Source organism: Armatimonadota bacterium (assembly GCA_016869025.1).
Lineage (GTDB): Bacteria > Sysuimicrobiota > Sysuimicrobiia > Sysuimicrobiales > Humicultoraceae > VGFA01.
Genome location: VGFA01000002.1, coordinates 171,598 through 255,391 on the forward strand (window position 1 = coordinate 171,598; position 83,794 = coordinate 255,391).

Below are 83,794 nucleotides of genomic sequence, written 5' to 3' on the forward strand. Positions count from 1 at the left end.
TGTGTGATGCTAGGCCAGGGTCAAAGAGGTTCGGCCTTCGCGGACCAGAATGGCGTAGCCGGACGGTCACGGAAACACGAAAGCGGGGCCGGTCCTCCCTGCCTCGCCTCCGTGTTGATCACTTGCACAGGTTCGCGTGCCCACCACGCCCCGTCGTCGTGCCCAAGAGCCGTACACACAAAGATACCTCGCGGGCTCCGCGCCTGTCAAGAGCCCATGCGGTGCCGCCGGCGATCCGGCTACTTGATTGTGACTGTCGCGCCCTCGGCCTCGAGCTTGGTCTTTACGGCCTCGGCCTCCTGGCGACTGACCTTCTCCTTGACGGGCTTCGGCGCGCCGTCCACCAACTCCTTCGCTTCCTTGAGGCCCAGCCCGGTGAGCTCGCGCACGACCTTGATCACCTGGATCTTCTTCTCGCCCACCTTCTCCAAAACGGCGTCGAACTCGGTCTGCTCCTCGGCGGCCGAGGCAGCCGCCGACGCCCCCGTCGCCACGGCGACGGCAACCGGTGCTGCCGCGGAAACGCCGAACTTCTCCTCGAGCGCCTTGACCAGTTCGGCCAGCTCCAGCACTGTAAGACCGCTGATCGCCTCGATGATCTCTTCTTTGCCAAGCTTCGCTGCCACGGTCGTCCCTCCCGTCGGTTTCGTTCAGTATGAGCTTGTTCTCGCGACTATCTCTCGGCGCGCCGGCTAGGCGGCGCGCTGTTCTCGAATCTGGTCCAGGGCTCGGACGAGCTTGCGCGGGAGACCGGCCAGAACCCCGGCCAGGCCGCTCAGTGGAGCCGCGATCCCGCCCACGACCTGGGCAAGGAGCTCCGCTCGGCCGGGGAGATCGGCAAGGACCCTCGTCTGGGCGTCATCAATGACGGCGCCGGCCAGGATGCCCCCCTTGATTGTCAACTTGCGGGACTGTCGGCTGAACTCCTGGATCGCCTTGGCGACCGGCACTGGATCGCCTGATACAAAGGCGGCCGCGGTGGGCCCCTCCAGGTGTCGCTCCAGGCCCTCGATGCCCGCCGCGTCAGCGGCGATTCGGAGGAGGCGGTTCTTCACCACACGGTACTCCGCGCCGGCATCGCGCAGCCGGCCCCGCAGCACCGTGATCTCCCTGACGGTCAGCCCCCGGAAGTCCGTGAGAATCACGGCCGCGGACCTGTCCAGGCGAGCCCTAAGTCGTGTGACCTCTTCAAGCTTCTCGGGTCGAGCCATCGGGCCGCTAACCTCCCGCAACATAATGGACCCGCCGCAGGCAGACGGGTCCACACCCGATCCGCTCCTCGGCAGGCGACCTCTGTCCTTAGGCCCGCATCGCGGGCACCTGCTGTCTCTGGTGCGCGGCCACCCATGGGCGGCCCTGTATTCGTTTCCTGCTGCACTGGCACTCGCCCAGCCCAGCCGGCCTCAAAGCCCGCGCGATTGTAGCACGACCCCGGGCCACCGTCAAACCGGACCGGCCCCGGGCTTGGCCTCCCGCTACTGTGGGCGGGCGACTTCCATGGCCTTGGCTGGATCTATCCGGATCCCCGGTCCCATTGTGGGCGAGATCACCAGCGACCGGAGATACTGCCCCTTTGCCGCGGCCGGCCGAGCCCTGGACACGGCGTCCATCAGGGCCGACAGGTTTTCCAGGAGTTTCCCCTCAGAGAACCTTGCCTTGCCCAGCGGCACGTGAATGATGCCCGCCTTGTCGAGCCGGAACTCGATCTTGCCGGCCTTGATCTCGCGCACGGCGCGGGTCAGATCCATCGTCACGGTTCCCGCCTTGGGATTGGGCATCAGCCCCCGCGGGCCCAGCAGACGCCCCAGTCGGCTCACCAGGCTCATGACATCCGGGGTGGCCACGGCCACATCGAACTCCAGCCACCCGCCCTGGATCTTCTCGATCAGGTCCTCGGCGCCGACGACATCCGCGCCTGCGGCCTCGGCCTCCCGGGCCTTCTCTCCCTTGGCGAAGACCAGGACCCGCACCGACTTGCCCGTGCCGTGGGGCAGCACAACGGTGCCGCGCACCTGCTGGTCGGCCTGCTTGGGGTCCACGCCCAGCCGGATGTGGGCCTCGATCGTCTCTTCGAACTTCGCCGTGGAAGCCCCTTGCGCCAGTCGGATGGCCTCCTCGGGGCTATGAAGCCGCCGGGATTCCACCTGCTTTGCGGCCGTGAGGTATCGCTTGCCGTGACGTCCCATCGTGAAGCCTCCCTGCGGTGCGAACGGGGTGTTCCCCCTCCCGCGCGTGGTGCCTGCGCCTATCTGACGACCTCGATGCCCATGGACCGGGCGGTGCCCTCTATCATCCTCATCGCCGCCTCCACCGTGGCGGCGTTCAGGTCAGGCATCTTGCGCTCCGCGATCTCCCGCACCTGCTTGAGCGTCACCGAGCCCACCTTGGCCTTGTTGGGCTGCCCGGACCCCTTTTCCAGTCCCGCTGCCTGCCGCAGCAGCACGGACGCCGGAGGGGTCTTGGTGACGAACGAGAAGGTGCGGTCCGCGTAGACGGTGATCTCCACCGGCACAACCGTCCCCGTGAGCTTGGCGGTCCGCTCGTTGTAGGACTTGCAAAACTCCATGATGTTGACGCCGTGCTGCCCCAGCGCCGGGCCGACCGGCGGCGCCGGTGTGGCCTTACCGGCCTGGATCTGCAGCTTGACCATCGCCACGACTCTCTTGGCCATCTCTGCCTCCTACAGCCTCTCTACCTGGCCGAAGTCCAACTCGACCGGGGTCTCGCGGCCAAAGATCGATACGAGAACCCGAACCTTCTCTTTTTCCGGCATGAGATCGTCCACCAGGCCTGTGAAATCCATGAACGGCCCCGAGGTGATCCGGACCGGCGACCCCTTCTGGTAGGTTATGCGATACTTCGGGGTTTCGTCCTTCAACTGCCGCAGCAACGTCCGAACCTCGCGCTCGTCGAGCGGGATGGGCCGGTTGCCCGATCCGACGAAGCCGGTCACGCCGGGCGTGTTCCGGACTACGTACCAGGTGTCGTTCTCCAGCTCGCCCTTCTCATCCACGCGCACCTCGACCAGCACGTATCCAGGGAAGATCTTGCGATCGACCTCCCGGCGCTTACCCCCTTTGATCTCCTTCTCCTTCTCGGTCGGGATGAGCACCTGGAAGATCTTGTCCTTCATGTTCATCGAGGCGATGCGGCGCTCCAGGTTAGACTTCACCTTCGCCTCGTAACCGGAGTAGGTGTGGATAACGTACCACTTCAGACGCGGATCCCCCGCCACGGTCTCTTCAGGCTCGACGGTCTCCACGACCGGCTCGACCGGCTCATCTGCAAACAGGCCCTTCAGGGGGTCGCTGGAGTTAGACATTGGCGCTACCTTGGCGACGTGGGGAGCAGCACGCCCTTGACCAGGACCGTGTAGATGTAGTCGAAGGCACCCAGGTAGATCGCCATCACCGACAAGACCACAACGACCACGATGGTCATCCTCACGAGCTCCCGGCGGGTCGGCCAGTCCACGCGGTTCAGCTCCACCCACACTTCCCTAAGGTACGCGATGATGCGCTCGACGAACGCCGGCCACCGCCGCGCTGCCACGGCACGAACCTGTCTCTGGATTGGGCGTGATCCCGGCTTCGCCTCTGTCATGCGGGCCATCGCTGCTCTCCCTCGCGTTCGCCGACGCAAAAAAAAAGAACCTGCGGCCTGACAACTGCAACCCGAGTATACCACGGCGGCCGGACCTGTCAAATCCGCGCGCCCAGGCGGGATGCGATCATGCGCACGACGCAGTCCATCGCGGCCCTGGCAGGAGCCGCCTGCTCGCAGGCGACCTCCTCCTGCCAGAGGTTGAGCCGGGAGACGACCTCCAGGATCCGGACATCCACCACCACGCGGGAGTAGATCGTCGCCACGCGTGGGCCCGGGCGCTCCCTCTCGAACTCCTGGAGGACCTCGATGATGCGTCCCGTGAGCACCGCGTCGGCCCCGACCCTGGTGCCGAGCGTCGCGGTCCGCGCGGGGCTGATCAGGTCCGCCGGCGACCATCCGAGGAGCCGCATCTCCTGCAGGGTGCGCGACGCCGAGACGACCTGGAACGGACCGCGCCTGGCCAGGTCGCTCAGGTAGGCAGATGCCTGCTCGGCCAGGGCCCGCGAGAGCGGAGCCTCGTCAGCCAGCGGCGCGACCGCCAGAATCCTGACGCGCGCCAGATCCGGGGGGCCTGCGGCGGCAGAGACAGAGGCTGTGCCGAGCCCTGCCGCGACCAGAGCCAGGGCCCCGGCGGCGGCGGCAGCAGACGCTGCAAGGCGGCGGGTGACGGCGCGGGTCCGGTGCGCAAGCAGCCTGCCCGAGTTCATGACCACGAAGAGGGAAGCCACATTGTGCACCACCGCGGCGCCGATGGGAGAGAGGAAACCGCTGCCTGCCAGCACGATCCCTATGATGTTCACCGCCACGGCGAAGCCCCAGATGTTCTGGCGGATGACCTGGAGCGCCCGCCGGGAAAGGGCCAGCACCTCTGACAGCAACGTGAGGTCGTCACCCATCAGCGCGATGTCAGCAGACTCCAGGGCGACGTCCGTACCGGCGGCACCCATCGCGACGCCGACATCGGCCAGGACCAGCGCCGGGGCGTCGTTCACGCCGTCGCCGACCATGGCCACCACCTCGCCCGCCGCCTGCAGCCCCCGCACTACCTCGAGCTTCTGCTTCGGCAGAAGGCCTGCCCTCACCTCGCCTATGCCGGCCTGGCGGGCGATGGCCCCAGCGGTCACCTCGTTATCCCCGGTCAGCATGACTAGCCGGTGGATCCCCATCTCCCGCAGGCGCTCGAGCGCCAGTCGCACCTGCGGCCGGAGCGCGTCTGCCAGGGCCACCACGCCCCAGGGCATGCCGTCAACGCGCACGACAAGCGCCGTGCGGCCCTGCTGCTCGTGCGCGGCCAGGGCCGCGGATGCGGGATCATCAGGGGCCAGCAGCCGGTGGTTGCCCACCTCGATGCGTGACCCGTTCCACTGGGCCTCAACGCCCTGGCCAAAGGTCGTCGTGAATCGCTCGGGATCCGGCAGATCCAGCCCGGATGCGTGGGCGTGCGCGACCACGGCCCTGCCCAGGGGGTGTTCCGAGCGCAGCTCCGCCACCCCTGCCATCCGCAGGACCTCCGGAACGGTTCTGCCTCCCAGCGGATCAACCTCCACGACCGTGGGGTGCCCGGTGGTCAGCGTCCCGGTCTTGTCGAACGCCACGGTGGTGACACGGCCCGCCACCTCCAGCGCCACCCCGCCCTTTATCAGCACGCCGCGGCGGGCCGCGTTGCCAACGCTGGCCACCACCGCGGTGGGGGTGGCAAGGACCAGAGCGCAGGGACACGCGATGACGAAGACGGCCATCACCCTCATCAGGTCGTGCGTGAGCACCCAGACCAGCGCTCCGGTTGCCAGGATCGCGGGCGTGAAGTAGGTCGCGAAGCGGTCGGCGATCTTCTGGACCGCGCCCTTCTGCTCCTGCGCGGCACGCACGACCTGGATGATCCGGCCCAGCGTCGTCTCCTGGCCCACCCGGTCGGCCCGCACCACGACCGCGCCGCTCTGGCTGGTGGTGCCCGCAAACACGTGGTCGCCGGTGGTCTTGTCCACCGGCATGGCCTCGCCGGTGATCGTCGCTTCCGAAAGGGACGCCTCTCCCGAGACAACGGTGCCGTCCACGGGCACCCTGTCGCCGGGCCTCACGAGGACGCGGTCCCCGGGCGTCACCTCGCGGATCGGTACCTGCACCCAGGTGCCTCCTCGGTCGGCCCAGGCCACGTCCGGAGCCAGGCGCACGAGCTCTCGCACCGCGTTCCGCGTGCGCTGCAGCGTCACTTCCTCGAGGAACTCTCCGGCCAGCATCATGAACGAGACCACGGCCGCGGCCATGTATTCGCCCAGATACGCGGAGCCACCCACGGCTATGACCACCAGCGTGCCCGCGGTCACACGGCGGCGCTCGATCATCATGGAAAGCGTGGGGTACGCGATCGCCGCCCCACCCAGCAGCATCGGCAGGACGGCGAAATCGAAACCGATCGCCGCATCCAGGCCTGGGATCAGGGCAACAAGAATCAACGCCAGCAGCCCTGCCGGGAGCATGCCCCGGCGCCACGGCATGCCGCGCAGCGGCGAGGCAGGCGCCCTGAGGTCGGAGGAGATGGCCGCCGTCGAGAGCATTGATGGCACTACAGGAACCGCCAGACCAAGAAGAGCACTACCGAGGCGGCAACGACCGCGGCGGCGACGATGCGGCTGGCTCCTGCAGGCCGGCTCTTGGCGGTGCGTTGGTCGTGCTCGTGGTCGAGAATCCCGTGATCGCCCTCGTGCATCCGCGCACCTCCGGGTGGGAGTCCATATCCCCCCAGGGGGGATATAGTCCCATCGTATCCTGCACCGTTCACCGTGTCAAATCCCGCGGGCTTGCGACCGGGGAGCGTCAGCAGCCGCTGCTGCCGCGCATCCGAGGGTTGAGCCGCTCTTCGAGGGCGAAGCCCGTGAAGGCGAACCCCAATGTTGCGGCCGTGATCAGAAGCCCGGGCGGCAGGACCCACCAGATCCATGCGCCGCTGAGGAAGGCGTTGCGGACCTGCGCGTAGTAGAGCACCGTTCCCCAGCTCTTGGCTGTCGGATCCCCCAGGCCGAGGAACGCGAGTGAGGCTTCTATCAGGATCGCGTTGCTGGCAGCCAGTATGAACTGGGCCAGCGCGAGCGGCAGGACGGCCGGCAGCACGTGCCGCGCCATCACCCGCACCGGGCGGCAGCCGAGGGCCCGCGCGGCCTCCACGTAGTCCAGGGACTTCACCTGAAGCACCTGGGAGCGTATGACGCGCGCAGGCCGGGCCCACACCAGCACCCCGATGACTATGATGATGTTCCAGTAGCTGGGGCCCAGGTACGCGGCCAGGAGAATCATCAGCGGCAGGAACGGGATCACAAGCACTAGGTCCACGGTCCGCATCAGGACGGCGTCTGCCCAGCCGCCGAAGAAGCCGGCCACGATGCCGACGGTTGTGCCGATCCCGATGGCCAGCGCAGCCGCTATGAAACCGATGGTCAGAGAGATGCGCGCGCCGTAGATCAGTTCGCTGAGGATGTCCTGCCCGATGTCGTTCGTTCCGAGGAGGTGTGCCCTGGTCGGCGCCAGAAACGGGTCGGCCACGGTTTCCTCGGGGTTGTACGGGCTCACCAGCGGGGCCAGCACCGCGGCTGAGACGAGGAGACCCAACGTGAGTACCCCGACCCAGCCAGCCGCGCCAAACCTGAGACGGCGCGCGCCGGGTGGAACGGGCGCCGACTTCACGCCTCTCACCGCCGCCGCACGCGCGGGTCTATGAGCGGGTAGAGCAGGTCGGAGGCGATGTTCGCCACGATCACGCTCACCGTAATGATGAGGAAGGTGCTCTGCAGCACAGGGTAGTCACGGTTGAGCACCGCCTCGTAGAGGAGGCGGCCGACGCCCGGATATGAGAAGACGGTCTCCACCACGGTGGCGCCGCTGGCCACGAATCCCAGGTTTAGCATGAAGACCGTCGCCACAGGCAGGAGGGCGTTTCGCACCGCGTGCCGGCGCAGCACCGTCCGCTCGTGCACCCCTTTTGCCCGCGCCGTGGCAATGTACTGCTCTCCCAGAACCGAGAGCATCGAGTACCTGGTGATGAGCAGGGTGCCAGGGATGGTTATCAGGGTCAGGGTGGCGAGCGGCAGCACCAGGTGGCGCGCGCGGTCAACCAGCAGGGCCCACCCGGCGAGGGTCACGCCGGGCGTGGCGGCCCCGAAGATGGGAAGCCAGCCCAGCCCGGCCGCGAAGACCGCGATGAAGATCATCCCGAGCCAGAAGGACGGCACCGACTCGAAGAACATCGCCACGCCGAGAGTTCCGAGATCCAGCGCCGAGCCCCGGCGCCAGGCGGCCACTGCGCCCACCGCCGCGCCGACCAGGGTCGCGATCACGAGCGACAGCCCGACCAACAGCATGGTCCAGGGGAGGCGCTCGCCCACTATCTCTGCGATCGGGCGACCCCGCTGGAACGAGTACCCGAGCTCGCCCCGCGCCAGGTTGCCGACGTATGTGAGGAACTGCTTCCACTGCGGTTGGTCGAGGCCGTAGAGCGCGTAGAGCTGGGCGCGCTGGTCGGCGTCCAGGAACCCCACGTCCTCACCGGCAAGAAAGACCAGCGGGCTGCCGGGCATCATCCGCGGCAGGCCGAAGTTGAGCGCCACCGTCAGCGCCAGCACGAGCAGGTACTGGGCTCCCCGCCCGGCCAGAAAGCGCCACACGGCGGAGTCGTTCACGCCGTCACGCGAGATCCGCCCGGCTCAGCGCTTGGGCGGATCTATGAACGACAGCTTGTTCACGATCCCCTGCCCCTTCTGATAGACCCAGGCGCTGTGCTTGTCAGGCCGGTACGCGTAGATGCCGTCCAGGTAGAACAGCACGTGCACTGGCAGCTCCGCCGCGATTGCCTTCTGCATCTCAAACAGGGTCTGCTTCTGCTTGGCGGGCTCCACGGCCGCTGCCAGCTCTGTGCCCAGCCGATCTACCTCGGCGTTCTTGTACCCGCCGATGTTGAGAGTTCCGAACCGGCAGTCCGAGTGGAACAAGTCGCGCAAGCTGGTAGTCCGATTCATCACCGGTGCCGACCAGCCAAAGACCGCCATGTCGAAGCTACGCCCCTTGCAGACGTCGAAGTCGGGCCACACCTGCGCGATGATGCTCGCGTCCTCCTGCGCAATGACACGCGCGTCAATCCCGATGTCGCGGAGCCACGTGCGCATCAGGTCTGCCCCGCGCACGCGTATGGGGTTGCCCGCCAGGGTGAGCAGGTTGAACCGGAGCGGCCGCCCGTCTGGCGTGTCCCGGATGCCGTCGCGGTCGCGGTCAACGTATCCTGCCTCGTTGAGGATCTGCACCGCCCTCGACTTGCTCGCCGTGAAGGTCACGGCGGGGTTGTAGAACGGCGAGTCAGGGTGAATGTATCCCGGGCTCCCCACGACGCCGTAGCCGAGCAGCAGCAGCCGGACCATCAGGCGGGTGTTGATGGCGTTAGCGATCGCCTGGCGCAGCTTCAGGTCCTTGAGGATGGGGTGCTCCAGGTTGAACTGGAGGATGGTGCTGGCGTATCCTGCCCCGCGGACGACCTTCAGTCCCCCTGCCTTCTCGAACTCCGCGACCAGCTCGGGCGAGAGTGCCCTCGCCGTGGTGTCAATCTCGCCTGCCCGAAGCGCCGTGAATGTCACCGTGGCATCGCGGATGATGGGGAGCACGAGCTCGCGCACCTTCGGCCGCCCGCCGAAATAGGCGTCGTTGGCGACCAGGCGGTAGAACTGGCCGTCGCGCATCTCGGCCAGCCGGTACGGACCGCTGCCGGTCGAGTCGTTGAATCGCCTCGGTTCGGCAACGCCTTCCCAGATGTGCCGGGGTAGTATCGGCAGGTCGGCGAGGGGCTGCGTCAGGAATGCGCCGCTCTGAGCGGTCAGGCGGATGATCAGGGTCGTTGTGCCCGAGGCCTCGATGCTTTCGATCAGGCGTACCTGCGGGGTCCAGCGGGAGTGCGCATGCCGCCTCACGTACTCGTACGTGAACTTCACGTCGTCGGCCGTCAAGGGGCGCCCGTCGTGCCACTTGATGTTGGAGTGCAGCGTGAGCGTCCATGTCCTGCCGTCCGGGCTCACCGAATATCTACGCACGAGCCAGGGCTGCGGGATGTTGTCGGCGTCGAGCGTGAACAGGGGCTCGTAGATGAGCGTCATCAGGTTCCAGCCGGGATACCCGGTCTGATAGGTGTACGGGTTGAGCGAGCCCTCGTCCCGCCCGATCGCCATCCTCAGGACTCCCGATTGCCCGACGGACGGCACCGCGAGCGCCAACACAAGCGCGACTGCGACCAGGAACCGCATCATGCTGCTCATCGTATCACCTCCGGGTATTGTGCCTAGCGTACCAGGTAAGGGAGCGTAAACACACCCTCTCGCCGGAATGGCTCGGCCAGCACGGCCTGCGCCGTGTGACTCATCAACCCGTGATAGAGGTGCAGGGACCTGTCGGTCTGGCGGTGGATGGCAAGCCCCAGTTCCTGGTCGGACGCCCCGGCATCCGCGTCTGCGATGCGCGCGAGCACCTCGGGGGCCAGCCGTCGCCGCATCATCTGCGCGCTGAATGCATGCTGGCTGGCAAGTTCGGCCAGCGCCTGCTCCTTCACCGCTGCGACCTCGGTGATGTCCACGACGCAGTTGGGCCTATCAGGCATCATGTAGTAGATCGTGGGGATGGGGTGACGCGGCAGATCGGTGAGCTGCTCTGGGGCGAAATCCCTGCCCGCCAGGGCCATCGCCTCCAGGTAGAGGATCATGGCCTGTCGCCGGTCAGGGTCCAGGTCGTGGAACGAGTGCTCGGGATCCTGCGTGATGACCACGTCAGGCCGGACCTCACGGAGCACACGCACGAACCGCTTCTTGGATTCAACGTCCGGCGCCACGTGACCCAGCGTGAAGTCCAAGAACTCAACTGTTGCGCCAAGAATCGCGGCCGCCCTCTCGACCTGGGGCCGCGATTCCGGCCGGGAGAGGGTCACGGTGGCGTGGGCCCGGCCGCCGGCGCGGACGTGCCACACGATCGTGCCGCCTACCTCCACTATCTCGAGCCCGTATGTGGCCAGCACCAGCAGCGTGCCGGGTGTGGGGTACAGGTTCACGGCAAGACCTCCGGTCCGGATCGGATCAGCCCCTGGGGCGGGTGTTCGCCAGATCCCCCCCGGGGGGTCAGATTGGAGTCACGGTAGCACGGCGCTGGAAGGCCGTCAAGGAGCGGTGATATACTGCGCACGGCCGCCGACCGCGCGGCAGGAACGGGCCGGGGCCATGGGGGCGCAGCATGCCGCATACCAGGACCGTCAAGGTGACGAACCGGCTGGCGCGCATCGAGGGACACGTCCGCAGCATACGCACGATGGTAAGCGAGGGGCGTCCCTGTCCCGAGGTTCTCGTTCAGATAGCGGCGGCCCGGGCCGCACTGGACCAGGCCGCGCGCGTGCTGCTCGAAGACCACCTCGAGCACTGCATCGTGGAAGCGAATGACCGCGGCAACATCACCTCGGCGATAGGAGACCTGAAGGAAGCGTTGGACAGGTTTATCGGCTGACCTGCGTCTGCCTTATGAGGGCTTCCATCTCTTCCCGGGACTTGATCCCGCTTCCCCGGCGCTCGTAGCGCTCCCTGAGCGCCTCCGGCGACGGAATCGGAGGCGGCGGCGAAAACGTCAACAGGAAACTGGCGGTTCTGCTACCGGAGTTGCGGACGCCCAGCGAGACCCCCGGATCCACGTGTATGGCCTCACCCGGCGCCGCCACGAAGGTCTCGCCCTCCAGCGTGATCTCCAGCTCGCCTTCCAGCATGAAGAACGACAGTTCGTACGCGTCCTCCTCGTGGCCGTGCGGAGGCATGAACCCTCCGGGCGGTACATAGGCCACGTAGGTGAAAAGGCCCTTCCCAAAGACCAGCGGGCGGTACCAGTAGTCGTCCCGGGCATGTTGGAACCCGTCGAGTTCGCTGACGCGGACGCGACGATAGCGGTCGCTTCCCATGGATCCCTCCATCTCGCCTGTCTTCCCGGTTTCCCGTTCTCCCGGGATTCTATCACGACCGGGCAGGGATGCGCCGGCTGGCCTGAGCCCGCGCGCCTGGGCGGCCCGATTGGATATCCAAGAAACAGTCCAATTGGCACTTTACCCTGCCTAATACGCAAGATATGGTCTTATTGGATATATCCTCTAGGAGCATCGCCATGGCCATCACAGTTGACCGCGAGAATCCGATACCGGCCTACATCCAGATCCGGAACCAGCTCCGGGAGCAGATACTCAGAGGCGATCTTCCAGGGGGGACCCGGCTCCTGCCTGAGCGGAAGATGGCCGAGAAGCTGGGCGTGTCGAGGACCACGGTCGTCAGCGCCTATGACGATCTCGCCGCGGAAGGGCTAGTCGAGGCGCGCGTTGGACGCGGGACCCTTGTCGCCGCGCCGCCACCTGGACTCACCTACGGAGGCCCGGGCGTCAGGCCTCTGGCCTGGACGGCCCACACGACCAACCTGGCGAAGCGGTTGCAGGAGGAGAAACCCGCAGGGCTCAAGGCGCTTGCCGATCTGTGCAACAGGGCCGACCTGGCCCAACTCTGCAACGGCGTGCCCGACACCTCACTCCTGCCGCTGGATCGGATAAGGCAGGCCGGTGAGGCCGTCCTGCGCGAGTCGCCAGTCGCCGCGGTGAGTTTCGGTCCGAAACAGGGGGTACCTGCCCTGCGCGAGGCGATCGCCTCGAGATTGGCCAGGTCCGGGATCGAGGCGGACGCGGATCGGATCGCAGTGATCAACGGCGCACAGCAGGGGTTCGATCTGCTCGTTAGACTCCTGACAGAGCCCGGTGACACCGTGGTCGTCGAGTCGCCAACGTACCTGGGAGCGATTGACACCTTCCAGGCCGAGGGCCTGCGTGTTATCGGCATCCCGATGGATCGGGACGGGATGGATGTGGACCAGGCCGAGTTCATGGTCGCCCGATACCGGCCACGGTTCATCTACACCGTACCGACGTTCCAGAACCCTACCGGAATGACGATGAGTCTCGATCGGAGAGAAAAGCTCCTGGGACTCGCCCGGCGGTACCAGGTTCCGATCATCGAGGACGACCCTTTCAGCGATCTGTACTTCGATGAGCCGCCTCCGCCAAGGCTGAAGGCGCTTGACGGCAGCGGCCACGTGCTCTACCTGGGCACGGTATCCAAGGTTCTGGCTTCCGGGCTGCGGGTCGGCTGGCTGGTGGCACCACAGCCTGTGGCCGAGGCGGCCGCGCGGCTGAAGGCCCTGAGTGACTCTCAGCCCGCGTCGCTGAGCCAGCACCTCGTGCTCGAGCTCATGGCGCGCGGGTGGCTCGACGGGCACGTGGACACCGTGAGGGCCGTCTACGCGTCACGCTGCCGGGCCATGGACGCCGCTCTGCGGCGCCACCTCCCACGGCAAGCCAGGTGGACACCTCCGGGCGGGGGCATGTCCATGTGGCTCGAGCTGCCACAGCAGGTGGTGGCACAGGAGCTTCTGGATGCTGCCGCGCCGCGCGGTGTCGTCTTCCTGCCGGGCCACTACCTGTATCCAGGGGGTGGGCCTTCTAACACGTGCCGGCTCAACTTCAGCGTGCCGGACGAGCCCGAGATCCAGCGCGGGATCGAGGCGTTGGGGTCGGCCATGCGGCAGGTCATGCGCCGACGCACACAGGCGCCGGCCGAACGGGTGATACAGGGGCCAATCGCGTAGGCAATGGGGATCGCGCAAAAGGAGGAGGAAATGATACACTCACCGCTATTGCTTGAACTGCTCGCAAAGCAGTATGTCCAGGAGGCCCTGCGGGAGGCCGAGTCCCGCAGTATGGCGATCGGCGCGCTGAGGGCCGCGAAGTCAAACGAGAAGACCTGCGAGGACCGGGAGGAGGCAGGTGCCCGCGGTGTCCTGGGTCCGGCCCGCTGGGTCATCAGCCAGATGGGGCTCCTGATGGTCGAAGCAGGGAGCCGGCTGGAGAGGTTTGGCTCAACGTCGGAAGGGCTGCGGAAGCGACGCGACTGTTCCGCCTGAGTCAGTGCGGCAGAGCCCGCGTCCCAGATGGATCTGGTCTGGCAGGGGCGGAGGGATTCGAACCCCCAACACCCGGTTTTGGAGACCGGCGCTCTACCAATTGGAGCTACGCCCCTGCGCCGTCCTTCATTATAGGAAGATGCCGCTCCCACCGCAACCGCATCCGGCGTGCCTCGCCGGCGGCTAGCGCGTCTCGCGGTGGGTGGTATGCTTGCGACACCACCTGCAGTACTTCGACACCTCGATCCGGTCGGGATCGTTCTTCTTGTTCTTCGTGGTCGTGTAGTTACGCCGCTTGCACTCGGTGCAGGCGAGCGTGATGATGTCGCGCGGCATCGGCTACTCCTCCACCTTCACAACGACGCCGGCGCCGACCGTCCGTCCGCCTTCCCGGATCGCAAACCGCAGGCCCTCCTCCAGCGCCACCGGGGTGATCAGCTTCACCCCCATCGTGATGTTGTCGCCCGGCATCACCATCTCTACCCCTTCGGGCAGCACTATGTCCCCGGTCACGTCCGTCGTCCGAAAGTAGAACTGCGGCCGGTATCCCGTGAAGAACGGCGTGTGCCGTCCCCCCTCCTCCTTGGCCAGTACGTATACCTCCGCCTGAAAGTCCGTGTGCGGCTTGATTGACCCGGGCTTCGCCAGCACCATCCCGCGCTCTACCTCGTCCTTCTCTACCCCTCGCAGCAATACGCCCACGTTGTCCCCGGCCAGCGTCTCCTCCAGCGACTTCCGGAACATCTCCAACCCAGTCACCACCGTCCGCCGCGCCTCGGGCCGCAACCCTACTATCTCCACTTCCTCCCCTACGCTCAGCTTCCCACGCTCCACTCGCCCCGTCGCTACCGTCCCCCGCCCAGTGATCGTGAATATGTCCTCTACCGCCATCAGGAACGGCTTCTCTACCTCCCGCTGCGGCGTAGGAATGTACCGGTCCACCGCGTCCATCAACGCCCAGATCCCGTCTACCCACTCGTTCTCCCCACGCTGCGTCTTCGGGTTCATCTGCAGCGCCTCCAGCGCACGCAGCGCCGACCCCCGGATCACCGGCAGCTCCTCACCCGGAAACTGGTAGGCGCTCAGCAGTTCCCTCACCTCTACCTCCACCAGCTCCAGCAACTCAGGATCGTCTACCATGTCTACCTTGTTCAAGAACACCACCACGTACGGTACGTTCACCTGCCGCGCCAGCAAGATGTGCTCCCGCGTCTGCGGCATCGGCCCGTCCGCCGCCGATACCACCAGGATCGCTCCGTCCATCTGCGCTGCCCCAGTGATCATGTTCTTGATGTAGTCAGCGTGACCAGGACAGTCTACGTGCGCGTAGTGCCTCGCCCCTGTCTCGTACTCTACGTGGCTGATCGCTATCGTGATCCCACGCTCCTTCTCCTCCGGAGCGTTGTCAATCTCGTAAAACCCCATCGCCTTCGTCTTCCCCACCACCGCCAGCGCGTGCGTCACCGCCGCCGTCAGCGTAGTCTTCCCATGGTCTACGTGACCTATCGTCCCTATGTTTACGTGCGGCTTCGTCCGCTCAAACTTCTGCTTGGCCATCGTCGGTGACTCCTCTCAAAGGCCCGGCCGCCAGCCGTGCGACCGGTTGCTGATGGAGCCCACGACCGGATTCGAACCGGTGACCTTGTCCTTACCAAGGACACGCTCTGCCGCCTGAGCTACGTGGGCTCGTCCTCGCGTATTATAGCAGAGCGAAAATGACCGTCAACGCGCGCAGGACGCGCCGTTCGGACGTCGAATCTTCGTTTCGTCTTCGTCTCGGAGGTCTTCCGATGGATGCGATCTTCTGGCTGCTGACCGGCCTGATCCTCTACTTTCTGTTCTTTCGTCCCCCGGGATAGGGCCCGCCCGAGCACGAGGGAACACGCCGGCTGAATCCTGCCGCGTACGCAACTGGTGGGCGGGGAGGGAATCGAACCCCCATGGGCACTCAGCCCGGAGGAGTTTAAGTCCTCTGCGTCTACCGTTCCGCCACCCGCCCAACCTGAGAAGGCCCAACCCTGTTGCAGTGGATCCCGCGAGCGTCTTGAACGCGTGCGCCTAGGACGCGAGCGCCTTGAAGTGGAGGCGGCGGCCGGATTCGAACCGGCGTATGGGGGTTTTGCAGACCCCTGCCTTGCCTCTTGGCTACGCCGCCTCAGCAGGCAGATACGTAACGATCTCTCGTGGAGCGGGAGATGGGATTTGAACCCACGACCTTCTCCTTGGCAAGGAGACGCTCTACCCCTGAGCTACTCCCGCTCGCACTCAGACGCACCCCGATTATAGCCACGCCCGGCGGCTAAGTCCAGAACCGCCGGCGCTCGCGTAGCAGCACGAGCAGGAAGAACGGTGCGCCCAGCGCCGCGGTCAGGATGCCCACCGGCAACTCGGTTGCAGTCACCGCGGAGCGCGCGGCCACGTCCGCCAGGACGAGGAGCACGGCGCCTCCCAGGGCGGAGGCGGGCACAAGCCGCCGGTGGTCGGGGCCCACCATCAGGCGCATCAGGTGAGGCACGATCAGGCCTACAAATCCGATGAGCCCGGCAGCAGACACCGCGGCAGCGGCCATCATCGCTCCGGCGGCCACGAGCAGCCGTCGGGTTCTGGGCACGTCCACGCCCATGGCGCGGGCCGCCTCGTCGCCCAGCAGCAGGGAGTTGAGATCTCGCCCGTACAACCAGGCGATCCCAAGCCCCACTGCGACCAGGGGAGCCGCCATCGCCAGGTGCGGCCAGCCGCGGCCCGAGAACCCGCCCATCAGCCAGAAGATGACGCGCTGAAGGCTCTCGCCGCCGGCCAGTTGGAGCCACGAGATGACCGCGGCCAGGAACGCGCTCACCGCTATTCCCGCCAGCAGCAGGTCTTCTACCGGCGCGTCACCTCCGCGCCGCGCCAGCGAGTACACCAGCGTTGTCGCACCCACCGCGCCGGCGAACGCCAGCATGGGGGTGGCCGCGACGCCCAGGACGCTCCCGGCCAATCCTGTCGTCAGCGCCAGGGTGGCACCGAAGGCAGCCCCGGCGGAAACGCCTATGATGTAAGGATCGGCCAGCGGATTACGCAGGAGCCCCTGGAAAACCGCGCCGGCCCCTGCCAGCGCCGCGCCGACGGTCACCGCCAGCAGCGCGCGGGGAAGCCGCAGATCCAGCACAATGGAGGCGGTGGCATCGGTCCATGTGGCCGCGAGCGGCACGCCAAGGCGCTCGAGCAACACGGCCACGACGGTCCGAAGTGGGATGCGCGCCGGGCCGGTGGCAATCGCCAGGCATACAACCGTTGCGAGCATGAGGCCCAGGGCAGGCTCCAGGGCCGGACGCGTCCTCGGCAGGGATCTGGGAAGGCGCGGCCGTGCTGTCATTGCGGCCACGCGGGCTGGTCGGCGGCCGAAAGGGAGCGCCCAGTGAGCGCCATGAAGACCGCCTCGAGTGTCGGCGCGCCGCCGCCGGTCCGCTCGTCCGCCGGAAGACGGGCCTTGAGCGCGCCGGGTCGGTCGAGCGCAACCAGGCACCCCCGGTCCAGGATGGCAACGGTTCCGCAGAGGCGGTCGGCTTCGTCCAGGTTGTGGGTCGCGATCAGGACCGTGCGCCCGCCGTCGCGGGCCAGGGCTGCCAGAAGCGCGCGGACCTCCGCGGCCGCCTGCGGGTCCATGCCAGCGGTCGGCTCATCCAGAATCAGCAACGCGGGGTCGTGCACCAACGCCCGCGCGAGCGCTAGGCGCTGGCGCATGCCGCTGCTGTACCGCTCCACCAGGTCGTCCGCGCGCTCGGTCAAGGCCACCATGCGGAGCAGTTCGTCCGCGCGGCCTGCAGCGACACGGGGCGGCAGGTCGTGTAGCGCTCCTGCATAGAGCAGGTTCTCGCGCCCGCTAAGACGCCAGTAGACCGACCGCTCGCCTCCCAGAACCGCGCCGATCCTGCGGCGTACCTCCTCGGGGTAGCGCCTCGTATCGCGCCCCAATACCGCGATGCGGCCGCGGGAAGGCGACAGCAAGGTGCTCACCAGGCGCAGCAGCGTGGTCTTCCCTGCGCCGTTGGGGCCGAGCAAACCAAAGATGCCCCCGGCAGCCACCGTGAGGCTGACGCCGTCCAGCGCGACAATGTCACGCCCGGGCTCCCCGCGCCCAGAGGGGAAGCGGCGCGTCACCCGTTCCATCACCACCGCGGGCATCAAGGGCATTCCGAAATCCTCATCACCACCGCCGGCATAAAGGGCGCCCCGGAATCCTCACCGCGAGCGGCCGGCCGCTCGCGGAAGGGGCAACCTCGGGAGCGCGCCTTCGGATTCCAGCAGGCGCCGCTTCAGGCCCACGCCTCCTGTCAGCGAGTACCCTCCCAGGCCTCCGTCGCTGCGCACCACGCGATGGCACGGGATGAGCAGCGGCACCGGGTTGCGGGCACAGGCGGTGCCCACGGCCCGCGCGGCTCCGGGCTGCCCCACTGCGCGCGCGATCTCGCCGTAGGTCCGGACCTCTCCGGTAGGGATCCTGCGCAGAGCCGCCAGGACCTCCTGCTCGAACGGTCCGGCGCGGGTGAGATCCACCGGCCCGCCGAACGCCGTGCGGAGCCGCACCGCGCCCCTGACCGCATCCGCCAGCCATCGGGGCCGGGCAGCGCGGCGCACGGTCGTGCCGAGATAGCGGCCGGCATCGCGCTCGAACGCCTCGGACGAGGTAGCGATCCGGGCGAAGGCAGGCCCCAGTGATCCAAACGCCACGTAGAACGTGCCGAAGGGCAGCGCGAACGCGGCATAGGCGTATCCACCTGACGGCACGCGTGCACCGGTCGCCCGGGAAGCGATGCCCCCTGAGCCTGACAGCAGGCCCGACAGGTTGCCTCCGACCAGACCCGTCAGCGACGCCACGGGGCGGCCGTGGCGCGTGATGATCACCGGCTCCCCTGCCTGCACCGTGCGCAGCACTTCGTTCGTGCGGTTCTTCAGTTCGGCCGTGGACACGAGTCGCATTACCCACCTCCATATAGCACAAACTATGGCTATATGGTATCACCGGCCGCGGCGCTGTCAAGAGGCCGGGGCCCGCCGCCGGCCAAGTGGGCCTGCACGCGCGCGGCCAGCTTGGCACCCAGTACCTCGGCCAGCGCCTCCACCGGGGCGGCACGCACGCCGCGCACAGACCCGAACCGACGGATCAGGTCGCGCTTGCGGCGCTCGCCGATCCCCGGGATCTCATCCAGGACCGAGAACACGATCCGCCGCTCCCGTAGCCGACGGCCGGCCGCGTTCGCGAAACGGTGGGCCTCGTCGCGCAGGTGGCGGACCAGGTTCAGCGCCTGCGACTCCGCGGGGAGGCGCAGCGGCTCGGGCCTGCCCGTCAGGTACATCTCCTCCTGCTCCTTGGCCAGTCCCACAACCGGCACTGCCACGTTGTGATCAAAGAGCACCTCGAGCGCGGCGTTGAGCTGCCCCCGCCCTCCGTCCACCAGGATCAGGTCGGGTAGGACCGACCACCGGGGGCGCACCGGATCGCCGCGGTCGAGTTGCTCCTGCTCGGTCCGGGCCCGGACGAAGCGACGCCGGATCACCTCCTGCAGCATAGCGTAGTCATCCCCTGCGCCGGATGCGCGCATGCGGAACTGCCGGTAGTCAGCCTTGCGCGGCCTGCCCCCCTCGAACACCACGAGCGAGCCGATCGCTTCGCCACCCTGGAAGTGGCTGATGTCGTACCCCTCGATGCGGAACGGCATGGCTTCCAGCCCGAGCGCCTCCCCCAGCTCGGCCACGCCAACGCCGGACGGCCCCACCTCGCGGGCCCGTGCCTGCTGCAGGCAGAGCGCGGCGTTCTCGCGGGCCAGATCCACCAACCGGCGGCGATCGCCCCGCCTGGGCACCTCCACCTCCACGCGGCTGCCCCGCCGGGAACTGAGCCACGCCCCAAGCGCGGCGCTGCCTTCGGGCTCCACGTCCACGAGCAGTTCCCTGGGCAGCACCTGCAGGTCGCTGTAATGCCGCGCCAGGGCCTGTGCCAGGACCTCGCCGGGCTCCATGCCCCGCGTGCCTGAGAGCAGCATGTGTTCCTGGTCCTGGATCCGGCCTGCGCGGATCGTGATCACCTCAACGCAGGCCACATCCCCGGACTGGACCACGGCGGCGATGTCGCGGTCCTCCAGCCCCGCCGTGGTGACGCGCTGCTTCTCACCGATCGCCTCCATCGCCTGGATCTGGTCGCGCAGTTGGGCCGCCCTCTCGTACTCCATGGCCGCGGCCGCATCTGCCATCTGAGTGCGCAGATCTTCAAAGAGGTCCTCGCGGCGCCCCTCCATGAAGAGCGCGGCCTGCCGGACCTGCTCCTGGTATTCCTCGGGCGATGCGCCCCAGGCGACACAGGGCGCGCTGCACAGTTCCATGGCGTGGTCCAGGCACGGCCTGGGGAGGGCGCGGGTGATTTCGATCGGACAGGTCCGCAACCGGAAAAGCCGGCGGATCAAGCGGATCGTCCGGCCGATCAGTTTGGGCTCGTGGTAGGGATATGGCCCGAAGTACCGGCCGCGGTCGCGTGCAACCCTGCGTGTCATGACGATCCTGGGGTAGGGCTCCCCGGTCAACTTGATGTACGGATACGCCTTGTCGTCGGCCATGCGGATGTTGAACGGCGGCTGGTGCTGCTTGATGAGGTTGGTCTCGAGGATGAGGGCCTCGACCTCGTTCGCCGTGACGATCGTGTCCACGGCGGCGATCCTTGGAACCAGCATGCGGAGCCGGGGATTGGACTCCGCAGAGGGCGCCTGGAAGTACTGGCGGACACGAGCGCGCAGGGACGCGGCCTTGCCCACGTACAGCACGCGGCCTGCGGCGTCCTTGAACAGGTAGACACCGGGACGCCTGGGCAGGAGCCCCACCGTCGTGGGCAGTGTTCCAGAAGGCAGCAAGCCGGCGGGCGATGCGTTGTCGCGGGGAGCGCCGCCGGGCATGGGCTATCCTACCGCCCTGCGGCGGAGCGCACAGCCGCCCCGTTCCCGAGCACGCGTCGCATGAACCGGCCCGTGTGCGAAGGGGCCGCACGCGCGACCGCCTCGGGCGGTCCCTCTGCGACAACCTCGCCGCCGCCCTCGCCGCCCTCTGGGCCGAGGTCTATGATCCAGTCGGCGGTCTTGATGATGTCGAGGTTGTGCTCGATGACCACCACGGTGTTCCCGGCGTCCACCAGGCGGTGCAGCACGCCCAGCAGCCGTTCCACATCGGCGAAGTGTAGCCCAACGGTCGGCTCGTCCAGAATATAGAGGGTCTGTCCGGTATCGCGCCGGGATAACTCGGTGGCCAGCTTCACGCGCTGGGCCTCGCCTCCCGACAGCGTTGTCGCCGGCTGACCAAGCTTGATGTAGCCGAGGCCCACGTCCTCCAGGGTTTGCAGCTTGCGGCGAATGCGCGGGATCGCCTCGAAGAAGGCCAGGGCCTCGCTCACCGTGAGATCGAGCACGCCGCTGACCGTCCTGCCCCGGTAGGTGACCTCAAGGGTCTCTCGGTTGTAGCGCGACCCCTTGCAGACCTCGCACGGCACGTACACGTCGGGAAGGAAGTGCATCTCGATCCGGACGATCCCGTCACCCTCACACGCCTCGCACCTGCCGCCGCGCACGTTGAACGAGAACCGGCCCGGCCCGTAGCCGCGGACCCGGGCCTCGGTCGTCTGCGCGAATAGGTCGCGGATCAGGTCGAACGTCTTGGTGTAGGTTGCCGGGTTGCTGCGCGGCGTCCGTCCGATCGGTGACTGGTCTATCTCGATCACCTTGTCCACGTGCTCCAGCCCTTCGATGCGATCGTGCGCTCCGGGGCGGACGCGCGTGCCGTACAGGTGGCTGCTCAGCGCCCGGTACAGGATCTCGTCAATCAGCGTGGATTTCCCTGAACCCGAAACGCCGGTCACCGCCACGAACATCCCCAGGGGAATGCGGACGTCAACGCCCTTGAGGTTGTGCTGACGCGCCCCCCGGATCACCAGGGAGTGGCCGGCCCCGGCCCGCCGCCGCTTCGGGATTGCGATGCTCCGCCGGCCGGACAGGTACTGCCCTGTCACCGAGTCGGGGTGCTTGGCCACGACCTCCGGAGGACCGGTCACCACGACGTGTCCGCCCTGGGCGCCGGCGCCCGGGCCGATGTCCACGACCCAGTCGGCGGTGCGAATCGTTTCCTCGTCGTGCTCGACAACAAGGATAGTGTTCCCCAGATCGCGGAGACCCTGCAGGGTGTCCAGCAGCCGGCGGTTGTCGCGCTGGTGCAGTCCGACGCTGGGCTCATCCAGGACGTATAGCACCCCCATCAGGCCGCTGCCGATCTGCGTCGCCAGGCGGATGCGCTGGGCCTCGCCTCCGGAGAGGGTGTTGGCCGTGCGATCCAGCGTCAGGTAGCCGAGCCCCACGTTGACCAGGAAGCCGAGGCGGGATCGGATCTCCTTCAAGATCTGGTGGGCTATCAGACGCTCGCGCTCCGAGAGGGACAGCCCCGCGAAGAACTCCAACGCCGCGCGTACGTCGAGGGCCGTGACTTCGGCGATGGTGCGGCCACCCACGCGCACGCTCAATGACTCGGGCTTCAGTCGGGTCCCCCGGCATGCGGGACACGGCAGGCTGGTCATGTACCGCTCGATCTCCTCGCGCACGTACTCGGAGTCGGTTTCCTTATAGCGGCGCTCGAGTTGCCGGAGCACGCCCTCGAACCGCGTCTCGTACGTGCGGAGCGCGCCCCACTTGTTGTGGTAGCGCACCCGCAGCGGCTCCTCCGACCCGTGCAGCAGCACCTCCACGAATGCCCTGGGGAGGCGGCGCAACGGCATCTTCATGTCCACCTTGAAGTGCGCGGCCAGCGAGGTGAGCAGCTCCTGGTAGTAGTCACTGGTGGAAGCAGCCCACGGCACAACAGCGCCATCGAGCAGGCTCTTGCCGCGGTCGAGGACGAGGGCCTCGTCCAGTTCCTGCCGGAAGCCCAGCCCGGTGCAGGTCGCGCAGGCGCCGTATGGGCTGTTGAAGGAGAAGACGCGCGGCTCGATCTCGGGCAGGCTGATCCCGCACTCAGGACAGGCGAACTGCTGGCTGAAGATCATCAGGCCGTCGCCATTCCCAGATCGGGCTGCGCCCTTGCCGTCGCGCTGCACGTCCACGTACGCTATGCCCTGACCAAGCTTCAGCGCCGTCTCGACCGAGTCCGCCAGCCGTGCGCGCACGTCGGCGTGGACGACCAGCCGGTCCACCACCACCTCGATGCTGTGCTTCCGGTTCTTGTCGAGCGGTATCTCTTCCGAGAGGTCGTAGATCAACCCGTCGGCACGGACCCGCGCGAACCCCTGCCGACGGAGATCCTCGAAGAGCTGGCGGTACTCGCCCTTGCGGCCGCGGACGATCGGGCCCAGCACCTGCACCCGTGTGCCCTCGTCCAGCGCCAGGACCCGGTCCACGATCTGCTCGCGGGTCTGCCGGCTGATCGAGCGACCGCACTGCGGGCAGTGGGGTTGCCCGACGCGGGCGTACAGCAGCCGCAGGTAGTCGTAGATCTCGGTCACGGTTCCGACGGTCGAGCGCGGGTTGCGCGGGGCGCCCTTCTGGTCTATCGAGACGGCCGGCGACAGGCCGTCAATCCCGTCCACGTCGGGCTTCTCCATCAGGCCGAGGAACTGCCGCGCGTAGGCCGAGAGCGACTCGACGTACTTGCGCTGCCCCTCCGCGTAGATCGTGTCGAAGGCGAGCGACGACTTCCCCGAGCCGGAGATGCCTGTGAGCACCACCAGCCGGTCGCGTGGGATCTCCACGGTGATGTTCTTTAGATTGTGCTCGCGGGCTCCGCGAACGACGATGCGATCAGTCGGCATGACGGCGCGCGTTCCTCCGCGGGACAGATGCCTTCTTGCCGCCCCGCCGCGGCGGGGCAAAGAACGGCTCTCCCAGGCCTCTGCGCAACTCGCCGATCTGGTCGCGCAGCGCGGCGGCCTTCTCGAACTGCAGCTCGGCGGCCGCGCGCCGCATGGCGCGCTCCAGCGTCTCCACGGTCTGCTCGAGCTCGCCCGGCGAGAGCATCAGCAGCCTGGCCACCTCCCACGGCACCTTTCCCCGCCGCGTCTCGGCCAGCCGTATCAGTTCCTCGGCGGTCAGCAGCTCGCCCGACGGCGGGTGGGCCTCGATCTCTTCCGAGACCTGCAGCAGGTCGATCATGTCGCGAATCGGCTTCGACACCGAGGCCGGGGTGATGCCGTGCTCTACGTTGTAGCGCACCTGGACCTCGCGGCGGCGGTTGGTCTCGGCGATCGCGCGGCTCATCGAGTCGGTGACCTGGTCGGCGTAGAGGAGCACCCTCCCGTCGATGTGCCGCGCCGCCCGCCCCATGGTCTGTATCAGCGAGGTCTCGGAGCGCAGGAAGCCCTCCCTGTCGGCGTCAAGGATCGCCACGAGCGAGACCTCGGGCAGATCGAGCCCTTCCCGTAGCAGGTTGATCCCGACAAGGGCATCGTAGGCGCCGAGCCGCAGATCCTTCAGTATCTGCACGCGCTGGAGCGTGTCGACCTCCGAGTGCAGGTAGTGCACCCGAAGCCCCAGCTCCGCCAGGTAGGCGCTGAGATCCTCGGCCATGCGCTTGGTCAGCGTGGTTACCAGGACGCGCTCACCGCGCGCGACCTGCGCCTTGATCTCGGCGACCAGATCGTCCACCTGGCCCTGCGCCGGACGCACCTCGACATGGGGATCCACAAGGCCGGTGGGCCGCACGACCTGCTCCACGATGCGCTGGCTCACCTCCAACTCGTAGGGGCCGGGCGTGGCCGAAACGAACACCGCCTGGGGGACGAGCGCGCCGAACTCCTCCCAGGCCAGCGGCCTGTTGTCGAGCGCGGAGGGCAGGCGGAACCCGAACTCGATCAGGGTGCGCTTGCGCGAGCGATCGCCCTCCAGCATCCCCTTCACCTGCGGCACGGTCACGTGGCTCTCGTCCGCGAACAGCAGGAAGTCGCGCGGGAAGTAGTCGATAAGGCAGCCCGGCCGCTCGCCCGGCGCGCGGCCGTCGAGGTGCCGTGAGTAGTTCTCGATCCCGGGGCAGGTGCCCGCCTCCCGCAGCAGCTCCATGTCATACCGGGTGCGGAACTCCAGGCGCTGGGCCTCGAGCAGCTTGCCCTGAGAACGGAACCAGGCAAGGCGGTCCTCCAGCTCGGCCCCGATCGAAGCCAGCGCCCGCCCCAGGCGCTCCTCCGTGGTAACCCAGTGCCTGGCCGGCCACAGGGCCACGGCGTCCTTGTTCTCGAAGACCTCTCCGGTCAACGGGTCCAGCTCGACGATCCGCTCCACCTCGTCGCCGTAGAGGTCGACCCTGACGGCGCGATCCTCGTACGCCGGGAAGATCTCGACCACGTCGCCCCGCACCCTGAAGCGCCCGCGGGCGAAGTCCACGTCGTTGCGCTCGTACTGGATGTCCACCAGGCGACGGACGATCTCGTCGCGCGATCGGCGCTCGCCCTTCCGCAGAAGAAGCATGACCTCCTTGTAGTCCTCGGGCCGGCCGAGCCCATAGATGCACGAGACCGAGGCGACCACGACGACGTCGCGCCTTTCCATGAGCGCCTTGGTCGAGGCGTGACGCAGCCGGTCGATCTCCTCGTTGATCGCCGCGTCCTTGGCGATGTAGAGATCGGTCTGCGGCACGTAGGCCTCGGGCTGGTAGTAGTCGTAGTACGAGACGAAGTACCTCACGGCGTTGTGCGGGAAGAACTCGCGGAACTCGCCGTAGAGCTGCGCGGCCAGCGTCTTGTTGTGCGCCAGGATCAGGGTGGGGCGCTGTACCTGCTCGATGACCCGGCCCATGGTGTGGGTCTTGCCGCTGCCGGTGACCCCCAGCAGGGTCTGATAGCGGCACCCTGCCCGAACTCCGGCCACCAGGCCGGCGATCGCCTGGGGCTGATCGCCGCACGGCTGCTGATCCGTGACCATCTCGAAGGAGGGCATACAAATAGTATACCAAGCGGGGAGGGACCCGTTCCACGGTCCTCTGGTGGTGCCGCCAGACGGAGGAGTTGGGGGGCCGAGACGGAATCAGGGTTCAGACATGCCGGATCTTGGAGGCCAACCGTGATGAGAAGACCGGGCACTGCAGTCGTCGCTTCCGCCGTCCTGGCCTGCGCGCTCTTCCTGGCTTTCCTGCCTGCGGGGTACGCGCAACTACCTCGCAAGGGCGGCGTGCTTCGCTTCGCGCTCGCAGGTGACCCCCCCACACTCGACCCACACGCGACGACCGCGCTCATAGCAGCCTACATCATGCACCACTCGCTCGAAACCCTCTTCACCATCAACTCGCGGCTCGAGCCTGTGCCCATGCTGGCCGAGAAGTACACGGTGAGTCAGAACCGGAGGGTCTACACGATCAGCCTTCGCAGGGGGGTCCTGTTCCACACCGGCCGAGAGATGACCGCCGACGACGTTGTGGCGTCGCTCAACCGATGGGGCAGGGTGAGCACCCGGGGTCGCGTGGTGTTCGCTAACGTGGAGTCGCTGAGCGCCTCTGACCCCGGTACGGTCGTCTTCAGGCTGAAGGAGCCGAACGTGCTCCTCACCACGGACCTGGCCTGGTGGGCTCAGCCAGCAGTCATCTACCCGAAGGAGATGGCCGAGGAAGCTGGCCTGGTACCCATGAAGCGGCTGGTCGGTACTGGCCCGTTCCGCTTCGTCGAGTACATCCCCGACCGCGTCATCCGCCTGGAGCGGTTTGACAGGTACGTGGCACGCACCGAGAGGCCAGACGGGATGAGCGGGCAGCGGGTGGCCCATCTCGACGGAATCGTCTACACCCCGGTTCCGGACCCGGCTGTCCGCACTGCCCAGATCCAGCGCAACGAGATGGACTTCGCCGAGATCCTCTCTCCCGACGAATACGACCGGCTGCGCAGGGAGCCGTCGATCGTCCCGGTGCGAGCGCCGCTGCCGAGCACGCTGGCCTTCGTGCTGAACAAGCGCACCGGTATGATGACCAACCCAAAGATACGCGAGGCGTTCTCGGCGGCCCTGAACGCGCCCGCGATCCTGCAGGCTACCTACGGGCACAGGGAGTTCTTCCGCCAGAACCCCAGCCTGCTGCCCAAGGAGCACTTCATGTGGACCGACGCCGGCAAGGAGTACTACAGCAGGAACGATCCGGCGCTCGCCAGGCGGCTGCTCCAGGAGGCCGGATACAGAGGCGAGCCGGTCCGCTGGCTGGTGATTTCCGACTTCTTCTGGGCGTTCAACTCTGCCCCGGTTGCCAAGTCTCAGCTCGAGAGAGCGGGGTTCGTTGTGGATCTCCAGGTCACGGACTGGCCAACGAACCAGGCCCGCAGGAACCGGTTTGAGGGCTGGGATGTCACGCCGGTCCACTTCTCGGCTGTCCCGGATCCAACGCTCCACCTGGCTCTCAGCCCCACCTATGTGGGATGGTACGAGAGCCGCGACATGGCGGCGCTGGTGGCACTGATGCGCCGCCACGGCGACCCCAAGGTGAGGATGGGCCTGTGGCGACGGGCACAGGAGCTGTTCTGGAAGGACATCCCGATGACCGTGATCGGCGAGGGCTTCTTCATGCACGGCAGGCGGCCTGAGCTGAAGGGCTACGCGGGAATGCCATCCCACTACTTCTGGAACACCTGGCTGGACCCACAGCGCTGAGGCCGGGGTCGTGACCAAGCGCGAGCGCCTGCTGGCAGCGGTCGAAGGACGCCGGCCCGACCGGACGCCTGTCTCCTTCTGGCGCCACTTCCCGAGGATAGACCACGATCCGGAGCTGCTTGCCGAGGCTATGATCGAGTTTCAAGAGCAGTTCGATCTCGACCTCGTCAAACTCATGCCCAGCGGCATGTACGGAGCCGAGGACTACGGCTGCGAGGTAGGCGATCCAGACCCGACAACCGGCGCCAAGCGGCTGCTAGCAAGCCCGGTAGACGGCCAGCAAGGGTGGGCCGCGCTGGAGCGCCCGCTGCCACCTGAACAGGGAGCCCGAGGCAGGGAGCTAGTGTGCCTGCGCCTGGTCCGCCGGGCTCTCAACCACGAGGTAGCGGTGCTTCAGACCATCTTCAGCCCGAGCACGACGGCCGCGAAAGCGGCCGGCCGGGACCGCTGGATCGCGCTGCTCCGATCCGATCCGAACAGCGCGCACAGGATTCTGTCGCAGGTGGCGAGGAGCGAGCGCGCCTTCGTCGCGGCCTGCCTGGACGCGGGCGCCGACGGTGTGTTCTTCGCGACGCAACTGGCAGGCGACGGCCTGCTGGCCTGGGACGAGTACTCTACGCTCTGCCTGCCCCACGACCTCGTCGCCCTCGAACCACTGCGGGGCCGCCCGCACCTGTCGATAGCCCACATCCACGGCGAGCGGCCGCTATTCGACCTGGCGCGGTTCTATACCCTTCCGATGGTCAGCTGGCACGACCGCAGGACCTCGCCTGATCTGTGTGAGGGCCTGACGAGGACGGGCTCGGGGGCTGCGGCAGGAGGACTGGATGAGCGCGGTGTTCTGTCAGACGGCCCTGCGGAACGGATCGGTGAGGATGTCCGCGATACCCTCGACCGGGTGCGCGGATGCAGTAGCGGGCCCCGCCACATGCTGGCACCGGGCTGTGTACTGCCCCTCCAGGTTCCGGATGCGCACCTCCTGGCCGCGAGGAGCGCGGTGGAGGAGAGCGGATAGCCAGCCGGCGCTACTCCCCTACCGTGATCACCACACGGGCCGGCCTTGACTCGACGCCTCCGGCGCCAACGGCCACCGCCGTGATGGTCAGCCGGTCGCCCGCACGCGGCGGCGGCGCAAGGTGCACGCGCGCCTCCCAGGCGCCCTGACCGGACGTCGGCACATTGATCGGCCCGATCAGCACGGCGTGACCATCGGCCCGGCCGCGGGCGTATTCTACGGTGACCTTCACCTGGGCTGCCCCGGCCGCTGTCCCCCTGATAAGCAGGGGTGAGTCGATGGCGTCGCCGGGCCTCGGCGCAACGATGACCGGCGGCGCAGGCTGCGCCGGCGGCTCAGGACGCACCGGCGGGGATGGGCCGGGCGGAGCGATCACCGGAGGGGTGGGTGTGGGCGCAGGCCCAGGCGTGGGTCGAGACCAGGGTGTGGGCGTGGGCACGGGCGTGGGCTCGGGCCTGGGCGGGGGAGTGGGCCGCAGCGTGGGCGTGGGAGGCCGGGTCGGCTCGATGGTGAAGGTCCAGCTCGTCGTGGCCTCGTTGCGCGCCAGGTCGGCGACGCGCGCCTGGACGCGGTTCGGCCCCTGCGGGAGTGGGTCGGCAGGCGAGTAGAGGGCGCTGGTCTCGGTGATCGCCACCGGGCGCGCCTCGCGTCCGTTGACCCAGAGCCGGAAGCTCCCCGGGTCGAGACCGGCAGGCCCACGCTCGGCCAGTCCCAGGATTATCGTGGGCTGACGCTCGCTCACCACGGAGCCGGGTTCGGGCGAGCGGCGCGTGAACTCAGGGGGCAGGCCGTCGATCACGACCGTACCCGCGTGCATCTCGATCTCCATGCCTGCCACGCGCAGGCGGACGGTCACGCCCGCCCGCGACGCCGTGTCTCCGTGCCGCACCGCGTAGCGGCCGGTGTACGTTCCCAGGGGACCCTCGACCATTCCCACGCCTCGCTCGATCCGGCCGATGTCAAACCAGGCGCTCCCGCGCGGCGTGCCCCGCAGCGTCACTACCAGCGTGGCTCCGATTCCAAGCGGCCCGTGGTCGCTGATGTAGGCGCCGTAGATCCTGGGCGGGAGAGGGTAGATCGGCGTCGGGATCGGGCGCGGCATCGGGACAGGCGGGATCGGCAGCGGCGGGGTCGGAGTGCGCGCGCGTATCTCCCACACGTCGCCGGTCTGCGGATTCGCCCTGAGCTCCACCTCCATGCCGCGGCGCAGCAGGTCCCAGGTGACCTGGCGGCCGTCCAGGAAGAAGGCGGCCTCCCCGGCGATTCGCAGGATCTGGCCGTCGCCGAGCGCCATCACCCGGGATCCTATGCTCTCCACCAATCCGGTGAGCGCTCTGTAGTAGGCGCGCACCGACAGCGCCTGCCCAAGGGCATCAGCGGTGACGCGCACGGAATCTCCCCGACGTATCTGATCGAGCGAGACCGAACCGCTGCGGCCCGAGGACACCTCGGTGAGGAAGATCGTGGTGGCTGCGGTCACGGCGAACCTCCAGATCATCCCGTCGGCGGCCACATGCAGGCGTGCCGGGAGCGCGTACGGATCCACCTGCGCAACCGTGCCTTCGACAGAGACGAGTTGCGGCGTCGGTGGGACAACAGGCGTGGGCCGGACCGGCTCCGGCGGCGCAGGCGGGATGACCGGCAGGGGCCGGACCGGCTCCGGCGGCCCGGGCAGTGGCGCTGCGGCCGGCGGAGGGGCCGGATAGCGCGCCGATGTCACGTGCACGATGCGCCCGGCCGGATCCCAGTTCACGCTGGCTCCCAGGGCCTCGCCCACGAACCGCAGGGGCACAAGCGTTCGGCCGGCCAGCACCATGGGCGGCACATCGAGCAGGACCGTGCGCCCATCCACCAGGGCACGGCGGACTCCCGGCTGCAGGACAACGACCGTGGCGCCGTGGCGCGCGACCACCCGTCCGGGATCAGGCTGCCATTCGACCTGGGCCCCCAGCCGCTCGAAGACCCCGCGCAGAGGGATCAGCACGCGCCCGGCCACTACCACCGGGGGCTGATCGAAGGCGACCACCTGCCCGTCTGCGACGACCCTCACCGCCTGCGCTTCGGCCGGGTGGGGAAGCACGCCCGCCGCCATGACGAACGCCATAGCCACGACTCGCAACGCCATCGTGTCTCCTCCGGGGATCTTTCTCCTCGATTACATTACGGGGGGGCGGGCCTGGAAGTTCGCATTCGGGCCCTGGGCCGGGAGAGGCGGAGCCCTCTTGAGAGGGCTCCGCCACCTCAAACCAGAAGGACCGCGTGCGCCGCTCTCGGCGGAGGACGACCGCGGCGGCAGGCTATGCGCGCCTACTTGGGCAGCGGGAAAATCTCCTTCAGCCAGCGCTCCAGCAGGCGATTCCTGACCTCCGTCTTCCCGAATCGCGCGAAGTCGTACTTGATCACGTTGAAATCCTGGAAGCGAGGCGACAGCCGGGAGACAGGCGTCCGCGCGTTCGATAGGATCTGATATGACTCACCCACCTCGTAGGCCAGTCGCTGCGCCTCGGGAGTCAACGCCCACTCGATGAAAGCGATGCCATTGGCCCGGTTGGGCGCGCCCTTGATCAGGCTGACGCCGCCGATCTCGTAGCCTGTTCCATCGCGTGCCGATCCGTAGGTGATGGGAAAGCCCCTAAGGATCTGTGATACCGATTCGTGGTTGAAGGTGATGCCTATGGCGACTTCACCTCGGCCTGCCAACACGCCCGGGGCCGTCCCGGCCCGCGTGTATTCAGCCACGTTAGGATGGATCCGCTTGAGCAGTTCAAACGCCTCGCTCTCACCGTACACCTGCACGACGGTCGCCAGCATCGTGTACCCGGTGCCCGAAGTCGTGGGGTTCGGGTAGGAGACCAGCCCCCGGTAGCGGGGATCGGCCAAGTCCTTCCAGGTCTTGGGCTCCGGAAGGTTCCGCTCGCGCAGCAGGCGCGGGTTCAACGCCCAACCCAGTATGCCCATGTACAGGGGGATGTACCTGCCCGCGACGACCTCTCGGATTTCAGATCGGAGTTCATCCCAGTTGCGCGGCCGGATGAACTCGGTCAGCCCCTCCTCGTAAGCCACCCACTGCGGATCACCCGTTCCGCCGAACCAAACGTCGAAGATGGGGTTGGCCCTCTCTGCCCGTACCCGGACCAATGCTTCCCCAGCGCTCATCCGGATGAAGTCGAGGGTGATACCCGTTGCGCGCGGGAACTGGACTTTGAGTTCATTGCACCAGGCCAGGTCCGGCACGCAGAGAATGTTGACTCGCCCGGGCGCAGGCCCTGCTTCCGCCACACCCAGGGCCGCGAGCGCGCAGACTACTCCTGCCAGCAAGAACCGCCTCATCACGTCTCCTCCCTCCTTCACGATCTGGCGATGCTCCTGTGTTCTCCCACCACGCCCAATCCCAATTAGGCGGAGCGCCCCTCTGTTAGCGCCTCGATGATGGTCCGACAGAAATCTCCCGTGTCCGGGGGTTTCATGGCCGTCACCAGATTCCCGTCCCGAAGGACTCGCCGCTCAACCCATTGGGCCCCTGCGTTGGTCACGTCGTCGCGAATGCCCTGGTACGAGGTGACCGTACGCCCTTTCAACACCCCTGCAGAGATCAGCACCCAAGGCCCGTGACAGATGGCTGCTATGACCCTCTGGGCTGCCCAGGCTTCCTGCACCATGCGTAGGACATCCGGCGACTGCCGGAGCTTGTCGGGAGCCCATCCGCCAGGGATCACCAGAGCGTCAAACTCGTCTCCCTTCAATTCTGCGGCGGTCCTGTCAACGTCTATCTGTAGCCCTTGCCGCGACTGATAGGCATTCGCGCTCCCCGTCCCGACCACAACAACCTCCGCTCCCTCCTCCCGAAAGCGCATGATCGGATACAATCCCTCGGTGGCATCGAATTCCTTCTCCAGGAACACGGCCACACGCTTGCCAGTCAGCTTCATCCGTTCTCACCCCCGACGCCGGTTGTTTCCGTGCCGACATCCCTGCCATTCCCCCGTCCGCCCACTTGTCCGCCCAAGGGCGGAGGGACCACTCCATGTGGGGTTCGCACCACGACGACTTCAAAGCGGCTTCGATCTCCCCGGTGCTTGGCCTCGTAATGCTCGATGGGGCGGCCGTCATCCAGGTAGCTCGTGCTCCTCACCAGCGCCAGAGGAGCCCCCTTGGTCGTCCCCAGTAGACGCGCGTCGTTCTCGGAAGCGGCGATGGCCTCAATCGTCCGAATGCCGCGAGCAATGCGAAGCCCGTACTTCCTCTCCAACAGGGCGTAGAGGGATTCCCTCTCAATCTCCTCGCGGGTGCCAACTAGATCCGGACACAGGTACTTGGGAATGCACGTGACGCTTCGCAGCATGGGCTCGCGCCCGATCGTCCGCAGGCGCTCGATGCGAATCACGGGCGCCCCCGGGGCGACGCCGAGGGTCTCTGCCAATGCAGGCGGGGCTTCAATTACTGACTGGCTGAGCACTCGTGTGCGTGGCTGTAGGCCCTGAGCCACCATGTCCTCGTAGAAACCCGTCAGGCGCCCTACCAGTCGTTCCCGGATCTTTGGCTCGGCCACGTAGGTGCCCCGTCCACGTTCCCGCTTGACGAGGCCTTCCGTCGCCAGGTCGGAGAGCGCTTGCCGGACCGTGACTCGCGATACGCAGAAGGCCCGACAGACATCTGCTTCGGAAGGAAGCCTCGTGCCAGCAGGCCACACACCACTCACGATCTTGTCCTTGAGCGAGTCCTTGATCTGCCGGTAGAACGGGACCTGCGTGCTGCGGTCTATGGGATGGCAGGAATCAAGAGAGGCGTTCACCGGCTCTTTCACGTCTTCTCACCCTCCGCCAGTCGCAGCATGAGAGGCAGACCCGGCCGACGACAAAGAAGCACTAACATTATAACATCCCTACAATACTTGCCGCACCACGTTGATGTGCTCGGCCGGGCGATCGCGGGATGCTGATGGCAGACGGAGAAACTCAGGGGTGCCAGACGCGCCAGAGGGCTTCGACCTGCTGCCGGGTCGCCTCCGGCGAGCCGTTGTTGTCCACGACCCATGTGGCCAGGGGGACCTTCTCGCGGAGTGGACGCTGAGCGCGCAGCCGCTGCCGGGCGGCTTCCTCGGTGATGCCGTCGCGGGCCGCGAGGCGGGCGATCTGCGTGGCCTCGTCCACGGTGACAACGACCGTGCCGTCCAGCGCGAAGGCCTCGGCCGGCGCCACATCCAGCAGCAGTGGGATATCCACGCCAATCGTGGCCCCAGGACGCGCAGACCGCAAGGCCTCAATCTCCTCCTCGATGCGACTGCGAATCCTGGAATGCGTGATCGCGTTCAGCCGTGCGCGGGCATCGGCGTCGCTGAAGATGAGCGCCGCCAGCGCCTTGCGGTCCAGGGTGCCGTCGGCGGCCAGTACGCACGGGCCGAAGGCCTCGACGATCTCGCGGAGGGTCTCGGTGCCCGGCGTAACCACCTCCCGCGCGATGGCATCCGCGTCAATCACGTGCGCGCCCATCTCGCGGAGAAACCCCGCCACCAGGCTCTTGCCGCTGGCGATCCCGCCGGTGAGCCCGATCACCCGCACGATGTTCCGGCTCACGGTGCGACCGGCTGCATCTCGGCCCAGTTCGGGCCTGCTTTGGCCTCGGCAACCAGCGGTACCGACAGCGGGAACGCCGCCTCCATCACGGCCCGGACCTGTTCCGCGACCCGCACCGAGACGGCCTCGGGCACCTCAAACAGCAGCTCGTCGTGAATCTGCAGGGTCATGCGCGCGCCGGGGAACGCCGGCAACACCTGCCTGACGATCTCCAGCATCGCGAGCTTGATGATGTCGGCGCTGGATCCCTGGATCGGCGTGTTGATCGCCACCCGCTCCGCGGCCTCGCGCACCGCGCGGTTGCGGCTCTGCAGGTCGGGCAGGTAGCGGCGACGGTTCAGCACCGTCGTAACGAAACCGTCCCGGCGGGCTTCCTCCACTATGCGCAGCATGTACTCCCGCACCCTGGGGAACCGGGCGTAGTAGAGGCCAATGAAGCTGCGTGCCTCCTCGCGGGGGATGCCGAGCTGGCCGGCCAGGCCGTGCTCGCTCATGCCGTAGGCGACCCCGAATACGATGGCCTTGGCCCGGCGCCGCAGCTCGGGGGTCACCGCGCCGCTCGCGACACCGAAGACCTCAGCCGCCGTGACGGCGTGGATGTCCTCGCCCCGCTCGAAGGCATCCACCAGGCCTGGATCGCGGGTGATGTGCGCCAGCACCCGCAGATCAATCTGCGAGTAGTCTGCGCTGAGGAGCTGCGACCCGGACGGCGCGATGATCGCGCGGCGGATCCTGCGGCCCTCTTCGGTGCGGATCGGCAGGTTCTGCAGATTGGGCTGCTCGGTGATCACGCGGCCCGTGGCGGCCAGCGTCTGGTTGAACGTGGTGTGCACCCGTCCGGTCCTGGGGTCGGCCAGGCGGGGCAGAACGTCCACGTACGTGGACTTCAGCTTGCTCAGCTCGCGGTGCGTCACGATCTTGGCCACAACCTCGTGCCGTGGCGCCAGACTCTCCAGCACCTCGGCGTCGGTCGAGTAGCCGGTCTTGGTCCGCTTCAGCGGCGGAAGTTGGAGCTTCTCGAAGAGCACAAACGCAAGTTGCTTGGGGGAGCCAAGGTTGAACTCGGTGCCTGCCTGGGCGTAGATCTCGGCGGCCAACGCGTTCAGCCGCGAGGACAGCTCCTCGCCGAGCGCGGCCAGGTATGGGAGGTCCGTGGCAACGCCATCCGTCTCCATCGCCGCCAGCACCCCGGCCAGGGGGATCTCGACGTCGCTGAACAGTCCCTCCACGCCCTGCTCGCGCATGCGCTCATCGAGCACCGGGCGCAGCCGCAGCAGGGCGGCCGCAGCCGCAGCAACCGAAGCACCTGCACTGGGATCGAGGACCAGGTCGGAGCCGGCGTCGAGATCAGGCTCCGGCAGATCCTCCCCGAGGAACTCGCGGGCGGCCGTGGCCAGCGTGTGCGTGCGCCTGCCCGGGTTGATCAGGTACGACGCGATCCCAACGTCGAAGTCGAAGCCGGCAGGGGTCACGCCCTCCCGTCCGAGAGCGAGCAGGTCGGCCTTCAGGTCGGCGCTCACCTTGCGGATCGCGGGATCCTCCAGCACGGCACGGATGGGTGAGGGAATTCCTCCGTCCAGCGGCAGCCAGGCCGCCTGACCCTCGGCCGCTATGCCCACCGCGCGCAGACGGGCTGTCAGCGGGTGGCCGCTCTCCCGCAGAAACGCCACGCCGATCTCTTCGGCGGCGCGCGCCCACGCCGCGATCCCCTCGGGAGTCGCCGCCTGCACCGTGACCCGCATGGCTCTGGAAGTGGAGACAGCGGCCGCTGCCGCAGGAACCACCCCTGCTGTGGGCGCGGGCTCTTCGTGCGCTGCGCGGGGGCGCAGCCGTTGGAGGAATCCCCGAAACTCCAGGTCCTGAAACAGCGCCTCGAGGCGGCCGCTGTCCGGTTCGCTGCGGCGGAGCGTTTCCAGATCAACCTCGACGGGCGCGTCGGTTACGATCGTCGCCAGTTGCTTGCTCAGCACCACCTGGTCTCTTGCGCCCTCCAGGACCGCACGGATCTTGGGCGGCGCCTCACTGAGGCGGTCGAGCAGCGCCTCTACGCTGCCGAACTGCTGGATCAGCGCGCTCGCGGTCTTCTCGCCGATGCCGGGTACGCTCGGGATGTTGTCGCTGGGGTCGCCCCGCAGGCTCTTGTAGTCCGGAAGCTGTGCTGGACCGAACCCGAAACGCTCCCGCACCTTCTGCTCGTCGTATACAACCGCCTCGGAGGCACCCCGGCCGGTGACCATAACACGGGTGCGATTGTCCACAAGCTGCAGGGTGTCGAGGTCTCCGCTGACAACCAGCACCTCCATGCCCTCGGCCTCGGCGCGCCGTGCGATCGTGGCAATGACGTCCTCGGCCTCAAAGCCCTCGGCTTCGACGACCGGGATCCGCAGCACTTCGAGTACCTGCTTGCTCAACCCGATCTGCGGCCGCAGGTCGTCGGGCATGGCCTCCCGGTGTGCTTTGTACTCGGCGTACTGCTCGTGACGGAAGGTCGGACCCGGCCGGTCGAAGGCAGCGGCGATGTAGTCCGGGCGTTCCTCTTCGAGGACCTTCAAGACCATGGCCGTCAGGCCATAGACCGCGTTGGTCGGCCGGCCGTCCCTGGTGGTCAGGTAGGGCAGCGCGAAGAAGGCGCGGTAGATGAGGCCGTTGCTGTCCAGGAGTATGAGTTTGCCGGGCATGGACATCACCGCGCGTAGTATAGCAGGCGGCTACGGGCATCGCTGAGCAGTCGGGAAGGCGGCGACGAACTCCGGACCGTGGTGGAAGAAGTACTCGGCCTCGTAGAAGGCGCGGACCATCTGGTGGGCCAGGCGGCCACGCCACCTGTCAACAGCCTCCGCAAAGCCGGGACGCAGGGCGGCGTCCCCGTAATGGTAGGCGACAACCCAGTAGAAGGCCCGAGGCGGTTCCATCTCGATCCGCAGGTCGGGCACGCCGTTGTCGTCAAGGTCCACGTGAAGAGTGAACAGCCTCGTCTTCACCCGGTCGAGCGGTGTGTGCCCGATGAGGACCAGCGACGCCCGGCCACGGCCCGTCCAGTCCATCGCAAGCGTGTCGACCTGCTCGTGACCTCCGCCGGGACCGGCTGCCTCGCTGCTGCGACGCCCGACGACAGCGTACCATCGCGCAGCCGCCCGGACGCCTATAAGGTCTGCCTGCCCCTCGCAGACCCCACCGCCGTCGGCGTCGAAGCGGAGATGATCGTCGGCCTGCTGCACCAGGCGGGCGGCCCGCAGGCGTTCCGGGAGGAAGGGCGCGTACTCGAAGGCGGCCTGGGAGGCGGTCAGGCGCTGGATTTCCGTGGGGCCGAGCGTCGTCCACCGGAGGTCGCCGTGGGCCCACGCGGCCGGTGCGCGGGTTACGAGGACCAGAAGGAGAGCAATGAAAGCGAATGCGTGATCAGGAGCGGCCTTCATCCGGCACGACAGCAGCCCAGAGCGGAAGCAGTACCCAGACACCGGACGCTGAATGGGCGGTTCCCCCTTGTGCCCGAGGAGGCCGTACAGCGCTGGATGTTCTACCCTACCTCAGGAAGTCCTACCCGCCCGGCGAGAACCGCGGCGCAGCAGCCACCACGCCAGCGCAACGAGCAGCGCCACGGGCAGCGCCGCCGCCGCGAGCGCCGCCAGCCATTCGACGGCGCCCAGCATCTGCCGGATGGTGTTGGTGAACGCGGTCTTGACGCGCTCCAGCGTCCGCGTGAAGTCCCAGAACCCGCCCGAGCCCTTCTTCGGCTTCTGACTCACCTCGGCCTGCACCGTGGCCAAATCCACCTTGTTGGCCAGGAAGCGCAGGCGGCCGGTCAGGCGCTCGATCTCGCCGCGTACCCGTGCCACCTCGCCCTCGATGGCCAGCAGGTCGGGGATCCTGGTGGCGCGGTCCATGAGCGCCAGCAGCCGCGCTTCCTGGCGCGTCAGGTTGCGCACGCGGGCCTCCAGGTCAATGAACTCCTCGGTCACGTCCTGGCCGCTGATCTGCCGGCGCTGCACGGTGCCCAACTTCTCTACCTGCGCCACGACCTCGCTGAATCGGGCTGCCGGCACGCGCAGGACGAACGTGCCGCGGGGCACGCCGTCTTCCTCCGAGAACGAGGAGTCGGCCACGAAGCCGCCTGCGCCTTCCGCGATGGCAAAGAGGCGGCTGGCGGCCGCGTCGAACCGCTCGACCTCGATTGACATCTGGCCGGTCCGGATCACCCGGCGCAGGAAGGCCGCCTCGCCGGGTGCGGCAGCCGGTGGAACCGCCTGCGCTGTCGTGCGCGCTGCCTCGTCAACCTTCGAGACGTCCAGCGCAAGCGCCGGCATCTTGACCCGCGCGACGCGACCGGGCGGCGCTGCATCGCGCAGCAGGTTGACCGCGAAGACCCCCACCATGACCACGGCCGCTGCCGCGGTGACGGTCCCCCAGGACCACCGGATCCTCGACCCGGACCCGCTCCTCCACGACAGCGCCGCGCGCAGGCGCGTCCACGGTGAGTGCTGCGTTGCCTGGGCGAGCCGCTCGATCCGGCGGCGCACATCGGCGGCAAATCCCTCGGGTGCCTGCATCGGTTCCACCTCCTGGAGCAGGGTGACGGTCGTGCGCAGTTGCGCCAGTTCCTCGCGGCAGGAGGAGCAGCCCTCAAGGTGCGCCTCCACCTGCGCTGCCTCATGGTCCGGCAGCGCGCCGTCAAGAAACGTCGCGAGCCGGGTGCGTGCTTCCTCGTGGGTCATCGGCCCCTCACCCTTCGGCACTGACAAGATCCGTCAACTGCGCGCGCATGGCCTCACGGCCCCGGGCCAGGCGCGACCGCACCGTCCCCAACGGAACTTGAAGGACGCGTGCGATCTCGTCGTAGGCCAACCCCTGCAGGTCGCGCAGCACGACGGCGGTGCGGTACTCCACCGGCAAGCGGCCCAGCGCTGCGTGCACTCGCCGGGTGACCTCCCGGCGGTTCGCCGCGGCTTCTGGATCGTCGATCGCCCGGAACTCGGCGCTCAGTTCCACCGCCGGATGCGCCGGCCGCCTGCGCACGAGGTCGAGCGCTGCGTTCGTGGCGATGCGGTACAACCAGGTCGAGAACGCGGCGTCCTCGCGATACCGGGGCAGGGCCTGGTAGGCGCGCACGAAAGCATCCTGCGCGGCGTCGGAGGCATCCTCGCGGTTCCCGGTGATCCGGTAGGCCAGGTTGTAGACCCGATCCTGGTGGAGACGAACCAGCAGATCGAACGCTTCGATCTCGCCGGCGCGGGAGCGGTGGATCAGGTCACGTTCATCAGGGGTCACTCAGGTCTCCTCGCCTGCATCCTGTCAACCGTTAGACGGGACCGCGAGGAAAAGGTTCCCGGCCGCGGGGGGGAGGGGGCCTTGTTGGTGCCGGGGGCGGGACTTGAACCCGCAAGGGGTTTCCCCCAACGGCTTTTGAGGCCGTCGTGTCTGCCTGTTTCACCACCCCGGCTCGCACCAACCGCCCAACGACCAACAGGAATAATAGCACGTCGGTCTGGCCGCGTTCAATTCGGCGAACGCTTGAATGGGTAAGCCGCCCCCCTGCCCTGCTACTCCGTTGGCCTGGAATGCTCGAACTTGGGAGCGCCCCTGTACGCGGGCACGTTGAGTTCGCCCTGCCGGCTGATCGTAATACCCAACCCCAGGGCCCGCAGGCCTTCCAGCAGCCCTCCGCGGATGTTGAGAGCACCCTCCAGCGTGGCCGGGTCGCCCAGCGCCACGACCGTGAACGGGCCCGTGAGCCGTGCCAAGTCTACCACCACGGTCCCCCCGACCTGGCCGAAGCCGGTGGTGGCTATTACCCGCTGATCGTTCACGGCAACGGCCTCCGCGCCGGCTGCCCACAGCTCGTTGATGACGCTCACCAGATCCTGGTAGGTCACAACAACCGGGCTGCTGCCCGCCGGGTTGCTCTTGGCGTCCTCAAGGCGCACGACGATCCCCGGGCCTTTCATCGGCTTCAGCCCTGCGAGCACGCGGAGGCTCTCCAGTTCCTTGCTCATCGCCGCCGCCAGGGTGCGGCCCTCTACGGTGGCCTGCTCGTACTCTGCAAGTCGCCGCTGCATCTCACCAACCTTGCGCTCCAGCGCCACCCGCACCTCGCGCTCCTGCCGCAGCAGCGTCGCCAGAGCGTACACGTTGCGGGTGGGCACCTCCGGCTGCGCGCTCAGGTACCGGCTTGCCCTGAACTGGACCACAAACAGGAACCCGATTCCCAGCAGCACCGCCGCCGCAACAACCTGCGGACCGCTGACACGCCCGAAGGGTCGCGCTCTCATGGCTGAACTCCTCCTGTGCCGTTGGCGCGGCTGCCTGTCTCGGATGCGGACCGCGCCGGAATCCATGACGCGGTCTTCGGGCCCAGCAGCCCCTCGACGGCCTCGACGACCTCGGCGCCTGCCACCACGCTGATACCGCGAGCCTGCATCCGCACCTGCCTGCCCTCCGAGACCACCGTCAACAGCACCGGGCGGTCACCGCCATGGCGCGCGAGCAGGTCCCGCAGGCGGCGCATCCCCTCCTCCCCGTGCCGGTCGGCGTCCACGAGGACGTGCAGCACCGCCTCGCCCTGAGGACCTGGCCCTGACGGACCGGCCACGAGCGCAGATACCGCGTCGGCCAGCACCTTCACCTGCTGCTCGGACGAATCCAGGCGCCCGCGCACAACCACGATCGCGTCACGGCGAATCTCCGCGTGGCTCTGTTCGTACGTCTTGGGGAACACGATCACCTCGGCGCTGCCGGTGGCGTCCTCCAGCGTCAGGAAGGCCATCGCGGCGCCGTTCTTCGTCGTGGTGCGCTTCAGTGCCGTTATCAGCCCTCCGATGACGACGTCGCTCCGATCACGTAGTTCCGGCAGTTGGGCGACCGTTGCGGTCACGCGCGCGGCCAGCGCGTCGCGGACGTGCGTCAGGGGATGGTCCGAGACGTACATGCCGAGCATGTCGCGCTCCATCGCCAGGAGCTCGGCCTTGGAGAATTCCTCGACCCCGGCCTGTTGCGCTACGACCGGAGATAGCGGCGCGACTTCGCCCGCGTCGAAAAGCCCGGTCTGTGCCCCTGCCCGTGCCTGGCGCTGGCCGCCGGCCAGGACGGCTTCGGCCTGCCGCAGCATCGTGGCGCGAGTACGGCCCAGCGAGTCGAGGGCACCGGCCTTCACCAGGCTTTCCAGCACCCGCCGGTTCACGACGCGACCGTCCACGCGCATCACCAAATCTTCGAGGGACGAAAACGGACCCCCCTGCGTGCGCGCCCTCACGATGGCCTCCACCGCGCCGCCGCCGACGTTCTTGATGGCGGCCAGGCCGAACCGGATAGCGTTGCCGGCCACGGTGAAGGTGTCCGCCGACGCGTTCACGTCCGGGGGTAGCACGCGGATGCCCATGCGTTCGCACTCGGAGACCGCGGCCGCGACCTTGGCCATCCAGTCCTGTCCCTGCGCTTCGGTGGTCAGCACCGCGGCCATGTACTCGGCGGGGAAGTTGGACTTGAGGTACGCGGTCTGGTAGGCAATCAACCCGTAGCACGCCGCGTGCGCCCGGTTGAAGCCGTAACGCGCGAACGGCTCGAACTGCTCCCATATCTGATCTATCTTCCGCTTGGACACGCCGCGCTTGCGGGCACCTGCAATGAACTGCTCCCGCTGGGCCTCCAGCTTGTCCTTGATCTTCTTGCGTATCGCGTAGCACAGGACGTCTGCCTCGGCCAGGGTGTAGCCGGCCACCGCCTGGCAGACCGCCATCACGTCTTCCTGGTAGACCATCACGCCGTAGGTCTCACCCAGCACCGCCTCCAGCGAGGGATGCAGGTAGGAAATCGGCTCCTGCCCGTGCTTGCGGCGTATGTAGGACGGGATGTTGGCCATCGGCCCGGGCCGGAACAGGGCCACCATCGCCATGATGTCCTCTATCCGGGTGGGCCTCAGCTCCTTCAGGTGACGGGTCATGCCCGCGCCTTCGAGTTGGAAGATGCCCACGGTCTCGCCGCGCGACAGCAGATCGAAGGTGGCCCGATCGTCAAGGGGGATGGCCTTGAGGTCAATCCGAACCCCACGCACCGCTTCGATGATCTTGAGGGCCCGGTCCAGGATCGTCAGGTAGGAAAGGCCCAGGAAGTCCATCTTGAGGAGCCCGATCTGATCAACTGCCCCCATGTCGTATTGGGTCATCACCAGATCGCCCTTGGTGGCGCGCTGGAGCGGCACGAGATCAATCAGCGGGTCGCGCGATATGATTACGCCCGCAGCATGGGTGCTGGCGTGGCGCGCTACGCCCTCCAGCTTCTGAGCCAGCCCGATCAGGCGGCCGACCGCGGGCGTCTCCTCGGAAGAGCGGCGCAGCTCGGGGTCGGCCCGCAGGGCCTCGTCGAGGGCCGCGTTGAAGGGTATTAGTTTAGCGATCCGATCCACATCCGAGTAGGGCAGCCCCATGACCCGGCCTATGTCCCGGACCGCCTGGCGGGCACCCATGGTCCCGAAGGTAATGATCTGCGCCACGTGGTCGGCGCCGTACTTTTCAATCACGTACCGTATGACCTCGTCGCGCCGGCTGTCCATGAAATCCACGTCAATATCCGGCATCGTGTACCGCTCGAGGTTGAGGAACCTCTCGAACGGAAGCCGGTAGTGAAGCGGGTCCACATCTATGACGCCCAGCGTGTAGAGCACGAGGCTACCTGCGGCCGATCCGCGGACGGTGGTCAGGATGCCCCGGCGCCGCGCAAACGAGACGAAATCCCAGACAATAAGGAAGTAAGCGGCGTAGCCCATCAGCGCGATCACGCGCAGCTCCTCGTCGAGGCGTGAGCGCTGCGCCTGGGTGGGTCGGCCGTACAGGCGATGGAGGCCCTCCTCGCAGAGCCGCCGCAGGTAGGCGTCGGGCGTCTCGCCTTCCGGCACCGGGAAGTGCGGGAGCTTGAGCTTGCCCAACTCCAGCTCCAGCCCAACGCGGCCGGCGATCTCCAGCGGCGCACGCAACGCCTGGCCCAGTCCCGGGAACCGCGCCGCCATCTCCTCGGCGCTCTTCAGGTAGAACTCGGGGGTATCGCCCATCCTGGGCTTGTCCGTGGCTGAGAGCGCCACGTTCATCTGGATGCACATCAGCGCGTCCTGGGCATCGGCCTCGTCGCGGCGCACGTAGTGGACGTCGTTCGTCGCGACTAGCGGCAGGTCCAGTTCCGCGGCCAGGCGGAGCATGCCCCGGATGTTGACCTGCTGCTCCGGGAGACCGTGGTCCTGCACCTCCAGGTAGTAGTTGCCCGGACCCAGGATCTCGCGGTAGGCAGCGGCCGCCTCGCGGGCCGCGGCGTAGTCGTCGCGAACTAGCGCGCGCGAAACCTCGCTCTGCAGGCAACCCGACAGCCCCACCAGCCCTCGGCTGTGTCGGGCCAGGAGTTCGCGATCGATGCGCGGCTTGTAGTAGAAGCCGTCCAGGTGCGCAACGGTGGTCAGACGCAGTAGGTTGCGATAGCCCTCGAGGTCGGTCGCCAGCAGGACCATGTGGTAGGGGGTTGAGTCGAGCCTGGGGTCGCGGTCACTGTGGCGGCGGGGAGCCACGTACGCTTCGACGCCCAGGATCGGGGTGAGGCCGTGATGGCGCGCCCGAAGATAGAACTCCACCGCGCCGTACATGGTCCCGTGATCGGTGATCGCGATCGCCGGCATCCCCATCCCGGAGGCAGCGCGCATCAACTGGTCTATGCGGGCGGCACCGTCCAGCAGGGAGAACTCGGTGTGCAGATGGCAGTGGACAAAGGGATCGGACATGGGCTCACGGGCATTGTAGCACAGGCTCAGGCGGCGGAGGTGTCGCTGGCAGAGGTGCCGTTGACAGAGGTGTCGCGCTTCAGGAGTGCTGCGCCCGGCCTCGACGCAGCGTCACAACGACGTGCACGTGGCCGGTCTGCGGCAGCACGTCCACCGGCTCCACGGCAACGGTCTGATACCCGACCCGCCCCCAGCGGACGAGATCACCCGCGCATGTTGCCAGCGATCGCGCCAGGTACACCACCCGAGGAACGCGCGCTGAAGCCACACTCTGGACCGTCGCGTCGTCGAGGCCGGGGCCCCGGGCGGTCACGACCACGGCGTCCGGGCGGCCGCGGGTGGCCATCTTCGCCAGGACCCGGAGCGGGTTGCGGGCGTAGAACACAGCGTTGGCGATGCCGTTCCACTCGGCCGCCTTCCAGGCGTCGGTCATCGCCTGGCGGTTGGGGATCACACCGGTCACCTGGGCGGCGTCTCGAGCGAGCGCCAGCGCCAGCAGCGGCGTCGCGGCAGTTAGGTCGAGCGCGGTCTCGTTGGCGCGGAGCGCCGCGGCCTGCCGGACGGCCTCAATCAGCAGGGGCAGGGCGCTTGGGTTGGGAGGTATCTCCGTGGCCGGCCGCAGCACCACCCGAAGCCCTGCAACCTCCTCGACGATGCTGTCGCGACCCCAGAGCAGGCGCAGCCGGGGTCCCAGCAGTTCTGGGGCCGGTCCTGGCTGGACCGTGCTCAGGATGCCGACAAGCCCGCTCACCCGGCCAGCGATGGCGTGCACAAGCGGCGCCGCATCCCGGAGGGGCCTCGCGATAGATAGCGTCAGCAACGCCTCCCCGGTGGCAAATGACGCCAGTCCCAGCACGCCCCTCGCGAGGCCGGTGCCGCTCGTCCGGTCGTGGATCGGCAACCGGAGAGCGCGCACCGCGCCGCGGACGGCATGCAGGATCGCCTCGTTCGCAGGGTGTTGCACAGGACACTGGGAGATGTCTATCACCCGGTCCGAGGCGATGGCGCGGTAGCCGACGACCACGGTTCCCTCTCTCTCGGCGAACGCCGCGCGGAGGGTGCTGCGATACGCCCAGGCATCTCCCCCGACGGTCTCGCGCACGACGTCGCGGTGGATGCCGGCGTGCTCCTTCAGGAAGTCCTTCACGAGCGTGGTCTTGAGGCGGCGCTGCGCCTCGGGCAGCAGGTGCTGCCACTGGCATCCACCACACCGGCCGAAGTGGGGGCACCGGGCCACCACGGTGCTGGCCGACTTGCGCAGCAGCGCCACCAGGCGGCCCTGGGCGCGGCGGCCGCCCCTGGTCACCTCGACCACGGCCTCCTCGCCGGGCACGCCGAACGGCACCGCAAGCAGGACAGGCCCCAGGCGCGCTACGGCCACGCCGTCCGGGCCCATTGCTGATAGGCGGACCGTCAACCGCTCGCCGACGTGCAACGTGCCCAGGCCGCCACGCCGGGGATGCCGCGTGGGTGGCCCTGCCCTGGGAACAAGGCGGGCGGTGCGCGGCATCAGGACAGCCGCTCCCGTAGCAGGCGGTTGGCCACCTCCGGGTTGGCGCGGCCGCCGGTGGCACGCATCACCTGTCCCACCAGGAACGGCAGCGCGCGCACCTTGCCTGCGCGGATCTCGGCCGCGGGTCCGGGGTGACCGGCTATGACCTGGTCCACGACTTCGCGCAGCGTGGCCTCGTCGCTGATCTGCCGCAGGCCCCGGGCCTCCACGACGGCTTCGGGCTCCTGATCGCGGGCGATAATCTCCACCAGGATGTCCTTCGCGGTCCGGCCGCTAACGGTTCCCTCCTCCACGAGCCGGAGCAGGGCCGACAGACGCGCTGGGGTGAGCGCGATTTGGTCAATCTCCACGCCGTGCTCGTTCAGGTAGGCAGCCACCGCGCCGGACAGCCAGTTGGCTACCACCTTGGGCGGCGGCCCCAGGGCCACCGTCTCCTCGAAGAACCTGGCCATCGCCGGCGTAGCCGTGATCAGGTCGGCGTCGTAGGGCGGCAGTCCGAAGTTGGCGATCAGCCGATCGCGGCGCGCCGCGGGCAGTTCAGGGAGCGCCTCGCGGATGGCCGCCACCCACGCCCCGTCCACGTCCAGGGGAACGAGGTCGGGCTCCGGGAAGTACCTGTAGTCCTCGGCCTCCTCCTTCGATCGCGAGGCGAACGTGACGCTGCGCCGCTCGTCCCAGTGCCGCGTCTCCTGCACAACGGTCTCCCCTCGGGCGAGCACCTCGCGCTGCCGGACGGCCTCGAACGCGAGCGCCCGCTCCACTGCGCGGACCGAGTTCATGTTCTTCACCTCGGTGCGCACTCCTGGCGGGCCGCCTGGGAACTGGAGTGACAGGTTCGCATCGCAGCGCAGCGTCCCTTCCTCCATCCGGCAGCTGCTCACCTCAGCGAACTGAAGCAGGCGGCGAAGCGCGTTCAGGAACTCGCGGGCCTCGCCCGGAGAGCGGAGGTCGGGCTCGGTCACGATCTCCATCAGCGGCACGCCCGACCGGTTGTAGTCCACAAGACTGGGCGAGGCGCCTCCGGTGCTAGGGGGGTGGACGAGGCGCGCGGTGTCTTCTTCCAGGTGGACGCGGCGGATGGCAACACGCCGCGGCCGGCCGCCGGATGGAATCTCCAGCGAGCCACCGGTCGCCAGCGGAGGGTGATCGGCGTACTGGTACTGCGATATCTGGTAGTTCTTCGCCAGATCGGGATAGTAGTAGTTCTTCCGGTGGAACCGGCTGCTGGAGTGCACCTGACAACCCAGCGCCACCGCCGCGCGCAGCCCCAGCTCCACCGCCTTCCGGTTGAGCACGGGCAGTGATCCCGGCAGGCCAAGGCACACCGGACAGACGAGCGTGTTGGGAGGCGCGCCGAACTCCGTCGCGCACCCGCAGAACATCTTGGACGCTGTCAGGAGCTGGACGTGGATCTCGAGCCCTATGACAACCTCGCGGGTTCCGTCGCCGGTGCCGGTCGGATCCGTGGGCTCAGGCCTATCCATGGCTCAGGCCTCCGGCGCGTGCCGCAGGTGCCAGGAAGTCGCCTGCTGGTAGGCGTATCCTGCCTGCAGCAGCGTCGCCTCGTCGAACGCCCGACCCACGAGCTGCATCCCTATCGGCAGGCCGGCGCTGAACCCGCACGGCAGCGCCAGACCGGGCAGGCCGGCCAGGTTCACAGGAATCGTGAAGATGTCCGACATGTACATTCGCAGCGGGTCGTCCACGCGCTCTCCGATGGCGAAGGGAAGGGTCGGAGAGGTCGGCATCACCACGATGTCCACCCGCTCGAACGCGCGATCGAAGTCGCGCGCCACCAGGGTGCGAACCTTCTGGGCCTTGATGTAGAACGCCTCGTAGTAGCCGGCGGAAAGCGCGTAGGTCCCCAACATGATCCTGCGCTTGACCTCGGCGCCGAACCCTCTCTGCCGGGTCCGCGTGACCATCTCAAAGAGATCATCCGAGCCATCCCGCATCCCGTACCTGACCCCATCGTACCGTGCCAGGTTCGAGGATGCCTCGGCCGGCGCGATCAGGTAGTACGTTGGAAGCGCGGCGTCCAGCGTGGGGAGCGCGATCTCCTCGACCCGGAAGCCCAGGTTGTCGAAGGTGTCCAGCGCGGCCCTGACCGCCTCCGCCACGCCGGCGTCCACCCCGGAGCCGAATGCCTCAGCCGGCACGCCCAGGCGGACCCCCTGCCGCGGTTGGTCGGTCGTGCCCAGGAAGTCGGGCACAGGGACGTCGGCCGAGGTGGAGTCGCGAGGATCGGCTCCGGCTATGACGTTCAGAAGCAGGGCGCAGTCGGCCACATCCCTTGCGAACGGCCCGATCTGATCCAGGGAGGAGGCAAACGCCACAAGCCCGTACCTCGAGACCCGGCCGTAGGTGGGCTTCAGGCCGACCACCCCGCAGAAGCCGGCGGGCTGCCGGATCGAGCCGCCGGTGTCGGAGCCCAACGCCAGGGGCACGTATCCCGCGGCCAACGCGGCAGCCGAGCCGCCGCTGGAACCTCCGGGAACGCGACTGAGATCCCAGGGGTTGCGGGTGGGCCCGAACGCGGAGTTCTCAGTGGAAGACCCCATTGCGAACTCGTCCAGGTTGGTCTTGCCGATGATTACCGCGCCGGCTTGGCGCAGCCGGGCAATCGCCGTTGCGTCGTAGGGGGGGAGCCAGCCCTCGAGGATCCGCGATCCGCATGTGGTCGGGGTGCCCCGCGTGCACATGTTGTCCTTCACCGCAACCGGAATCCCGGCGAGTGGGGGCAGCACTTCGCCGGCCGCGCTCTGCCGGGCACGGGCATATCGGCCGTCCCACTCGGCCGCCTCCTTGCGGGCGCGCTCGGCGTCAACGTGGAGAAAGGCGTGAAGCTTTGGATCGCGCAGCGCGATACTTTCGAGCGCCGCGGCGATGACCTCTGAGGGCCGCAGCGTTCCTGCGGCATAGGCGGCCCGTAGGGCCCGTGCGGACTCCCAGGAGGGCTCTGCCATCCCGGCCCCCTACTCCGGCTCGAGCACCCGCGGGACCCGGAAGAACCCCTGCTCGTGCGCCGGGGCCTCTGCCAGGACCTCGTCGCGCGAGAGGCACGGGGATGGCAGGTCCTCTCGGAGGACGTTGACTATCGGGAGCACGTGCGATGTCGCGGGAATGCCATCTATCGAGACGGCGTCCAGTCGCGCGCAGTACTCGAGGATGCGGCCGAGTTGCCCGGCGAACCTCTCGTGTTCCTCGTCGGTCAGCGCCAGGCGGGCCAGGCGCGCCACGTGCTCAACGGTTGCCCGCTCGATCGCCATCCGCCACCTCCCGGGATCAGTTCGAACCGCGCAGCCGCGGATCCAGTATATCCCGGAAGGCGTCTCCCAGCAGGTTCCATCCGAGCGTGAACAGGAACAGCGCGGCGCCGGGGAAGACCACGGTGTACCAGAACTGGAAGGCGTTGCCGGCGGCACCCAGAATCCAGCTCCGCGAGAGACTGATGATCTGCCCCCAGTCCGAGTAGCCGACCGGCGCGCCCAGCCCCAGGAAACTCAGCGCCGCCGCCGCCACCACGATGCTCCCCATGTCCAGCGTGGAGACAACGAGCACCGGGTAGATGCTGTTGGGCAGCACGTGCCTGGCAATGACCTTGAGGTCGCTCGCGCCCAGCGCCCTGGCCGCTTCTATGAAGTCGCGCTCGCGGACCGAGAGGACCTCCCCCCGCAGTAGCCGGGCGTATCCGGGCCAGCTTACCAGCGCCAGGGCGAACATCACCTTCTCCAGCCCCGGTCCGAGAATCGCGACGACGACCACGGCCAGGATGAGGCCTGGAAACGCCAAGAAGACGTCCACGATGCGCATCATGATCTCGTCGAGACGGCCGCCGTAGTATCCCGAGATGCCACCCAGCACGATGCCGATGGTGACAGCGGTGGCCACGACCGCCAGCCCCACGCGAAACGCGGTGCGCGCGCCCCATACGAGCCCGTAGAAGATGTCGAACGCCTGCTCGGTCGTGCCGAGCGGATGGCCGGGCCGTGGTGGCCGCGGATCAGGGCTGTAGCCCTCGTGGGGCATCATGTAGGGATCTCGTGCCCCCTCCTTCGGGGGGGCGATGACCGGTGCCAGCACCGCGGTAAGCACGAAGGCCACAATGATGGCCAGCCCCAGCATGGACAGTGGATTGCGCCGGAGCCTGCGCCAGGCCATCTGCCAGGAACTCAGCGTCCTGGGATGGGCGGGCTGCCCTGCCGCGGCTTCGTGGAGGGCCCCCTGAGTCGTCATCGCAGCCGGATGCGGGGATCTATCAACGCGTAGAGGATGTCGGCTGTCAGGTTGCCCATCACCAGCAGCAGCGCATTGAACAGGGCAAAACCGGCGACCGCGGCCGCATCGAGCTGGATCGCGGCGTTCACGCCCCAGAGCCCAATCCCGGGATAGCCGTAGACCGTCTCCGTGATTGCCACGCCGTTGAGGAGCCCCACGAACAGCAGGGCGGACAGCGTCACGACCGGAATCATGGCGTTCTTGCGCGCGTGCTTGTTGACCACGACCCCGCTGTCCAAACCCTTTGCCCGCGCGGTTCGCACGTAGTCCTGGCGCAGCGTCTCCAGCATCGAGGACCGGGTCACGCGCACGAGCGTCGCACAGCTAACCAGGCTCAGGGTCAACACCGGCAGCGCAAGGTGGCGCAGCGCGTCCACGAAGATCCAGAGCTGGCCATTCAGCAGGGCATCCACGGTCATCAGCCGCGTATAGGGGCGGAACTGCTGGGAGAGCACGTACATGTTGGGCTCCAGCGAGAGGCGCCCTGGAGGGAAGATCTGCCAGGCACCGTAGAACACCATCAAGAGCAGGAGGCCCCACACGAAGGTAGGCATAGAGGTCCCGCTGATAGCGAAGAAACGGGAGAAGTGATCCACAAGGCGGTCGCGGTGCACCGCCGAAAGCGTCCCCAACCATATCCCAACAACAATGATGGGTACGACCGCGAAGATTGTCAGCTCCAGGGTCGCCGGGAAGAAGGTGGCGATCGCCTTCGCAACCGGCATCTTGGCGGTCTCCGACCACCCCAGGTCGCCCCGCACCACGCGGCCCAGCCAGCCCACGTACTGGCTGTGGAACGGCTTGTCCAGACCGTGCATGCGGATGATGCTGTCCACGGCGCGGAGCTGGCGCGGGTCGGTCACGTACAGCGCGGCCCGCATCTGCGGGGAGAGCATCTGTAGCAGCCCGAATATCAGGAGGGTTACCCCAAAGGCAACAAGGGGCAACAGGATCAACCGCCGGACGACGAATGCCGTCATGGGAGTCCCGTAGTGGGGATCGGGAGGAAGTATCCCCCCGATCCCCGCTTGGGCTTGGCTATCCCTTGAAGATCGTGTAGTAGTACGTCCCCGGGAACACCGGGTTGTTGTACCATCCCCTCACCCAGGAGCGCTGCACTCGGAACACTACCTGGTTCACCGGCGAGACCGACGGCGCCAGCTCGAAGAACTTCTGGTTGATCTGGTAGTACAGCGCCTGGCGCTTGTCCCGGTTGGTCTCCTTGATCGCCTGCATGATGAGCCGGTCCAGCTCCTCGTTCTTGAACCGCTGGGCCTGGGGGAACGTGCCGTCGCTGTGCAGGAAGTGGAAGGCGAAGTTGTGGGGGTCCGGGTAGTCGGCGACCCAGCCCACCCAGAAGACGGGCAGCTTGCCGTCGTTCATCGCCGCCAGATAGGAAGCCCAAGTGATGCCCCGGACATCCAGCCGGAACTTGGGGTTCAAAGCCTCAACGCCGTCCTTCAGGATCCGCGCGCCGACCTCGCGGACGACGTTGCCGGTGTTGTACAACACGGTCGCCCTGAACCCGCGCTCCCACACCTGGCCTCCCCACGCCTCCCTGAACTCGGCGATGGCCTTCTCGCGGCTGAAGGAGAAGTACTCCCTCTTCGCGTCGAAGCCCAGCATGCCCGGTGGTATCACGCCTTTGGGCAGTGTGCCCTGATTGCGGAAGGCGTCCTGCAAGAACGTGGCATAGTCGAAGGCATAGGCGAACCCGCGCCGGACCCGGATGTCCGAGAAGAAGTTGGCGGGGATACCGGCACCGTCCAGCCGTCCGCTGCCCACGTCGGGATTGCCTCGGGTGTCAATGTCGACCGTGAAGAAGAACGCGTCGGTGCGCAACCACGGCAGGTTGTCAATGATCCGGATGTTCGGGTCTCCCTCTACCTGCGGCTGCTCACGCCGCGTGATCGCGATGCTGTCGGCATCGCCGGCCTTGAGCATGAGGATGCGGGTAGCGGTCTCGTCAATGCTGCGAAACACGACCCGGCTCAACCTGGCCGGCGTGCGCCAGTATCCGTCGTTGCGTACGAGGATTACCTGCTTGCCGGCCCGATCCCACCGCTCGAGCTTGAACGGCCCGGTGCCGTTGGCCTTCTCGAAGAAGGCGCTGGACTCTTTCTTGAGGTTGTTGTAGCGGGCCATCGTCGCGGCGGTCCCGTCCCAGTCCCCGTTGGCCGCGGCCCACTTCTTGGACACCACGCTGGACCACAGCGCCATGATGCTCAGGAAGGGGCCGAAGGGCTCCTTCAGCGTGACAACCACGCTGTTGCCCTTGACCTGCACCGCGCGCTCCAGGTCCGAGAACTTCAGCACAAGGTTGCCCTTGTCGTCGCGGGTCTTGGTCATGCCCAGGATCGGCTCCAGGAGCAGGGAAGTAGGGCCACCGTCACGGTCAATGAGCAGGAACCGCCGCAGCGAGTAGGCGGCATCCTCTGCGGTCATCGGCGTCCCGTCGTGGAACTTCACGCCCTCCCGGATCGGAAACGTGTAGGTCTTGCCATCAGCCGAGACCAGCCCGTTCTGCACGCTGGGCACGGTCGTGGCAATACGGGGGACGAAGCGATCGGTGCGGCCGCCGTCGTAGAAGATCAGCGGCTCGTAGACGTTGAAGATTATCGTGTGGCTCGAAGTGTCGTAGGCCCACGCGTAGTCGAAGGTGTCCCAGTCACCGAAGCTGACCTGGATGAAGGTGTCCGGATTCTTCACAGCCTGCCCCGTGGCGGTACCTGTCAGTCCCGCGAGGGACAGCGACAGCGTCAACGCGAGCAGGATAAGCCCCTGCCTCCGCACTAGTCTCATCTGTCACCCTCCTGTCAGTCTGTCTCTTCGGTCTGTCTCTTCAGTCTGTCTCTCTCGTACCAGGCCCGAAAGTTACTCGCCCGCCCTCAGCCGTCCTGGCGCGCTGGCGGGCGGGCGTAATGCGGTACGTAGCGATCGGCTATTACGCTGGCGCCTTGAGCACGGCCGCCTTGCTGCGCTGGTGCTTGAACGGCTGAACCGGACATGCCACATAGTGCCCATCCGCCACGTCCACCATTGGTGGTTCGTTCACACGACAGGACTCAACGGCATAGAGACACCGGGTGTGGAAGCGGCAGCCCTTGGGAGGATTGGAGGGGCTGGGCACGTCGCCTGGCAGGATGATCCGCTCGCGGCGCATCCCCGGGTCGGGAATCGGCACGGCCGACAGCAGCGCCTCGGTGTAGGGGTGCTGCGGATTGGCGAAGAGCTCTTCGACCGGGCACACCTCCACTATCTTGCCCAGGTACATCACCGCGACCCGATCGCTTATGTGCTTGACCACCGAGAGGTCGTGCGCGATGAACAGGTAGGTCAGCCCGAACTCCTTCTGCAGCTCCTCCAGGAGGTTCAGGACCTGCGCCTGGATCGAGACGTCCAGCGCGGAGACCGGCTCGTCGCAGATGATGAGCTTGGGATTGACCGCCAGGGCCCGGGCGATGCCAATCCGCTGCCGCTGCCCGCCGCTGAACTCGTGCGGGTAGCGGTTGGCGTGGTAGGGCGAGAGGCCGACCACCTCGAGCAGTTCCTGAACCCGGCGCACCTTGTCTTTGCCCCGCGCCAGGTTGTGGATCTCGAGCGGCTCGCCGACGATGTCACCGACGGTCATGCGGGGGTTGAGCGACGAGTACGGGTCCTGGAAGATGATCTGCAGGTCACGCCGCATCCGGCGCAGCTCTTCCTTGCCGAGAGAGAAGATGCTCCGCCCTTCGAACACCGCCTCTCCGGCGGTGGGCTCCATGAGCCGCAGTATGACGCGGCCGGTTGTCGTCTTGCCGCATCCGGACTCGCCCACCAGCCCGAGCGTCTCGCCGGTCTTGATGAAGAACGACACGTCGTCCACGGCCTTTACGGCCCCGACCTGCTTCTGGAAGATGAACCCTTTGGTAATGGGGAAGTACTTGCGGAGGTTGCGCACCTCCAGGATGACCTCGCCCGCTGTCCCAGTAATCACATCCTACCTCCTACGCTCTCCGCGTCGAGGCCAACAGTCCCGCCGCCTCGGCCGCCCGCTTCTCTTCCCCGGTCGCGTGGTCGGTGTACAGATAGCACTTCGCGTAGTGCCCGGCCTGGATGTCCACGTCCGGCGGGTCCTCCTGGACGCAGATCTCCATGGCAAACGGGCAGCGCGGGGCGAAGGGACAGCCCGGGGGAAGGTCAATCAGACTTGGGGGCTGGCCCTCGATGGGAATCAGCCGCTCCCTGCGCTCGTGCAGCTTCGGGATCGAGTGCAGCAGGCCCCAGGTGTAGGGGTGCTTCGGGTCCCGGAAGACGCGCTTCACGTCGGTGTGCTCCACCGGCTTGCCGGCGTACATCACCACCACGTTGTCGGTCATCTCGGCCACCACGCCCAGGTTGTGGGTGATGACGATCACCGACATGTGGAACTCCTGCTGGAGCTCGCGGATCAGGTCCAGGATCTGGGCCTGGATCGTCACGTCCAGCGCGGTGGTGGGCTCGTCGGCGATCAGGATCGAGGGATTGCACGACAGCGCCATGGCGATCATCACGCGCTGCCGCATGCCGCCGCTGAACTGGTGCGGGTAGTCCTTGACGCGCTCCCTGGCCAGCGGGATCTTGACCCGCTCGAGCATCTCCGCGGCACGATCCCAGGCGGTCTTCTTGTCGAGCTTCTGGTGAAGGATGACCGCCTCGGCGATCTGCTCGCCTATGGTCAACACCGGGTTGAGAGACGTCATGGGCTCCTGGAAGATCATGGCGATCCGGTTGCCCCGGATGTGACGCATCTCCTCGTCGGACAGCGTCAGCAGGTTACGGCCTTCAAACCAGATCTCGCCCTCTACTATCTTGCCCGGAGGTGTGGGGATGAGCCGCATGACCGACAGCGCGTGCACGCTCTTGCCGCATCCCGACTCGCCCACGATCCCCAGCGTCTCGCCCTTCGCCAGGTCGTAGGTGAGCCCGTCCACGGCCCGCACCACGCCCTCGTCGGTGTGAAAGTAGGTCTTCAAGTTCCTAACAGAAAGCAGCGGCTCTGCCACGCGCCTCACCTCTCAGTAATCTTCCCGAATCTTCTCCGCGGGACGGGTGTTTCCTCCTCCGGGCTCCGCAGACCTTGTGCTTCCTCCTGCAGGCTCCGCGGTGCTACTGGTCCGCCCACCGCCACTCCCAGACGTTCCAGGGCAGGTAGTACGTCCCCAACCCCACCGGCTTTACGTTCCGCATGGCCTTGGGGAAGGTGGTCAGGTCGAGCCGGAAGTAGAGCGACAGGCTCGGCAGTTCCTCCGCGAAGATCTCCTGCTGCTTCCGCAGCAGCGCTGAGCGCTTCTCCACGTCCAGCTCGGCGATTATCTGATCCCAGATCTGGTCGTTCTCGGCGTGGCGCCAGCCAACGCGGTTGTTGCCCGACCAGTTGTTGGCAAGTGTCGGGATGCCGATGCTGTGAAACCTGTCGTGGGGCACCGACTCCGGCGTGAACAGGCTGGCGTACATCGCCATGTGCGGGAACTGCCGCCGGGTCGTGTAGGTCCCGAAGAATACCGAGGCCGGCCGGTTGCTGATGCGCACGTCAATGCCGACCTGACGGAGCTGCTCCTTTATGATCTGCTGGATCTGCTCGCGGATGGCGTTGCCCGCCGTGGTGGAGATCTCCAACTCAAGGCGCTTCCCGGTGCCGTCGCGCAGGTAGCCGTCCGGGCCGGGCCGGAATCCCGCCTCGGCCAGGAGCGATCGCGCCCTTGCCGGGTCGAGGTCGTACTTCTTCACATTGGGGTTGGCCGCGGGATGCCCGGGCGCCATCCACGAGTTCGCCACGGGCTGCCGGCCGCCGGAGCACGAGACCTCGGCGAGGGCCTTCCGGTCCAGCGCGTAGGCGACCGCCTGCCGCACGCGCTTGTCCTTCAGCCACACGTCATCCAGGTTGAAGTCAATCCGTTCCCAGACCATGGCCTCACGGTAGTTGGCCTTCACCCGGGGCGCCCGCTCTGCAATCTGCTCCATCTGCATGCAGGAGAAGTTGCTGATCTCCGTGGCGTCCACGCCGCCCGAGATCGCGTTGGCCTGCAGCACCGTGCTGTCGAGGATGAACCGCACGGTCAGCTTCTTGATCGCCGGCGCGCCCAGGGGCCACTTCTCGTGGGCCTCGAAGCTCATGTGGCTGCCCGCCACCCACTCGGTCATGCGGTAGGGTCCGTTCGCAACCGGCAGCCGGAAGTACGGCTCGGCCCGCAGGTTGGCTGGGTTGGACAGATAGGGACGCTCAAGCAGATGGCGCGGCAGCGGGTACGGCTGGCCGAACGGCTCGCTGCCGGCGAACGGCCAGAGCTCGTTCCACTGGACCACCATCTCGTAAGGATCGTTGATATTGGTGACCAGGATGTTGTCCACCTTGTTCAAGACGAATCGGGCGGTCGAGGGCGTGCGCGGGTTGCGCAGCATGCCGTAGGTGAACCGCCAGTCCAGCGCGGTGACGGGCTTCCCGTCGTGCCAGGTGAAGCCGCGCTTGAGCTTCCAGATGACGCGCATCTTGTTGTTGGGGAGAACCTGCCAGTCGCCGTCCTTCAGCGTCGGGAGCTTCTCGGCCATTACGGGAACACGCACCCACTTCTCGTTGAAGGGCGCCGCGTACCCGAAGATCACGTTGTGGATGACGCCGGTTGCGGCCATGATCGAGAACGGACCAATGATATCCGGCTCTTGCGCCATACCAATCGTCACAATGTCGCGACGCTGCTGGGCCTGTGCGACCGGCCCCGCGGCGGACAGCGCGATCAGGACACTCAACACGAGAACGCTCACGCGAAGCACAACCCGCTCCATGCTAATCCCCCCTCCCAGCCAGATTACCCCTCAGAGCACACAACCTGCCTGCTTCCCATGCCTACGTCTTCAGCCGCGGGTCGAGCGCGTCGCGCAGCCCGTCCCCGAGGAAGTTGAACGACAAGACCGTGATAAAGATGAACAGCCCTGGGAAGACCGCCAGCCACGACGCCTTCAACAGGTACTCCTGCGCGCGCTGGAGCATGTTGCCCCACGACGGTATCGGCGGCTGGATCCCCAACCCCAGATACGACAGGCCCGACTCCGACAGGATCGCGGTCCCCACCGTCAGCGTCGCAGCCACGATCACCGGCGCAAGCGCGTTTGGAATGAGGTGCCGCAGGATCAGCCGGGCCTCCGAGGCGCCCATCGCACGCCCTGCCTCCACGAAGTCCTGGCTCTTCAGCGACAGGATCTGCCCGCGCACCAGCCGCGCCACGGTGGTCCATCCGAACAGGGTGAAGATCAGCACGATCCTGCCCACCCCTCCGCCCGGGATGAGCGCGGCGAGGATGAGGTAGAGCGGCAGGAGCGGGATCGCGATCAGCATGTCCACCAGCCGCATGAGCACGCTGTCCACCCACCCGCCGTAGAAACCGGCGACCGCGCCCACGAGAGAGCCCACGATCGAGATGGAGACCGCTGTCACGTACCCTACGACGAGAGAGATGCGCCCGGCGTACATGATGCGCGTCAGCACGTCGCGACCCAGTTCGTCGGTCCCGAAGACGTTCCCGGTCAATCCGGGTTGCATCCAGCGCGCATCGAGGCTGATGCGGTCGAAGGGATGGGGTGCGATCCACGGCGCCAGCACCGCCATGAGCGTCAACAGGAGGCAGGCGGTGCCGCCTATCATCGCCAGCCGGTGCTTTAGGAAACGGCGCCAGGCGATCTGCCAGTACGACTGCCCTACGGCGTAACCTGCGGCCTCCGCGCGACGCCGCTCAAGTTCCAGCGCGAGCTGTCGTGGTGTCGAGCTACCCTGCATGCGGCTTCCCCCAGCCCGGCCTAGTCATACCGGATGCGCGGGTCCGCCAGGCCGTACGCTAGATCCGCGAGGAGATTGAAGATGACCGTCATCAGGGCCAGGAAAAGCAGGACGGCCATTGCCACGTTGTAGTCGTGTCCGAGCACCGCCTGAAAGAGCAGCAGCCCCATTCCCGGCCACGAGAAGACGGTTTCGGTCAGCACTGCCCCGTTCAGGATACCGGGGACGGAGAGCGCGATCAGCGTAATGATCGGGATCAGGGCGTTCCGCAGGGCGTGCCTGTTGATTACCACACGCTCGGGGTTCCCCTTGGCGCGCGCGGTGCGCACGTAGTCGTGCCTGACCACCTCGAGCATGCTGCTGCGCATGTAGCGCGTCCACGAGGCCATGCCGCTGGTGGCCAGCACCGACACCGGCAGCACCAGGTGCCACAGGCGGTCCAGGAACATGGGCCACCCAGGTGCGACGCCAGGGGTCATCATGCCGCCTGCTGGAAACCACGGCAGCCACACGGCAAACAGGAGTATGAAGACGATCCCCTGCCAGAACACGGGCATGGCCAGGCCGGCGAACGCTCCGACCGTGACCACATAGTCCGTGGCCGAGTACTGGTGTAGGGCCGAGTACACGCCGGCGGTGACACCAACCGTGAAGGCGACTGCCACGGAGGTGGCCAGGAGCGTTAGGGTGTTGCGCAGCCGATCAACGACGAGCTTCGTGACCGGCGTCCCGTAGGTCCGCGAGTAACCGAGATCCCCCTTGAGCACCGACCGGACCCACTTGAAGTAGCGCACGTACATCGGATCGTCCAGCCCGTAGTACTTCCGGAGCATGGCGACGTCTTCGGGCCGGATGTCGGGGTTGCTGGCCGCCATGAGTTCCACGGGGTCGCCGGGCGTGAGCACGAGCAACGTGAACATCAGGATCGAAAGGCCGATCAGAATGATGACCCCATGGACCAGCCGGCGCGCAAGGAATCGTTGCATTGCTGTCCTCCGAACCAGGGGGGGTGGGTGATCCCCACCCCCCCGATGCCAGACTCCGCGTGCCTAGGTTACTGCTTCCACTCCCAGGTCTGCGAGTTCCAGTTGATGTAGGTCCCCGAGAGCCCGGTGGGCTTCACGTTCGTCAGCTTCTTGTTGGACGTGGTCAGGTGCAGCCGGAAGTAGAGCGGGATCGAAGGCAGCTCCTCGGCCCAGATCTCCTGCTGCTTCCGGAGCAGCGCCACGCGCTTGGTCGCGTCAATCTCGGTCATGTACTGGTCTATGATCTTGTCGGTCTCCGCGTGCCGGAAGCCGGGGTAGTTCTGCCCCTCCCAGTTGTTGGCAGGCGTCGGGACCTGGGTGGAGTGCCAGAAGGTGTTGCCGAGCGTGGTCGGCGACATCAGCCAGGCGTACATGACCAGGTGCGGGAATGTCCGCCGCTGGGTGACCGTACCGAACAGCACGCTGGCCGGCCGGTTGTCAATCCGGAGGTCAATGCCCACCGCCCTGAGCTGCTCCTTCATGATCTGCTGAACCTGCTCTCGGACGGCGTTGCCCGCGGTCGTCATGATCGAGATCTCGAACCGCGCCCCCTTGGAGTCGCGCAGGAAGCCGTCGGGGCCCATGGAGAAACCGGCCTCGGTGAGCAGGGTGCGCGCCCGGGCCGGGTCGTGGGCGTACTTCTTGACGTTCGGGTTGAAGCCCTCGTGCCGCTCCGGCAGCCAGGTGTGCGCAACCGGCTGCTTCCCATAGAAGAGCTTGGTGCTGAACTCCTCGCGATTGATCGCGTGGGCGATCGCCTGCCGCACCCGCTTGTCCTTCAGCCACTCATTCTCCACGTTGACGTCAATGTGTTCCCAGATCATGGCCGGCGTGTAGTGAGCGGTCACAGCGGGGTTGCGGCGCTCGATCTCGATCATCTGGTCAATCGAGAAGTTGTTGATCTCGGTGGCGTCCACCTGGTTGGCGATCACGTTGGCTTGTAAAACAGTGGCGTCCAGGATGAAGCGCCACACCTGCTTCTTGATCTTGGCCGCGCCCTCGGGGAACTTGTCGTAGGCCTCAAGCGTGATGTGGCTGCCCGGCACCCACTCCAACAGCTTGTAAGGGCCGCTGCCGACTGGACTGCGCACCTGCTTGTGGGATTTCAGGCCGGCGGGGTCCCGCAGGTACTCGCGCTCCATCACGTGCCTCGGATAGACAGTGTGCCCGGTGTTGGCGAAGGGGTAGGTCTCGTTCCACTGGACGACCAATGTGTAGGGGTCCTGGGGGTTGGGAACGAGCATGTTCTCGATCTTGCGGAGGACGAACCGGGTAATCGCCGGGCTGCGCGGGTTGCGCAGCATCAGGTAGGTCCAGGATGCGTCCAGCGCGGTGACGGGCTTCCCATCGTGCCAGGTGAAGCCCTTCTTGAACTTGTAGGTCACCTTCATCTTGCCGCCGGGCAGCAGCTGCCAGTCCCCGTCCTTCAACGTCGGGACCTTCTCGACTGTTTGGGAATGCAGCTGCCACTTGTCGTTGTACTTCACCATGTCGGCGAAGACGGAGTTGACGATGGCCATGCCCGCGGCCATGGAGCAGAACGTCATGGCAAGGCAGTCCGGCTCCTGGGCCATGCCAAAAACAACGGTGTCGCGGCTCTGCTGGGCCACAACCGACGGAATCTGGGTCCCCAGCGCCAGCGCCGCAACGATGGCCAGCGCCAGAAGGGAACGCTTGGTATTCGTCATTCTGTTACCTCCTTCTGCAAGGTGTGAGATCTGACGAGCTTCTACCGCCTACTGCTCCGCGTACTATTCCGCCCAGAACCTCACCTCCCCTGCACGGGCCGCCGCCTCAATGCAGTACCCGCAGGATCCAGTCCACGGGGCTGCCCGGCATCGTCGCAGGGTCCCAGGGCTGAGGCCTCCCGCGTACATGGGGGCTGACGCAGATCTCCTCTGGCCGCTGGGGGCTTTGGGGACGTACTACCTTGGCCGGCGCCGGCGCGCTCCTCCCCGGGCCCACCAACCGGGCCTCGAGGAACCGGTCCACGTCCTCCCGGAAGATACGGTATACCTTGCCTATCCGCGCCGCCGGGATCCTGCCCTCGCGCACGTACCGATAGACCGTGAGCCGGTTCAACTGGAGATGGGCCGCCACCTGGGCCACCGTCATCACGGGACCCGGCTCGGTCGTCGCGCGGGTCTTGGGGCGCCTTGTCATAGGTGCATCTCTGCCATTATATACCAGATTGGTCAATTGTATACTACGCCGAATGAGAGCGGCGGGTTCCGGGACGGCCCAGCGGGCCCGGTTCCCGGGGTGCGGTTCAGCGGTTACGGCTCAGCGGAGGGCCAGGGGCCCGGCGTACTCCACGGCAAACTGGCCGTACTCCTGGCCTGCCCGGGCGGTCACAGTGGCCAGGAGCGTCCGACCGCTGAAGAGCCGGATGACTACCTGCCGCACCGGGGGCTCACCGTCCTGCTGGAGGAGGGACAGCACGAGTTGCGCTCCCAGACGCCCCTCCGTGGCCAGGTGCTCCCGGTTGTCCGCGGCCGGACGGCCGGCGCCGTAGTAGCGGGAGGTGACCTCCACGGTGGCCGCCCGCGCGGCTGCGTCGTAGTCCACCCGCCTGACGCCGTCGCTGCCCGAGATGCTTCGGACAGCGCCGGCCACCCGCACTGCCGGGTCCACACGCACGGTCGGGTCAGAGGCGTCCGGGCCCTGCCTGGCCTGCCAGGCCCGGTCCAGGCCGACCAGGAGGGCCGCGACGACCAGGACCCCGACCGCCCACAGCAGGGGCCCGATCAGCGATCGGCGTGTACGGGGCAGCAAGGCTACGAGGCGGTCCTGTGGCGGGGGTCCAGGGCGTCCCGGAGCCCGTCGCCGAACAGGTTGAAGGCCACGACCGCCGCGATGATGAACAGCCCGGGGAAGAGCAGCCAGGGCGACAGGATGAGCGTCGGCAGGTTCGAGGCGGTCGTCAGCAGGTTGCCCCACGAGGCGCACGGCTCCCGGACTCCGAAGCCGAAGAACGACAGCGCCGACTCCCCCAGGATCGCGCCGGGAATGCCCAGCGTCACGACCACGATCACCAGCGACGAGGTCTGGGGCAGAATATGCCGCACTATTATCCGGAAGTCGTCGAGCCCCGCCGCCTTGGCCGCCAGGACGTACTCGCGCTCCTTGAGCGATAGAACCACACCTCGGATGAGCCGCGAGAACCCGGCCCAGCCGATGAAGGACAGGATCAACGTGATCAGGTAGAACCGCGTGGTACACCCCACCGCCGACGGCAGCACGGCGCTGAGCGTCAGCAACAGGTAGAACTCGGGGAAGGCAATGATGATCTCCGACAGGCGCATCATGACATTGTCCGCCCTGCCGCCGTAGTAGCCAGCCAGGCCGCCATAGATCATGCCGATTGGAATGGTGATGGCCGCTGCCATGATGCCGATTGTAAGCGAAATGCGCGAGCCGTAGAGGATGCGGCTGAACTGGTCCCTGCCCGACTGGTCCGTTCCCATCAGGAAGATGCGGCCGGGCTCGTCCACCCCAAAGAAGTGCAGCGTAGAGGGGACAACGCCAAACAACCGGTAGGGCTCTCCGCGCACGAAGGTCCGCACATAGTACCTGCGCGTCTGGTCCACGTCGAACCTGCGCAGCCCTGGGTCGGCCAGCGTCGTCCCGTGGACGAACGGCCTCAGGCTGAATCCCTGTTCATCGCGAAATGTGGGAATGATCGGCGGGTGGAAGAAGCGCTCCCGGTCTGAGAAGTCCAACGTGTACGGCGCCAGGAACTCGGCGAAGACGGCCAGGGTGTAGAGCACGATCAGCACCCCGCCGCCGAACAGTGCCATTCGGTGCTTGCGGAGCTGCCGCCAGGCGAGACGCACCTGCGTGCGCACCTGTCCGTCCGCCGCCGGCTCCGGCAGCGTCGGACGCGTCTGCCGGAACGCGCTCCTTGCGCCCTGAGTCATGCTGTACCCGTACCTCCTAGTCGTACCGTATGCGGGGGTCGCTCACCACGAGCAGCACGTCCGCTATGAGGTTTCCCGCGACCAGCGTCACCGAACCGATCACCAGCGACGCCATCACCACGTAAAGGTCCTTCTGAATCGTCGCCTCCACGATCAGCTTGCCGATTCCGGGCCATCCCATCACGTTCTCCAGGATCGCCGAGCCGCCCAGGAGCCCGCCCAGACTGAACCCGAAGATCGTGATCAGGGGATTGATGGCGTTGCGCACCGCGTGCCTGTTTATGACCGCCCTCTCGGCCAGGCCCTTGCTCCGGGCGGTTCGGACGTAGTCCTGGCGCAGCACCTCCAGCAGGTTCGCCCGCATCTGGCGCATCAGGCCGGCCACGCTCAGCACGCCCAGGACCAGCACCGGCAGCACCATGTGGTGGGCCACATCCAGGATCTTCCCCCACCAGGGCAGGAAGTCGTGGTCAATGCTGGTCATGCCGCCGATTGGGAACCAGCCCGTTCTGAACGCCAGGTAGAGCAGGAACAGCCCAGAGAAGAAGGTCGGGGTCGAGATGCCCAGGTACGCGGAGAACGAGAGCACGTTGTCGGATGCCGAGTACTGCCGCCGGGCAGCGTGTATCCCCAGCGGTATGGCGATTGCCCAGGCAACCGCGAACGACACCGCGTTCAGCAGCACCGAGTTCATCAACCGCGACCCAATGAGCCAGATCACCGGCACCTGGAACGCGAACGAGTAGCCGAAATCCAGTCGGAGCGCGTTCCATAGCCATCTGAGGTACTGGATGTGCAGCGGCTGGTCCAACCCGAAGCTCGTGCGCATCCGGTCCACGGTCTCGGTGCTGACCACCGGGTTCATGCGGGCCTCGGCCAGAAAGTCCCCCGGTGAAAGCTGGATGATGGCGAAAGAGATCAGCGTGATCCCCAGAAGCATTGGGATCAGGTGGAGCAGACGGCGCGCGATGTGCCTGAGCATCGGCATCGGGCAGGAGGGGCCGAAGCCCCTCCTGCCCTGTAGGGCCTACCTGTACGGGGTCCGGTAGTACAGCTCCTCGATGTCCGCGGTGCTGCCGCCCAGGCCGAGCCGGATGTTGCCCAGCGTGTTGCGCACGGCCGGCTGGGTGAGCGTTGTGGCGAAGTAGATCATCGGAACCTGCTCGGCCACGATCTCCTGCCAGCGGTTGTAGAGCTGCTTGCGCTTGTTCTGGTCCACCATCTGGGCGGCCTGGTCGAAGATGCGGTCAATCTCGGTCTCCCAGTCCGTCGCCGGGGACTCCTGGCGCGGGTGCCACATGTGGAGCGAGCCGGTCGAGCGCCACACGTTCTGGCCTGTGTGCGGCTCCAGCCCGCCGGTCAGCCCGATGATGATCGCCTCCCAGTTGAAGGTGCCGGTCAGCTTGCCCACCAGTGTGTTGAACGCCTCGGGAGCGAACGTGACACGCATCCCCAGTTTGGTCAGGTCCTGGCGCACCAGGTTGCCGATCGCTTCGCGGTCGGTGTTCCCGGCGTTGGTGGCCATGGTGAACTCGACGATGTTGCCGGCCGGGTCGCGGAGCAACCCGTCGGAGCCCTTTGAGAACCCTGCCTCACGGAGCAGCGCCTCGGCGCGCGCCACATCGTAGGCGTAGCGGCGCGTGTTCGGGTTGAAGAAGAACTTGTTGGCAGGGCTGACCGGGCTGAACTGTGCGGTCGCCCGTCCCGCGTACACCTGGCGGGCAATGGCGTCACGATCAACCGCGTGGCTGACCGCCTGCCGGAACTTCGCGTTCTGGAACCAGGCCAGCTTGGGGCCGGAGATCCCCTTGGGGTTCTGGTTGAAGACCAGGAACTCGGTGGAGAAGGTGGGCGGTCCGTCGAAGATCGTGAAGTTGCCGGCGGTCTCCTTCTGCTTGAACTCCGCGAACTCGCGCGGCCGCGCGGCATAGAAGTCGGTCTCCTTGGCCTCGAACTTGAGCCGGGCGGCGTCGAGATTCGGTACGACGACGATGACCAGGCGGGCCAAGTAGGGCAGCCGCTGGCCCTTCTTGTCCACCCTGTAGTACTTGGTGTTGCGCAGGAACACGATCCGCTGCCCCGGGACGTACTGCTGCATCACATAGGGTCCCTGGCCGATGATCTCGCGCGGCGGCGTGGCCACGCTCCAGGTGCGGTTGAACTCGGAGGCGCCCTGCTTGAGCGCGCCTTCCAGTTTGTGCTTGGGCAGGACGCTGAAGCCGATCGTTCGTAGGAACGGTCCAAACGGTTGCTCGGTCTTGAACTCAACCGTGAACTGGTCCACCTTCTTGTACTGGATCGGCTTGCCGGCGATCGTCAGCACGTCAGGCAGACTGGACTGCACGCCCTTGGTGAAGGCCGCGTCCAGCGTGAAGACCACGTCGTCGGCCGTCACCGGAGCGCCGTCGTGCCAAGTAACGCCCTTGCGCAGCTTGAACCGCCAGGTGCGCCCGTCCTTGCTCACGGTCCAGGACTCGGCCAGCGCACCCTCGATCTCGGTCGAGATCCGGTTGGTCTCAACCAGCCCATCGAAGGAGTAGCCCAGGGGCACCGTGGACGAGGTTTCCTGAGCCACCACCGCGTTGAACGTCCGCGGGTCGGAGATCGAGGTGGTAACGTAGGTGCCGCCGAACCGCCCGACCTCGCCCTCGGCGACGACGGGGTTCAGGATATCCGGCAGCGTCAGTTTGGGGGGCTGGGCGACCACCGGCGTGGAAACTACAAGCGCGCCGGCGATCGCCATCACCGCCAGTCTGAGAACCATCCCTCTCATGTCACACCTCCTTATCCCGGGCCCCGGGAGAGGGCCGGGCTGGGCCTCCAAACGCCTTGCCTTCCTCACCTCAAGTATAACAGCGCAGTCAGCGGTAACTGTATAACTACGCCGGGCCTGGGGCAACTCCTGCAGCGGGTCACTCGGCGCGCTCTAGAGGGGCGTAGCTCAGCGCCAGGCGCTTAACCGCGCCGGAAAACCGGACGGTCACTATTGCCGCTTCGCCCTCCCCTTCCGTGTCCAGCACCTCGCCGTCGCCGAACTTCGAGTGCCGGACGCGCATCCCCACCTCGAAGTGCGTCAGCGAACGGCGCGCGTCCAGTCGGCTCCTGCCGCTCCCTGGAGCCGCGGCCTGCCCAGGGCCGGGACGTGCCGGCCACTCCACGGTCGGACGGACCGCGCCCGCGGTCAACTCGGGCGGGACCTCCTCCAAGAAGCGCGAAGGCAGCGCCATGTTGGGCGCGCCGAAGGTCGCGCGCGTGCGTGCATGGGTTAGATACAGCCGGTGCTTGGCTCGCGTGAACCCCACATAACAGAGGCGTCGCTCCTCGTCCAGCCCGCCCTCCTCTTCCAGCGCGCGGACGTGCGGGCAGAGGCCCTCCTCCAGCCCGGTGACGAACACGGCAGGGAACTCCAGGCCCTTGGCGCTGTGCAGCGTCATAAGGGTCACACGGTCGAGGTCGTCCCGGTGGGTGTCCACATCGGCTACGAGTGCCAGGTGCTGGAGGAAGGCTGCCAGGCCGGGCTCGCCTGCGGACTCCTCGATCTCGCGCGCGACGGTCACGAGCTCACGCACGTTCTCCAGCCGGCTGAAGGCCTCCTCGGTGCCCTCGGCCTGCAGCATCGCCTGGTAGCCCGTCTGTGCGATAGCGCGGGTGATCACGTCGCCGGCCGGCAGCACGGCAGCGGCCTCGCTCAGGCCGGCAATCAGGCCGGCAAACGCCTCCAGCGTGCGGGCAGCGGCGCGCGGCAGGCCATCGGTGATCTCGGGCCGCCGCATCGCCTCCAGCATCGTGCACCCGGCGGCCCGGGCGCTGCTCGTGAGGCGGGCCAGGGAGACGTCCCCGATGCCCCTGCGCGGCGTGGCAAGTGCGCGCCGCAGATTGACCTCGTCACCGGGTGCCACGGCCAGGCGCAAGTAGGCCAGGATGTCCTTGATCTCCTTGCGCTCGTAGAAGCGCACGCCGCCCACGACCTGGTAGGGAATACCGGCCTTGAGGCACTCCTCCTCCAGGAGCCGGGACTGGGCGTTGGTCCTGTAGAGCACCGCGATCTCCCGCAGTCGCACACCATCTGCGGCCAGGGCGCGGACCTGCTCGGACACGAACCTTGCCTCGTCGCTGCCGTCCAGCGCGTCGTAGACCTGTACCGGCAGGCCCTCCTGGTTGCCGGTCCATAACTCCTTGGCATGCCGGTGAGGGTTGTGCCGGATCACCGCGTGCGCCGCGGCCAGGATCGTCTTAGTCGAGCGGTAGTTCTGGGTCAGCGCCACGACCTTCGCGTCCGGGTAGTCGCTCTCGAACTCCAGGATGTTGCGGACGTCCGCGCCGCGCCAGCGGTAGATCGAGTTGTGCACCAGCACGCCGTTGGCCACGAATGTCCTCAGGTCGGGCACATCCAGATCGAAAACGGGCCCTTCGTAGTGCCCCATGGTCCGGGTCGTCACCTCGTCCTCCACCACACGCCCGCCATGCACGACCGCCAGCCGCATGCCCGGATGGAGGTGCCCGAGTGGCAGGACGAGGTGGACAGGCCGTGATCGCGATGCCGCCTGCCCGGTCGCTGCCGATCCGCCCGCAACACGGGCGCGCAGCACCGGCTCCCCTTCCACCGTCGCCGCGAGGTCCCGAGCCATACGCCACCCGGCGTCGTAGTCACGGCAAATCTCCGCGCCCGACGTCACCAGTTGAATGCGGTGATCGTGCCAGGGGCGCTGCTGGTAGGTGCGACCGTCGCCAAACATCGTGAAGTGCACGAGCCGCCGGGTCGTCTGGCCCCTGATCACGGCCCCAGAACGATGGTGGGGATATTCGGGGAACATCTCCAGGTCCGACAGCAACCGGTGCGCGCGATCCTCGGTCTCGATCTCTCGAAAGATGCGATCCACGTGGGGCTGTCCGATCTGCATCCGCCGGCCGCGGACCTGAAAGACGGTCGTGGGGATCCCGTACCTGAACGCGTAGAGCTGCTCGATGTAGGCTGCCTCCGCCTCATCGTGGGACGCGGCCAGCACCCAAAGGCGCTCTGCGACCTCACCGTTCAGTCTCAGCGCGAGACCACTGTCCACCCCGCCCGGTGTCCTGCTGCGTACGCCGCGGGTGCGTCCGATTCTGTATCCCACGCCACGCCGGTGCATGAGATAGACATAGTGGAGGTCTGGATGAGGAACAAGCCTGGCAAAGACGAGATGGTTGGGCGTCGCGGCCAGCCTCAACCCGCCCGCCGTTTCCACGGTCACGACGGGCCCGCGATATTCACGCCGCAGCGGTGCGGCGGTGCGCGCCGGGGCCAGGCGGCCGGATCCGCAGGCCGCCTGAATGATTGAGCCTTCCTCGATGGACTCGATGGACGTCGCACCTGGAGTGGGCGTTGCACCTGGCGGAGAGGCCTGCCCGGAGCTTGCCATCGCGATCAGCGTGCCCGCAGGCAGGCACTGGTCGTCGTCTCCCACCACGGTCACGTTCCGATGCCCGCCCGCCAGCGCGCGCACAAGCAGGTACTGCGCGTGGTTGGTGTCCTGGTACTCGTCCACCAGCACGTGCTCGAAGCGATCCTGGTACCTGCGGAGCACGTCCGGATGCTCATCGAACAGCCGCAGCACCTCGCACATCAGGTCGTCGAAGTCCAGCGCGCCCTGGGCGCGCAGCTCTGCCTGGTACGCCTGCCAGACCCTGGCCGTCGCCTCCTCCATGAACGTTGAGGCGCGGGCGGCGTACCGGGCCACATCCAGCACCTCATCCTTGGCCCGCCCGATCATCGCGTGAATCGCGGCCGGCGGGTACCGCCGCTCGTCGAGCCCCAGCGCGGCCATGCAGTCGCGGATCACCCGGCGCTGGTCGTCCTCGTCGTAGATCGCGAACTGCGCAGGGACGCCGATCGCCTCGCAGTCGGCCCTGAGGATGCGGCTGCAGGTGGCGTGGAAGGTGCCGACCCAGATCGGGCGGGCGACCGGTCCGCCCAGCAGCGCGTCAATCCGCTCGCGCATCTCGCGCGCGGCCTTGTTGGTGAAGGTGACCGCCAGGATGCGTCCGGGAGCGATGCCTCGCTCACGGATCAGGTAGGCGATCCGGTGCGCTAGGACCCGGGTCTTGCCCGAGCCGGCACCGGCCAGCACGAGCAGCGGCCCGCCTGGATGGATAACCGCATCGCGCTGCGGAGGGTTCAGGGAGGAAAGCAGGTCCATGGTCTGCCGTCCACTATATCGGGAGGGCGGCGGCGGCGCAAACAGGGCTTGGGCCCTATGGGATCAGGTCAGTCAATCTCTGCGAACACGGTTTGAAGGGGAAGCGCGAGGTCGGGGAGCGGCAGTGCGCCCTGCAGCACCTCGTCCCGCGCGAATCGCATCACGTCGGCGTGCGCGTGAACTGTCACCGTCCGCGCGTCTGGATCGACGACCCACACCCCATGGGCGCCGGCCCGCAGGTAATCAGCTACCTTCGCCGCGACCTCGGAGGGTCGATCGTCAGGCGAGAGCACCTCGACCGCGAGATCGGGTGGACCAGGGAAGAACTTCGCGGGGAGCGGTGAGGGCACGCGTCGTTTCAGCACGACCGCGAGGTCCGGCGCCCGAACGGTCGGGGGCTCCTTGATTAGGATGAAACCGGCGTCGGACACGACGATGCCCAGACCACGGGCCGCCACATGCTCGCGGAGCCGCTGGCCCAGGCTCAGAACCAGCACCCCGTGGCGAACCCCCGGTGGGACCAGTTCGATCACCTGCCCTCCGATGAGCTCCGCCTTGGGCAACCGGTGGGCCAGGTGCCAGAACTCCTCAACGGAGACTGGGGTCCGAGTTTCAGGCGCCATGACGCAAGTATAACACCCTCCAGGTCCACCCCACATATTCATTCGGCAGCGGATTCCGTTCTTTCAGGGGGTCAGGCCGAACCGTGCGAGTAGAACGTCGGGGGCTCCTATTCCCACTCTATCGTAGCCGGGGGCTTGCTTGTGATGTCGTAGACAACCCGCGTGACGCCGGGCACCTCTCGGGTGATGCGGCTGGCCACCGCCTCGAGCACCTCTTCAGGCAGGCGCGCCCAGTCGGCGGTCATGCCGTCCTCGCTGGTCACCGCGCGCACGACGATCACCTGGCCGTAGGTGCGGGCATCGCCCATCACGCCCACGGTGCGCACCGGTAGCAGCACCCCGAACGCCTGCCAGATCTCCAGGGCAAGTCCGGCCTCCCGCAGCTCCTCCAGGATGATGGCGTCGGCTGAGCGCAGCGGCTCGAGTCGCTCGGCCGTGACCTCGCCCATGATCCGGATTGCCAGCCCCGGCCCGGGAAAAGGATGGCGCACGATCATGCGATCGGGCAGCCCGAGCTGCCTGGCGACCTCGCGCACCTCATCCTTGAACAGATCGCGGAACGGCTCCACCAGCCGCAGCCGCATCCGCTCGGGCAGGCCGCCGACGTTGTGGTGGGTCTTGATGCGGGCCGCGGTCCGGGTGCCGCTCTCGATCACGTCAGGGTAGAGCGTGCCCTGCACCAGGTACTCGATCGCGCCCAGACGCTGGGCCTCTTCCTCGAAGACGCGGACGAACTCCTCACCGATCGTGCGCCGTTTCTGCTCCGGGTCGGTCACCCCGGCCAGGTGGGCCAGGAACCGCGCCCGTGCGTCCACGTGGATCAACGGCACCTGGAAGGCATCGCGGAAGGTCTTGACCACCTGCTCCGGCTCGCCTTTCCGGAGCAGGCCGTGATCAACGAAGATGCAGGTGAGCTGGTCTCCGATGGCGCGGTGCACGAGAGCCGCCGCGGTGGCCGAATCCACGCCGCCTGAGAGCGCGCAGAGCGCCCTGCCCCTGCCCACCTGCTCCTGAATCAAAGTTACGCTGCGGTCTATGAACGACACCATCGTCCACGACGGATCGCAACCGCAGATCCCGTAGAGGAAGTTGCGCAGCACCTCGATCCCCCACGGCGTGTGGGAGACCTCGGGGTGGAACTGCAGGCCGTAGAGACGTCGTGAGCGGTCGGCCATCGCGGCCACCGGGCTGCTGTCGGTGTGGGCGAGCGCCGCAAACCCAGGCGGCAACTCGGCCACCGAGTCGCCGTGGCTCATCCAGCAGATGAGGCGGGGCTCCAGGCCGGCGAAAAGATCGCTGCCGTCGTCCACGAACAGGCGCGTGCGGCCGTACTCCCGCTGCTCGACCGCGGCGGTACGGCCGCCCAGCAGGTGCGCCATCAGCTGCATGCCGTAGCAGATCCCCAGCACCGGCACGCCCGCATCGAACAGCGCCGGATCCACCAGGAGCGCCCCTGGCTCGCACACGCTCGCCGGACCGCCGGAGAGGACGATCCCCTGCGGACGAAGGGCCAGTATCTGCTGCAGCGGTGTATCGTAGGGCAGGATGAGACTGTAGACCCGGCTTTCTCGGATGCGCCGGGCAATCAGTTGGGCGTACTGCGCGCCAAAGTCGAGAACGATCACCGGGCGAGGCACGGCGCCCGGCTGCGTGGGGAGCATGAGCTGCGGCTGCGCGGGCGTCAGCGTCCCTGCCCCACTTTCTGGCTGAACTGCGCGGCCTTGCCCTCGGTGCCAAGCGCCGGGGCGAGGACGACCTCGGCCGCGTGCATCTCGCGGATCGTCGCGGCCCCGCACAGCCCCATCGCGGTGCGCAGCGCCTCGATCAGGTTGTGCGATCCGTCGTCCACCCGAGCAGGGCCCAGCAGGATCTGCCGGAGCGCGCCCGTTGTGCCCACGCGGATTCGCGTACCGCGGGGGAGCGCGGCGTGCGGCGTGGCCATCCCCCAGTGGAAGCCGCGGCCCGGGGCCTCTTCGGCCCTCGCCAGCGCCGAGCCCAGCATGACCGCGTCGGCCCCGCACGCGATCGCCTTTGCCACGTCCCCGCCCACCGCTATGCCTCCGTCGGCCACCACCGGCACGTAGATCCCGGTCCGGCGCAGGTGGTCGTCGCGCGCGGCGGCCACATCGCAGATCGCCGTTGCCTGCGGCACACCGATGCCGAGTACCCTGCGGCTGGTGCAAGCCGCGCCCGGCCCGACCCCCACGAACAGCGCTGCGGCGCCGGCCTCCAGCAGGCCTGCCGCCGCCTCGTACCCGACGCAGTTGCCCGCCATCACCGGGACCCGTGCGCGGGCCGTGAGCGAGCGCAGCGATACCGCTCTGCCGCGCGAAGAGCGGTGTTCCTCGGTTACAACGGTGGACTGCACGAGCAACAGGTCGGCGCCGGCCTCCTCGGCCAGCGGCGCCAGGCGTCCGGCGGCGGCAGGCGTCATCGAGACCGCGCACGCGGCGCCTGCATCCTTGATGGCGCGGATGCGCGCGGCCACAAGCGCATCGTCAATGGGCGCGCGGTACAGCCGTTGGAGCAGGCCGACCACCTCGTCCGGCGCCGCGGCCGCGATCGCGTCCAGCGGTTCGGCGGGGTCGGCGTACCGCGTCTGCAGGCCTTCAAGGTTGAGCACGGCCAGGCCGCCCAGGTCCGCGATGATGCCTGCGGTGCGCACGTCCACCACGCTGTCCATTGCGGACGCCACGACAGGGAGCCGGAACGCGTGTCCGCCCACCTGCCAGGAGCAGTCCACATCCTCGGGATCCAGTGTCGAGGCCGCCGGCACCAGGGCGATATCGTCGAGACTGAAGGTGCGCCGAACCTTCCGGCCATGCCCCAGCCACTCGCCAGGTGCTTCCGGCCCGCTGACCCGGGCGGCACCGCGCGTCGGGGTCTGGACGATCATGGCTCTCGCCTCCTGTGGCTAGATGCCGTAGAGTTCTGGCTTGAGGACGCCTATGAAGGGCAGGTTCCTGTAGCGGCCCGAGTAGTCGAGTCCGTATCCGATCACGAACTTGTCGGGGATCTCGAACCCGCGGAAGTCAATCGGCACCTCGCGCCGGCGGCGGGGCCGCTTGTCCAGCAGCGCGCACACCCGCAGCGATGCCGGGTACCTGGCCTTGAGCGTCTCGAGCAGGTAGTCCATGGTCAGGCCGGTGTCAATGATGTCATCGACCACCAGCACGTGCCGACCCTCGATGCTCTGATTCAGGTCCTTGAGGATGCGGACGATGCCGCTGCTCTCGGTGGAGTCCCCGTAGGAGGCCGTGGCCATGAAGTCCACGTGGCAGGGGATCGTGATCGCCTTCAGCAGGTCCGCGAGAAAAACGAAGGCACCCGTCAGGATGCCTACTAGCAGGGGTTCTTTGGTGTCGTACTCAGTGCTGATGCGCCGTCCGAGTTCCCGGATTCGATCCTGCAGGACCTCCTCCGGGATGAGGATTTCGTCGACGTCGTCTGCCAGGCCCAACGGCGGTCCTCTCCTTGCGTGCGGATTTGAGTCATTATAAGCCGGCCCTAAACAGGGCGTCAATCGGGGGTTCGGGCGGGGCAGTGGATCAGTCTGGCCGTCCGCTGTCTAGCGCATCCGGATCTGCTCGATAACTGGAGCATCGATCCGTGTACGGTCGTCGGCTTCGGTCCACACTTCCCGGTGAACACTAGCGGGGTCACCATGGTAGAGATGGACCAGTATGCCCTCAATCTTGGCGACCTTGAGAGCTGGGATGAAATCGCTGTCCCCGGTTAGAATCGCAGCGCGGTCAATACGCTGCTTGGCTGCGAGAAGGACCATATCCACGCCTAGCATGATATCAACCCGCTTCTGCTCAAAGATCTGCTTCCCATCGGTCGCGTCTATGCCGCGGTATTCCAGCTTTCCCAGTCGGATTTCAAACCGCGGCAGACGGGAAAGGGCGTCCATGAACCTTCTCGCCCTTGCATACCTCTCGCTTTCTTCTTGGGTCGGGGGGTTACCCTGGTAAGGCATACAGTTGTAATAGTAGGCCCGCAGAAGCGCGTTTCCGCCCGCCATGAACTCGACCAGCCTCCCAAAGTCGATCCTGGCCAAGCCGAATTCGTCCCGAAGGACGGCGGACCAATACCCTCCGTCAATGAATACGGCTGTCTGGCGTGTTGGCACGGCGCAACCCCCCTAAACAACGGCACAGAAGCAGGAAGAGGAGGCCCCCTTCGGGGTCTCCTCATCTTTCCCGCCGTGCCTGTGGGACGGCGGGGAGCATATAGACTCTTCGCCCATCTATGTTACCCTCCACTCGGCATTTGTCAACAAACAGACGTTCGACTGTCAGGAGGGGTTGGCGCGGCTGCCCGGCTTGCGCACGGGCACGCCCTCCCGGCACTGAGGGCACCGGTCAGGAGCAAACGTCGGCAGGTCGAGGGTGACGAGCGCTTCCAGAGGGGCCTCCAGGTCCATGCGGCCGCCGGTCCGGTCCACCAGCGCGCCGAAGCCCACCACCTCGCCGCCGGCTGCCCCCACCAGGGAAGCCACCTCCGCGGCCGACCCTCCGGTCGTGATAACGTCCTCCACCACCAGGACCCGCTCGCCCTCGGCGATCGCGAAGCCGCGCCGCAGCGCCATCTGTCCGCCGTCCCTCTCTGCGAAGATCGCGCGCACGCCCAGTGCCCGCGCGACCTCGTGCGCAACCACCACCGCGCCCAAGGCCGGCCCGATTACCACATGCGGCCGCAGCGGCCGCAGGCGTTCGGCCAGCGCCGCACCCAAGGCCTGCGCCTCCTCTGGGTACTGGAGGATCAGTGCCGACTGCACGTAGATGGGACTGTGCAGACCGGAAGAGAGCAGGAAGTGACCGTCCGCCACCGCGCCGCGCCGGCGAAACAGGGCGAGCCAGGCCTCGCCCGTCATGCCCCAACACCTGGAGGCGGCCCGGCATCCAACATTCGCGCTGCAGGCGTCCGGCGCAGGGCAGCGGCCATCTCCTCGGCCACCGCCTGCGCGGCCCACGCCGGATCGGCCGCGGCCGTGATGGGACGGCCAACCACCAGGTAGTCGGCGCCGGCCCGCACCGCCTGCCCAGGCGTCGCCACGCGCGCCTGGTCGTGGACCGCTGCCCCAGAAGGCCGGATCGCCGGTGTCAGCACGCGGAAGGCGAGACCGCAGGCGGCCTTGATCCGCGCGCACTCCCGCGCCGACGCCACAACGCCCGCGAGGCCGGCTGCTTGGGCCCCAGCTGCGGCGCGCAATACGCTGGCGCCCACCCGGCCGGCGTCACTGGTCAGGCGCGTGACCCCGAGCACGCCGGTCGCACCGCCGGATCGCCGTGCGGCGTCTGCCGCGGCCTCCATCGCCGCTGGCCCGGCCGCGCAGTGTACGGTCAACAGCGCAACGCCGAGTTCCGCCGCGGCCGCGACGGAGCCGGCGACCGTGTGCGGGATGTCGTGGAACTTGAGGTCGAGGAAGACCTGCCCGCCGGCGGCGCGCACGGCACGCACCGCCTCGGGCCCGGCGGCGGTGAAGAGCACGGATCCTATCTTGAACCAGGGCGTCACCGGCAGCACGCGGTGGACCAGGGCTGCGGCGGCCTCCAGCGTCGGGAGGTCCAGGGCGACGACGAGGGCTGGGGTTCTGGCCAACGGCTCTAGACCGGGACCTTCACCCGGTACTCTCGGACCTCCGCGATCGGGAGGCCGAGCGCCCGGCGCGCGGCAATCCATTCTGCGATGGCATCCTTCACGTTCTCGAGGGCTTCCTGCTCTGTCATGCCTTCCGAGATCACTCCGCGCAACGCAGGAACTCGAACAACGTAGACGCCGCTGGAAGCGTCGTAGTCCATGATCGCGGTAAACTCGGTCTCCACGCCCTACTTCCCTCCCAGCAGAGCAGCCAGTTCCTCCACACCGCCCGGCAGAGCCATCCGGTCCCGAATGAATTCCAGCTCTGCTCTCCACGCGCAACGGTCGTTCAGCGCCTTGCTGGGTCGGCCCTTCGCGCTTTCGTTGCGTCCTTCCGCGCGCTCCCTCTGCATTGGTCCTCACGCCTCTCCTTCAAAGAGGTGTCCTCCAACAAGAGGAGGGACGTCATCCATGCCTTCCAGCGCCCTGGTGAGATCAGTCACCCGCTCGACGCCGTGCTCCGTCAGGTACGCCCGCAGCCCCTCTGTGATCTCCTCGGCCGTGCGCGGGTTGTCGATCAACGCCGAGGCCACTGCCACGGCGTGCGCGCCGCAGAGCAGGAATTCGACCGCGTCCTCCCAGGTGGCGATCCCGCCCATGCCGATGATCGGAAGGCGCACGGAACGCGCGACCTCCCACACCATGCGCAGCGCCACGGGCTTGATCGCCGGCCCGGAGAGCCCGCCTGCTCCGGCGCCCAGGCGCGGTCGGCGCGTCCGTGCGTCCACGGCAAGAGCACTCAGGGTGTTGATCAGCGACAGGCCGTCCGCCCCGCCGTCGGCGGCCGCCGTGGCCATAGCAGCGATGTCGGTCACGTTGGGGCTGAGCTTGACGAACAGTGGGAGCGCCGTGCGCGCGCGCACGGCGCCGACAAGCGCCTGCGTGCGGCCGGGATCGGTGCCGAAGTGCAGCCCGTCGGTGACGTTCGGGCAGGAGACGTTGATCTCGATCGCGGCAACCCCGTCCTCGCCGCTCAGCAGCTCGGCCAGGGCCGCGTACTCGTCGGCGCTGCCTCCGGCGATGCTCACGATGATCGGACGCCCCAGCGTGCGCAGGAAGGGCATCTCCCGGGCGATGAACCCGGCGACGCCGGGGTTGCGCAGGCCGATGGCGTTCAACCATCCGCTGAGCACCTGGATGGTGTCCGGCCCCGGATGGCCCTCCCGGGGCTCCATTGTTACGGACTTGGTGACGATGCCGCCGAACGCGCGTAGGTCGTATGCAGCCTGCACCTGCCGGCCGAACTCCAGCGGCCCGGGCGCGGCGAGAACCGGGCAGGGAAAGGTGATGCCGGCGAGGGTGACGGCCAGCGACTGTTCGGCGGCCACGCTACCTGGGCGTCCGGCCAGCAGGAATCAACTCGAACCCGGCCGTGAGGAAACGCCAGTCGAAGCCAAACGCATGCTTGATGCCTCTACGCTTCATCGTAACAAGACTGACCGCGTCGGTGTACGAGAACTCTTGGTCCCGGTACTGCCGCAGCAGCGACCGGGCGTCGCCTTCCAGCTCTGCATCGGCATACACGAGAGCCAATCGAGGTGTGGCCTGCAGCCGGTCCAGCAAAGCCCAGGCCGGAGCAAACCCCACTTCCCTCCGAAGAAAGGTGTAGCTCTCAGCGATGACGAGGTTCGTGACCACCACTTGGTGGAAACGGCGCAGTATCCCGGGCCACGCCGCCGATGCGTGCGCGTGGTGACTATCGGCGAGCGATAGGAGGGCGATCCACCCCCCGGTGTCCACGAAGATCCTAGCGGCGGCGGCCACGCGGGCTGTGTGCCTGGACAAGGTAGGCATCGTGGCGCTCGGCTCCGTCGCGCGGCCCGCCGGGTGCGGCCAACTCCGGCAACTCCATCAGCGGATCGGCGTCGGGAGGCAGGGCCTCCTCAATCACCCGGTCGGCTCCTTCCCGCAGGAGACAGGCAAGAGAGACGTCGCGGCGGCGCGCAATCTCCCGCAGGACGCGGTGTTGGCGGTCCTCCAGGTAGATCTGAATGGGCCTCTTCTTGATGGCCATTTCTATCACCATACCAGATATACATCGTATTCCCTAACATCGTCAAGAGCGATACATAGAACGAGACTGTCAAGCCCAGGGTTGCGCTTCTCTTGGCTGGTTGTTGTCGGTTCGACTCCCGTTAGCCTCCTGCTGACGAGGCCGTGTCCTCTGTGGCCACTGCCGGACTCCTCTATGCCGTCGGCTGCCTCAGGCCTCGTAGGGCTCGGCGCAGCTGGGTATGTGCCCCTGACAGCATCGGCAGACGAACTTGCAGCCAGTCGTCAGCGTCCCGGTGGTCCACGGTGCGCCGTATCCTGCGTACCGCTTCCCTGACGACGGGCTGGAACCGCGGCCACCCACAGACCTCCAGCCACGCCTGCAGCGTGCCTTGCTGGTGCAGGCTCACCAATCTCACCAGTGGAGCCAGCCCACGTCCCCAGCTCATCCCCCGCTTGGTGAACCGCTCCGCCCACGGCTTGTCCACGTTCGCCTCCGCCGCCCCAAGCCCCCGCCAGGTCGCATCCACAGCCACCGGCATCCCTCGCTGTCGGTACTCCCGCAATCCGTCCCGATTCTCCCACAGATACCCACGCAAGCCGTCGATGGCGCCCCGTCGGTCAGCGTCGGTGCGCTGGCGCACCCCCCGGAGTATCTCGTCGATGGCCGCCCACGTGTCACCACGCCGGATCGCCTTCCACACCTGCCGCATCACCACAGGATGATCGCCTAATCCCACCTTCACCTCTTTCCACAAGTGCCACCGATCAAGCTGGAACTCACAGTGCGGCAGATACTCAAGCCCTTGGCGGATCCACCCCGCTCCATCCCCGTTCAGCACCGTGCATCGTACCTGCTCCAGCGCGCAGTACCCATGCAGGCTCAGCACCGCCCCACGCCAGAATCTTTCGGCCTCCCCAACAGCCCCGTACACGTGCTTCGCTAAGAGCCGGTACTCCTCACTGCCCGGGTGCCGGCGCTCCCATCCCCGGTGGCAGACCAGCACCCGTACCTCCCCACGCAACGCCCGTCGCTTCGGTAAGATCTCCCCCACCCGCCGACGTCGCTTGCCTCGCTGCAGTGCCACCCGCACCTCATCCGCCTCCGCAAACAGCACCTCCACCCTCTCCCCTGTCGTAGGCGGTACAACCCCGTCCTCAAACAACGCCTCCACCTGCTCCTCTTCTCGACAGATCCGCTGACCCCCAACCTGCTTCACCCACCGGTGTATCGCCCCGTGGCTCGGCCCCCGCCCATCCGGCCGCCTGCTCATCAACTCCCCGTCCAGGATCTCAAGTGCCTGCCTCAACTCCTCTCGAGCTACCTCGGCCGTCGCCTCCCAGATCCGCTGCTCCAACCTCCGTGTTGCCTCAGAAGTAGGTGTTACCGCGTGGTAGTTCTTTGCCCCAGAAATGGTGTTACCTCTGTGGGGCGGTCTGCCATCTTGAAGAGCTGATGCAGGGACTGATAGATCTGGTCGCGGAGAAGGCAGGGGTTGAGGGTGAGGTAGAGGCGCTGTAGAGCCTGCTGCTGTGGGGTATCGAGGACGTTGGCGGCGAGGAGGCGCTGATAGGGAGTCTGCGCCCGATCGTATCGTTTGGTGACTCTGGCACCGAGGCGGACCTTACCGGTGAGTTTGGCGATTGGCTGGAAGAAGTTGAGATAGAGGCGGAGGAGGCTGTAGAGATGGTTGAGGTGTTTGAAGGCCTCGGCTGAGCTATAGCGATCATAGCCGATGAGGCGCCGGACGGCGCTCCAATTCTTCTGCTCGGCGTAGGCCTGGTCGTTCTTGCGGTAGGGGCGGCCGCGGGTAAGGCGTATGCGCTCACGGCGACACCAAGGGAGGAGGATCGAGTTGAGGAACTCGCCACCGTTGTCGGTGTGGAGTTCACGGATGGGAAAGGGGAGGCGTTTACGGACAAAATGGACGGCGGTGGCGACGCGATGGTAGTTCTTGCCCCAGACGGCCTGGAGTTCGGTCCACCCAGTAGCGACATCAACGACCACCAAGGAGGTAAGGTGAAAGCCGGCCAGGGTTTCTCCACAGTGGGCTACCAGATCGGCCTGGAGGGCACCTGGGCGTACGGCGGTCCACTCACCGAAGGTGCGGATGGGGACCTGGACTTTGAGGGAATGGAGGCTAGGGCGGCTACTGTGAGGGCGACGCAGGCCCTTGGGGCGCAGGGGTTTGAGGAGCCGATCTATGGTAGCCAGGCTGAGGGAGAGGAGATCGCGGCGGATGGCTGGGGGCAAGATGAGCGTGCCATGGCGCTCCAGGGCATCCACTAGCTCTGGGAGGAATGGGGCGAGGCGCTTGGAGCAGAGGGCGTCGCTGGCTTCCCAGACCTGCTGAAGCGCGCGGGTGACCGGAGGGTGGTAGCGGCGGGGCCGCCCGGGACGGCCACGCGGAGGGCCGGGGGCTCGGCGGAGGAGGCGAATGGCTGACTTGCGATGGTATTCCGTTACCCGGCAGAACTCCGTCAGGATCCTTGCTTTCTCTCGGAGAGGGGCAGCGAGGTAGCGTGGTCGGATGGTCACGGCGTATTCACGGATGCTGCGTGGGCTCATGTTGCCTCCTACCCCGGTAACAGGGTTTATGAGGCAACACTACCCCAACGGGTAACCGGACTTATGACCGGACTCGTGCAAGTCGGAGTTGCAGACCGCTATGAAGGTATCAGGGTACATTGCAGTTGACGTCGGGACATGAACGCCAACGAGACCGTTGTCGTCGCATCGAGGCCACGGCCCGTCCACTTCATCGCCCACACCAGGAACATCCGCACTGTCTCCGTGACCGTCCGCTGGCACATCTCCCCCACGCTCGCGACGTGGTCTCGAATCAGACGCCCGAGGCGCGGATGTTGAGCGCCCAGTTGAAGGAGCGTGAATGCCACCAAGCCCAGACAGAGATGACGCTTCGCGCCCTCGGCGCTTTGCAGCATGTATGCCTCCAGCCCCAGGTTCTGCTTCCCGTCTCGGTAAAATGCGTCGATTGTCCAGCGGTGATTGTAGGCGCGGATGATGCTTTCGGGGAGCCAATGCGTGGCGTTGGTCACGAGCAGGAGCAGCCCACCCTCGACGTCCTCTTTCTGCAGGGCAACGACTTTGACACGCGCGTGGTTCGTCAGCGTCAGGCAGGCGGAGGCAAAGGTCTCCGTCCGACCGTCGATCTCCTGGGTCTGCCAGGCGGAGCGGGCCAGACGCTGGAAGTACGCCACGATCTTCTCCCGGCGCCCGCCATTCGCCAGGTAGACGCGATCCAATCGCAGACGCGAGACCCAGGTGAGTCCCCACGCCAGCAGAGGCTCTGTAAGGGTTTCCGCCAGATACCAGGAATCGAACACGACAGTCTGAAAGAGCACGCCGAACCGCCGGCATCGCTTGATGAGCCACAGTGCCAGCTGGTGCTTCGAGATGCCCCCAGGAGTCTTCAGCCGGAACCCCACGGGAAAGTGTCCTCGCGGGGTTACCCAGTGCGCCGTGACCACCACGTGCCCTTTGACCCACTGCTGGGTCTCAGGGTCCTTGACCACGGCGACCTTCTCCATCGCCTTGGTGTCCATGTCGTGATCGAGGATCGTGTCATCGATAACCAGAAAGCCCCGGCTGGGCTTGGAGAACCCGGCGTGTTCTTTCACCAGCCGGACCACCCGGCGCATGACCTTCTCGGGCGACCAGGGCGCCTCGCCCATGAACCGCCGCTTTGTGCTCGCGTGGCGGTGTCCCGTGAAGAGATCATTGAGGGCCTGCACCGAGAAGCGGGACGAGACGATCAGCCCGATGACGTACTCGGCAAAGTGCTGGAACTGGTCGGATCGACGAAAACAATCCCGGAAGCGGTCCAGCAGATCTGCCCACATCGGAGGAATGCCCACCACTGGCCACATCGTCGTCTGCTCCGTCGAAGCTGCGATGGTTGCTACGTTGGTTAGATTCTACACCGTCAAGGCCCTCAACTCACGCGACTTGCGCAAGTCCGGTTATGAGTCAGATCGCCCTCTTGAAGTCTGGCTCCGCCTGTAGCATGCTGTAGATGCTCGCGAGCAACACGGAAAGACCTCACCCCTTTCTCCCTCAAGAGAAGTCGTGAGGTCTTTCTGCTTCCCTCCCCAGAATACCCTCAACCGCTACCCTGGATTTTACTCAAACACGACACACTACACTAGGGCCGTGCCTTCCGAATGATCGTCCACCCTTTGTCCGTCCTCTTGACAAGATCTCCCACGTCCACTTGGTTCCAGAAGGTGTAAGGAACCGTGTACTCCACGTGATCGATAACAATAATCTTCTCGTCATCCCTTGAAACCCACTTGGCGTCCACCGTCCCGATAACGGGTTGCCCAGAACCGCATGAAGGGATGATCTGCGCCACTGCCAGGAGTGCCAACACTGCCAGCACTTTCACCGTCATTCCACCCTCCTTATCTGTAGAGGGACCCCCTGGCAACACTCAGGGGCTCTCTGTGTCTTCTGAGTTCCTGTTCCCGTCCTCCCCCTCGTATCAGCCCATCACCTCCCGACAAGCGGCACGGAAGATGCCGGCGCGCGCGGTCGCCCAGCCTTATCTCTGTGCTCGGAGCAAGCTCCGGCGACATGATGAGTGATCGGGTGACCCCCGCAGAAAGCATTGCGGCCGCTCGGTCTTCCGAGGACGTCCACGGCGCAGCCGTGGCGACAGGAGGTATGAGGGAGCCGGCCGCAAAGGCCATCGGCTTGATGTGGGGCACAAAGCGCGCGACAGCCATCCGCACTACCACCATCAGCAGCCGCTCACGCAGCAGCCCGAACGCCTCGGCTGTGCTCGGGCGTGATGTCGGTGGCGACGGGCTCAAGGGCGGCGTCCCCCAGGTCCTTGAGGATGTGATAGGCGCGTCGCAACAGCTTGCGAGCGACCGCAAGGCACGCCCGGTTGTGGTCGATGCGGGCCTTGGTCGCAAGGTAGTAGGCGTGGTCCGGCGAGGTGCGGCGCGCTGCGGATTGCGCGGCTTCGTAAAGCGCCCAGCGCAGGCCTCAGGGCCCTGGCGCGACAGGTGCCCTGGTGGTCGCTTGCCGTCCGAGTCGTAGACGGTGATATCCAACCCCGCGTAGCGCACCGCGTCGTCCGAGCTCGAAAAGCGCCGGCCGTCACCGAACTCGGCCCAGATGGCCACCGCGGTGAGGGCGCCCACCCCGTACAGACCGGTGAGGGCCCGGCAGCCGGGCTGACGCTTGGCCAACGCGATCAGCTGCCTGTCGATCGGCTCGATCTGTTGGTCGAGATGGTCGATGACGCGCAGCCCGGTGGCGACGACCTGGCACCCCGCCGGGGAGAGCTCGGCCTCAGCCAGACAGGCGCGCCCCTTGTCGGTCGTGATCTTGATACCACCGGGGAGGCCTTGGTGAAACACCTGGGCCTTGATGCGCTGGCGCCACTTGCGGCGCTCATCGACCAGGTCTTTGCGCAAGCGCACAAGCGTGCGGACCTCGAGCAGGTGATCGGGCGGGATCCAGCTCTCCGGCAGCCGCCCGATCGTCAGCAGCTCGACCATGTTGTCGCAGTCCGTTTTGTCAGTCTTGGCGCGCCGCTTGGGCCCACGCCTCGCCGCCGTCTCGGCAGGCTCAGCGAGATGGGCGGTGTAGCCCACCCGCTGGATCTCCTCGGCCACGAACAGCCACCCCGTGGTCGCCTCCAGCGCGATGTGGACGCCGTCGCCCCCGCCCAGGTCGGCAAGCCACTTCCGTACAGACTCCCGGTCGCACGGGATGCGGCCGCGCCGTACCTCTCCCGTGTCGGTGTCCCGGAGCTTGAAGGTGATCTGCTTACGGTGCACGTCCATTGCCCCTACAATCTTCATTGGGACTTCCTCCGAGTCCGTCTACGTGACACCGCGATGGCATCACGCTCACCTCGCTTGGCTGGAGGGGGTCCCTCTTCATGTCATCTTCCTAATGGTCGAGAATACCCCGCGGTCATCGTGTCGAGATTCCGGTGGCCTCACCTACAGCAGAGGGGCCCCCGGCCGTTTCCAACCGGGGGGCCCCTCGTACGTAGTAGCTACGTGGCAGCGAAGTTCGCTACCAGGAGTAGCTCAGCTCGACGCGGTATCGAGGCATCCCGGCGGTGGCAACGCCAGCGTTTTCCCGCACCTGGTACCGGAACCGAAAAGTCGTATTGGTGGCGATTGTAGAGAACCACCCGGCCTCATACATCAACCGAGTTGCTGTGCCAGCGGCATTCGTGCCGCTCTCGTAGATGAAGTACGGCCGGAACCATGGGCTGTAGGTCAGATCCAGCCGGGCGTTCCAGACCCTGTAGTCCTGGTAGTTGGTAATACCCAGAATATCCATGGAACCGGGCAGGATCGGGCTCCAGACGGCTGGGTAGCTCTTGTACCCAACGGTAAGAGTCGGGGACCAACCTGCAACACCGAGCAACCGCCTGAGGTCGAGGACCGAGCTGACCTGGTAGGCGGTCTGGGCTGTTCCACCGGACGGAGTGAAGGATGCGTACTCACCGGTAATCCGTACGCCGGGGACGAGTGTCCCGCTCAGGTCAAAAGACCACCCCTGATGGACCAAGTTAGGCGTGGGAGAGAATCCGGTGTGCCGCTCGCTGTAGTAGTTAACGCCCAGCGTCCACCCTGGAATGAACGCACCGGTGGACACCCGGGCCATCCCGAGCCAGACTGCGTTGTTCCAGTGGCCGGCCCCGGTAGAATCAACTGTCAGGTGCCAGAAGCTGGCAGCGGAAACGTCGAACATGCCACCGAGCTTCCCCTTCACGCTGTATCCGTCCACGGCGCACCTGGGGGCAGTAACGCCACAGTCATTGAACAGGAGGCCGAATGCGCCCTGTGTGTAGTTCTGCCGACCCCACCGCCAGTCGAAGTTCAGGAATTTGGTATCGACGTAGGCGTTATCGAACGTCACGTTGCCCAGGCCGGTGAACAAACCATAGCCGGGAGTACCCAAAGGATATAGCCCACTGGCCTCGCCGCCGGCAATAAGCCGAACAGTTGCACTGGTGGTCGGGCTGGGACGACCCGTGAAGGTCAGCCGTGCCCTGGCAAAGGAAGCGTTGACGCCCCGCGACTGCGAGAACTGGTACCTCAAGAATGTGTCGCCGGCGATCTTGGTGTTGTCCATCCGGGCACGAAGCGCTGCCAGCTCCTCCTCGACCGCGGTCACCCGCACGCCGAGGGCGGCCAGCTCAGCCCGGAACTCCGCCACCAGGCGGTTCAGGGTGGTGATGCTGGCGGTGAGGCGCTTGTCAGTCGCGGTAATGGTGGCGGTGA

Annotated in this window: 70 protein-coding genes, 6 tRNA genes and 1 pseudogene; 5 read left to right on the top strand and 72 right to left on the bottom strand. The window is 66.9% G+C overall.

Annotated elements, in window-relative coordinates; translation table 11 throughout:
- Positions 1-239 precede the first annotated feature (239 nt).
- The 11 genes from FJX73_02180 to FJX73_02230 form a co-directional block, all read right to left on the bottom strand.
- Positions 240-626: a 50S ribosomal protein L7/L12 gene (locus FJX73_02180; GenBank protein MBM3469589.1), complete on the bottom strand. Its 387-nt coding sequence runs from the start codon at positions 624-626 to the stop codon at positions 240-242.
- Positions 627-692: 66 nt separating this feature from the next.
- A complete protein-coding gene (locus tag FJX73_02185) occupies positions 693-1,211 on the bottom strand; it encodes a 50S ribosomal protein L10 (GenBank protein MBM3469590.1) in 519 nt (172 codons plus the stop codon).
- A gap of 264 nt (positions 1,212-1,475) precedes the next feature.
- Positions 1,476-2,186 (bottom strand): 50S ribosomal protein L1, encoded by a 711-nt coding sequence (locus FJX73_02190; protein ID MBM3469591.1) that lies wholly within the window; start codon positions 2,184-2,186, stop codon positions 1,476-1,478.
- A 59-nt stretch (positions 2,187-2,245) separates the two neighbouring features.
- A complete protein-coding gene (gene rplK / locus FJX73_02195; GenBank protein ID MBM3469592.1) occupies positions 2,246-2,671 on the bottom strand; it encodes a 50S ribosomal protein L11 in 426 nt (141 codons plus the stop codon).
- Between the two features lie 9 nt (positions 2,672-2,680).
- Positions 2,681-3,322, bottom strand: coding sequence for a transcription termination/antitermination factor NusG (gene nusG, locus FJX73_02200; GenBank protein MBM3469593.1), 642 nt, complete (start codon positions 3,320-3,322; stop codon positions 2,681-2,683).
- Between the two features lie 5 nt (positions 3,323-3,327).
- Positions 3,328-4,002: a preprotein translocase subunit SecE gene (secE, locus tag FJX73_02205; GenBank protein MBM3469594.1), complete on the bottom strand. Its 675-nt coding sequence runs from the start codon at positions 4,000-4,002 to the stop codon at positions 3,328-3,330.
- Positions 3,702-6,101 carry a cadmium-translocating P-type ATPase gene (gene cadA, locus FJX73_02210; protein MBM3469595.1) on the bottom strand — a complete coding sequence of 800 codons (2,400 nt, stop codon included), beginning with the start codon at positions 6,099-6,101 and terminating at the stop codon, positions 3,702-3,704. The genes secE and cadA overlap by 301 nt, the downstream gene beginning before the upstream one ends.
- Positions 6,102-6,420: 319 nt before the next feature.
- Positions 6,421-7,284 (bottom strand): ABC transporter permease, encoded by an 864-nt coding sequence (locus FJX73_02215; protein ID MBM3469596.1) that lies wholly within the window; start codon positions 7,282-7,284, stop codon positions 6,421-6,423.
- Positions 7,285-7,289: 5 nt separating this feature from the next.
- On the bottom strand, positions 7,290-8,261 hold the full coding sequence (locus FJX73_02220) for an ABC transporter permease (GenBank protein ID MBM3469597.1): 972 nt from the start codon (positions 8,259-8,261) through the stop codon (positions 7,290-7,292).
- A 39-nt stretch (positions 8,262-8,300) separates the two neighbouring features.
- Positions 8,301-9,893 carry an ABC transporter substrate-binding protein gene (locus FJX73_02225; GenBank protein ID MBM3469598.1) on the bottom strand — a complete coding sequence of 531 codons (1,593 nt, stop codon included), beginning with the start codon at positions 9,891-9,893 and terminating at the stop codon, positions 8,301-8,303.
- A gap of 23 nt (positions 9,894-9,916) precedes the next feature.
- Positions 9,917-10,675 carry a GlcNAc-PI de-N-acetylase gene (locus FJX73_02230; protein ID MBM3469599.1) on the bottom strand — a complete coding sequence of 253 codons (759 nt, stop codon included), beginning with the start codon at positions 10,673-10,675 and terminating at the stop codon, positions 9,917-9,919.
- Positions 10,676-10,854: 179 nt separating this feature from the next.
- On the opposite strand from FJX73_02230, the gene FJX73_02235 reads away from it, so the two are divergent.
- Positions 10,855-11,121: a metal-sensing transcriptional repressor gene (locus tag FJX73_02235; GenBank protein MBM3469600.1), complete on the top strand. Its 267-nt coding sequence runs from the start codon at positions 10,855-10,857 to the stop codon at positions 11,119-11,121.
- Here FJX73_02235 and FJX73_02240 read toward each other — a convergent pair.
- Positions 11,111-11,575 carry a cupin domain-containing protein gene (locus FJX73_02240; protein ID MBM3469601.1) on the bottom strand — a complete coding sequence of 155 codons (465 nt, stop codon included), beginning with the start codon at positions 11,573-11,575 and terminating at the stop codon, positions 11,111-11,113. The genes FJX73_02235 and FJX73_02240 overlap by 11 nt on opposite strands.
- 152 nt (positions 11,576-11,727) lie before the next feature.
- Between FJX73_02240 and FJX73_02245 the strand changes: the two genes are divergently transcribed.
- Both FJX73_02245 and FJX73_02250 read left to right on the top strand, forming a co-directional pair.
- Complete coding sequence (locus FJX73_02245) at positions 11,728-13,284, top strand: PLP-dependent aminotransferase family protein (GenBank protein MBM3469602.1); 1,557 nt, start codon at positions 11,728-11,730, stop codon at positions 13,282-13,284.
- Between the two features lie 30 nt (positions 13,285-13,314).
- The gene (locus tag FJX73_02250) at positions 13,315-13,599 is read left to right on the top strand and encodes a hypothetical protein (protein MBM3469603.1); all 285 of its coding nucleotides are present in this window, start codon (positions 13,315-13,317) and stop codon (positions 13,597-13,599) included.
- Between the two features lie 39 nt (positions 13,600-13,638).
- Here FJX73_02250 and FJX73_02255 read toward each other — a convergent pair.
- The 13 genes from FJX73_02255 to uvrB form a co-directional block, all read right to left on the bottom strand.
- Positions 13,639-13,715: transfer RNA gene (locus FJX73_02255), tRNA-Trp, on the bottom strand.
- Between the two features lie 67 nt (positions 13,716-13,782).
- The gene (gene rpmG, locus FJX73_02260) at positions 13,783-13,935 is read right to left on the bottom strand and encodes a 50S ribosomal protein L33 (protein MBM3469604.1); all 153 of its coding nucleotides are present in this window, start codon (positions 13,933-13,935) and stop codon (positions 13,783-13,785) included.
- Between the two features lie 3 nt (positions 13,936-13,938).
- Positions 13,939-15,156 (bottom strand): elongation factor Tu, encoded by a 1,218-nt coding sequence (gene tuf / locus FJX73_02265; GenBank protein MBM3469605.1) that lies wholly within the window; start codon positions 15,154-15,156, stop codon positions 13,939-13,941.
- Between the two features lie 53 nt (positions 15,157-15,209).
- Positions 15,210-15,285 (bottom strand) — tRNA-Thr (locus FJX73_02270).
- 226 nt (positions 15,286-15,511) lie between these two features.
- Positions 15,512-15,598, bottom strand: a tRNA-Leu gene (locus tag FJX73_02275).
- Positions 15,599-15,679: 81 nt separating this feature from the next.
- A tRNA-Cys gene (locus FJX73_02280) sits at positions 15,680-15,754 on the bottom strand.
- 29 nt (positions 15,755-15,783) lie between these two features.
- Positions 15,784-15,858: transfer RNA gene (locus tag FJX73_02285), tRNA-Gly, on the bottom strand.
- Positions 15,859-15,898: 40 nt separating this feature from the next.
- Positions 15,899-16,957, bottom strand: coding sequence for an iron chelate uptake ABC transporter family permease subunit (locus FJX73_02290; GenBank protein MBM3469606.1), 1,059 nt, complete (start codon positions 16,955-16,957; stop codon positions 15,899-15,901).
- Entirely contained in the window at positions 16,954-17,775 is an 822-nt protein-coding gene (locus FJX73_02295; protein ID MBM3469607.1) for an ABC transporter ATP-binding protein, read from the bottom strand. The genes FJX73_02290 and FJX73_02295 overlap by 4 nt, the downstream gene beginning before the upstream one ends.
- Before the next feature lie 48 nt (positions 17,776-17,823).
- The gene (locus FJX73_02300) at positions 17,824-18,561 is read right to left on the bottom strand and encodes a type II toxin-antitoxin system prevent-host-death family antitoxin (GenBank protein ID MBM3469608.1); all 738 of its coding nucleotides are present in this window, start codon (positions 18,559-18,561) and stop codon (positions 17,824-17,826) included.
- 29 nt (positions 18,562-18,590) lie between these two features.
- Positions 18,591-20,525 (bottom strand): excinuclease ABC subunit UvrC, encoded by a 1,935-nt coding sequence (gene uvrC / locus FJX73_02305; GenBank protein ID MBM3469609.1) that lies wholly within the window; start codon positions 20,523-20,525, stop codon positions 18,591-18,593.
- 8 nt (positions 20,526-20,533) lie between these two features.
- Positions 20,534-23,413, bottom strand: coding sequence for an excinuclease ABC subunit UvrA (gene uvrA / locus FJX73_02310; GenBank protein ID MBM3469610.1), 2,880 nt, complete (start codon positions 23,411-23,413; stop codon positions 20,534-20,536).
- Positions 23,403-25,529: an excinuclease ABC subunit UvrB gene (gene uvrB / locus FJX73_02315; protein ID MBM3469611.1), complete on the bottom strand. Its 2,127-nt coding sequence runs from the start codon at positions 25,527-25,529 to the stop codon at positions 23,403-23,405. The genes uvrA and uvrB overlap by 11 nt, the downstream gene beginning before the upstream one ends.
- A gap of 126 nt (positions 25,530-25,655) precedes the next feature.
- Between uvrB and FJX73_02320 the strand changes: the two genes are divergently transcribed.
- A complete protein-coding gene (locus tag FJX73_02320) occupies positions 25,656-27,218 on the top strand; it encodes an ABC transporter substrate-binding protein (GenBank protein MBM3469612.1) in 1,563 nt (520 codons plus the stop codon).
- 10 nt (positions 27,219-27,228) lie between these two features.
- Positions 27,229-28,233 carry a hypothetical protein gene (locus FJX73_02325; protein ID MBM3469613.1) on the top strand — a complete coding sequence of 335 codons (1,005 nt, stop codon included), beginning with the start codon at positions 27,229-27,231 and terminating at the stop codon, positions 28,231-28,233.
- Positions 28,234-28,243: 10 nt separating this feature from the next.
- On the opposite strand, the gene FJX73_02330 is transcribed toward FJX73_02325, so the two are convergent.
- The 47 genes and pseudogenes from FJX73_02330 to FJX73_02560 all read right to left on the bottom strand — a co-directional run bounded on the left by FJX73_02330 (position 28,244) and on the right by FJX73_02560 (position 82,354).
- Complete coding sequence (locus FJX73_02330) at positions 28,244-30,358, bottom strand: copper amine oxidase N-terminal domain-containing protein (protein ID MBM3469614.1); 2,115 nt, start codon at positions 30,356-30,358, stop codon at positions 28,244-28,246.
- Between the two features lie 182 nt (positions 30,359-30,540).
- Entirely contained in the window at positions 30,541-31,563 is a 1,023-nt protein-coding gene (locus FJX73_02335; protein MBM3469615.1) for an ABC transporter substrate-binding protein, read from the bottom strand.
- Between the two features lie 65 nt (positions 31,564-31,628).
- Complete coding sequence (locus FJX73_02340; protein ID MBM3469616.1) at positions 31,629-32,162, bottom strand: type 1 glutamine amidotransferase; 534 nt, start codon at positions 32,160-32,162, stop codon at positions 31,629-31,631.
- Positions 32,159-33,037: a GntR family transcriptional regulator gene (locus tag FJX73_02345; protein ID MBM3469617.1), complete on the bottom strand. Its 879-nt coding sequence runs from the start codon at positions 33,035-33,037 to the stop codon at positions 32,159-32,161. The genes FJX73_02340 and FJX73_02345 overlap by 4 nt, the downstream gene beginning before the upstream one ends.
- Before the next feature lie 151 nt (positions 33,038-33,188).
- The gene (locus FJX73_02350) at positions 33,189-33,791 is read right to left on the bottom strand and encodes a dephospho-CoA kinase (protein ID MBM3469618.1); all 603 of its coding nucleotides are present in this window, start codon (positions 33,789-33,791) and stop codon (positions 33,189-33,191) included.
- Between the two features lie 11 nt (positions 33,792-33,802).
- Positions 33,803-36,490: a DNA polymerase I gene (gene polA, locus FJX73_02355; protein ID MBM3469619.1), complete on the bottom strand. Its 2,688-nt coding sequence runs from the start codon at positions 36,488-36,490 to the stop codon at positions 33,803-33,805.
- A gap of 24 nt (positions 36,491-36,514) precedes the next feature.
- Positions 36,515-37,264 carry a hypothetical protein gene (locus tag FJX73_02360; protein ID MBM3469620.1) on the bottom strand — a complete coding sequence of 250 codons (750 nt, stop codon included), beginning with the start codon at positions 37,262-37,264 and terminating at the stop codon, positions 36,515-36,517.
- 69 nt (positions 37,265-37,333) lie between these two features.
- Positions 37,334-38,518 carry a DUF4349 domain-containing protein gene (locus FJX73_02365; protein ID MBM3469621.1) on the bottom strand — a complete coding sequence of 395 codons (1,185 nt, stop codon included), beginning with the start codon at positions 38,516-38,518 and terminating at the stop codon, positions 37,334-37,336.
- Positions 38,519-38,525: 7 nt separating this feature from the next.
- Positions 38,526-39,071 carry a sigma-70 family RNA polymerase sigma factor gene (locus tag FJX73_02370; protein MBM3469622.1) on the bottom strand — a complete coding sequence of 182 codons (546 nt, stop codon included), beginning with the start codon at positions 39,069-39,071 and terminating at the stop codon, positions 38,526-38,528.
- A gap of 85 nt (positions 39,072-39,156) precedes the next feature.
- A tRNA-Leu gene (locus FJX73_02375) sits at positions 39,157-39,243 on the bottom strand.
- Between the two features lie 100 nt (positions 39,244-39,343).
- The gene (locus FJX73_02380; GenBank protein MBM3469623.1) at positions 39,344-40,138 is read right to left on the bottom strand and encodes a DUF881 domain-containing protein; all 795 of its coding nucleotides are present in this window, start codon (positions 40,136-40,138) and stop codon (positions 39,344-39,346) included.
- The gene (locus FJX73_02385) at positions 40,069-43,557 is read right to left on the bottom strand and encodes a DNA polymerase III subunit alpha (GenBank protein ID MBM3469624.1); all 3,489 of its coding nucleotides are present in this window, start codon (positions 43,555-43,557) and stop codon (positions 40,069-40,071) included. Before FJX73_02385 ends, FJX73_02380 begins: the two co-directional genes overlap by 70 nt.
- Before the next feature lie 79 nt (positions 43,558-43,636).
- Positions 43,637-45,067: a 23S rRNA (uracil(1939)-C(5))-methyltransferase RlmD gene (gene rlmD / locus FJX73_02390; protein MBM3469625.1), complete on the bottom strand. Its 1,431-nt coding sequence runs from the start codon at positions 45,065-45,067 to the stop codon at positions 43,637-43,639.
- Positions 45,067-46,554, bottom strand: coding sequence for an Asp-tRNA(Asn)/Glu-tRNA(Gln) amidotransferase subunit GatB (gene gatB / locus FJX73_02395; GenBank protein MBM3469626.1), 1,488 nt, complete (start codon positions 46,552-46,554; stop codon positions 45,067-45,069). Before gatB ends, rlmD begins: the two co-directional genes overlap by 1 nt.
- Before the next feature lie 3 nt (positions 46,555-46,557).
- Positions 46,558-48,036, bottom strand: coding sequence for an Asp-tRNA(Asn)/Glu-tRNA(Gln) amidotransferase subunit GatA (gene gatA, locus FJX73_02400; protein ID MBM3469627.1), 1,479 nt, complete (start codon positions 48,034-48,036; stop codon positions 46,558-46,560).
- Positions 48,037-48,045: 9 nt separating this feature from the next.
- Positions 48,046-48,339, bottom strand: a complete 294-nt coding sequence (gene gatC, locus FJX73_02405; GenBank protein ID MBM3469628.1) for an Asp-tRNA(Asn)/Glu-tRNA(Gln) amidotransferase subunit GatC — start codon at positions 48,337-48,339, stop codon at positions 48,046-48,048.
- A 16-nt stretch (positions 48,340-48,355) separates the two neighbouring features.
- Complete coding sequence (locus FJX73_02410) at positions 48,356-49,231, bottom strand: ABC transporter permease (GenBank protein MBM3469629.1); 876 nt, start codon at positions 49,229-49,231, stop codon at positions 48,356-48,358.
- A 71-nt stretch (positions 49,232-49,302) separates the two neighbouring features.
- Complete coding sequence (locus FJX73_02415) at positions 49,303-50,328, bottom strand: ABC transporter permease (protein ID MBM3469630.1); 1,026 nt, start codon at positions 50,326-50,328, stop codon at positions 49,303-49,305.
- A 58-nt stretch (positions 50,329-50,386) separates the two neighbouring features.
- Entirely contained in the window at positions 50,387-52,150 is a 1,764-nt protein-coding gene (locus FJX73_02420) for an ABC transporter substrate-binding protein (GenBank protein ID MBM3469631.1), read from the bottom strand.
- A 142-nt stretch (positions 52,151-52,292) separates the two neighbouring features.
- A complete protein-coding gene (locus FJX73_02425; GenBank protein ID MBM3469632.1) occupies positions 52,293-53,321 on the bottom strand; it encodes a dipeptide ABC transporter ATP-binding protein in 1,029 nt (342 codons plus the stop codon).
- Between the two features lie 13 nt (positions 53,322-53,334).
- The gene (locus tag FJX73_02430) at positions 53,335-54,372 is read right to left on the bottom strand and encodes an ABC transporter ATP-binding protein (GenBank protein MBM3469633.1); all 1,038 of its coding nucleotides are present in this window, start codon (positions 54,370-54,372) and stop codon (positions 53,335-53,337) included.
- A gap of 103 nt (positions 54,373-54,475) precedes the next feature.
- Positions 54,476-56,149 carry a peptide ABC transporter substrate-binding protein gene (locus tag FJX73_02435; GenBank protein MBM3469634.1) on the bottom strand — a complete coding sequence of 558 codons (1,674 nt, stop codon included), beginning with the start codon at positions 56,147-56,149 and terminating at the stop codon, positions 54,476-54,478.
- Between the two features lie 61 nt (positions 56,150-56,210).
- Positions 56,211-57,137: an ABC transporter permease gene (locus FJX73_02440; protein ID MBM3469635.1), complete on the bottom strand. Its 927-nt coding sequence runs from the start codon at positions 57,135-57,137 to the stop codon at positions 56,211-56,213.
- A 20-nt stretch (positions 57,138-57,157) separates the two neighbouring features.
- Positions 57,158-58,123, bottom strand: coding sequence for an ABC transporter permease (locus FJX73_02445; protein MBM3469636.1), 966 nt, complete (start codon positions 58,121-58,123; stop codon positions 57,158-57,160).
- 68 nt (positions 58,124-58,191) lie between these two features.
- Complete coding sequence (locus FJX73_02450; GenBank protein MBM3469637.1) at positions 58,192-59,850, bottom strand: peptide ABC transporter substrate-binding protein; 1,659 nt, start codon at positions 59,848-59,850, stop codon at positions 58,192-58,194.
- 106 nt (positions 59,851-59,956) lie between these two features.
- Positions 59,957-60,325, bottom strand: a complete 369-nt coding sequence (locus FJX73_02455) for a helix-turn-helix domain-containing protein (GenBank protein MBM3469638.1) — start codon at positions 60,323-60,325, stop codon at positions 59,957-59,959.
- Positions 60,326-60,445: 120 nt separating this feature from the next.
- Positions 60,446-60,937 (bottom strand): hypothetical protein, encoded by a 492-nt coding sequence (locus FJX73_02460; protein MBM3469639.1) that lies wholly within the window; start codon positions 60,935-60,937, stop codon positions 60,446-60,448.
- Positions 60,938-60,939: 2 nt separating this feature from the next.
- Positions 60,940-62,082, bottom strand: coding sequence for an ABC transporter permease (locus FJX73_02465; protein MBM3469640.1), 1,143 nt, complete (start codon positions 62,080-62,082; stop codon positions 60,940-60,942).
- Between the two features lie 16 nt (positions 62,083-62,098).
- Positions 62,099-63,064: an ABC transporter permease gene (locus FJX73_02470; protein MBM3469641.1), complete on the bottom strand. Its 966-nt coding sequence runs from the start codon at positions 63,062-63,064 to the stop codon at positions 62,099-62,101.
- A 45-nt stretch (positions 63,065-63,109) separates the two neighbouring features.
- The gene (locus tag FJX73_02475) at positions 63,110-64,855 is read right to left on the bottom strand and encodes an ABC transporter substrate-binding protein (protein ID MBM3469642.1); all 1,746 of its coding nucleotides are present in this window, start codon (positions 64,853-64,855) and stop codon (positions 63,110-63,112) included.
- 139 nt (positions 64,856-64,994) lie between these two features.
- Positions 64,995-68,258 (bottom strand): ATP-dependent DNA helicase PcrA, encoded by a 3,264-nt coding sequence (locus tag FJX73_02480; GenBank protein ID MBM3469643.1) that lies wholly within the window; start codon positions 68,256-68,258, stop codon positions 64,995-64,997.
- A gap of 68 nt (positions 68,259-68,326) precedes the next feature.
- Positions 68,327-68,923 (bottom strand): Uma2 family endonuclease, encoded by a 597-nt coding sequence (locus FJX73_02485; GenBank protein MBM3469644.1) that lies wholly within the window; start codon positions 68,921-68,923, stop codon positions 68,327-68,329.
- Between the two features lie 65 nt (positions 68,924-68,988).
- Positions 68,989-70,542 carry a glutamine-hydrolyzing GMP synthase gene (gene guaA, locus FJX73_02490; GenBank protein ID MBM3469645.1) on the bottom strand — a complete coding sequence of 518 codons (1,554 nt, stop codon included), beginning with the start codon at positions 70,540-70,542 and terminating at the stop codon, positions 68,989-68,991.
- Positions 70,543-70,562: 20 nt separating this feature from the next.
- Positions 70,563-71,777, bottom strand: coding sequence for a GuaB3 family IMP dehydrogenase-related protein (locus FJX73_02495; GenBank protein MBM3469646.1), 1,215 nt, complete (start codon positions 71,775-71,777; stop codon positions 70,563-70,565).
- An 18-nt stretch (positions 71,778-71,795) separates the two neighbouring features.
- Positions 71,796-72,335 carry a hypoxanthine phosphoribosyltransferase gene (hpt, locus tag FJX73_02500; protein ID MBM3469647.1) on the bottom strand — a complete coding sequence of 180 codons (540 nt, stop codon included), beginning with the start codon at positions 72,333-72,335 and terminating at the stop codon, positions 71,796-71,798.
- A gap of 114 nt (positions 72,336-72,449) precedes the next feature.
- Complete coding sequence (locus tag FJX73_02505; protein MBM3469648.1) at positions 72,450-73,013, bottom strand: NYN domain-containing protein; 564 nt, start codon at positions 73,011-73,013, stop codon at positions 72,450-72,452.
- A 165-nt stretch (positions 73,014-73,178) separates the two neighbouring features.
- On the bottom strand, positions 73,179-73,757 hold the full coding sequence (locus tag FJX73_02510; protein ID MBM3469649.1) for an orotate phosphoribosyltransferase: 579 nt from the start codon (positions 73,755-73,757) through the stop codon (positions 73,179-73,181).
- Positions 73,754-74,566, bottom strand: coding sequence for an orotidine-5'-phosphate decarboxylase (pyrF, locus tag FJX73_02515; protein ID MBM3469650.1), 813 nt, complete (start codon positions 74,564-74,566; stop codon positions 73,754-73,756). Before pyrF ends, FJX73_02510 begins: the two co-directional genes overlap by 4 nt.
- Positions 74,491-74,685 (bottom strand): type II toxin-antitoxin system HicB family antitoxin, encoded by a 195-nt coding sequence (locus tag FJX73_02520; GenBank protein MBM3469651.1) that lies wholly within the window; start codon positions 74,683-74,685, stop codon positions 74,491-74,493. The genes pyrF and FJX73_02520 overlap by 76 nt, the downstream gene beginning before the upstream one ends.
- A 198-nt stretch (positions 74,686-74,883) precedes the next feature.
- The gene (locus tag FJX73_02525) at positions 74,884-75,852 is read right to left on the bottom strand and encodes a dihydroorotate dehydrogenase (protein MBM3469652.1); all 969 of its coding nucleotides are present in this window, start codon (positions 75,850-75,852) and stop codon (positions 74,884-74,886) included.
- Between the two features lies 1 nt (position 75,853).
- A complete protein-coding gene (locus tag FJX73_02530) occupies positions 75,854-76,318 on the bottom strand; it encodes a type II toxin-antitoxin system VapC family toxin (protein MBM3469653.1) in 465 nt (154 codons plus the stop codon).
- The gene (locus FJX73_02535; protein ID MBM3469654.1) at positions 76,272-76,538 is read right to left on the bottom strand and encodes a hypothetical protein; all 267 of its coding nucleotides are present in this window, start codon (positions 76,536-76,538) and stop codon (positions 76,272-76,274) included. Before FJX73_02535 ends, FJX73_02530 begins: the two co-directional genes overlap by 47 nt.
- Positions 76,539-76,710: 172 nt before the next feature.
- Complete coding sequence (locus FJX73_02540; GenBank protein MBM3469655.1) at positions 76,711-77,874, bottom strand: hypothetical protein; 1,164 nt, start codon at positions 77,872-77,874, stop codon at positions 76,711-76,713.
- A 26-nt stretch (positions 77,875-77,900) separates the two neighbouring features.
- The gene (locus FJX73_02545) at positions 77,901-79,085 is read right to left on the bottom strand and encodes a transposase family protein (protein ID MBM3469656.1); all 1,185 of its coding nucleotides are present in this window, start codon (positions 79,083-79,085) and stop codon (positions 77,901-77,903) included.
- A gap of 98 nt (positions 79,086-79,183) precedes the next feature.
- Positions 79,184-80,407 carry a transposase gene (locus FJX73_02550; GenBank protein MBM3469657.1) on the bottom strand — a complete coding sequence of 408 codons (1,224 nt, stop codon included), beginning with the start codon at positions 80,405-80,407 and terminating at the stop codon, positions 79,184-79,186.
- Between the two features lie 275 nt (positions 80,408-80,682).
- Positions 80,683-80,931, bottom strand: coding sequence for a hypothetical protein (locus FJX73_02555; GenBank protein ID MBM3469658.1), 249 nt, complete (start codon positions 80,929-80,931; stop codon positions 80,683-80,685).
- Positions 80,932-81,290: 359 nt separating this feature from the next.
- Positions 81,291-82,354, bottom strand: a pseudogene (locus FJX73_02560) (IS110 family transposase).
- Positions 82,355-83,794 lie beyond the last annotated feature (1,440 nt).

What these genes read in the sequence shown, in the direction of transcription:
- FJX73_02185 (MBM3469590.1), bottom strand. Translation starts at nt 1,211, where the DNA reads ATGGCTCGACCCGAGAAGCTTGAAGAGGTCACACGACTTAGGGCTCGC.
- FJX73_02190 (MBM3469591.1), bottom strand. Translation starts at nt 2,186, where the DNA reads ATGGGACGTCACGGCAAGCGATACCTCACGGCCGCAAAGCAGGTGGAA.
- rplK (MBM3469592.1), bottom strand. Translation starts at nt 2,671, where the DNA reads ATGGCCAAGAGAGTCGTGGCGATGGTCAAGCTGCAGATCCAGGCCGGT.
- nusG (MBM3469593.1), bottom strand. Translation starts at nt 3,322, where the DNA reads ATGTCTAACTCCAGCGACCCCCTGAAGGGCCTGTTTGCAGATGAGCCG.
- secE (MBM3469594.1), bottom strand. Translation starts at nt 4,002, where the DNA reads ATGGTCGCCGGCGGACCTGATCAGCCCCGCGCGGACCGCGACGCTCGG.
- cadA (MBM3469595.1), bottom strand. Translation starts at nt 6,101, where the DNA reads ATGCCGTGGCGCCGGGGCATGCTCCCGGCAGGGCTGCTGGCGTTGATT.
- FJX73_02225 (MBM3469598.1), bottom strand. Translation starts at nt 9,893, where the DNA reads ATGAGCAGCATGATGCGGTTCCTGGTCGCAGTCGCGCTTGTGTTGGCG.
- FJX73_02235 (MBM3469600.1), top strand. Translation starts at nt 10,855, where the DNA reads ATGCCGCATACCAGGACCGTCAAGGTGACGAACCGGCTGGCGCGCATC.
- FJX73_02240 (MBM3469601.1), bottom strand. Translation starts at nt 11,575, where the DNA reads ATGGAGGGATCCATGGGAAGCGACCGCTATCGTCGCGTCCGCGTCAGC.
- FJX73_02245 (MBM3469602.1), top strand. Translation starts at nt 11,728, where the DNA reads ATGGTCTTATTGGATATATCCTCTAGGAGCATCGCCATGGCCATCACA.
- FJX73_02250 (MBM3469603.1), top strand. Translation starts at nt 13,315, where the DNA reads ATGATACACTCACCGCTATTGCTTGAACTGCTCGCAAAGCAGTATGTC.
- rpmG (MBM3469604.1), bottom strand. Translation starts at nt 13,935, where the DNA reads ATGCCGCGCGACATCATCACGCTCGCCTGCACCGAGTGCAAGCGGCGT.
- tuf (MBM3469605.1), bottom strand. Translation starts at nt 15,156, where the DNA reads ATGGCCAAGCAGAAGTTTGAGCGGACGAAGCCGCACGTAAACATAGGG.
- FJX73_02290 (MBM3469606.1), bottom strand. Translation starts at nt 16,957, where the DNA reads ATGACAGCACGGCCGCGCCTTCCCAGATCCCTGCCGAGGACGCGTCCG.
- FJX73_02295 (MBM3469607.1), bottom strand. Translation starts at nt 17,775, where the DNA reads ATGCCCTTGATGCCCGCGGTGGTGATGGAACGGGTGACGCGCCGCTTC.
- FJX73_02300 (MBM3469608.1), bottom strand. Translation starts at nt 18,561, where the DNA reads ATGCGACTCGTGTCCACGGCCGAACTGAAGAACCGCACGAACGAAGTG.
- uvrC (MBM3469609.1), bottom strand. Translation starts at nt 20,525, where the DNA reads ATGCCCGGCGGCGCTCCCCGCGACAACGCATCGCCCGCCGGCTTGCTG.
- uvrA (MBM3469610.1), bottom strand. Translation starts at nt 23,413, where the DNA reads ATGCCGACTGATCGCATCGTCGTTCGCGGAGCCCGCGAGCACAATCTA.
- uvrB (MBM3469611.1), bottom strand. Translation starts at nt 25,529, where the DNA reads ATGCCCTCCTTCGAGATGGTCACGGATCAGCAGCCGTGCGGCGATCAG.
- FJX73_02320 (MBM3469612.1), top strand. Translation starts at nt 25,656, where the DNA reads ATGAGAAGACCGGGCACTGCAGTCGTCGCTTCCGCCGTCCTGGCCTGC.
- FJX73_02330 (MBM3469614.1), bottom strand. Translation starts at nt 30,358, where the DNA reads ATGGCGTTGCGAGTCGTGGCTATGGCGTTCGTCATGGCGGCGGGCGTG.
- FJX73_02335 (MBM3469615.1), bottom strand. Translation starts at nt 31,563, where the DNA reads ATGAGGCGGTTCTTGCTGGCAGGAGTAGTCTGCGCGCTCGCGGCCCTG.
- FJX73_02340 (MBM3469616.1), bottom strand. Translation starts at nt 32,162, where the DNA reads ATGAAGCTGACTGGCAAGCGTGTGGCCGTGTTCCTGGAGAAGGAATTC.
- polA (MBM3469619.1), bottom strand. Translation starts at nt 36,490, where the DNA reads ATGTCCATGCCCGGCAAACTCATACTCCTGGACAGCAACGGCCTCATC.
- FJX73_02365 (MBM3469621.1), bottom strand. Translation starts at nt 38,518, where the DNA reads ATGACCCACGAGGAAGCACGCACCCGGCTCGCGACGTTTCTTGACGGC.
- FJX73_02380 (MBM3469623.1), bottom strand. Translation starts at nt 40,138, where the DNA reads ATGGATTCCGGCGCGGTCCGCATCCGAGACAGGCAGCCGCGCCAACGG.
- FJX73_02385 (MBM3469624.1), bottom strand. Translation starts at nt 43,557, where the DNA reads ATGTCCGATCCCTTTGTCCACTGCCATCTGCACACCGAGTTCTCCCTG.
- rlmD (MBM3469625.1), bottom strand. Translation starts at nt 45,067, where the DNA reads ATGCCGCGCACCGCCCGCCTTGTTCCCAGGGCAGGGCCACCCACGCGG.
- gatB (MBM3469626.1), bottom strand. Translation starts at nt 46,554, where the DNA reads ATGGATAGGCCTGAGCCCACGGATCCGACCGGCACCGGCGACGGAACC.
- gatA (MBM3469627.1), bottom strand. Translation starts at nt 48,036, where the DNA reads ATGGCAGAGCCCTCCTGGGAGTCCGCACGGGCCCTACGGGCCGCCTAT.
- gatC (MBM3469628.1), bottom strand. Translation starts at nt 48,339, where the DNA reads ATGGCGATCGAGCGGGCAACCGTTGAGCACGTGGCGCGCCTGGCCCGC.
- FJX73_02410 (MBM3469629.1), bottom strand. Translation starts at nt 49,231, where the DNA reads ATGGCCTGGCGCAGGCTCCGGCGCAATCCACTGTCCATGCTGGGGCTG.
- FJX73_02415 (MBM3469630.1), bottom strand. Translation starts at nt 50,328, where the DNA reads ATGACGGCATTCGTCGTCCGGCGGTTGATCCTGTTGCCCCTTGTTGCC.
- FJX73_02420 (MBM3469631.1), bottom strand. Translation starts at nt 52,150, where the DNA reads ATGAGACTAGTGCGGAGGCAGGGGCTTATCCTGCTCGCGTTGACGCTG.
- FJX73_02435 (MBM3469634.1), bottom strand. Translation starts at nt 56,149, where the DNA reads ATGGAGCGGGTTGTGCTTCGCGTGAGCGTTCTCGTGTTGAGTGTCCTG.
- FJX73_02440 (MBM3469635.1), bottom strand. Translation starts at nt 57,137, where the DNA reads ATGCAGGGTAGCTCGACACCACGACAGCTCGCGCTGGAACTTGAGCGG.
- FJX73_02445 (MBM3469636.1), bottom strand. Translation starts at nt 58,123, where the DNA reads ATGCAACGATTCCTTGCGCGCCGGCTGGTCCATGGGGTCATCATTCTG.
- FJX73_02450 (MBM3469637.1), bottom strand. Translation starts at nt 59,850, where the DNA reads ATGACGAATACCAAGCGTTCCCTTCTGGCGCTGGCCATCGTTGCGGCG.
- FJX73_02455 (MBM3469638.1), bottom strand. Translation starts at nt 60,325, where the DNA reads ATGACAAGGCGCCCCAAGACCCGCGCGACGACCGAGCCGGGTCCCGTG.
- FJX73_02465 (MBM3469640.1), bottom strand. Translation starts at nt 62,082, where the DNA reads ATGACTCAGGGCGCAAGGAGCGCGTTCCGGCAGACGCGTCCGACGCTG.
- FJX73_02470 (MBM3469641.1), bottom strand. Translation starts at nt 63,064, where the DNA reads ATGCTCAGGCACATCGCGCGCCGTCTGCTCCACCTGATCCCAATGCTT.
- FJX73_02475 (MBM3469642.1), bottom strand. Translation starts at nt 64,855, where the DNA reads ATGAGAGGGATGGTTCTCAGACTGGCGGTGATGGCGATCGCCGGCGCG.
- FJX73_02480 (MBM3469643.1), bottom strand. Translation starts at nt 68,258, where the DNA reads ATGGACCTGCTTTCCTCCCTGAACCCTCCGCAGCGCGATGCGGTTATC.
- FJX73_02485 (MBM3469644.1), bottom strand. Translation starts at nt 68,923, where the DNA reads ATGAATATGTGGGGTGGACCTGGAGGGTGTTATACTTGCGTCATGGCG.
- guaA (MBM3469645.1), bottom strand. Translation starts at nt 70,542, where the DNA reads ATGCTCCCCACGCAGCCGGGCGCCGTGCCTCGCCCGGTGATCGTTCTC.
- FJX73_02495 (MBM3469646.1), bottom strand. Translation starts at nt 71,777, where the DNA reads ATGATCGTCCAGACCCCGACGCGCGGTGCCGCCCGGGTCAGCGGGCCG.
- FJX73_02510 (MBM3469649.1), bottom strand. Translation starts at nt 73,757, where the DNA reads ATGACGGGCGAGGCCTGGCTCGCCCTGTTTCGCCGGCGCGGCGCGGTG.
- pyrF (MBM3469650.1), bottom strand. Translation starts at nt 74,566, where the DNA reads ATGGATTGCCGCGCGCCGGGCGCTCGGCCTCCCGATCGCGGAGGTCCG.
- FJX73_02520 (MBM3469651.1), bottom strand. Translation starts at nt 74,685, where the DNA reads ATGGACTACGACGCTTCCAGCGGCGTCTACGTTGTTCGAGTTCCTGCG.
- FJX73_02530 (MBM3469653.1), bottom strand. Translation starts at nt 76,318, where the DNA reads ATGCCTACCTTGTCCAGGCACACAGCCCGCGTGGCCGCCGCCGCTAGG.
- FJX73_02535 (MBM3469654.1), bottom strand. Translation starts at nt 76,538, where the DNA reads ATGGCCATCAAGAAGAGGCCCATTCAGATCTACCTGGAGGACCGCCAA.
- FJX73_02545 (MBM3469656.1), bottom strand. Translation starts at nt 79,085, where the DNA reads ATGAGCCCACGCAGCATCCGTGAATACGCCGTGACCATCCGACCACGC.
- FJX73_02550 (MBM3469657.1), bottom strand. Translation starts at nt 80,407, where the DNA reads ATGTGGCCAGTGGTGGGCATTCCTCCGATGTGGGCAGATCTGCTGGAC.
- FJX73_02555 (MBM3469658.1), bottom strand. Translation starts at nt 80,931, where the DNA reads ATGACGGTGAAAGTGCTGGCAGTGTTGGCACTCCTGGCAGTGGCGCAG.